This is a genomic window from Saccharopolyspora oryzae (assembly GCF_027853915.1).
GTDB classification, from domain to species: Bacteria; Actinomycetota; Actinomycetes; order Mycobacteriales; family Pseudonocardiaceae; genus Saccharopolyspora; species Saccharopolyspora oryzae.
The window spans coordinates 1-114509 of record NZ_JAQGLA010000013.1; the positions used below are offsets into that span (position 1 = coordinate 1).

The 114509-nt window shown below is 67.8% G+C and carries 106 protein-coding genes and 1 pseudogene (1 of these 107 running past the window's edge); 54 read left to right on the plus strand and 53 right to left on the minus strand.

The window, feature by feature from the left end:
* The 8 genes from OU415_RS11505 to OU415_RS11540 form a co-directional block, all read left to right on the plus strand.
* Window positions 1-966 (plus strand): hypothetical protein (locus OU415_RS11505; RefSeq protein WP_270948649.1); only part of this gene is annotated, 966 nt, incomplete at its 5' end.
* Complete coding sequence (locus OU415_RS11510) at window positions 963-2132, plus strand: acyl-CoA dehydrogenase family protein (protein ID WP_270948650.1); 1170 nt, start codon at window positions 963-965, stop codon at window positions 2130-2132. The genes OU415_RS11505 and OU415_RS11510, both read left to right, overlap by 4 nt.
* Window positions 2129-3109, plus strand: coding sequence for a CaiB/BaiF CoA transferase family protein (locus tag OU415_RS11515; RefSeq protein ID WP_270948651.1), 981 nt, complete (start codon window positions 2129-2131; stop codon window positions 3107-3109). Before OU415_RS11510 ends, OU415_RS11515 begins: the two co-directional genes overlap by 4 nt.
* Before the next feature lie 36 nt (window positions 3110-3145).
* Complete coding sequence (locus OU415_RS11520; RefSeq protein ID WP_270948652.1) at window positions 3146-3928, plus strand: IclR family transcriptional regulator; 783 nt, start codon at window positions 3146-3148, stop codon at window positions 3926-3928.
* Between the two features lie 216 nt (window positions 3929-4144).
* Complete coding sequence (locus OU415_RS11525) at window positions 4145-4432, plus strand: TetR/AcrR family transcriptional regulator (protein ID WP_270948653.1); 288 nt, start codon at window positions 4145-4147, stop codon at window positions 4430-4432.
* Between the two features lie 468 nt (window positions 4433-4900).
* Window positions 4901-5674, plus strand: coding sequence for an SDR family NAD(P)-dependent oxidoreductase (locus OU415_RS11530; RefSeq protein WP_270948654.1), 774 nt, complete (start codon window positions 4901-4903; stop codon window positions 5672-5674).
* Window positions 5674-6294, plus strand: coding sequence for a UbiX family flavin prenyltransferase (locus OU415_RS11535; protein WP_270948655.1), 621 nt, complete (start codon window positions 5674-5676; stop codon window positions 6292-6294). Before OU415_RS11530 ends, OU415_RS11535 begins: the two co-directional genes overlap by 1 nt.
* Window positions 6295-6301: 7 nt before the next feature.
* Window positions 6302-7192, plus strand: a complete 891-nt coding sequence (locus OU415_RS11540; RefSeq protein WP_270948656.1) for a LysR family transcriptional regulator — start codon at window positions 6302-6304, stop codon at window positions 7190-7192.
* On the opposite strand, the gene OU415_RS11545 is transcribed toward OU415_RS11540, so the two are convergent.
* A complete protein-coding gene (locus OU415_RS11545; protein WP_270948657.1) occupies window positions 7189-7740 on the minus strand; it encodes a PadR family transcriptional regulator in 552 nt (183 codons plus the stop codon). The genes OU415_RS11540 and OU415_RS11545 overlap by 4 nt on opposite strands.
* A 106-nt stretch (window positions 7741-7846) precedes the next feature.
* On the opposite strand from OU415_RS11545, the gene OU415_RS11550 reads away from it, so the two are divergent.
* From OU415_RS11550 to OU415_RS11590, 9 genes are all read left to right on the plus strand, one after another.
* Window positions 7847-9415 carry a class I adenylate-forming enzyme family protein gene (locus tag OU415_RS11550; RefSeq protein ID WP_270948658.1) on the plus strand — a complete coding sequence of 523 codons (1569 nt, stop codon included), beginning with the start codon at window positions 7847-7849 and terminating at the stop codon, window positions 9413-9415.
* Between the two features lie 8 nt (window positions 9416-9423).
* Window positions 9424-11868 carry a xanthine dehydrogenase family protein molybdopterin-binding subunit gene (locus OU415_RS11555; protein ID WP_270948659.1) on the plus strand — a complete coding sequence of 815 codons (2445 nt, stop codon included), beginning with the start codon at window positions 9424-9426 and terminating at the stop codon, window positions 11866-11868.
* Between the two features lie 4 nt (window positions 11869-11872).
* On the plus strand, window positions 11873-12652 hold the full coding sequence (locus OU415_RS11560; protein WP_270948660.1) for an enoyl-CoA hydratase/isomerase family protein: 780 nt from the start codon (window positions 11873-11875) through the stop codon (window positions 12650-12652).
* Between the two features lie 8 nt (window positions 12653-12660).
* Window positions 12661-13548, plus strand: coding sequence for an FAD binding domain-containing protein (locus tag OU415_RS11565; RefSeq protein WP_270948661.1), 888 nt, complete (start codon window positions 12661-12663; stop codon window positions 13546-13548).
* Window positions 13545-14768, plus strand: coding sequence for a xanthine dehydrogenase family Fe-S subunit (locus tag OU415_RS11570; protein ID WP_270948662.1), 1224 nt, complete (start codon window positions 13545-13547; stop codon window positions 14766-14768). Before OU415_RS11565 ends, OU415_RS11570 begins: the two co-directional genes overlap by 4 nt.
* A complete protein-coding gene (locus tag OU415_RS11575; protein ID WP_270948663.1) occupies window positions 14768-16153 on the plus strand; it encodes an aldehyde dehydrogenase family protein in 1386 nt (461 codons plus the stop codon). Before OU415_RS11570 ends, OU415_RS11575 begins: the two co-directional genes overlap by 1 nt.
* 127 nt (window positions 16154-16280) lie before the next feature.
* The gene (locus tag OU415_RS11580) at window positions 16281-17663 is read left to right on the plus strand and encodes a sodium:solute symporter family protein (RefSeq protein ID WP_270948664.1); all 1383 of its coding nucleotides are present in this window, start codon (window positions 16281-16283) and stop codon (window positions 17661-17663) included.
* Complete coding sequence (locus OU415_RS11585) at window positions 17660-19045, plus strand: UbiD family decarboxylase (RefSeq protein WP_270948665.1); 1386 nt, start codon at window positions 17660-17662, stop codon at window positions 19043-19045. Before OU415_RS11580 ends, OU415_RS11585 begins: the two co-directional genes overlap by 4 nt.
* 68 nt (window positions 19046-19113) lie before the next feature.
* Entirely contained in the window at window positions 19114-20454 is a 1341-nt protein-coding gene (locus OU415_RS11590; RefSeq protein WP_270948666.1) for an MFS transporter, read from the plus strand.
* Window positions 20455-20510: 56 nt separating this feature from the next.
* On the opposite strand, the pseudogene OU415_RS11595 reads toward OU415_RS11590, so the two are convergent.
* A pseudogene (locus OU415_RS11595) lies at window positions 20511-21130 on the minus strand (IS110 family transposase); the annotation flags it as partial.
* Between OU415_RS11595 and OU415_RS11600 the strand changes: the two are divergent.
* Window positions 21087-21782 (plus strand): enolase C-terminal domain-like protein, encoded by a 696-nt coding sequence (locus OU415_RS11600; protein ID WP_270948667.1) that lies wholly within the window; start codon window positions 21087-21089, stop codon window positions 21780-21782. The pseudogene OU415_RS11595 and the gene OU415_RS11600 sit on opposite strands and share 44 nt — an antisense overlap.
* 3 nt (window positions 21783-21785) lie before the next feature.
* Here the strand turns inward: OU415_RS11600 and OU415_RS11605 are convergent, their stop codons facing one another.
* Window positions 21786-22805: a LacI family DNA-binding transcriptional regulator gene (locus OU415_RS11605; RefSeq protein WP_270948668.1), complete on the minus strand. Its 1020-nt coding sequence runs from the start codon at window positions 22803-22805 to the stop codon at window positions 21786-21788.
* 172 nt (window positions 22806-22977) lie between these two features.
* Between OU415_RS11605 and OU415_RS11610 the strand changes: the two genes are divergently transcribed.
* Genes OU415_RS11610 through OU415_RS11620 form a run of 3 tightly spaced genes read left to right on the plus strand, consistent with a single transcriptional unit; the run spans window position 22978 to window position 27989 of the window.
* A complete protein-coding gene (locus OU415_RS11610) occupies window positions 22978-24318 on the plus strand; it encodes an MFS transporter (RefSeq protein WP_270948669.1) in 1341 nt (446 codons plus the stop codon).
* A gap of 30 nt (window positions 24319-24348) precedes the next feature.
* Window positions 24349-26403 (plus strand): hydantoinase/oxoprolinase family protein, encoded by a 2055-nt coding sequence (locus OU415_RS11615; RefSeq protein ID WP_270948670.1) that lies wholly within the window; start codon window positions 24349-24351, stop codon window positions 26401-26403.
* Window positions 26400-27989 (plus strand): hydantoinase B/oxoprolinase family protein, encoded by a 1590-nt coding sequence (locus OU415_RS11620; RefSeq protein WP_270948671.1) that lies wholly within the window; start codon window positions 26400-26402, stop codon window positions 27987-27989. Before OU415_RS11615 ends, OU415_RS11620 begins: the two co-directional genes overlap by 4 nt.
* 85 nt (window positions 27990-28074) lie before the next feature.
* On the opposite strand, the gene OU415_RS11625 is transcribed toward OU415_RS11620, so the two are convergent.
* The 7 genes from OU415_RS11625 to OU415_RS11655 form a co-directional block, all read right to left on the minus strand.
* Window positions 28075-30024 (minus strand): solute carrier family 23 protein, encoded by a 1950-nt coding sequence (locus tag OU415_RS11625; RefSeq protein WP_270948672.1) that lies wholly within the window; start codon window positions 30022-30024, stop codon window positions 28075-28077.
* A complete protein-coding gene (locus OU415_RS11630) occupies window positions 30021-30647 on the minus strand; it encodes a glutathione S-transferase family protein (protein ID WP_270948673.1) in 627 nt (208 codons plus the stop codon). The genes OU415_RS11625 and OU415_RS11630 overlap by 4 nt, the downstream gene beginning before the upstream one ends.
* A 10-nt stretch (window positions 30648-30657) precedes the next feature.
* The gene (locus OU415_RS11635) at window positions 30658-32385 is read right to left on the minus strand and encodes a Rieske 2Fe-2S domain-containing protein (protein WP_270948674.1); all 1728 of its coding nucleotides are present in this window, start codon (window positions 32383-32385) and stop codon (window positions 30658-30660) included.
* Complete coding sequence (locus OU415_RS11640; protein ID WP_270948675.1) at window positions 32385-33290, minus strand: aromatic ring-hydroxylating oxygenase subunit alpha; 906 nt, start codon at window positions 33288-33290, stop codon at window positions 32385-32387. The genes OU415_RS11635 and OU415_RS11640 overlap by 1 nt, the downstream gene beginning before the upstream one ends.
* Window positions 33291-33846: 556 nt before the next feature.
* Window positions 33847-34950, minus strand: coding sequence for an S-(hydroxymethyl)mycothiol dehydrogenase (locus OU415_RS11645; protein WP_270948676.1), 1104 nt, complete (start codon window positions 34948-34950; stop codon window positions 33847-33849).
* A 91-nt stretch (window positions 34951-35041) separates the two neighbouring features.
* Window positions 35042-35986: a PDR/VanB family oxidoreductase gene (locus tag OU415_RS11650; protein WP_270948677.1), complete on the minus strand. Its 945-nt coding sequence runs from the start codon at window positions 35984-35986 to the stop codon at window positions 35042-35044.
* A gap of 34 nt (window positions 35987-36020) precedes the next feature.
* On the minus strand, window positions 36021-36743 hold the full coding sequence (locus OU415_RS11655) for a hypothetical protein (protein ID WP_270948678.1): 723 nt from the start codon (window positions 36741-36743) through the stop codon (window positions 36021-36023).
* Between the two features lie 218 nt (window positions 36744-36961).
* Here OU415_RS11655 and OU415_RS11660 point away from each other — a divergent pair, with 218 nt between their 5' ends.
* On the plus strand, window positions 36962-37684 hold the full coding sequence (locus tag OU415_RS11660; RefSeq protein WP_270948679.1) for a GntR family transcriptional regulator: 723 nt from the start codon (window positions 36962-36964) through the stop codon (window positions 37682-37684).
* 177 nt (window positions 37685-37861) lie between these two features.
* On the opposite strand, the gene OU415_RS11665 is transcribed toward OU415_RS11660, so the two are convergent.
* The 3 genes from OU415_RS11665 to OU415_RS11675 are packed head-to-tail and all read right to left on the minus strand — an operon-like array spanning window position 37862 to window position 40093.
* On the minus strand, window positions 37862-38506 hold the full coding sequence (locus tag OU415_RS11665; RefSeq protein WP_270948680.1) for a GntR family transcriptional regulator: 645 nt from the start codon (window positions 38504-38506) through the stop codon (window positions 37862-37864).
* A 46-nt stretch (window positions 38507-38552) separates the two neighbouring features.
* On the minus strand, window positions 38553-39191 hold the full coding sequence (locus OU415_RS11670) for a 4-carboxy-4-hydroxy-2-oxoadipate aldolase/oxaloacetate decarboxylase (protein WP_270948681.1): 639 nt from the start codon (window positions 39189-39191) through the stop codon (window positions 38553-38555).
* Between the two features lie 38 nt (window positions 39192-39229).
* Window positions 39230-40093, minus strand: a complete 864-nt coding sequence (locus OU415_RS11675; RefSeq protein WP_270948682.1) for a DUF1932 domain-containing protein — start codon at window positions 40091-40093, stop codon at window positions 39230-39232.
* A 355-nt stretch (window positions 40094-40448) separates the two neighbouring features.
* Between OU415_RS11675 and OU415_RS11680 the strand changes: the two genes are divergently transcribed.
* Both OU415_RS11680 and OU415_RS11685 read left to right on the plus strand, forming a co-directional pair.
* Window positions 40449-41870, plus strand: coding sequence for a TRAP transporter large permease subunit (locus OU415_RS11680; protein WP_270948683.1), 1422 nt, complete (start codon window positions 40449-40451; stop codon window positions 41868-41870).
* Window positions 41871-41891: 21 nt separating this feature from the next.
* A complete protein-coding gene (locus tag OU415_RS11685; protein WP_270948684.1) occupies window positions 41892-42179 on the plus strand; it encodes a hypothetical protein in 288 nt (95 codons plus the stop codon).
* Between the two features lie 271 nt (window positions 42180-42450).
* Here OU415_RS11685 and OU415_RS11690 read toward each other — a convergent pair whose 3' ends face one another.
* Complete coding sequence (locus OU415_RS11690; RefSeq protein ID WP_270948784.1) at window positions 42451-42813, minus strand: VOC family protein; 363 nt, start codon at window positions 42811-42813, stop codon at window positions 42451-42453.
* Between the two features lie 189 nt (window positions 42814-43002).
* Between OU415_RS11690 and OU415_RS11695 the strand changes: the two genes are divergently transcribed.
* Together OU415_RS11695 and OU415_RS11700 are read left to right on the plus strand one after the other, a co-directional pair.
* Window positions 43003-43482, plus strand: coding sequence for an SRPBCC family protein (locus OU415_RS11695; RefSeq protein ID WP_270948685.1), 480 nt, complete (start codon window positions 43003-43005; stop codon window positions 43480-43482).
* Between the two features lie 165 nt (window positions 43483-43647).
* Window positions 43648-44253, plus strand: coding sequence for an NADPH-dependent FMN reductase (locus OU415_RS11700; RefSeq protein ID WP_270948686.1), 606 nt, complete (start codon window positions 43648-43650; stop codon window positions 44251-44253).
* A gap of 91 nt (window positions 44254-44344) precedes the next feature.
* Here OU415_RS11700 and OU415_RS11705 read toward each other — a convergent pair whose 3' ends face one another.
* Window positions 44345-44989, minus strand: a complete 645-nt coding sequence (locus OU415_RS11705) for a TetR/AcrR family transcriptional regulator (protein WP_270948687.1) — start codon at window positions 44987-44989, stop codon at window positions 44345-44347.
* A gap of 267 nt (window positions 44990-45256) precedes the next feature.
* On the opposite strand from OU415_RS11705, the gene OU415_RS11710 reads away from it, so the two are divergent.
* The 5 genes from OU415_RS11710 (at window position 45257) to OU415_RS11725 (ending at window position 49104) form a co-directional block, all read left to right on the plus strand.
* Complete coding sequence (locus tag OU415_RS11710) at window positions 45257-45844, plus strand: HXXEE domain-containing protein (protein WP_270948688.1); 588 nt, start codon at window positions 45257-45259, stop codon at window positions 45842-45844.
* A 343-nt stretch (window positions 45845-46187) separates the two neighbouring features.
* Window positions 46188-46400, plus strand: a complete 213-nt coding sequence (locus OU415_RS38345; RefSeq protein WP_408641838.1) for a glycine zipper 2TM domain-containing protein — start codon at window positions 46188-46190, stop codon at window positions 46398-46400.
* A 77-nt stretch (window positions 46401-46477) separates the two neighbouring features.
* A complete protein-coding gene (locus OU415_RS11715) occupies window positions 46478-46900 on the plus strand; it encodes a VOC family protein (RefSeq protein ID WP_270948689.1) in 423 nt (140 codons plus the stop codon).
* Window positions 46901-47231: 331 nt separating this feature from the next.
* Complete coding sequence (locus OU415_RS11720; protein WP_270948785.1) at window positions 47232-48098, plus strand: ornithine cyclodeaminase family protein; 867 nt, start codon at window positions 47232-47234, stop codon at window positions 48096-48098.
* A gap of 208 nt (window positions 48099-48306) precedes the next feature.
* Complete coding sequence (locus OU415_RS11725; protein ID WP_270948690.1) at window positions 48307-49104, plus strand: IclR family transcriptional regulator domain-containing protein; 798 nt, start codon at window positions 48307-48309, stop codon at window positions 49102-49104.
* 51 nt (window positions 49105-49155) lie between these two features.
* Here OU415_RS11725 and OU415_RS11730 read toward each other — a convergent pair whose 3' ends face one another.
* On the minus strand, window positions 49156-50139 hold the full coding sequence (locus tag OU415_RS11730) for a zinc-dependent alcohol dehydrogenase (protein WP_270948691.1): 984 nt from the start codon (window positions 50137-50139) through the stop codon (window positions 49156-49158).
* A 296-nt stretch (window positions 50140-50435) separates the two neighbouring features.
* On the opposite strand from OU415_RS11730, the gene shiA reads away from it, so the two are divergent.
* The 4 genes from shiA to OU415_RS11750 all read left to right on the plus strand — a co-directional run bounded on the left by shiA (window position 50436) and on the right by OU415_RS11750 (window position 55906).
* The gene (shiA, locus tag OU415_RS11735) at window positions 50436-51758 is read left to right on the plus strand and encodes a shikimate transporter (RefSeq protein ID WP_270948692.1); all 1323 of its coding nucleotides are present in this window, start codon (window positions 50436-50438) and stop codon (window positions 51756-51758) included.
* A 297-nt stretch (window positions 51759-52055) separates the two neighbouring features.
* Window positions 52056-53489 (plus strand): glycoside hydrolase family 32 protein, encoded by a 1434-nt coding sequence (locus OU415_RS11740; RefSeq protein WP_270948693.1) that lies wholly within the window; start codon window positions 52056-52058, stop codon window positions 53487-53489.
* A 24-nt stretch (window positions 53490-53513) separates the two neighbouring features.
* Complete coding sequence (locus OU415_RS11745) at window positions 53514-54797, plus strand: oligosaccharide MFS transporter (protein WP_270948786.1); 1284 nt, start codon at window positions 53514-53516, stop codon at window positions 54795-54797.
* An 83-nt stretch (window positions 54798-54880) separates the two neighbouring features.
* On the plus strand, window positions 54881-55906 hold the full coding sequence (locus OU415_RS11750) for a LacI family DNA-binding transcriptional regulator (protein ID WP_270948694.1): 1026 nt from the start codon (window positions 54881-54883) through the stop codon (window positions 55904-55906).
* Window positions 55907-56112: 206 nt separating this feature from the next.
* Here the strand turns inward: OU415_RS11750 and OU415_RS11755 are convergent, their stop codons facing one another.
* Genes OU415_RS11755 through OU415_RS11765 form a run of 3 tightly spaced genes read right to left on the minus strand, consistent with a single transcriptional unit; the run spans window position 56113 to window position 59623 of the window.
* Window positions 56113-57447 (minus strand): MFS transporter, encoded by a 1335-nt coding sequence (locus OU415_RS11755; protein ID WP_270948695.1) that lies wholly within the window; start codon window positions 57445-57447, stop codon window positions 56113-56115.
* Window positions 57448-57483: 36 nt separating this feature from the next.
* Entirely contained in the window at window positions 57484-58488 is a 1005-nt protein-coding gene (locus OU415_RS11760; RefSeq protein ID WP_270948696.1) for a PDR/VanB family oxidoreductase, read from the minus strand.
* Between the two features lies 1 nt (window position 58489).
* Window positions 58490-59623, minus strand: coding sequence for an aromatic ring-hydroxylating dioxygenase subunit alpha (locus tag OU415_RS11765; RefSeq protein ID WP_270948697.1), 1134 nt, complete (start codon window positions 59621-59623; stop codon window positions 58490-58492).
* 108 nt (window positions 59624-59731) lie between these two features.
* Between OU415_RS11765 and OU415_RS11770 the strand changes: the two genes are divergently transcribed.
* On the plus strand, window positions 59732-60316 hold the full coding sequence (locus OU415_RS11770; protein WP_270948698.1) for a PadR family transcriptional regulator: 585 nt from the start codon (window positions 59732-59734) through the stop codon (window positions 60314-60316).
* A gap of 82 nt (window positions 60317-60398) precedes the next feature.
* Here OU415_RS11770 and OU415_RS11775 read toward each other — a convergent pair whose 3' ends face one another.
* From OU415_RS11775 to manD, 5 genes are all read right to left on the minus strand, one after another.
* Window positions 60399-61703: a TRAP transporter large permease gene (locus tag OU415_RS11775; protein WP_270948699.1), complete on the minus strand. Its 1305-nt coding sequence runs from the start codon at window positions 61701-61703 to the stop codon at window positions 60399-60401.
* Complete coding sequence (locus tag OU415_RS11780; RefSeq protein ID WP_270948700.1) at window positions 61703-62215, minus strand: TRAP transporter small permease; 513 nt, start codon at window positions 62213-62215, stop codon at window positions 61703-61705. The genes OU415_RS11775 and OU415_RS11780 overlap by 1 nt, the downstream gene beginning before the upstream one ends.
* Entirely contained in the window at window positions 62212-63249 is a 1038-nt protein-coding gene (locus tag OU415_RS11785; protein WP_270948701.1) for a TRAP transporter substrate-binding protein, read from the minus strand. The genes OU415_RS11780 and OU415_RS11785 overlap by 4 nt, the downstream gene beginning before the upstream one ends.
* An 11-nt stretch (window positions 63250-63260) precedes the next feature.
* Window positions 63261-65780 (minus strand): glycoside hydrolase family 31 protein, encoded by a 2520-nt coding sequence (locus OU415_RS11790; RefSeq protein WP_270948702.1) that lies wholly within the window; start codon window positions 65778-65780, stop codon window positions 63261-63263.
* A gap of 86 nt (window positions 65781-65866) precedes the next feature.
* Window positions 65867-67105, minus strand: coding sequence for a D-mannonate dehydratase ManD (gene manD / locus OU415_RS11795; protein ID WP_270948703.1), 1239 nt, complete (start codon window positions 67103-67105; stop codon window positions 65867-65869).
* 249 nt (window positions 67106-67354) lie between these two features.
* Between manD and uxaC the strand changes: the two genes are divergently transcribed.
* Together uxaC and OU415_RS11805 are read left to right on the plus strand one after the other, a co-directional pair.
* Entirely contained in the window at window positions 67355-68809 is a 1455-nt protein-coding gene (gene uxaC, locus OU415_RS11800; RefSeq protein ID WP_270948704.1) for a glucuronate isomerase, read from the plus strand.
* Complete coding sequence (locus OU415_RS11805; RefSeq protein ID WP_270948705.1) at window positions 68806-70107, plus strand: mannitol dehydrogenase family protein; 1302 nt, start codon at window positions 68806-68808, stop codon at window positions 70105-70107. The genes uxaC and OU415_RS11805 overlap by 4 nt, the downstream gene beginning before the upstream one ends.
* 68 nt (window positions 70108-70175) lie before the next feature.
* Here OU415_RS11805 and aztA read toward each other — a convergent pair whose 3' ends face one another.
* Window positions 70176-70886 (minus strand): zinc ABC transporter ATP-binding protein AztA, encoded by a 711-nt coding sequence (gene aztA, locus OU415_RS11810; RefSeq protein WP_270948706.1) that lies wholly within the window; start codon window positions 70884-70886, stop codon window positions 70176-70178.
* A gap of 76 nt (window positions 70887-70962) precedes the next feature.
* Between aztA and aztB the strand changes: the two genes are divergently transcribed.
* From aztB to aztD, 4 genes are read left to right on the plus strand one after another with little or no spacing between them, the layout of a single operon-like run.
* A complete protein-coding gene (gene aztB, locus OU415_RS11815) occupies window positions 70963-71832 on the plus strand; it encodes a zinc ABC transporter permease AztB (protein WP_270948707.1) in 870 nt (289 codons plus the stop codon).
* A gap of 2 nt (window positions 71833-71834) precedes the next feature.
* On the plus strand, window positions 71835-73049 hold the full coding sequence (locus tag OU415_RS11820; RefSeq protein ID WP_270948708.1) for a hypothetical protein: 1215 nt from the start codon (window positions 71835-71837) through the stop codon (window positions 73047-73049).
* On the plus strand, window positions 73046-73990 hold the full coding sequence (gene aztC / locus OU415_RS11825; RefSeq protein ID WP_270948709.1) for a zinc ABC transporter substrate-binding protein AztC: 945 nt from the start codon (window positions 73046-73048) through the stop codon (window positions 73988-73990). Before OU415_RS11820 ends, aztC begins: the two co-directional genes overlap by 4 nt.
* Before the next feature lie 51 nt (window positions 73991-74041).
* Window positions 74042-75208: a zinc metallochaperone AztD gene (aztD, locus tag OU415_RS11830; RefSeq protein WP_408641839.1), complete on the plus strand. Its 1167-nt coding sequence runs from the start codon at window positions 74042-74044 to the stop codon at window positions 75206-75208.
* Window positions 75209-75366: 158 nt separating this feature from the next.
* On the opposite strand, the gene OU415_RS11835 is transcribed toward aztD, so the two are convergent.
* The 7 genes from OU415_RS11835 to OU415_RS11865 form a co-directional block, all read right to left on the minus strand.
* Window positions 75367-76188 (minus strand): sugar phosphate isomerase/epimerase family protein, encoded by an 822-nt coding sequence (locus OU415_RS11835; protein ID WP_270948711.1) that lies wholly within the window; start codon window positions 76186-76188, stop codon window positions 75367-75369.
* Window positions 76185-77141 (minus strand): VOC family protein, encoded by a 957-nt coding sequence (locus tag OU415_RS11840; RefSeq protein ID WP_270948712.1) that lies wholly within the window; start codon window positions 77139-77141, stop codon window positions 76185-76187. Before OU415_RS11840 ends, OU415_RS11835 begins: the two co-directional genes overlap by 4 nt.
* On the minus strand, window positions 77134-77517 hold the full coding sequence (locus OU415_RS11845) for a carboxymuconolactone decarboxylase family protein (RefSeq protein ID WP_270948713.1): 384 nt from the start codon (window positions 77515-77517) through the stop codon (window positions 77134-77136). The genes OU415_RS11840 and OU415_RS11845 overlap by 8 nt, the downstream gene beginning before the upstream one ends.
* On the minus strand, window positions 77510-77713 hold the full coding sequence (locus OU415_RS11850) for a 2-hydroxymuconate tautomerase (RefSeq protein ID WP_270948714.1): 204 nt from the start codon (window positions 77711-77713) through the stop codon (window positions 77510-77512). The genes OU415_RS11845 and OU415_RS11850 overlap by 8 nt, the downstream gene beginning before the upstream one ends.
* A 2-nt stretch (window positions 77714-77715) precedes the next feature.
* The gene (locus tag OU415_RS11855) at window positions 77716-78495 is read right to left on the minus strand and encodes a 2-keto-4-pentenoate hydratase (RefSeq protein WP_270948715.1); all 780 of its coding nucleotides are present in this window, start codon (window positions 78493-78495) and stop codon (window positions 77716-77718) included.
* A 199-nt stretch (window positions 78496-78694) separates the two neighbouring features.
* On the minus strand, window positions 78695-79465 hold the full coding sequence (locus OU415_RS11860; RefSeq protein WP_270948716.1) for an IclR family transcriptional regulator: 771 nt from the start codon (window positions 79463-79465) through the stop codon (window positions 78695-78697).
* 22 nt (window positions 79466-79487) lie between these two features.
* Window positions 79488-80261, minus strand: coding sequence for an IclR family transcriptional regulator (locus OU415_RS11865; RefSeq protein ID WP_270948717.1), 774 nt, complete (start codon window positions 80259-80261; stop codon window positions 79488-79490).
* Between the two features lie 170 nt (window positions 80262-80431).
* On the opposite strand from OU415_RS11865, the gene OU415_RS11870 reads away from it, so the two are divergent.
* The 3 genes from OU415_RS11870 to aroQ all read left to right on the plus strand — a co-directional run bounded on the left by OU415_RS11870 (window position 80432) and on the right by aroQ (window position 83422).
* Window positions 80432-81496 carry a Gfo/Idh/MocA family protein gene (locus OU415_RS11870; RefSeq protein ID WP_270948718.1) on the plus strand — a complete coding sequence of 355 codons (1065 nt, stop codon included), beginning with the start codon at window positions 80432-80434 and terminating at the stop codon, window positions 81494-81496.
* Window positions 81497-81536: 40 nt separating this feature from the next.
* Complete coding sequence (locus tag OU415_RS11875; RefSeq protein ID WP_270948719.1) at window positions 81537-82907, plus strand: MFS transporter; 1371 nt, start codon at window positions 81537-81539, stop codon at window positions 82905-82907.
* A gap of 65 nt (window positions 82908-82972) precedes the next feature.
* Window positions 82973-83422 carry a type II 3-dehydroquinate dehydratase gene (gene aroQ, locus OU415_RS11880; protein ID WP_270948720.1) on the plus strand — a complete coding sequence of 150 codons (450 nt, stop codon included), beginning with the start codon at window positions 82973-82975 and terminating at the stop codon, window positions 83420-83422.
* A 70-nt stretch (window positions 83423-83492) separates the two neighbouring features.
* On the opposite strand, the gene OU415_RS11885 is transcribed toward aroQ, so the two are convergent.
* Entirely contained in the window at window positions 83493-84458 is a 966-nt protein-coding gene (locus OU415_RS11885) for a LysR family transcriptional regulator (RefSeq protein WP_270948721.1), read from the minus strand.
* A 127-nt stretch (window positions 84459-84585) separates the two neighbouring features.
* Between OU415_RS11885 and OU415_RS11890 the strand changes: the two genes are divergently transcribed.
* The 4 genes from OU415_RS11890 (at window position 84586) to OU415_RS11905 (ending at window position 90282) form a co-directional block, all read left to right on the plus strand.
* Window positions 84586-85500 carry an NHL repeat-containing protein gene (locus OU415_RS11890; RefSeq protein ID WP_270948722.1) on the plus strand — a complete coding sequence of 305 codons (915 nt, stop codon included), beginning with the start codon at window positions 84586-84588 and terminating at the stop codon, window positions 85498-85500.
* Window positions 85501-85608: 108 nt separating this feature from the next.
* Window positions 85609-86481: a 3-hydroxyacyl-CoA dehydrogenase family protein gene (locus OU415_RS11895; RefSeq protein WP_270948723.1), complete on the plus strand. Its 873-nt coding sequence runs from the start codon at window positions 85609-85611 to the stop codon at window positions 86479-86481.
* A gap of 474 nt (window positions 86482-86955) precedes the next feature.
* On the plus strand, window positions 86956-88197 hold the full coding sequence (locus OU415_RS11900; protein WP_270948724.1) for an ATP-grasp domain-containing protein: 1242 nt from the start codon (window positions 86956-86958) through the stop codon (window positions 88195-88197).
* Window positions 88198-88236: 39 nt separating this feature from the next.
* Complete coding sequence (locus tag OU415_RS11905) at window positions 88237-90282, plus strand: hypothetical protein (protein ID WP_270948725.1); 2046 nt, start codon at window positions 88237-88239, stop codon at window positions 90280-90282.
* A 49-nt stretch (window positions 90283-90331) separates the two neighbouring features.
* Here OU415_RS11905 and OU415_RS11910 read toward each other — a convergent pair whose 3' ends face one another.
* Both OU415_RS11910 and OU415_RS11915 read right to left on the minus strand, forming a co-directional pair.
* A complete protein-coding gene (locus OU415_RS11910; RefSeq protein WP_270948726.1) occupies window positions 90332-90793 on the minus strand; it encodes an STAS domain-containing protein in 462 nt (153 codons plus the stop codon).
* A gap of 231 nt (window positions 90794-91024) precedes the next feature.
* Window positions 91025-92230, minus strand: a complete 1206-nt coding sequence (locus OU415_RS11915; RefSeq protein WP_270948727.1) for a PP2C family protein-serine/threonine phosphatase — start codon at window positions 92228-92230, stop codon at window positions 91025-91027.
* Window positions 92231-92347: 117 nt separating this feature from the next.
* Here OU415_RS11915 and OU415_RS11920 point away from each other — a divergent pair, with 117 nt between their 5' ends.
* Window positions 92348-92815, plus strand: a complete 468-nt coding sequence (locus OU415_RS11920) for a MarR family transcriptional regulator (RefSeq protein ID WP_270948728.1) — start codon at window positions 92348-92350, stop codon at window positions 92813-92815.
* Between the two features lie 224 nt (window positions 92816-93039).
* On the opposite strand, the gene OU415_RS11925 is transcribed toward OU415_RS11920, so the two are convergent.
* The 11 genes from OU415_RS11925 to OU415_RS11975 form a co-directional block, all read right to left on the minus strand.
* The gene (locus OU415_RS11925) at window positions 93040-93882 is read right to left on the minus strand and encodes an SAM-dependent methyltransferase (RefSeq protein WP_270948729.1); all 843 of its coding nucleotides are present in this window, start codon (window positions 93880-93882) and stop codon (window positions 93040-93042) included.
* Between the two features lie 202 nt (window positions 93883-94084).
* Window positions 94085-94462, minus strand: coding sequence for a hypothetical protein (locus OU415_RS11930; RefSeq protein WP_270948730.1), 378 nt, complete (start codon window positions 94460-94462; stop codon window positions 94085-94087).
* Window positions 94463-94499: 37 nt separating this feature from the next.
* On the minus strand, window positions 94500-96434 hold the full coding sequence (locus OU415_RS11935; protein WP_270948731.1) for an AAA family ATPase: 1935 nt from the start codon (window positions 96432-96434) through the stop codon (window positions 94500-94502).
* Window positions 96431-97000 carry a hypothetical protein gene (locus tag OU415_RS11940; RefSeq protein ID WP_270948732.1) on the minus strand — a complete coding sequence of 190 codons (570 nt, stop codon included), beginning with the start codon at window positions 96998-97000 and terminating at the stop codon, window positions 96431-96433. Before OU415_RS11940 ends, OU415_RS11935 begins: the two co-directional genes overlap by 4 nt.
* Window positions 96997-98400, minus strand: a complete 1404-nt coding sequence (locus OU415_RS11945; RefSeq protein ID WP_270948733.1) for a hypothetical protein — start codon at window positions 98398-98400, stop codon at window positions 96997-96999. The genes OU415_RS11940 and OU415_RS11945 overlap by 4 nt, the downstream gene beginning before the upstream one ends.
* 137 nt (window positions 98401-98537) lie before the next feature.
* On the minus strand, window positions 98538-99125 hold the full coding sequence (locus OU415_RS11950; protein WP_270948734.1) for a hypothetical protein: 588 nt from the start codon (window positions 99123-99125) through the stop codon (window positions 98538-98540).
* A 258-nt stretch (window positions 99126-99383) separates the two neighbouring features.
* Window positions 99384-99617 carry a biotin/lipoyl-containing protein gene (locus tag OU415_RS11955; protein ID WP_270948735.1) on the minus strand — a complete coding sequence of 78 codons (234 nt, stop codon included), beginning with the start codon at window positions 99615-99617 and terminating at the stop codon, window positions 99384-99386.
* Window positions 99614-100654, minus strand: coding sequence for an alpha-ketoacid dehydrogenase subunit beta (locus tag OU415_RS11960; RefSeq protein ID WP_270948736.1), 1041 nt, complete (start codon window positions 100652-100654; stop codon window positions 99614-99616). The genes OU415_RS11955 and OU415_RS11960 overlap by 4 nt, the downstream gene beginning before the upstream one ends.
* Before the next feature lie 24 nt (window positions 100655-100678).
* A complete protein-coding gene (locus OU415_RS11965) occupies window positions 100679-101659 on the minus strand; it encodes a thiamine pyrophosphate-dependent dehydrogenase E1 component subunit alpha (RefSeq protein ID WP_270948737.1) in 981 nt (326 codons plus the stop codon).
* Window positions 101660-101760: 101 nt separating this feature from the next.
* On the minus strand, window positions 101761-102498 hold the full coding sequence (locus tag OU415_RS11970; RefSeq protein ID WP_270948738.1) for an IclR family transcriptional regulator: 738 nt from the start codon (window positions 102496-102498) through the stop codon (window positions 101761-101763).
* 260 nt (window positions 102499-102758) lie between these two features.
* Window positions 102759-103388 (minus strand): helix-turn-helix domain-containing protein, encoded by a 630-nt coding sequence (locus OU415_RS11975; protein ID WP_270948739.1) that lies wholly within the window; start codon window positions 103386-103388, stop codon window positions 102759-102761.
* Between the two features lie 207 nt (window positions 103389-103595).
* On the opposite strand from OU415_RS11975, the gene OU415_RS11980 reads away from it, so the two are divergent.
* The 4 genes from OU415_RS11980 to OU415_RS38350 all read left to right on the plus strand — a co-directional run bounded on the left by OU415_RS11980 (window position 103596) and on the right by OU415_RS38350 (window position 107421).
* Window positions 103596-104903 (plus strand): MFS transporter, encoded by a 1308-nt coding sequence (locus OU415_RS11980; RefSeq protein ID WP_270948740.1) that lies wholly within the window; start codon window positions 103596-103598, stop codon window positions 104901-104903.
* An 84-nt stretch (window positions 104904-104987) separates the two neighbouring features.
* The gene (gene solA, locus OU415_RS11985) at window positions 104988-106118 is read left to right on the plus strand and encodes an N-methyl-L-tryptophan oxidase (RefSeq protein ID WP_270948741.1); all 1131 of its coding nucleotides are present in this window, start codon (window positions 104988-104990) and stop codon (window positions 106116-106118) included.
* 117 nt (window positions 106119-106235) lie between these two features.
* Window positions 106236-106949 (plus strand): SDR family NAD(P)-dependent oxidoreductase, encoded by a 714-nt coding sequence (locus OU415_RS11990; protein ID WP_270948742.1) that lies wholly within the window; start codon window positions 106236-106238, stop codon window positions 106947-106949.
* Window positions 106950-107007: 58 nt separating this feature from the next.
* Window positions 107008-107421 (plus strand): hypothetical protein, encoded by a 414-nt coding sequence (locus OU415_RS38350; protein WP_408641841.1) that lies wholly within the window; start codon window positions 107008-107010, stop codon window positions 107419-107421.
* Here OU415_RS38350 and OU415_RS12000 read toward each other — a convergent pair.
* The 7 genes from OU415_RS12000 to OU415_RS12030 all read right to left on the minus strand — a co-directional run.
* A complete protein-coding gene (locus OU415_RS12000) occupies window positions 107334-108308 on the minus strand; it encodes an NADPH:quinone oxidoreductase family protein (RefSeq protein WP_270948744.1) in 975 nt (324 codons plus the stop codon). The genes OU415_RS38350 and OU415_RS12000 overlap by 88 nt on opposite strands.
* Before the next feature lie 74 nt (window positions 108309-108382).
* A complete protein-coding gene (locus OU415_RS12005) occupies window positions 108383-109291 on the minus strand; it encodes a LysR family transcriptional regulator (protein WP_270948745.1) in 909 nt (302 codons plus the stop codon).
* A gap of 85 nt (window positions 109292-109376) precedes the next feature.
* Window positions 109377-110189 (minus strand): SDR family NAD(P)-dependent oxidoreductase, encoded by an 813-nt coding sequence (locus OU415_RS12010; protein WP_270948746.1) that lies wholly within the window; start codon window positions 110187-110189, stop codon window positions 109377-109379.
* Between the two features lie 4 nt (window positions 110190-110193).
* Complete coding sequence (locus OU415_RS12015; RefSeq protein WP_270948747.1) at window positions 110194-111021, minus strand: alpha/beta fold hydrolase; 828 nt, start codon at window positions 111019-111021, stop codon at window positions 110194-110196.
* A gap of 30 nt (window positions 111022-111051) precedes the next feature.
* A complete protein-coding gene (locus OU415_RS12020) occupies window positions 111052-112953 on the minus strand; it encodes a flavin-containing monooxygenase (RefSeq protein WP_270948748.1) in 1902 nt (633 codons plus the stop codon).
* Window positions 112946-113767 (minus strand): alpha/beta fold hydrolase, encoded by an 822-nt coding sequence (locus OU415_RS12025; RefSeq protein ID WP_270948749.1) that lies wholly within the window; start codon window positions 113765-113767, stop codon window positions 112946-112948. Before OU415_RS12025 ends, OU415_RS12020 begins: the two co-directional genes overlap by 8 nt.
* A protein-coding gene (locus tag OU415_RS12030; protein WP_270948750.1) for an ABC transporter ATP-binding protein crosses the window boundary here: on the minus strand, window positions 113764-114509 show its 3' portion. The gene runs 145 nt beyond the window's last position; only the last 746 of its 891 coding nucleotides appear in the window; its start codon lies beyond the right edge, outside the window; it ends in the stop codon at window positions 113764-113766. The genes OU415_RS12025 and OU415_RS12030 overlap by 4 nt, the downstream gene beginning before the upstream one ends.

Sequence of the window (114509 nt, forward strand, 5' to 3'; positions counted from 1 at the left end):
GCCGAGCACTTCGACGACGCCCGCATCCGGCAAGCCGCGGATTTGGTTAGCCGCAGGATCGTCCGGACGCTGGCGACCAGGCCTCCGAAGTTCTCGGCTGCGGGTAGCGATCTGTTCTACGCAGCCTGCCTCGGGGCTCGGATCACCGGTGACCGCGACCTCGCGGACGCCGCGCTCGCCGCGACCCGCCAGTACGCCAAGAACTTCGTTCCCGAGCTTGAGGTGTTCCTGCAGGTTTCCGGCGTCAACCGGGCAGTCATCGACACCGGGCTGAACCTGTTGCCGTTCTACTGGGCAGCCGAGCGGGACCCCACGCTGCTCGACTTCGCGGTGCGGCACAACCGGGCCCTGTTGAAGGCTGGGATCGTTCGGGACGACGGCTCGGTGTATCAGGCGATCGAGTTCCGACCAAGGACCGCCGAGCCTCGACGGCGCTACAACATGCAGGGCTACTCGGACACGACCACGTGGGCGCGCGGGCAGTCGTGGGCGATGCACAACTACGCGAACGCTTTCGAGGCCACCGGCGACGCCGAATTCCTCGACGTCGCGAGAGCCTCGAGCCGGTGGTACGTCGAACACCTGCCTGTCGACCACGTTCCGCACTACGACTTCGGCGACCCGGCTGTCCCGCACGTTCCCAGGGATTCATGCAGTGCGGCGATCTCGGCGAACGCACTGCTGAAGCTCGCGGCGCTGGACCCCGCATCCGCGTCCTGGGCATTGCCCGCGGGAAGAGCGATCGTCGACGAACTCCTGGCCAACTACTTGTCGCCGGGCGGGGTCCTATTGCGAGGCAGTTGGGGGCGGCTGCCACCGGAGAAGGCTGGTGTCGGGATCTCGCGATTCCCGCTCGAAGACGTGATGCCCTACGGCAACTATTGGATCGTCGAGGCGCTCTACCGCCTCTTGCACGACGACCGGTCGTTGTTGTCCCTGACCATCAGCAAGGAGCGCATCCAATGACCACCCAGATCCACCCCACTGCTCAGTACTGCCTCACCGAGGACCAGGTACGGATCCAGCTTGCCACCAGGGAACTGGCTCGGGACAAAGTCGCATCGGGCGCCCGCGAGCGCGATCAACGCAAGCAGTACCCGCACGACATGCTGGAACTGCTGCTCGCTCAAGATGCGCTCGGCCTGCCGTTCCCCGTCGACCTCGGCGGCTCCGGTGAAGGCATGCTCACCTGTTGCCTGGTGATCGAGGAACTCACCCGCGTCTGCTACAACACCTCCTACCTGCTGGTCATGACTTGGCAGCCCTTCTACGCCATCTCCTACGCCGGCACACCGGAGCAGAAGGAGCGCTTCCTGCCGCCCTTGCTGCGCGGTGAGTGCAAGTTCTCGACCGCCAACACCGAACCGGAGGCGGGCTCGGACATGGCCTCGTTGAAAACGCGCGCGGAAAGGGTTCCGGGTGGCTACCGGATCACCGGGAACAAGGTGTTCGCCAGCAACGCAGCCGTGGCCGACTACTTCGTGACCTTCGCCAAGACCGACCCCGCGGCCGGTGGTAAGGGGATCACTGCGTTCATCGTTGATGCCAAGGCCGACGGCGTGCAGATCGCCAATCCGGAGGACAAGATCGGAGGTCGGGCGATCCCCTCCTGCGCGGTGTCGTTCGACGACGTGTTCGTGCCCGACGACAACCGGCTCGGCGCGGAAGGAGAGGGGTTCATCATCGCGGCGACCTGTTTCACCAAGGTTCGCCCGCTGGTTGGCGCACGAGCGATCGGCTTAGCGCAGGGCGCGCTGGACAACGCAGTCGACTACGCGACGAACCGCGTCGCTTTCGGCAAGACGATCTCGGACTACCAGGGACTGCAGTGGATGTTCGCCGACATGCGCATCCAGATCGAAGCTGCCAGGCAACTGCTCTACCGCTCGGCGGCCGTATTGGACGCCGGGACGTCGACGAAGGACGCCGCACCGCTGATCGGAATGGCAAAGACCTTCGCGACGGACATGGCCATGCAGGTGACCGTCGACGCGCTGCAAGTTCTCGGGGGCTACGGCTGCACCACGGACTACCCGATGGAACGCTTCATGCGGGAAGCCAAGGGGCTGCAGATCGTTGAGGGCACCAATCAGATCCAGCGCAACATCATCGCCCGGTCGCTGCTGTCATGAGAACCGGCGACCTGTGCAATTCCGACGGTTCGGACCTACCGCTGAAGGGCGTGCGAGTCGTCGATTTCACGCATTTCGTGGCTGGTCCCTGGTGCACGATGCTGCTCGCCGACCTCGGTGCAGAGGTGGTCAAGATCGAACCGCCCCGCACCGGTGAGATCAGCAGGCGCATGGGGGCTGTCTTCCATGGGCCGTACAGCGCGATCTACCTCGCGTTCAACCGCAACAAGCGCAGTGTCGAGCTGGACCTGAAGCAACCCGACGGGCAGGCGGCCGCGCACCGATTGGTGGCGGGCGCGGATGTGGTCGTGCAGAACTTCCGCCCCGCGGTCGCCCCGAAGCTACGGATGGACGCCGACCGGCTGGTTGGCCAACACCCGACTCTCATCTACTTCGCCATCTCCGCCTTCGGGCAGACCGGGCCGTATGCGGAGAGACCAGGAAACGACCCGATCATCCAAGCACTCTCCGGAGCCATGCTGCTCGGCCGGGCGCCAGGCGAACGCCCGCTGCGAATGGGGGTCAGCCTGCCCGATTTCGCTGCGGGGATCTTGGCAGCGCTGAGCATCAGCAGCGCGCTGATGCAAAGGCGTCGCACCGGGCGTGGGGCGGTGCTCGAGTTGAATCTCCTGGACGCTGAATTGTTCGCGCAGATCGACCACGTGCTGAGACTGGCCCTCGGCGCGCCCGCGGAGCACGAGGCAGGTCGAGATGCAGCACCCGTTCGCAGCCCTACTGAGGCACTGCAGTCACGGCCAGGCCTCACCTTCCAGGTCGAGATGCCGGGCGCGGACCTGTTGAAGCTTGTTCGCACGCCTGTACGGTCCGAGCCGGAATGGTCGATGGATCACACCCCGCCCCCACTCCTGGGTGCGGACACCGCTGCGGTTCTCGGTGAGCTCGGATACTCGCCTCGTGAGATCGAGAGGCTGGCGGAGAAAGGTGTGGTCGGCGAGGTTGCCAGCCGGAACCGGTAGTGTTTTCCCAGGACGGATGTGGGTGAGGAGGGGTTGATGGCCGCCGGCGACGGTGTCGTGAAATCGGCAGAACGCGTCACAGCTCTGCTCGAACTACTCGGGGAGCGCAGGACCCCGATGCGGCTGATGGAGGTCGCTCAGGCGCTTGACATCCCCAAGAGTAGCGCGCACGGGCTACTGCAAACCCTGATGGCCAGGGGATTCGTCGTACGTGACGACCTGCAGCGGTACCGGATCGGGATGAAGCTGTTCTCGCTCGCGGCCACAGCTCTCGAGTTCATGGACATCCGCGAGATGGCCAGGCCGACTATGGAGGTGCTCGCCGAACGTGAACGCGCGACCTGCAACCTGGCGGTCCTCGACGGACACGACGTGCTCTACATCGAGAAGGTGGAGGACCGCTCGAACCCGGTCCGCCTGGTGACGCACGTCGGCACCCGGCTCCCCGCGCACGTCACCGCGCTCGGCAAAGTCCTGGTCGCCGAACTGCCCCCTGCGGCCCGCAGGCTGTGGCTGTCCGAGCACGAGTTCAGCAAGCTCACCTCGCAGACCCGCACGAGCGCGGTCCAGTTCTCCCGCGACCTGAAGCAGTACGAGAATGTCGGGTACGCGCTGGACCGGCACGAATTTCACGATGCGATCAACGGCTTCGCCGCCCCGATCAGCGACGCAACCGGTTCGGTCGTCGCCGCGCTGAGCCTGACCTGCCTCGGTACGAGCACGCCCGAAGACGAACAGGTCGCAATCGGCAAACGCGTCTGCGATGCGGCCGAGGAGATCTCGTTGAACTTGCACTCCAACGGTGTGGTGGGTGCTTGACCGCGAGCTGCTGTGGCGCAGCGAGTTCGAGGGTATCCAGGGGTGTGCCACGCTTGGCTCGGTGCTGACGCAGCACCACACCAATGGCCCGGTCACCGCGCTCCTTCAAATGCGAACGTCATCGCCCCGGGGCGCGGTCTGCGTAGACTCGGTGCGAAGGTTCCCCCGGTCCGAGGGTAGCCGGTTGTTATCAGGGTGTCTGAGCACGTTGAGGAGATGTCGACCGGTGACTTCCAGGAGGCTGTCCACGGCCGGGCGCGCCAGCGTCAGCCGGGAAACGGTCTTCCAAGCCACCTGCGCAGTTTCTACGTGAACGCTTACGACGGCGCCTCGATGCGTGATATCGCCAAGGCGGGCGGTGTGACTCCCGCCGCCATTTATCACTATTACGCGTCGAAGCAAGAACTGCTGATGGACATCATCGGCCGATTCATGCAGCAATCGATTGAAACCACTCGGGCAGCAATTGCAGGCGCCGGTCAAGCACTGGCACGTAAGATGTAGCAGGGATGCCACATTTTGGTGTCCGAGGGGCGAGTTGCGCACTAACCACACGGATTCAGCTGCATGAATGCGGGTGAACAGGCGAGGTGATCGGGTGTCCTGTGCGTCCTGGCGGCGGTCCGCCCGGGCCGCCGGGAAGGACGCGCAGGGGTGCGCCGTGATCTGACCCCTGAACCCACCGCTCAAACGAGGTAGGCCACGGCGGCGTTGGTGGCTATGCGGAGGGCTCGCTTCCACCATCGTGGGGTGGGTCCGCTGCGGATCAGGGTGTCGCCGATTTCGGCGTCATCGAGACGATCAAGGCCCGGGGCGAGTTCACGCGAGACCTCCCATACGCGTTGCCTATGGTCGGAGTAGGGCATCGCTCATTGTCGGCACCCCTTACGAGCGCTTTGACTCAGTGGATGACAGGCCGTCCGCGAGGCAACAGGGCTTGGCGGGCCAGTACGGGTGGAGAGGGGTGCGGCAATGGGTGCTGACCTGGCCGGAAAGGTCGTGCTGCTGACGGGTGCGACCGGCGATATAGGCGTTGCCTACACCAGGGCGTTGACCGCGCGTGGCGCGAACGTGGTCGCCACCGACCTGGAGAGTTTCGCCGAGGCAGGTCGGGAGATCGTGGACGAGGCCACGGCGCAGGGTGCGGGTCAAGCGGTCTTCGCAGGCTGCGACATCACCTCGGACGAGGACCTGCGGCGCGTCGTGGACCTCGCCGGCGACCGGTTCGGCGGCTTGGACTGCCTGGTCAACAACGCGGCGATCTACCGGACGCTCGGGCCGAAGAGAACGCTCACCGAGCTCACCAACGACGAGTGGGACCTGGTCCTGCGGGTCAACGTTCGCGGCTGCTGGCAGTCGATCCGCGCAGCGGTTCCTGCGATGCGGGAGCGTGGTGGCGGGCGGGTCGTCAACATCGCCTCGGTCGTGTCCCGGACCGGGGCGGCCGGCTTCGCGCATTACGTGGCGTCCAAGGCGGCGGTCGAGGGCTTGACCAGGGCCGCGGCGCGAGAGCTGGGGCCGGAGGGAATCGCGGTGAATGCCGTCTCGCCCGGCTTGGTCGACGATGCGGCCTCTCGCGACATCAACGATGCGAACTACTTGGAACGCATGAAAACTACGCGTTCCGTGCCGCGCTCCATGGATCCCGAGGACCTGGTCGGTGCGGTGGTGTGGTTGTGCGGAGACGGCAGCGGTTTCGTGACCGGGCAGACGATCGTGGTGGACGGCGGAGGGGTGTTCGTGTGATGCGCCCCGACGAGTTCCCGCCTCGAATCATCGTCGGCATCACCGGTGCTTCCGGTGTGATCTACGGAATCCGCGCACTGGAGCTGCTGGCACAACTGGGCGTCGAAACGCACCTGGTGGTCACTCGCGCCGCACGGGCGACTTTGGCGCAGGAGACATCCTGGACAGTTGCGGACGTGCGGGAGCGAGCATCGGTGACGCACGCGGAGCACGACCTGGGCGCGGCGATCGCGAGCGGTTCCTTTCCAGTTGACGGGATGCTCGTCGCGCCGTGCAGCGTCAAGACGTTGTCCGCGATCGCCAACAGCTTCGACGACAACCTGCTGGTGCGCGCCGCAGATGTGACGTTGAAAGAGCGCAGGCCCCTCGTGCTGATGTTGCGCGAGACACCGCTGCACGCCGGGCACATCCGGCTCATGGCGCAGGCCACCGAGGCGGGTGCGGTGCTGATGCCGCCCGTGCCGGCGTTCTACGCCCAGCCGGAGTCGATCGAGGAGATCGTCACCCACACCGTCGCTCGCGCGCTGGACGCCCTGTCGTTGCCGCACCCCCACGCGACCCGGTGGTCCGGAGAGCGAAGCTCGTCCTCGGCTACCGATCGGCGGTCGGTTCGCGCATGATGTCGGCATGGAGCTCCACCAACTTCGCTACGTGCTCGCGGTCGCGCGCGCCGGGAGCTTCAGCCGAGCGGCCGAGGACCTCTTCCTGGCCCAGCCGTCGTTGTCGGTGCAGATACGCAAGCTCGAGAAGGAGCTCGGCGTCGCTCTCTTCGATCGCCTGGGCCGCAGGGTGGTGCTCACCGCGGCCGGCGAGGAGTTCGTCGCCCACGTCCAGCAGGCGTTGGCGCACCTCGACCGAGCGCGGGCGGGCGCGGCCGCCGTGCGCAGCTTGCAAGGTGGGCGAGTGTCGATCGGCGTGTTGCCCAGCGTCGGCGCCGGGCTGCTGCCGGGAGTGCTCGCGGACTTCCGCCGCGAGTACCCGGAGGTCGAGGTTCGGCTCACCGAGCACAACGTCTCCGCCGAGTTCGAGCGGATGGTGGAGGACGGGCGATTGGACCTAGCGGTGATCCGGGCTCCTTGGGTGCGGCCTGGACTCGCGGGCCGGTCGATCGTGCGTGAACCGATCGTCGCGTTGGTCCCGCCGGAGCATCCGTTGGCTGACCGGAGTGACATAGCGCTGGTCGAGTTGAAGTCCGAGAAGTTCGTTGCCATGCAACGGGACTACGGGCTGCGGGAGCTGCTCGAGCAGATCTGCAACCGAGTCGGGTTCGAGCCGACGGTGACGGTGGAGACCACTCAGCTGTCGGTGCTGCAGGGCATGGTGGCCAGCGGACTGGGCGTCTCGTTGCTGCCGGAACTCGCCGGCGCGGGCTATCCCGTCACGATCCCGATCGGCGACGAGGGTGCGGCCAGGGAACTGGGCATCGTTCACCGCGCCAGGACCCCGCTGTCACCGCCAGCTGCTCTGTTCCTGGAACTGCTCGCGGGCGCAGCGGCCGATCGGCCCGCTCGGGGCTAAGCCTCGAACTCGCCTCGCTCGGCGCGTTCTGCCAGCGAGGTCCAGAACCGCAGGGCCGCGTGCTCCATCTCCAGGCCGAGACCGAGCGTGACCATGCGTCGTGAAATGGCTGATTCGTGGCCGAAGCGCTCCTGCATCTGCTCGTACTCGGCGATGCGGGCCTGGTGCTGCTTGATCTGGTCCTGCGCGAGCCGCTTGATGTCATCGGGGTCGGCGAGTTCGTTGAAGAAGAGCTTGATCTCGGCGATGTCGCGCAGCTCGTAGTGCTGGTCGGTGGGCTCGGCCAGCCATGAGCGGAGGGCTGAGAGACCGGTGTCGGTGATCGTGTAGGTGCGGCGGCGACGGCCGTCGTCCTCCTCCTCGACTTCGAGCAGTCCCAGCTGTTCGAGCCGCTTGGGCTCGGAGTAGAGCTGGGCGTGCGGGAAGTGCCAGAAGTAGCCCACCGAGTGGCCGATGGCCCGTTTGAGGTCGTACGAGGTCGAAGGCCCGCGCATGGCGATCATCCCCAGCACGACGTACGAGGTCGTGGAAAGCCGAACCGTTGACACCCTCCAAACCCTACCGTACGTTTCCAATCATCTGTTTCGGACGATGTGAAACGGATGATCTGCTTCTGACTTGTGTCGCACCGCTGACGCTGCGAGAGGACTGGGAATGGATCTCGGGACAGTGCTGAGCTGGACCGCCGAGCGGTACCCCACCAGACGTGCGGTTGGCGGCGAGCTCTCGATGACCTACGCGGAATGGGACGCCCGCACCAACAGGCTGGCTCGGGCCTTGGCCGAGCTCGGTGTCGGTCACGGGGACAGGGTCGTGTTCCTTCTCGCCGGTGGCGAACCGATGGCCTCGCTGCATTTGGCCGCGCAGAAGCTCGGGGCCGTCTCGGTTCCGCTGTCGTTCCGCTTCGGTGTTGACGAGCTCGCCTACTGCTTGTCCGATGCGGCACCGAAGTTGCTGGTCACCGATCAGTCCACGGTCGAGACGGCGTGCGAGGCGCTGCAACTCACCGAGCCCGTGCCGCACGCGCACGTCGGTGAAGGCGCTCCGGCCGGTGTCACAGCGCTGCTGGAGCTCGCCGCCGATCAGGGCGAGGGCGCGATCGACGTGCAGGTCCGCGATTCCGACACGAGCGTGATGCTCTACACCTCGGGCACCACCGGGAAGCCGAAAGGCGTTCCGCGCACGCACCGGGCGGAGTTCCACGCTGCCGTTGCGCACCTTCACCAGAGCCGGTCGGCTCCCTTCGAGACGACCCTCGGTGTGATGCCCATGTTCCACACGATGGGCCTGCGCACTCTGCTGTCCAGCGTGGTCAGCGCTGGGACCTGGGTCCCGCAGGTCCGGTTCGACGCTGAGGAGTCATTGGAGCTGATCACCAGGGAGCGTGTCTCCGCGCTGTACCTGGTGCCCACGATCTACTGGAGCCTGCTGGGAACGGGTCGGCTGGGGGAGACCGGTGTCCGCAAGCTCGGCTACGCCGGAGCCGCGATGACTCCGGCGCTGGCGGAACGGCTCGTCGACGAACTCGAACCCGAGGTGTTCGTCAACCACTTCGGAAGCACCGAGATCTACACCTTCACCGTCGGGCCGGACGTCGCGGCAAAACCGGGTTGCGCCGGGCGCCCCGGCGTGTTCGCCCGGGTTCGCCTGGTCGACCCGCACCCGCAGGCCACCCCGGACGCGCTGGTCGGTGCCGGCGAGCAGGGCCAGATCGCGATCTCGATGGAGTCGCCGGAAGCCTTCGCCGGGTACTGGAACCGGCCCGACGCAGATGCGAAATCCATCCGCGGCGGCTGGTACTTCCCGGGCGATCTCGCCGTCGCGGACGAGGACGGCGATCTGTGGGTGTCCGGACGCGTGGACGACATGATCAATTCGGGTGGCGAGAACATCTACCCCGACGAGATCGAGGACGCGCTGATCCGCTGCCCGGAGATCGCCGACGTCGTGGTCGTCGGGATGCCGGACGACCGCTGGGGACAGGCCGTCACCGCGTTCTTCGTCCCCGCAGCGGGGCTCACCCCGGAGGATGCCGCCGCCGCGCTGACCGAGTACATCCGCTCCGGGGCCGGGCTGCCGCCGCTGAAACGGCCCAAGAGGGTCGTCGCGGTCGCCGAGGTCCCCAAGTCGGCGGTGGGCAAGATCTTGCGCCGCGAACTCACCGGTGGGCAGTTCACACCGCTGGCAGAGCTGTCCGCTGCTTCGATCGGATCGCGAAAGTGAGCACGTCGATGACGCCTGCACGCACCACGGCACGCATCGAGGACCCCGCCCTGTTGACCGGGCGCGGCCGGTTCCTCGACGACCTCGACCCGCTGCCGGGCACGTTGACCGCGGCGATCGTGCGCAGCCCGCACCCGCACGCCCGGATCCGCGGCGTCGACCTCACCCGTGCTCGCTCGCACCCCGGAGTGGCGGCGGTGATCGGACCTGACCAGGTCCTGGAAGCGCTGAACCCGTTCCCGCTTTCGCTGAAGACGCCCATGTCGTACTACCCGACGGCGACCGATCGGGCGCGCTTCGTCGGTGAACCCGTCGCAGTCGTGGTCGCCGCCGACCGCTACGCCGCCGAGGACGCCGCCGAGCTGGTCGCCGTGGACTACGAGCCGCTGCCGCCGGTCGTGGACGTCGAGGCCGCGCTGCGTCCCGAGGCGCCGCGACTGCACGACACGGCCGACAGCAACGTCGCCACCGACCGCACGTTCCACTTCGGCCCAGTGGACGAGCTCTTCGCCGCAGCCGATCACGTCGTCCGTGGCGAGTACCGGTTCCCGCGTTATTCGTCGACACCGATGGAGTGCTACTCGGTGATCGCCGAGTGGCAGGACGAAGTGGACGGTCCGGCGATCACGGCCTGGGCGAACTTCCACGGCCCGTTCTCCATGGTCCCGGTGATCGCGGGAGCGCTGGGAGTGCCGACCTCGCGGGTGCGGCTGATGATCCCGGCCGACAACGGCGGCAGCTTCGGCATCAAGGCCGGGATCTACCCCTACGTGGTGCTGATGGCGCTGGCCAGCAAGCATGCCGGGCGGCCGGTGCGCTGGACGGAGGATCGCAGCGAACACCTGCTGGCCAGCTCAGCGGGCTCGGACCGGGCGATGCGCTTCGAAGCCGCGGTCAGCGCGGAAGGCCAGGTCCAGGCGTTGCGCGCGGACCTGGTCGACAACGTCGGGGCCTACCTGCGCCCGCCGGAACCGAGCACGCTCTACCGGTGCTTCGGGAACCTCACCGGCGCCTACGACATCGAAGCCGTGCACATCCGCTCGCGCGCGGTGGTGACCAACAAGACGCCGACCGGGCTCAACCGCGGTTTCGGGGGCCAGCAGCTCTACTTCGGGCTGGAGCGGCTGATGGACAAGATCGCCGCGACCTGCGGGATCGACGTCGCGGAGATCCGCCGGCGCAACCTGGTGCAGGCCGACGCGTTCCCGTACCAGACGGCGACCGGCGGCATCTACGACTCGGGCGATTACCCGCAGGCTTTGGCCCTGGCGTTGAAGAACGCCGACTACCCGGCGCTGCGGCAGCGCCAGCGGGAGGCGCGGGAGCGCGGCGAGTACTTCGGGATCGGGCTGGCCACCATCGTCGATCCATCGGCGACCAACATCGGGTACGTGGGACTGGCCACTCCGGCCGACGAACGCCCGCCGGGACGCGGCAAGTCGGGGTCCACCGAGCACGTTCGGGTCAGCGTCGACGTCAACGGGATCGTCTCGGTCCTGCTGGGCACCGTCCCGCAAGGCCAGGGGCACGCCACTGTCGCGCAGCAGGTCGTGGCGGACAGGCTCGGACTACCCCTCGAGAAGGTTCGGCCGGTGGTGGAGATGGACACGGCCACCACTCCGTGGACGATCAGCTCCGGTAGCTACTCGTCGAGGTTCGCTCCGCTGCTGACCAGCGCGCTGGTCGAGGCGTGCGACCGGCTCGCCCGCACGATGCGGACGGCGGCCGGGTCGATGCTGGGAATAGAACCGGAGGAACTCGAACTCGCCGACGGGCGGATCCGGCACCGCGAGGACCACTCGAGGGCGGTGGAGTTCCGCCACGCCGCGGGCGTAGTGCACTGGGACCCCGGTTCGCTGCCGGAGGGCACCTCAGCTCGGTTGTACGAGGAGGCGGCCTTCACACCGCCGCAGGCCAAGGCCGCCAGTCGGGACGACCAGATCAACTCGAGCCTGTGCTACGGCTTCGTCGCCGAGCTCGTGGTCTGCCGAATCGACCCGCAGACCTACGAGGTCGACCTGGAGCTGGTGTCCACAGTGCACGACGCCGGCACCATCCTGAACCCGGTGCTGCTGGAGGGACAGGTCCACGGCGCCCTGGCACACGCCATCGGGGGCGCGATGTACGAGGAGATGCGCTACTCCGACAACGGCCAGCCCACCTCCGCGACGTTCATGGACTACCTCTGCCCGACCACCGCGGAGGTCGGCTACGAGCTGCGCAGCGATCACCTGGAAACGCCCTCGCCGCTGACCCGCCTCGGCGCCAAGGGCTGCGGCGAAGGCAGCTGCATGAGCCTGCCGGTGGCCATCGCCAACGCCGTGGCCGACGCGCTCGCGCCGTCCGGCGCCGACGTCACGACGTTGCCGATCCACGGCGACGTGATCCACCGCCTGCTCACCGCGGCGACAACGGAGACCGCGGTGCTCGAAGGAACAGAAGGGGAGAACTGACGACATGGCCCTCACCGGAGGCGAGATCAAGCTGACCCGCGGCCACGACGGCCGGGTCGCGTACCTGACGCTGGACCACGGCAAGTACAACATCATCACCTGGGAGACACGGCAGGTCATGGCCGACCGGTTCGCCGAGATCGACGCCGACGACGACATCCAGGTCGTGGTCATCCGAGGTGAAGGCGAGCACTTCTCCTCCGGTGGCGACATCGCAGGCTTCATGGAGGTCGATCCGATCGACTTCACCGACCTCGGCCACAACGTGACCGCGCCCTCCCGCAGCTCCAAGGTCGTCATCACCGCCGTCGACGGCTACTGCTTCGGCGTCGGATTCGAACTCGCGCTGTCTTCGGACATCCGCGTGGCGACCGAACGCAGCCAGTTCGCGCTGCCGGAGATGAACCTCGGCATGATCCCGGGGTCCGGCGGGACACAACGCCTCGCCCGGCTGATCGGGCTCTCCCGCGCCAAGTACCACGTGCTGACCGCGTCCCGGATCAACGCCGCCGACGCCAAGGACTGGGGACTGGTCGCCGACCTGGCCGCCGATCGAGCGGAGCTCGACGACAAGGTGGAGAAGCTCGTAGCCAAGCTGACCGGGTTCTCCCCGCTGGCCGCACGCACCGCCAAGGAGGTTCTCGACCGCGGCGTCGACGCCCCGCTGTACAGCGGAATCGAGCTGGAGCGCAAGGCCTACGCGATGCTGCGCTCCAGCAAGGACTTCGCCGAAGGCGTGGCCGCGTTCAACGAGAAGCGCGCCCCGAAGTTCCAGGGCCGGTGAGGGTCTAGATGAAGGCCGCACCTTTCGCGTACGCACGCCCTGCGGCGTTGCCCGACGCCGTCGCCGAACTCGTCAACGCCGACGGAGGCGGCAAGGTCATCGCCGGCGGGCAATCCCTGGTGCCGGTGCTGGCCATGCGGCTGGCGCGGCCGACCACCCTGGTGGACATCAACGCGGTCACCGGGCTCGACGCGCTGCGGGCGGTCGGCGACCGGCTGGAAGTCGGCGCCACCGTCCGGCAGCGTCGAGTGGAGCACGCGCCCGAGTCCGCTCAGGTGCCGTTGCTGCGGCTCGCACTGCCCTGGGTCGGGCACCGCGAATTGCGCAGCCGCGGCACGGTGTGCGGGAGCCTGGCGCACGCCGATCCGGCCGCTGAGCTCCCGGCGGTCGCCTGCTGCCTGGACGCGGAGCTGAAACTGGTCGGTCCCGAGGGCGAACGTGCCGTTCGGGCCCGCGAGTTCTTCGACGGGGCGATGACGACCGCACTGGGCCCGGAGGACGTCCTGACCGCGGTCTCCTTCCCCGTGGCCGGGCCGCGCGAGGGCTTCGGATTCGCGGAGATCGCGCGCAGGCACGGTGACTTCGCGTTGGCCGGAGTGGCAGCGCACGTCCGCGTCGATGACGCCGACGGCGTGTCCGCCGCGACGATGACGGCCTTCGGCGTCTCCGACCGGCCCGTCACCCGTGACATGACCAGCCTGGTCCGCACGGCCGGTGGCGACCAATCCGAGCTGGCCGGTGCGCTCGACGACGTGGTGCGCGAGGTCGTCGACACCGACGGCGACGTGCACGCGTCGAACGGCTACCGCCGGCGCCTCCTGCGCGCGCTGGCGGCCCGGGAAATGGCCAAGGCATACCGCCGTGCGGTGCGCGGCACAGCGGAGGTGGAATCATGACGAGCACGCGAGAACCCGTGCAGGAGGGCCTTCGACCGGTCCGCGCCGAAGCCGGCGAAACCGTCGAGGTGAGGTTCACGGTCAACGGCACACCCGCGGTGCTGAACCTCCCCGCCCGCGTCACGCTGGCGGACGCGTTGCGCGACCACCTGGGACTGTCCGGGACCCACGTCGGATGCGAGCACGGCGTCTGCGGGATGTGCACCGTGCTGGTCGATGGCGAAGCAGCCCGCGCCTGCCTGCTGTTCGCCTGCCAGCTCGACGGCTCCGAGGTCGTCACCGTCGAGGGGCTCGGGCGTCCGGACGACCTGCACCCGCTGCAGGAGTCCTTTGGCCGAAACCACGCCCTGCAATGCGGTTTCTGCACCCCGGGTTTCCTGCTCAGCTCCTACGACCTGCTCAGCAACAAACCCGAGGTCACCGACGAGGAGCTCCCCGCGGAACTGTCCGGCGTGATCTGCCGCTGCACCGGATACCGGAACATCCTGACCGCCGTCTCCCAAACCCGCGCCGCGCACCCGGAGGGAATCCCCGAGCCGGGCAACTGCGCCCGGCGGGCGCTGGTCGGCCGTTCCGGCGGCCAGTCGGCGACGGTCGTCGAGGAGCGCGCAGAACCTTCGGGCGAACCTGCCAGGAACGTGGAGATCGTGCTTCCCGAGGGAGACCCGACGATCGCGGTGCAGGTGGACACCGCCTTGGACGTGCCGTTCGACGAGGTGTGGCGCGTGCTCGACGACGTGCACGTGCTGGCGGGATGCCTCCCCGGCGCGGAGCTCACCGAGGAACTCGGCGAGCAGCTCTACGCCGGACGCGCACGGGTCGCGGTCGGCCCCATCAAGCTCTCGTTCCACGGGATCGCCCGGGTGCTCGAACAGGACCGGGACACCGGGACGATCCGCGTGCTCGCGCAGGGGCAGGACACCGGAGGGGCGCAAACCCAGGCCGACATCACCCTCCGGGCCCGCGCGACCGCTGCGGGGACGGAACTTCGCGCCGACGCGGCCGTCTACTTGACCGGCCGCATCGCCCAGTTCGGCCGAGCGCTGGCAGGCGACATCAGCCGACGCATGTTCGAGCAGTTCGCCGACTCGGTCCGCCAGGCCGCCACCACCGGAGAAGCACCGCAGCAGTCCCACGCCGCACCGAGCGCGCTCCGCATGGTGCTCGGCACCCTGCTGGACCGGATCAAGCGAATCGGCCGTCCCCGAGGGGGGAAGTGATGGAGGCGCCCATCCAGCCGGTCAACCCGGCGACCCTCGAACCTCTGGAACCCGCGGAACAAGCCACGAACGCCGAGATCGGCGAAGCGGTGTCGGAAGCGGCACTCGCGATGCGCACCGGGTGGCCGCGAGAGCACCGGCACCGGGCGCAGTCCTTGAACGCCTGGGCCGACCTGCTCAGCGACCACAGCTCGGAACTCGCCGACGACCTGGTGCGAGAAACCGGGAAACCCATCGGTGAGGCACGCAAGGAGATCGCGGGCGCGATCGATGCCCTGCGGTTCAACGCCGGTCTCGCCAGGCTTCCGCTGGGCCGTGCCGCCGGTCTGCCCGACGGAACCGAGGCGCACCTGGTGCGCGAACCGGTCGGCCCGACGGTGTTCATCACCCCGTGGAACTGGCCCGTGCTGCTGTTGCTGCGCGATCTGGCTCCGGCGTTCGCCGCCGGAGTGACGGCGCTCGTCAAGCCCGCCCCGCAGACCACGCACATCACCCGACGTGTGATCGCGCTCGGGCACCGGGCCGGAGTACCGCAGGAGGCGCTGCACGTGCTCCCCGGTGACGCCGACGTCGGCGCTGAGCTCGTAACTCACCCCGACACCAGAGCCGTCGCGATCACCGGCTCGACCGAGGCCGGGCAAGCGGTCATGCGAGCCGCTGCCGCCACCATGACCAGGCCGCTGCTGGAGCTGGGCGGCAAGGCCTCGATGATCGTGCTCGAAGACGCTGACCTGGAAGCCGCGGTGGAGACGGCGGCCCGTGCCGCTGTGATCACGAGCGGCCAGATGTGCATGGCGTGCACCAGAATCCTCGTGCACGCACACCACGCGAAGGACGCTGAGAAGCTTCTGCGTGAACGAATGGCCGCCTTGACTCCGGGAGATCCGAGGGACGAGAACACCGATCTCGGTCCGCTGATATCCGAAGTCGCGATGGACAAGGTCCTCACCGCCGTCGACCGCGCGCGTGAGGACGGTCGCGTCCTCGTCGGCGGACAACAGGTGCGACCTGACGGCCTGCCAGGTCATTTCCTCACCCCGGTGCTCGTGTCCGAACTGGATCCGCGATCACCTGTGGTGCAGGAGGACATCTTCGGTCCGCTGCTCTCGCTGGAGGTCTTCGATTCCGACGAAGCGTCGATCGAGTTGGCCAACGCCACGTCCTTCGGACTTGCCGCAGCGGTGTGGACGCGCGATCTCACGCGCGGCTTCGCCGTGGCGCGCGAGCTGCAGGCCGGAACCGTGTGGCTGAACGGGTACAACCACTCCTACGCCGAAATGCCCTCCGGCGGCGTGCGGATGTCCGGCATGGGCCGCACCCGGGGAATCGAGGGCGTCGAGCAGTTCACCGAACTCAAGCACGTGCACTTCCCGGTCGGGCTATAACCCGAGCCAATAGGAGCTATGCGCAGCAGGTTCTGGCTGGTCCATCCGCACCGGTCTAACTTCGCTCGTAGTTTCTCTGACCGCAGCGGAGCGGTGTTGGAGGGTTCCCTTGCAATCAGGTTGGTTAGTGGTTCTCATTGTCGCGGGCTACATAGCGCTGCTGGCTCTGATCAGCTTCGCCGCCGGGCGATCAACACGCACGGCATCAGGATTTACCAGCGGCGGCAAGAGCTTTCCCGCCGTCCTCATCGGATTCTTGCTCGCGTCCGAGTTCATCGGGACCAGCGCCAGCATCGGAACCGCGCAGGAGGCTTATAGGTCTGGTATCTCGGCCGCGTGGAACATCGTCTCGCTGGGAATCGGGTTCGTGCTCTTCGCTTTCCTGCTGGCACGCAAGTTCAGCGAGCTGGGGGAGAACACGATCTCCGGTGCGCTCGACCGCTACTACGGGAGGCGGGTGCGCACCGCCACATCGATGATCATGGTCTGCTCCTTGCTGATCGTCGCCGTCTCGGTCTACGCCAGCGGTGGTGCGATCTTGAGCGGACTCCTCGGCATCGACCACGACCTGGCAGTTCTCCTGGTCGGTGTGCTCGCCACGCTCTACGTGGTGGTGGGCGGCATGCGATCGGTCATCTACACCAACGTCGTGCATGCGATCGTGAAGATGGCCGGGGTGATCATCCTCGCTGTCGTGGGCGCTGAGCGCGCAGGAGGCGTGAACGGGCTGCGAGCAGCGCTGCCGCCGACGATGTTCTCCTGGCACGGAGTGGGTTTCGGTCAGATCTTCGCGTGGCTGATCGCCGGTGTCGGGGCCATCTTCGCGACCCAGTACGTCGTGCAGGCGATCACCACCGCCGGCAACGCTCACCGCGCGCAGCGAGCCGGGTTCTACTCGGCGCTGATCCTGGTTCCCTACGGTCTGCTCGCCGCGTTCATCGGCATGTGCAGCGCGGTGGTCTACCCGCACATCAAGAGCATCCAGGCCATGCCCGCGTTCGCCATGGACATCGACCCGATTCTGGCCGGGATCGTCGTCGCCGGGCTCGCCGGCGCGATGTTCGGAACCATCGCAGCCCTGGTCATCGGCGCTTCCACGCTGCTGCTCAAGGACTTCTACCAGCCGCACTTCAACGTCGCCGAAGACGACCGCCGCGACGTGCTGTTCCTCCGGATGGCGACGGTGGTGACCGGCTTGGTGCCGATCGCGCTGGCGCTGTTCGCCACCGATGTGCTCACCGTGACCTTCCTGGCCAAATCGCTGCGCGCGGCACTGGCAGTCCTGGTGCTGCTGATGTTCTACGCGCCCCGGTACGGCACGAGGACCGGTGCGTTCTGGGCGATCGTGCTCGCGCTGCCGACCACCATCGGCTGGTTCCTGCTCGGTGACCCCTTCGGGATCGACAACGCCTACATCGCGGTCGCGACGCCCTTGCTGGTGATGACCTGCACCCACCTCACATCAGTCCGGTCGAAGACCGGCCCGGCGGTCACCAGGGAGAAGATATGACGAACAACGCCCTGCCTCTCGGCGCTGACCTGCGCGGCTGGCTGGACCACCTGCAGGCGACCGGACGTCTCTCCGCAGCAAGGCCAGGAGTGGACCTCCGGTTCGAGCTGCCCGGCATCGCCCACCGGCTCGATGGCGACCGCGCGGTGCTCTTCGGAAAGCCCGGCGGGAAGAAGATCACCGTCGTGTCCGGGCTGCTGTCACGCCGCGAATGGATGGCAGAAGCCCTCGGGGTCGCCGAGGCCGAACTCATCGACCGCTTCCAGCAGGCCTGCGAAAACCCCGTTCCGTGGACCGAGGTCGAGCACGCCCCGTGCCAGGAAGAGGTGTTCCGCGAGGTCGATCTCGGCTCGCTGCCCGTTCCCACGCACAACGAGCACGACCACGGCCCGTACATCACCGCAGGACTGCTCATCGCTCGCAATCCGGCGACCGGACTCCAGAACGTCTCCATCCACCGCCTGCAGGTCAGCGGGCCGGACCGGCTCGGGGTCCTCCTGCTGCCCAGGCACACGGCCGCGTTCTTCGGACAGGCCGAAGCGGCTGGAGCGGACCTGGAGGTGGCGATCGCCATCGGCGTCGACCCGCTCACCTTGATGTCCTCGCAAGCGGCGGTACCGATCGACCACGACGAACTGGAGATCGCCGGAGCGCTGCGCGGCAGCCCGCTGCCGGTCACCAAGGCAGTCACCAACGAGGTCCGGGTTCCTGCCGACGCGGAGATCGTGCTGGAAGGCAGGCTGCTCGCCGATGTCCGGGAGCCGGAGGGGCCGTTCGGCGAATTCCCCCAGTACTACGGTCCTCGTGCCGACCGCCACGTGGTGCGCATCGACGCGATGACGCATCGCCGAGACCCGATCTACCACACCATCGTCGGCGGCGGGTTGGAACACCTGCTGCTGGGGTGCATTCCGCGTGAAGGCTCCTTCCTGGCGCATCTGAGGCAGAACTTCCAATGCGTTCGGGCTGTGCACCTGCCGCGCGGCGGTGTGTGCCGCTACCACCTCTACGTGCAGGTCCGCGATCCCGACCCCGGCGAGGTGAAGAACCTGATCCTCGCGGCGCTGGGCGCGCACTACGACATCAAGCACGTGACGGTGGTCGACTCCGATGTGGACCTCTTCGACCCCCACGAGGTGGAGTGGGCCGTTGCCACCCGCTTCCAGGCCGACCGCGATCTGGTGCTCGTCGGAGGTGCGCAGGGATCCCGACTCGATCCGTCCACAACGGACGGTGTTGGAGCGAAGATGGGACTCGACGCGACGATTCCGCCCGTGGACGACGAAGACCGGTTCACCCGGATCCGCGTGCCGGGGGCCGAGGAGATCGACCTGGAACGCGCAGTGACGTCCGCGCCGGCGAACTGGCGCTCCGCACCCTGACCCGCGCCGGGGCCGCCCGAACTTCTCACCGCAACACCACACCAACAGACCTCAACGAGGAGGTGGACATGTCCACGACGAACACGGGACTGTCCAGAAGAGCCACGCTGTACGCGAGTTTCGCCTCGGTAGCGGGGTGGGCGTTCGACCTGTTCGATCTGTTCATCCTGCTCTACGTCGCCAGCACCGTCGGCGATCTGATCTTCCCGGTGGCGAGCCCGACCTTGAGCCTGGCCGCGGTTTATGCCTCGTTCGCCGTGAGCGTGCTGCTCCGGCCGGCCGGAGCAGCGATCTTCGGAGCGGTCGCCGATCGCAACGGACGCAAGCAGACGATGGTCATCGTGCTGGCCGGCGTGGGGTTGTCCACCGCCGCGATGGGAGCCGTGCCGACCTACGCCGCCGCCGGTATCGCCGCACCGCTGCTGTTCCTGGCGCTGCGCCTGGTGCAGGGCGTGTTCGTCGGTGGCGTCGTCGCGGCGACGCACACCCTGGGCACCGAAAGCGTCGGGCAGCGCTGGCGAGGACTGATGTCCGGGCTGATCGGTGGCGGCGGCGCGGGTATCGGTGCGGCCCTGGCCAGCGGCGTCTTCATCCTGGTCAGCGCGATCTTCCCGGGCGAGCAGTTCAACGTCTGGGGGTGGCGCGTCATGTTCTTCACCGGGCTCATGGCAGCGTTGATCAGCTTCTTCGTGCTGCGCGGGGTCGAGGAATCGCCGCTGTGGAAAGCGCATCAGAAGGCTCCCGGTCCGAAGACGCGCCTCACCGACCTGGCCCGTGGCGGCAGGGGAGGGCTGCTCGTGCTGAACCTGGTGCTGGTCTCCGGCGCCGGTTCGCAGTACTACTTGACCTCCGGTTTCCTCCCGACGCTGCTGGGCAAGGTCAGCGGTGTCGCCCAGAGCGCTCAGGGCACGATCCTGCTGGTCTCGAGTCTGGGCGTGATCGTTGCCGCGGTTGCGGCGGGAGAGCTCAGCGAGCACTTCGGTCGCCGACGCACGATGCTGGTGATCGGCTCGTTCAACCTCGTCGCTCTGCCCTTGCTGGTGTGGCTGATCACGAGCACCGATCCGGCGAACACCGGCCTGATCATGTTCTACGCATCGGCCCTGGCCTTCTTCGCCAACGCCGCCTACGCCCCGGTCCTGGTGTTCCTCAACGAACGCTATCCGACGGCGCTGCGAGGACGGGGAACCGCGATCTGCTGGAACCTCGGCTTCATGATCGGTGGTTTGATGCCGAGCTTCGTCAACCTCGCCAGTCCGGAGCTGGCTGACGTGCCCGGTCGACTCATGGTGTTCCTGTTCGCGATGGTCCTGGTCTTCATCGTCGCGGGAGCGCTGAGCCCGGAGACTCGTGGCGCGATGAACGCTGAGGAGACCGGGCGACGAGTGGTGCAGCCCGCGGTTGAATGAGAGTTCCCTGGTCGTCGCACGCAAGACGGGCGGTCCCAGCGCTGCTGGGGCTGCCTGTGCTTGCTTGATCGCGATCGAGATCAGTTTGCGGCGGCGGGTGTTGCCCAGGCCGATCGGGTCGCCGCACGGGCCGGGAGTTCCAGCACCGCGGCGTGGGTGACGCGAGGTCCCAGGGCGCTTTCGAGGGCCGGGTGGATGCCGGTGAGCAGGCCCCGGATGCGGTTGCTGATCCGGGTGGCCTCGGTGGCCAGGTCGTCATCGAAGCCGACCAGCACGCCGAGTTCGGCCAACGTGTCGTCGCCGGCGTCGACCTGCCGCAATGTGTGGGGCAGGGTTCGTGCGGCATCAGCGATCACGAAGGCATCGCGGGCGTCGGTTTTGGCGTTGCCCGGGTAAAGATCGGCGATGCGGCGCATGGCCAGCCCGGGCAGATAGGCGACCTGGTGCCCGCAGGCGCGGGCAACCGCTACCGGCAGAGCGCCGATAGTGGCCGGTTGACCACTACCACCAGCAGTGGTCCGTGGGCGGCGAGTGTGTCGAACAGGGCCCGCAGCTTCGGTTCGCTGTTGGGCAACGGCCCGTCATGCAGCCGTTTGCCAGCCGGGTCCAGGCCCACGGCATGGTGCTCGCCCGTGCCGACATCGAGACCGAGAAACCGGTTGTGGATCTTGGCGATCGAGGAGGTCGTGGACCGCGCGGCCGAATCGGTGGCGGGCGGTATCAAGATCAAGGTCGGTCACCCGGACCACGCCACCGACCTGGCGCGGGTGAGCGCGGTGCGGGAGAAGATCGGTGACCGCGTGGCCCTGATGGTCGATGCCAACCAGCAGCGGGGCCGGTCCACCGCGCGCCGCATGTGCCGTGCCCTGGAGCCGCTGGACCTGGTCTGGATCGAAGAACCGCTGGACGCCTACGACTTCGCGGGCCACGCGGTGCTCGCCTCGACCTTCGACACCTCGATCGCCACCGGCGAGATGCTGACCAGCGCGGCCGAGCATGCCGAGCTCATCCGCGCCGGTGGCGCCGACGTCGTGCAACCCGACGCGCCGCGCGTTGGCGGCATCACCCGGTTCCTCAAGGTGATGGCGCTGGCCGACAGCCAGCACCTGCAGCTCGCACCGCACTTCGCGATGGAGATCCACGTGCACCTCGCCGCGGCGTACGCGCGAACCGTGGGTCGAGCACTTCGAATGGCTCGACCCGCTGTTCAGCGAACACCTGGAGATCTCCGGTGGCCCATGCACATCTCGCTGCGCCCCGGTCTCGGCGTCACGATCAGCGATCGGGCCCGCGCGTGGACCGTCGCGGAGCGCGAAGTGCGCGCGTGAGCGTCAGCGGCGCCGGGTCGATCCGCGCAGGCGCAGGTTGGGGGAGAGGACGAGGGGTTCGGCGGGGGTTTCGGCCCCGGCGAGCCTGGCCAGCATGAGTTCCACCGCCTGCTCGGCGAGTCCTTCGTGGTTGAGGTCCATCGCGGTGATCGGCGGGGTGGCGGCTCGCGAGTGCTCGGAATCGGTCAGCGCGGCGATCATCAGGTCCTCCGGCACGCGAATTCCCCGCTGCGCGGCGACTTTCGCGGCGAGCGCGGCGAAGTCGCTGGTCGCGACCACCACCGCATCGGGGCGCTCGGGGCTGTCCAGGACCGAGCGGATCATCGCCTCCGCGTCGTCGACGTCGAGTCCTTCGCTGAGCAGGTCGGTGCGCGCGGTGCGGTCGTGCTGCCGGGACCAGTCGAGGTAGGTCTCCCGGGTACGCCGGTTCCAGGCGTTCTCCTCGGTTCCGGTCAGCAGCGCGATGTCACGTGCGCCCTGCTCGCGGAGGTGGTCCAGCAGCCTGGAGACGACCGCGGTGTAGTCCAGCCGGACCGCCCAGGTGAACTCGGGCCGTTCCGGGTCCTCCTCGATGGTGATCACCGGGACGTCGCGGCGGAGCAGCTCGGTCAGCACCTCGTCGGCGCCGTAGGGGTGGGCGACGATGCAGCCGTCCATCGGCACGCTGGCCACCGACGGATCGTGCAGGTCGGGCACGTGGATCAGCCCGACCTTGCGGCGCAGCATCTCGGTGGCGACCGAGCCCACCAGCCGGTTGAACGTCTCGGCGCGGTCCGGGGTTCCGGTGAGGGCGAAGCGGGGGCGCAGGATCAGGCCGATGATGCCGGAGCGCCCGGTGCGCAGCGACCGGGCGCTGGGGTTCGGGTCGTAGCCGAGTTCGGTGGCCGCGCGGAAGATGCGTTCCCGGGTGGCCTCGGAGATCGGCCTGCTGCCGGAGAACGCGTGCGAGACGGTGCTGATCGACACCTGGGCGCGTTCGGCGACGTCGCGAATCGTGGCGCGTCTGGCCGTCCTGCTCTCCAACGGCGGTTCGCCCCCTTCGCCTCGCCCGCTCGGTTCGCCCAGTATCCCGCACCGGTGCGCGGCGGTGCGCTCCCGGCGCCGCCGGACGAATTCGGGCTCCGCTCTTGACACCGATCGGCCGCGAGCGTTCGATGTGGCAAATCATCAAAACGTTTTGATGTACGGAGGCGTGATGACTTCCGCAGATTCGGGACGGGCCGACGTCGGTCGGTCCACCGCGCTCAGATCCGTCGGCCAGGTATTCGACGAGATGCCCATCAGCCGGGCCCAGATCGTCGCCGGTTCGGTGCTGTTCATGGCCTTCGTCGTCGAGGCGTGGGAGCAGGTCGGCCTGGTCTACGTCTCCGACGGCATCAGCGCGGAGTTCGGCGTCAGCGACGCGCAGCTCGGCTGGGCGCTGTCGGCCGTGGCCTTCGGCATGGTGCCGGGCTCGCTGATGTGGGGCGGATTCATCGACCGGCTGGGTCGCCGCAAGGTCGCGGTGTACAGCCTGCTGCTCTACGCGGCGCTGGCGCTGCTCGCGGCGCTGTCCCCGGTGTTCTGGGCCTTCCTGGCGCTGCGCTTCCTGTCCGGGGTCGCCTTCGCCGGCGTCTACACCGTGACCTTCCCGTACTTCCTGGAGCTGCTGCCGACCAGGTGGCGCGGGCAGGGCGCGGTCGCCCTGTCGATCGGCTTCCCGGTCGGCACGCTGCTGTGCATCGGGGTCAGCCAGACGCTCGGCGTGGTGAGCTGGCGCGCGGTGGCGATCGTGGCCGCGCTCGCCGGGCTCTGGGCCTTCGCCATCCTGCGCTGGGTGCCCGAATCCCCGTACTGGCTGGCCAAGCGGGAGCGGCACGCCGAGGCCGCGCAGGTGCTGCGCCGACTGGGCGGTACGGTGCCCGCGGACGCGCGGTTCGAGGTCGACCAGAGCGGGCAGACCGGCAACGTCCGGAGTCTGTTCGGCGCGGGGGTGCGACGCCGGTTCCTGCTGCTGCTCGTCGTCTCGTTCACCTTCAGCTGGGGCTACTGGGGATTGCAGACCTGGCTGCCGGTGCTGTTGCAGGGCAAGGGACTCAGCGTCTCGGACGCCCTGTGGTTCGTCGCGGTCACCCAGCTGGTCTCGGTGCCCGGCTACCTGCTCGCCGCGTGGTCGACCAGGCGCTTCGGCCGCAAGAAGGTCTTCCTGACGTTCGTGCTCGCCTCGGCCGGGGGTGCCGCGCTGTTCGGCTTCGCCACCGGGGAAACCCAGATGTACACCGGAAACCTGGTGCTGGCCTTCTTCTCGCTCGGGGCGTGGGGCATCTGGAACACCTGGTCCGGTGAGGTCCTGCCGACCGGGCTGCGCGGCGTCGGCTACTCGTTCTCCACGGCCGCGATCCTGCTGGCCAACACCATCTCGGTGCCGGTCATCGGCGCGCTGATGGACGGCGGTGTGGGGGCCTCGCTCACCGTCGGCTCGATCATGCTCGCCCTGATCATCGCCCTGCTGGCCGCGGTTCCGATCCAGGAGACCGAAGGCCGCGCGCTCGACTGACCGAATCTTTCCCAGCGGAGAGGATTTCCCATGACATTCCGGGTCGCCATGGACATCGGCGGCACGTTCACCGACGTGGTCACCTACGACGGGACCAACCGGCAGGTGCGCGCGGGCAAGGTCCTGACCACGCCCGACGACCTGGCGCGCGGGGTGTTCGAAGCGCTCGAAGGTTTCCAGATCCCGTTCGACGAGATCGAGTTCTTCGTGCACGGCACCACGCAGGGCCTCAACGCGCTGCTCGAACGCCGCGGCGCGAACGTGCTGATCATGACCACGCGCGGGATCGGTGACGTCTACCAGATCGCCCGCGGCAACCGGGCGCGGCTGTTCGACCTGCACTACCGCAAGCCCGCGCCGCTGGTCGAGCGCAGCGCCATCGCCGAGGTCGGCGGCCGGTTCGACGCCGCGGGCAACGAGCTGGAGGAGCTGGACGAGGACGCGATCCGGCTGGTCGCCAAGCGGGTGCGCGCCGAGGGCTTCGACGCGGTGGCGGTGTGCTTCCTGTTCGCCTACCTCGACGGCGAGCACGAGCGGCGGGCCGGCCGGATCCTGCGCGAGGAGCTCGGCGACGAAGTGCTGGTCGTGCTCTCGCACGAGGTCGCCCCGGAGTGGCGCGAGTACGAGCGGACCTCCACCGCGGTGATGGAGGCCTACACCGGGCCGTCTGTGCACCGCTACCTGGACAAGATCGAAGCGCGCTTCACCGACAAGGGCCTGCACGTCCCGGTGCACGTGATGCAGTCCTCCGGCGGTCTGGTCAACGCCGACTTCGCCCGGCAGCACCCGCTGCAGACCCTGCTGTCCGGGCCGGTCGGCGGCACGATGGGCGGGGTCGCGGTCAGCAAGCTGCTGGACCGGCCGAACGTCATCTGCGTCGACATGGGCGGCACCTCGTTCGACGTCTCGTTGGTCATGGACCACGAGGCCGACGTCTCCCAGGACGGCAAGGCCGAAGGCTTCCCGCTGCTGATGCCGCTGGTCAACCTGCACACGATCGGCGCGGGCGGCGGATCGCTGGCCTACGCCGAGGGCAACGCGCTGCGCGTCGGCCCGGAGTCGGCGGGCGCCGTGCCCGGCCCGGCCTGCTACGGGCGCGGCGGCACCCGGGCCACGGTCACCGACGCCAACTGCGTGCTCGGCCGGGTCGACCCGAACTCGTTCGCGGGCGGCGGGATGAGCCTCGACCTGGACGCCGCGCAGCGCGCCGTCGCCGGTCTGGCCGACGAACTCGGCATGGACCCGGTCGAGCTGGCCTCCGGCATCTGCGACGTGGGCAACGCCAAGATGGCGCAGGCGATCCGCACGCTGACCGTCGAGCACGGCCGCGAACCCGGGCAGTTCGCGCTGCTGGCGTTCGGCGGTGCCGGGCCGATGCACGCGGCGTTCATCGCCCGGGAGATCGGCGTGACCGAGGTGGTCGTTCCCCGGTTCCCCGGCGCCTTCTCGGCCTGGGGCATGTTGGAGAGCGACGTCCGCCGCGACTTCACCATGCAGTTCTTCGCGACGAACGACAGCCTCGACACCCGAGCTCTGGCCACCGCTCTGGAAACGCTGCGCGGCCAAGCCGTCGAGGCATTGACCGAGCAGGGCATCCGGGACGAGAACCGGTTCGTCACCCACGGCATCGACATGCGCTACGAGAGCCAGGACTACACGCTGACCGTGCCGATCCTGGACACCGACGACGTGACCGGCAGCGATTTCGTCGAGGTCATCCAGCAGCGCTTCGCCGAGGCGCACCACAAGCGCTACGGGCATTCGACCCCGGGCGCGCCGGTCCAGTTCGTCACCATCCGCACCACCGGGCACGGCCGGGTCGACCGGGCTCCGACCGAAACCGGTGCCACCGCGGGAGAAGCGCTGGAGTCCACCGTCCGCGAGGTCGTGTTCGACGGCCGGGCGCTGCCCACCACGATCGTCGCGCGCTCCGCGTTGCCGGTCGGCGCGCGGCTCGCGGGACCGGCCATCGTGCACGAGGAGACCGCCACCACCGTCGTCCCGCCGGACGCGGAACTGCGGGTGGACGACAACGCGTTCCTGATCATCGACCTCGACGCGCAGCCCGGAACGGAGGACGCATGACCATCAGCCCGGTCACCACGGAGATCATCCGCTCGGCACTGATCCAGGCCGCCGAGGACATGAACACGACCCTGATCCGGTCCTCGTACACGCCGACGATCTACGAGGGCAAGGACTGCGCGGTCGCGCTGCTGGACCGCGAGCACCGCGTGCTCGGCCAGTCCTCCGGCCTGCCGATCTTCCTCGGCAACCTGGAGGAGTGCTCGCGCCGCACCGAGGCCGAGTTCGGTCCGGAGGTGTGGGAACCCGGCGACGTGTGGGTGCTCAACGACTCCTACATCGGCGGCACCCACCTCAACGACTGCACCGTGTACGCGCCGATCTTCGTGGCCGGTGAACTCGTCGGCTTCGCCGCGTCGCGCGCGCACTGGATCGACATGGGTTCCAAAGACCCCGGCGGCTCGATGGATTCGACCACCATCTACCAGGAAGGCCTGCGGATGGGGCCGACCCGGATCGTCGCCGGGGGCGAGGAGTGCCGCGACGTCGTGCGGCTGATCGCGACCAACGTCCGGTTCCCGGACGTGACGCTCGGCGACATGCGGGCCCAGATCGCCTGCGCCCGGATGGGGGTGCGGCGGCTGGGCGAGCTGTTCGCCAGGTACGACGCGGCGACGATCGACCAGGCCCGGCAGGAGATCTTCGCCCAGACCGAACGTCTCGAACGCCAGCAGGTCGCGGCGATCCCGGACGGCAGCTACGAAGCCACCGGACACCTCGACAACGACGGGATCGACCTGGCCGAGCCGCTGCACGTCACCGTGCGGATCACCGTCGACGGCGACCGGATGACGATCGACCTCACCGACTGCGCCGACCAGACCACCGGACCGGTCAACTGCGGCCGCGCCCAGGCGATCTCCGCGGCCCGCGTCGGCTACAAGCTGCTGATCTCGCCCGCGGTCAGCCTCAACGGCGGATCCTTCGCCCCGCTCGACGTCGAGGTCCGCGACGGTTCGATGCTCGGCGCCCGGGAGCCGGCCGCGTGCCAGTACTACTACTCCAGCCTCGGCATGCTCATCGACCTGATCGTCAAGGCGCTGGCCCCCGCGATGCCCGACCGGGCGGCCGCCGCCAGCTACGGCGATTCGATGATCGTGCAGTTCGCCGGGGACAACCCGCGCACCGGAAAGCCGTTCGTGACGCTGGAAGCGACCGTCGGCGGGTGGGGTGCGTGGCGCGGCGGCGACGGCGAGACCGCGTTGATCAACAACGTCAACGGCTCGCTGTGCGACCTGCCGATCGAGGTGTTCGAAACGCTCTACCCGGCGCGGGTCACCGAATACCGGATCCGGCCGGATTCCGGCGGTGCGGGCAGGTGGCGCGGCGGCGATGGCGTGGTGCGCGAGTACGTGATGGAGGCCGACCAGGACCTCTCGCTGTGGTGGGAGCGCTCGGTCACCCCGGCGTGGGGGCTCGACGGCGGACGACCGGGCACCGCGCCGCGGGTCGTGCTCAACCCCGGCACCGAGCACGCCCGCGAGATGCTCAAGGCCAACAGCCTGCGGGTGCGGCGCGGCGACGTGCTGCGCTGCGAATCCGGCGGCGGCGGGGGATACGGCGATCCCGCCGAGCGCGACGGCTGACCGGTTCGGCGGCGTGCCGGGAAATCGCCTGGCACGCCGCCGAATTCGAGGCCCCGGGGCTGAGACGAGATGCACACCGGCGCCACTAGTGCTGGATGGCATCAGGTGACGACGGAGGAGGCGTCGCGTTCTGCCTCAGCGCCTCGTGATCGGCAACTTCCGCAGTCGCCACCAGGTCGTGGAACCGGTGGTCGGCGATCCGGGCGATCTCCAAGGCCGCGGCGTGGTACTCGTAGGCGGGAGCGTTGTGCAGCCGCCGTGATCCGTGGTCCAGCACTGCTTGGAGATGTGCGTGCTCGCGCAGGCACATGACCAGTGGGAAGCCGAAGCGGTCCCGGTAGGCCCTGGTGAGTTCGTCGAGCTGTTCCTGCTCGTGCTCGACCAGGTCGGTCAGCCCGGCGACGGACTGGTCGCGGAACGACATTCCGCCGTTGTCCCCGCTGGCGGCCATCGGCCGTCCGAGGTCCGGGTAGGACGGCAGCAGCCGTCGCAGTTCGTCATCGCTGGAGTCGAAGAACCCCGCTAGAAGGGCTGTCTCGAGCTCGGCCACGTCGGCGAACGGCCGCTGCTCGCGGGCGCGGTCGATGGCCGGGGTCGGGCCTTGGAACAGCGGCGCGAAGGTGGTTCGGAACTCCTGCGCGGACATGGTGTTGATCTGGTCCAGCGTCAGCCCGAGTTCGCTCGGTGCCTCGTCGCGGGTGGCTTCGCGTCGTCTGCCGAGGTGGTGGAAGACCAGGTTCAGGACGATCGCGGTGATCGCTCCCATCGTGGTCCCGCTGCCGACGAAGATCTGCGCCCACCCCGGGACGGCTGTGGTCACCTCGGGCACCATGGTGATGTACATGGCGATCCCGAAGCTGGCGGCCACGATCATGGAGTTGCGGTGGTCGCGGAAGTCGACCCGGGACAGGATCTGCAGTCCGACCACGGCCACCATGGCGAACATGGCCAGCGAAGCGCCCCCGAGCACGGGTGCCGGGATGGCCGTGACGACGGCCGCGAACTTCGGCACCAAGCCCAGCATGATCATGAAAAGCCCGGCCACGCTGATCACCCAGCGGCTCTTCACCCCTGTGAGGCGCACCAAGCCCACGTTCTCGCTGAAGCAGGTGTACGGGAACGAGTTGAGGGTCCCGCCGATCATCGTCGAGAGCCCGTCCGCCCGCATCGCGCGGGTGATGTCGTCACCCCGCACGCGCCTGTCGACGATCTCCGAGACACCGGTCACCGCGCCGGTGGTCTCGATCGCCGTGACCACCATGACCACCATCATCGACAGGACCCCGGCCGGCGACACCATCGGGCTGCCGAAGTGGAACGGGGTCGACAATCCCACCCAGGAGGCATCTCCCACGGCGCCGAAGCTGGTATCTCCCAACGACCAGGCGACGAACGTGGCGAGCGTCAGGCCGAGCAGCACCCCCACCGTGGACAGAAACCCCCGCGACACCTTGTGCACCAGGACGATGACGGCGAACGTGCCGAGGGCATAAGCCATGTTGCGGCCGCTACCCGGATCGAACGAGAGTCCTTCCCCTCCGGCTGCGCTCTTCGCGGCGACCGAAAGCAGGCTCAGGCCGATGATGGAGATGACCGACCCCGTCACCACCGGCGGGAAGTAACGCACCATGCGGCCGAAGACCGGTGCGATCACGAATGTGATCAGTCCGGCCACGATCACGGCGCCGTAGACCATCCGAAGCCCCTGCGCGCCGCCACCCGCACCCAGACCGATGGCGACCATCGGTGCCACTGCGACCGCCGACACGCCCTGCAGCAGCGGGAGCCGCACCCCTACCTTCCAGCAGCCCACCGACTGGATGATGGAGGCTATTCCGCAGGTCAGCAGGCACGCGTTGATGAGGTGGACGAGTTGACCGCTGTCCAGGCCCAGTGCTGAGGCCAGCAGGGTCGGGATGACGATCGCCCCACCGGCGAAGAACGCCAGCACGTGCTGGAACCCGTAGACGGTCAGCTTCGCCGCCGACGGCACCTCGTTCACGGGGTGACGGCGAGCCCGGGCGCCGGTGCTCATGACGGATGTCCCGCGGCGACGCGGAAGATCCCGGGCATCAAGGGCACGCCCGGCACCCGCTGGACTCGATCGCACCAGCGCCGCACGGCGGGGTAGTCCAGGCGGGAAACGCCACCTTCCTCGCAGAGCACGACATCTCCGAAGCAGGCGATGTCGCCGAGCGAGAACGTGCCCACCAGGAAGTCCTCGCCCTGCCGCTCCATGAACCACAAGTGGCGGTCCAGCACGCGCAACAACCGATGCGCTTCCTGCTGGGCCTGCGGAAGATCCACCGGATCACCGAATGCCTCGTGCCTCCGCGCCGCTCCCGCGGATGTGGTCAGGTCACGCGCGAACACCAGCCAGTCCAGCACGGATGCGTGTCCAGCCGGATCATCAGCACGCACGAGCCTTCCGTCGGTGTCGTAGACCCGAGCCAAGTACAGCAAGGCTGATCCGGCATGGTGCGCAACCGCCGCGGGAGCCACCCGGTCGTCGATGAGCACCAGGGCCGACCGGCCACCGTCCGGGTCGAAGCCGTACTCCTCCAGGGCCACCGACCGGAAGTCCAGTCCGAGCACGCCCAGCAGCACGCGGACCTGGTAGCACTCGGCGGACGTCTCGTCGTCGTAGAGGACGATCATGGTGAACTCCTCACAGGTCCAGGGTCAGCCGATCGGTGAGCGACCGCGAAACGCACGTCATCATCGAGTCACCCGCCGCTCTCTCGTCCTCGTCGAGGTAGACGTCCTGGTGATCCGGCTGGCCGTCGATGACCGCAACCCGGCAGGTGCCGCAGGCGCCCTGCTCGCACGAGGACGGAATCGTCACACCGGCCTCGCGCACGGTCTCCAGGATGCTGCGCCCGGGCTCCACCGTCAGGTTCATGACCGACCGGGCGAGGACGATCTCGAAACGACTGCTTTCGTCGATCTCCTGGTCGTTGCGGAAGTACTCGAAGTGCACGGCTTCGCGCGGCCAGCCGGCCCGGTGAGCGACATCCCTGGCGGTGTCCAGCATCGGCGGGGGGCCGCAGACGTAGACCTGGCAGTCCTCGTGATCCGTTGCCCCGAGGAGTCGCTCCAGCTCGGCCGTCGTCTCCGCGGGATCCAGTCCGATGATGGTCCGGACATTTCCCAGGCGTGCCAGGCGATCCTTGAAGGACACGTCGGCTTCGCGCGCGGCGAAGTAGTGCAGCTCGTAGTGGAGCTCCTGGTGCTCCAACATCTGCGCCATCGCGAGCAGCGGGGTGATCCCGATTCCGCCCGCGACCAGCACCGTGCGTTCGCGGTCTCGCCGCAGCGGAAAGTTGTTGCGCGGCAAGGACACCGCGAGCACGTCACCTTCGCGCACCCGTTCGTGCAAGGATACCGATCCCCCTGCGGAGTCGGGGGTCAGCTTCACCCCGATCACGTAGTGCCCGGTCTCGCCGGGCGCGTTGACCAGCGAGTACTGGCGGACCAGACCACCGGGCAGGGCGACGTCGAGATGAGAACCCGGTTGACCGCTCGGGAGCGGACGGTCGCCCACCGGTCCGAGCTCCAGTCCGCGGACGCCGGCGCCCGCCTCCCACGTTCGGACCACCCGGACCCGAGTCGGCAGGTCGAGGTGCTCACTGCCGGCGGGCAGCGACGCCAAGTGCTTCGGGACCGGTTCGTAGCGGGGCGACAGCGGTTCCGGAGCGGGCTCGTCGGCTTCCCGTTCCTGAGCGATCTCCCGGAAGCGTGTCAGGGCACCGTCGAAGTGCCGGAGCAGTCGCAGTCTCCCCGCCGATGCCTGGCCGGTCAGCACACCCCGGATGATCGCGCGGTCGGCATCCACGGGCTGCACCGCGAAGAAGCCGACCCCTTCCACCTCGACGATGAAGTCCCCGCATCGCCGAGCCGCCGGCGGTGCGGCGTCCGGAAGCGCAGGTGGATGTTCGACGAGCAGGGCCACCACGTTCTCCGGCCGCGCCCGTACCGGCATGGGGCGGAGCACGAGACCAGCGTCGAGTTCGGGTGGCTCGTCAGTCGGCTCCGCCAACGCGGTCCACACCATCCCGCCGCTCGTGCGCACCGGATAGGTTCGATTGGTGATGGTCCGCGCGGGGGCATCGGCGGGATGCGCCGGGATGTAGGTGCAGGCCGCAGTGCGGTTGGCGTAGCGCCAGCCGTGGTACTGGCATTTCAGCTCGCGGCCGTCGTTCATCGCGACCGACAGTCGGACACCCCGGTGCAGGCACCGGTTTTCCCAGACGTTGACGTGATCGTCGTCGGCTCGCCACACAGCCAGTTCCTGCCCGAGCAGTTGGCCTTGGAACACGTGCCGGTAAACCAGATCGCTCTCGGCGGCGATGGGGTGCCAGCTCTTCCCCGCGCGCAGCAGCAGGTCTTCACCCATCACGCGGCTCCCGGGATGACGCCGTAGCGGACACCCATCTGGCCCAGCCACCGGCGATAGGCGACGCCGGACTTGTCGGCCCGGATCGGCGTCTCCGCTCGCGGGTCGAGCGGCAGCCTGCGCGGCAACTGGTTCTCCAGGACGGGTTTGTCCTGGCCGAAGATGGATACCTGGAACCGGCGCAGGGCCCAGTCGGGCTGGCTGTCGTCCAGCAGGCACAGCCACATGTGGGCGCGGATGTGCTCCTGGTCGAGGGCCTGCACGAACAGCGCGATGACGTCGAACCGATCCGCGACCCCCGGGCTCGACTTGTACAGCACGGAGCAGTGGGGATGCGGGACCCGGAACGCGTAGTCGACCTCCGCGCCGCCCTGGCTGGACAGCGCCGCTTGTGGCTGGTAGAAAACGCAATCCGTTGCCAGGATTTCCTCGCCGGCGACGGAGACCTCCACGTTGTAGTCCTTGACCTCGGTGTGCGGCTCATCGCCCAGAACGGAGGTGTGGACGAACGGAAAGTGCCCCATGTCGAGAAAGTTCTCGATGCTCCTGGGAGCGGACGTGTGGGCCGTGATCGACGTGGCGTGCAGCAGACGTCGATCGCTCTCGTCCGCTTCCGGAATGCCGAACAGCGGGCGCGGCGTGCCCAGCGACGTCCACAGGTAGCCGTACCGCTCGGTCACCGGCAGCGTCGAAGCCGGAGGCCCTTCCGCCGAGTCGGGATCGTCGCCCCGCCGTTTCCACACGGCGAACCCGCCCTCGGGCGATCGGCTCAGCGTCAGCGGAACACCGAGCAGCTGATCTTTCCAGGTGCGGTTTTTCGGCATCGTCTCGACGGCCCCCAACGGGTGCCACAGGTCGAGCAGAGGGTCGTCCTCGCAGGGTTGGTCCAGGCGTTCGGGAGCCATGGGTGGCCTCCTTGCACAGACGGTCGGGAGGGGAGGGGTCTGGCTGGAGTCGCCATCCCGCTCCGGAGGTCGACGTCGCGACCACGGACCCGGCTCTGATCACTCCCGAACTGGTGCCAGCCAAGAAGTTAGCACCCTCCGAGCAGGAAATAAACAAACTGTTGCAGTATGTTCACGGCCCCTCAGCGCCGGAAAGCATGCAGCGGCCGCTGAACTTCGACCCCTGGGACAGCGGCTGTTCAACCGCCCGATGTCCGCGTATTGCGCTCTGCGGACGGTAGTTCGGCACCGAGGCGCCGTGCGGCGTCGACCAGCGTGCTCGCCACGTAGGGAAGCTCGTCGTGGGGCAGGCGAGTGGCTGGGGCGCCGATGATCAATGCTCCGCGGGTGCGCCCGTGGATGTCGATCATCGACGCCGACGGCGGAGAGCTGCCGGCTGTAGGCCGCTGGTTGTAGTCGGGTGCTGCTCGTCGTGGAATTCGGTGCGCCCCCAGAACAACTCGTTGGTCTGCGGGGTCAGGGGAATGCAGGCGGACACCTTGCATTCGCCTGGCCATCAGGACCTCGCAGGGTCCAGGAGCACCACCGAACGCAGGACTTCGCCGGCGCGCATCTTGTCGAATGCGGACTCGATCTGGTCCAGGGCAATGGTTTCGGTGACGAACTTGTCGAGCGGGAGCCGGCCCTGCAGGTAGAGGTCGATGCAGGTGGGGAAGTCCCGGCTGGGCAGGCAGTCGCCGTACCAGGAGGACTTCAGGGCGCCGCCGCGGCCGAAGTACTCGATCAGCGGGATTTCCGGCGCCATCAGGTCCGGGGTCGGGACTCCGATCAGGACGACTGTGCCTGCCAAGTCGCGGGCGAAGAACGCCTGCCGGTAGGTCTCCGGGCGTCCTACGGCGTCGACGACGACGTCGGCGCCGTAGCCGTCGGTGACCGAGCGGATGAACTCGACCGGGTCGGTCTCGCGGGCGTTGCAGGTGTGCGTGGCGCCGAACTCCTCGGCCCACGTCAGCTTTCGCGGGTCGGTGTCCACGGCGATGATCGTGATCGCCCCGGCCAGCTTCGCGCCGGCGATAGCGGCGTCACCGACGCCGCCGCAGCCGATCACCGCGAGCGAGTCGCCACGGCCCACCTGCCCGGTGTTGACCGCCGCACCGAGGCCGGCCATCACGCCGCAGCCGAGCAGCCCGGCGACCTGCGCCGGGGCCTCCGGGTTCACCTTGGTGCACTGCCCGGCGGCGACCAGCGTCTTCTCCGCGAACGCGCCGATGCCCAGGGCCGGGGACAGCACGGTGCCGTCTTCCAGGGTCATGGCCTGCTCGGCGTTGCAGGTGTCGAAGCAGTACTGCGGCTTTCCCCTCCGGCACGCCCGGCAGGCGCCGCACACCGCGCGCCAGTTCAGCACCACGTAGTCGCCCGGGGCCAGGTCGGCCACGCCGTCGCCGATCGATTCCACGATTCCGGCGGCTTCGTGGCCGAGCAGGAACGGGAACTCGTCGTTGATGCCGCCGTCGCGGTAGTGCAGGTCGGTATGGCAGACCCCGCACGCCTGGATCGCGACCACGGCCTCGCCCGGACCCGGCTCCGGAACGATGATCGTCTCGACGGTCACCGGCTCGCCCTCGGCGAGCGCGACGACACCGCGAACCTGTTGTGGCATGACGTCTCCTTCGGTGTGGGGAGCGTGGTTTCCGGAGCCCGGATCGAGAGGGGAAGCCCGCGTCCGCTGTCGTGGACCGGCCCGGACGGTTCTAGAGGTCGAGCACGAGGAGTTCGCCGCGCGCCCGGGACACGCACGGCAGCATGACCTCGCCGCGTTCGCGCTCGTCGTCGGAGAGGACGTCGTCGTGGTGGTCCGGCTCACCGGAGGTCACCCGGACCAAGCAGGTGCCGCAGATACCGGCACGGCACGAGTTCTCCACGGCGACGCCTGCGTTTTCGATGATGTCGAGCAGCGACTCGTGCTCGGGCACTTCCAGGCGAAGCCCGCTGCGCTGGAGCACCACTTCGAACGCGCCGCCCTCGGTGGTGACCGGCGCTGCGGTGAACCGTTCGCGGTGCAGGGCGCCCGGAGACCAGTGCGCCGACTCCCGTTCGACGGCTGCGATCAGCGGTTCGGGACCGCAGCAGTAGATCGCGGTCCGCTCGGTCGGCGCACCGAGGGCGGCCGGGAGGTCGAGCAGCCCGAACTCGTCCTGCGGAACGACGGCGAGGTCGCCGCCGGGAACAGCGCGGAGCTCGTCGACGAAGGCCATCGAGTTCCGCGACCGGCCTCCGTACAACGCCGTCCAGGGCCGCCCCTGTGCTGCGGCGCGGCGGACCATCGGCAGGATCGGCGTGATGCCGATCCCGCCCGCGATGAAGAGGTAGCGATCGGCGTCGACGAGCGGGAAGTGGTTGCGCGGACCGCGGACAGGTAGCTTTCCCCCGGCTCGCACGAGGTCGTGCACCCGTTGCGAACCGCCGCGGCCCGCTGCCTCGCGCAGGACGGCGATCCGCCACCGTCCTGGGTCGCCGGGATCTCCGCAGAGGGAGTACTGCCGGAGGAATCCGGCTCCGAGATCGACGTCGATGTGCGCCCCGGGGGCCCACGCCGGCAGCGCAGCTCCGTCGGGGTCGACGAGCGTGATGACCACGACGTCGGTGGCGCACGGCTCCGCGGACTCGACTTCGAGGGTGGTCCAGGTGTCGGCCATGGTGCCTCTCCCGGGGTGCTTCGGACCGGCTCGGTCAGGCGCCGGCGGTGTTGACGGACTCGGGGGTGAACGTCTTCCAGGCGATGTCGCGCATGCCCCGCATCGCGCGCAGGATCTCCTCGCGGTCGTTGTCGTCCTCGACGTAGGTCGACATCATCTGGAGGCCGAGCCCGACGTGGAACTTCTCGTCGGTCTCGATCCGCTTGTAGATGCGGACGACCTCGTCGAGACCATGGCGCTCCGCGCCGCGGAAGGTCGGTTCGAAGCTGCCGGAGGCCGAGGTCTCGGACAGGTTCCACGCGGCGACCGCGGCGAGGGGGTGCCGGTCCAGGCATTCCCAGAGGAACGTGCTCCACGGCTCGGCCTCGGCGGGGACGGAGGTGGGCACGGTGCCGCCGAGGGACTCGATGGCCTTCCCGACCATGTCGTAGTGCTCGGCCTCCTGGAAGGACTGCTTGGCCAGCAGCGTGATGTGCCGGCGTTCGAACTGCATGCCGTACCGGGCGATCTCCTCGTTGAGCAGGTACACGTAGTCGATCTCCCGCCAGCAGCGGGGCGCCAGCCACGCGGCGAGCCGCGCCGGGTCCGGGGCCTCGTCGTAGGAGGCGAAGAACGCCTCGGTGGCCTTCGCGGTCGACTCGACGACCGAGTCCAGCAGTTCGTTGATCTCGTCCCGGATCGGGTCCAGTCCGTCGCCGCCCCGCACGTTCCGCACATCGACCATGTCGGCCTCCCACAGCTCGTCGATTGGATCCATGTATCCGTGGATACAATCGACCTGCGGGGGTCGATGTCAAGACCCGACCTGATACGAAAGAGGACGACGACCGGGGCCGCCATGGCGGCGGTGCGGGCGTCACAGGGTGCGACGGGAATGCCGCCGGATCGCCGCCCGCCCATCCTGACCAGGGCGTTCCGCGTCGGGGTGAGAGCGGTCGGTCGGCCGCCCCGCGATGACGAGATGTGAGAGGCCAGATGAGCGACATGCCCTCGGGGGCGGGACTCGAGTCCCCGAGCAGCTACGCGGACCAGATCGCCCGGATACTCGAGGGCGAGATCCTGGCGGGGCGCTACGCGCGCGGCGCGCATCTCCAGCAGGACGAGGTCTGCCGGCGGTTCGGCGTCAGCCGCACACCTGCCCGCGAGGCCTTGCGCAAGTTGCAGGCGCTCAACCTGGTCGAACTCATCCCGAACCGCGGGGCCAGGGTGCGCGTGCCGACCCTTCGCGAGCTCGAGGAGGTCTACCAGGTCCGCGCCGAGCTCGAGGGATTCGCCGCCGAGCTCGCGGCCGAGGCGAAGGATCCGTCAGTCGCTCGACAGCTGGCGGAGGCGCAGAAGGCGCTGGCCGATCTCCTGCCGACAGCCGTCGCGGCACTGGACGGCTCGGGGGAGAGCGCCGCCGAGCGGCTTCGCCACTTCAACGACGCGTTCCACGGTGTCATCCACGACGCGGGCGGGAACCGGCGGCTGGGGCAGATGATCCAGGAGCTGCACCGGTACTTCCCGAAGGACACGGTGCGGCTGGCCATCCGGACGCCGGAGGCCCTGCAGGTCCTCTACCTGGATGACCACGAGGTCATCCTGGACCGGATCGTGAACGGGCGGGGGGCGCAGGCCCGCGAGGCGATGCGCGACCACATCCGGCGCTCCCAGGCGATGTTGATCGAGTACCTGCGAGATGGCGGGCTGGGAGCCTGACGCTTTTCCTGCGAACTGCGGAGTTTTCGGGTCGCCCGCCTCGGTAGCGGACCCGATCAGGACGTAGAGCCAGGAGCTGTGGGAGCGGGAGGATTTTGGGGGAGCGTGGTGGCCTGAAGCAGGTTGGACTGCCTCGTGATGACCTCGCGACACCGCACCCGGGTGGGCGCGGAGGCGTCAGTTCGGGGCTGGAGTGGTCATGGTGCGGTAGGCCTGCCGCAGGTGTGCCTCCATCACCGCGCGTGCCGACGCCGCGTCTCGCGCTTCGATGGCTGCGACGAGATCGCGGTGTTCGCGCAAGCTGCGGAAGAGTTGTTCGTCGCTGTAGAACTGGAACGAGCCGACCATCAGCGGCGCTCGGGTGAGGTTCGCGGCAATGCTGTAGAGGCGGGGGGAGGCGGCGGACTCCAGCACCGTGGTGTGCAGTTCGTGGTTCTGCCGGGCGAGCTCATCGCGGAAGTCGCTTGCTCGCCGCCGCTCGCACTCCTCCATCGTCGCGCAGATCTCGAGCAACCGATTGAGCTGTTCGTCGCTGCGCCGCTCAGCGGCCAGCGCGGCCGCGTGCGGTTCGAGCAAGGCGCGGATGGACATCACCTCGGCGGCGTCATCGCTGGTCCAGGAAGCGACGAAGGCGCCGCGATTCGCTTCGATGGTGACCAGGCCGTTCTCGGCGAGACGGCGCAGGGCGTTGCGTACGGGAGTGCGGCTGACGCCGTACTCGGTGCGCAGGTTGTCCTCGACGAGGTGCTCGCCGGGCGCCAGCCGGCCGGTTTGGATGGCCTTCTTCAGGGCGTTGTACACCTCATCGGCGGGTCGCCCCATGTGTCCTCCTCGGCTGTGCTGGCTCCTGGCGAGCCTATCTCCTTTCCTATCGCGGGTTCGGGAGTCCCAGCAGGTCGAGCGTGCTGGCGCCGGTGCGGATGTGTTCGCGGAACCTGGCTTCCTTGGCCGCGCGTGCTTCGGCGGCGGCGAGTGCGTCCGGAACCTCGTCGGCGCTCACGCGCACCAGCCCGTCGGCGTCCCCGAGGACGAGGTCGCCCGGCTCGATGATGATCCCGCCTACTCGGACCGGGACGTTGACGCGCCCCTCCACGGCCTTGGTGGTGCCCTTGATGGACAGACCGCGCGCGAACACCGGGAAACCGGCGGCGATGATGTCCCGGCTGTCCCGGACCGCCCCGTCGATGACCAGCCCCGCCAGCCCGCGTTCCTGCGCGGCGCAGGTCAGCACGTCGCCCCAGGGACCGGCTTCCAGGTAGCCCTTGGCGTCGACGACCAGCACGTCGCCCGGACCGGCTTCCAGCAGCGCGACGTGGATGTACCAGTTGTCGGCCGGTGCCAGGTCGACCGTGACAGCGCGACCGACCGCGGTCGTGGCCGGGTCGAGGGGCTTGATCCCCGCGTCGAGTGCACCGCGCTGGCCGTTGGCCTCGTACACCGTCGCAGCACCGAGCTCGCCGAGCCGGTCGAGAACGTCTTGGGCGGGCCGGGTTTCGGTGGAGGGCATCAATTCTCCAAGTTCTCTAATGGTTTTCATGCTGTGGATCAACGATTCGTGGAACGCAACCAGCTGATGACCCCGTCGGTGCCGTCCTGCTCGGGGAAGGACTTGCCCGCGGCGGCGTTGGTGGCGCTGAACAACCGCTCGGTCGCGCGGGTCAGCGTGCTGGGGTATCCGATGGACTCCAGCTGCGCAGCGGCTTCGGCTACTTCGTGCTCGCGGCGTGCGGCATGCCGGGGGTGGGTGCGGATCATGGCGCGCAGCAACGGGACGAAGCCAGTCTTGTCCACATCGGACAATGAATCCCAGAGTGCCTCGGAGACCCCGAATTCCTCCGCGGCGGGTAGGCATTCCACGGCCAGGCCTTCGAGGCCCTTCATGATGACCGACCGCAGGAGTTTGACTCGCATCGCATCACCCGGGCGTGCGCCACTCAGCACCGTCAGCGGCGCCCCGAGCTGCTGCAGCATCTCGATGAGAGTTGGAGCGTCCGGGCCCGCGTACAGCAGTGGCGTGGCGGATCCGGTCAACGCCACGGAGCCGGTGATCGCCACGTCGACGTAGGTGAGTTGGCTGCCGCGGCAGCGGGCGTCCGCCTGCTGCTTGGCCTCGGCAGTTGCTGTGCTCAGGTCCGCGACGACGATTCCCGTAGGCAGATGCGGCAGCAGTGCATCGAGCACCTGCTCCAGCGCACCGCCCGGCGTCGCGAGCAGCACCGCGTCGGCCGCCATCAGGGCCCGGCCGGGTTCGTGATGGACAGCGATGCCCGCGCTCTCGGCGAGCGCGAGTGCGTCCGCGCTCGGGGTGGGATCCAGCAGGTGCAGCTTCGGGGCGGGATCGAGTTTTCGAAGCCCCTCGGCGTAGGCGACACCCACTTCGCCGCAACCGACGATCAAGAGCTCTGGCATGGGTCACTGCTCCTGGAGTCCGGCGTCAACAATGACTAGGGACTGGACAGTACCATTTACGAACAATCAGGCAAGATTTTCTGGAACTCAGGTAGTGACAGGGATCAGTTGTACTTCTATCGTTCTCTGGCATGTCACCGACGACACGGCGCACGCTGGACGGAGCTCAGCGGCGGAGAGCGGAGAAGCCGATGCGACTGACAAGGCCGCGCCAGCATGATCCTGGCCAGACCGAGGGCGCGAGTTCGGTCGGCGCAGCCGGGGTCGCCAAAGCGGTCGGCAGCCTGAAGGGGAGCGATGTGGCGGGAACGGTTGTCCTGCCGGATCACACCACCGTTCTCTCCGGGGGCGCGCGATGACCGGAGTATGGGCGCTCGCGGCATTCGTCGGCGTCATCATCACCTGGAATGCCGCATTCAAGCGCAACATCGGTGAGGCCATGATCCTCGGCTTCCTCGCAGTCTGCGCGTTTGCGCTTGTGGGTGGGGTCTCCGACGGCGGCTCTCCGCTGTCAGCGATCGGCAGCGCGGTGCTGGATGCCATGCAGGAAGAGGTCACCTTCGCGGGACTGGCCTTCGTCTTCATGAGCTATCTGCTGACGAGGACGCCGGTCTTGGACAAGCTGATCGACCTCCTGAATTCCATGCTCGGCCGGCTTCGCGGAGGACCGGTCTACACCGCCACCGTCGCCGGTGGGATCTTCGGAGCGATTGCCCACGTAGGGGCCGCGGTCACCGCGGCTGTCGGTTCGGTCACGGTGCCGTGGATGAAGCGCTCCGGCGTCAAACCGGAACTGGCCGCCACTGTCGTGGCAGGCGGCGCGGGCATGGGTGTGACGTTCCCGTTCTCTTCGACGATGTTCATCCTGGTCGGCGGGCTCGCCGCGCAGGGCATCATGCAACCTGACGAGATCATCAAACCCCTGGCTCTGGCCGGGCTGTGGTGCCTGGTCTATCGCCTGGTCCTGGTGTTCTTCCTGGTTCGCCGCAACGACATCCAGGCTGTTTCGGCGGCAGACCGGATGCCTTTCGGGCGCAGCCTGCGCACCGGCTGGACGTCGCTGCTGCTCTTTGTCCCGATTCTGATCCCGCTCGTGCTGACCCGCGGTCCGATCGCCGACGCACTCGGCACCTACACCGGCGTGTCCCACGACCTCAAAGAACCCGTCGAGCTCGCCGACGGAACACTGCTGGCCGCCCAGCCGTACACCATGCCCGATGTGATCAGCTTGATCACCTGGATCCCCGTGCTCATGATCGCCCTCGTGCTCATCCTGGGCCGCAAGCACCTGCCGCGCAGCGCATCGGACTGGTGGTCCACAGTGGCCAAAGCGGCTCCGTCCTTTGGCGTCATCGGCATCACGATCGTTGCGGCGTTCTCCGCTTCGAACCTGCTCGCCGACCTCGGCCTGGCCGAGCAGCTCAAGGCGGTCCTGTCCGGCTTGGACGCATCCGCTTGGGTCATGGCCATCGCCATCGGCGTCATCATCGTGGCCATCGCCATCCCGCTCACCGCCAGCGCCACCATGGCGGCCATCGGCCCGGTCGCGGTCGCAGCACTCGTCGGAGCAGGTATCCCCGCTCCCATCGCCGCGGCCGCGGTACTCATCTTCGCCTCCACCGAAGGCGCCTCACCGCCGTCCGGCGCCCCCATCTACGTCGCTGCCGGCATCGCGCGCGTCGACCCGGTCAAGACGTTCCTGCCGCTGGTGTCCTACTACTGCCTGCCGATCCTCGGCATGGGCGTGCTGATCGCCATCGGCGCGCTACCCGTGTGACCTTGGACCAAGGGAGTCCTGATGAGTTCAACGACGAACGCACCGGCACCAACAACATCCCGCCCGACACACATCGCGACCTTCCTGTTCGTAGTCGCCGTGGTGTTCTTCCTGATCGCCGGACTTGCCATCGTGACCGGCCAGATCGCCGCCCTCGTTGCTGGAGACGCCACGGGTGCCCGCAACTGGGCAGACGCGCTCGGCCCATACGCTTTCGGTGGTGCCTCTATCTCCGGCCTGTTGTCCTTCGCGCTTTCCTACCGCACAAAGCAAAACGAAGGGGCGGAAGACGACACCGACGGTGAGTGACTACCTCGCAAGAAAGCGAGCCCAGACCGAAGCCGAGTGGGTCACGGGCGCCCAGTGAGTCTGGCGATGCCAAGGGTGGGGATCAGACATTCCTCGAGCAGGTCACACATCACTGCCGGTAGCGACTCTGGGACGCCTTCCCGCGGTTGAGTCCTTCCGCCCTGGACGAGCCTCGTGCTGGGTTTACGTCTCAGCACGCCGATCCTGCGGCGTCTGGTCAGGTCATGGTAGGGCCCGCGGCGTCCACTGTAGCCGGATGTGGTGGGTCGTTTCACTCGGGGAATTGTGTGGTCAAGCAGAACGGATGGCCGGCGGGGTCCAGCAGAACTCGCCACCGGTCGAGCGCGGGCTGCACGTCTGCTCGTCGTGCTCCGAGCCGGAGAGCCTGCTCCTCCGCAGCCTCCAGATCGCATACCTCGATATCGAGATGCATCTGCTTCGGAGTTGATCCATCCGGCCAGGACGGCGCGCGGTAGTCGACTACCCGGTGAACATTCAGGCGGATGGGACCAGCGACGATGGAGATGAAGTCGTTGCTGGAGAACGAGATCTGGCCGCCGAGCAGCTCACTCCAGAATGTCGCGAGAACTATCGGCGCGTCGGTGTCGAGCGCGACTGCTCCGAGGCGGACCATTGGCACGGCGCGAATCTACCGAAGACCACCGCTTCCGAGCCATCCCCTACAGGCAAGCTCGGTGGGTGTGTATCCGCACCTCGCCCCACCAGCGGAGGCGGATGTCGCGCCGCCAGCAGAACAGCTTGCCGTCCACCACCGCGCTGAGATCCCGAGTAGGAAGGTTGTCCCTCGGGTTACGCTGAGGCGATGCGCGGCTCTGTGACGGTACACATCAATGCCCCAGCGGACAGAGTTTGGCTACTCATCAGCGATGTGACTCAGATCGGCCGGTTCAGCCCTGAGACATTCGAAGCCGAATGGCTCGACGGCGCAACCGGTGCGACCGCAGGAGCTCGATTCCGAGGCCACGTCAAGCGCAACGAGAAGGGACCGGTGTACTGGACGGAGTGCACGGTCGTGGCCTGCGAGCCGATGCGCAAGTTTGCTTTCGAGGTGAGTTCGCGTCCATTTGGCTTACCGATCGCTCCGCGCAACACGGTCCAGCTCACGTGGTCGTACGTGCTGGAGGAGGCGGGCGGCGGCACGGCTGTGACCGAATCCTTCGAGCTGACCAGGACGTTGCCGATGCGCCTGTACTGGGCATTGCTCGGCTGGATCCGCGGCCCCCACATCGAGAGGGACATGCGTCGAACGTTGCAGGCGATCAAGACCGTGGTCGAGAGCTGAGCCCAGTGAGCTCGACCGTTCTGCTGCCTGCAGGTGCGGCGATCATGACGCGCCCAGGTTGGGCAGCCGCGAGATGCATCGAGCGTTTTACAGAATGCCATCTCCGTTGTAGATTGGTTCGTGGCCAGCAAGTCCGGGGAAACGTTCGCTGGGAGGGGAGTCGTCATGATCCGCATCGGCATTGTTGTCGGTAGCACCAGGTCTGTCCGCCGCACGGAGGTCGCGGCACGTTGGGTGGCCGAGGTCGCGAATCGGCATCCTGCTGTTGTTGCCGGTGATGCGACGTTCGAGGTGGTCGACCTTGCCGAGCATGGCTTGCCGCTGCTGGACGAGGATCTTCCTGCGTTGTTTGGTGCATACCGCAATACGCACACCAAGCGGTGGGCGGCCGTAGTGGGTTCGTTCGACGGGTTCGTGTTCGTCACGCCGGAGTACAACCACTCGATGCCTGCGGCGCTGAAGAATGCGATTGACTACCTGTTCGCGGAGTGGAACGACAAGGCGGCAGGTTTCGTGAGCCATGGTGTGCACGGAGGTGTTCGCGCGGTGGAACACCTCCGGCTGGCGCTGGCCGAGGTGAAGGTGGCCACCGTGCGGAGCCAGGTTGCACTGTCGGCGTTCACCGATTTTGTGATCACCGATCCTGTGCAACCGGGCGAATGCTCGCCGGGAGAGCACCAGGAGTCAACGCTGAACGAGATGCTCGATGAGCTCGTGGCATGGTCCCGAGCGCTGAAAGCAGTTCGCGAGAGCAGCCTGCAGTCGGCTTGATGACCGCAAGGTCAAGCAATGTCCACTGTAGATAAAGTGAATCGTTCAGGCGGCTGGCCATCTGAACGGCCCCGACCGAGCTTCGCAGCCGTTAGCGTGCGTGGCCGTAGAGGAACGTGTGCACCCCTGCAGTGACTGTCTCGGTGAGTTCCTCGTCGGTCGACGCCGCCCTTTGGTCGGGTGTGGTGCTGGCTGAGATCAGCAGCATGAGCTGCAGCGCGGCTTGTTCCGGGTTGTCGAGGCGCAGCAGTCCTTGCTCGGCCACTTTGGACAGTCGTTCGGCGAGTGCGCGGCGGACGCGTAGAGGCCCGGCCTCCTGCCACGCTTCGATGGCTTCCTGCGGGATGTGCCCGGCCTCGGCGTTGACCTGGCGCACCAGGGCGAAGTGGTCGGCATACTCCGCCGCGATCGGTTTCGCGAAGGCCAGGCCGAACTCGACGAGGTCCGGTTCCAGATCGCTGACCCGGTGCAGGTAGCGCTCGATGATTGCGATCTGCGCCTCGGCGAATCTCGTTGCGCTTTCTCGGATGACCGTGCGGAACAGCTCTGCCTTGTCGGTGAAATGGTTATAGACAGTGCGCGTCGACACTCCGGCCTCGGCTGAGATGGCATCCATGCTCGCGCGCGTGTAGCCGTCCCTGGCGAACATGGTGAGGGCGCCGGCGATGATCGCGCGACGTTTGTCCGCCAGACCGCCACGGGGCCGCGGGCTCGCCGCGTTTTTCCTGGTCATCATGGGTCATCCTGCACGATTTGCACTATCCGGTTTACAACTTGCCGTGTGCGTTATACCTTACCAGTCGCGCTGTTGTGCCCCAACCAAGACGGCGCGGAGGACGAATGATGTGCATCGTCATCCGGAACGTCGGCCCGTTCGTCGCGCAAAGTGAGCCGTGCTGTTCGAAGCCAGGAAATCGGGGCGGCCGCTGAAGCGCTCCCAGATGCTCATCAAGGGGACTCGGGTATTGGGCGCGCATCGAGGGGTCGAGTGGGAGGGGCGCGTATGACGAAGCGTGGCACGGCGTGCGGGGCGAGTGAGGCGCCCGCTACGCATGTCGCCGTACCTGCTGCGGCCACCTGGGGATTGCTGGTCGCCTTCGCTGCGCATGATGCGGAGGAACTGGCAACTATGCCCTGGTACGTCGCCAAGCAGTGCGACAGGCTGCAGGCGAGCTTTCCTGGGATGTCGCCGAGGGTGTTGTCATTGCTGCGGTTCGATCGCACTCACGCGGCGACTGCGATCGGCTTGATGGGAGGCCTGATCGCCGCCGCGGCAGCTGCGGGGGCCGGGTCCGAAGGTCGCTCCGCCTTCTATCAGACCGCGCTCGCCGGGTTCGGGTTGCACGCCGTGACCCATGTAGGGCAATCCGCCGTGATGCGCGAGTACACCCCGGGTGTGGTCACCGCGTCGCTCGTCGTCGCTCCGTTCTCCGCCTGGGCTTGGTGGCGCCTGAAGCGAGCCGGGGTGGTGCAGCAGCTGAACAGCACAGCTGCCACCGCTGCCGCTTTCCCCGTCGCACTGTTGGGTGTCCACTGTGGTGCGTACGTTCTGCGGAAGCTGGCGCGGGGCGCGATGAAACGACGGCGATAACCAGCGGAACCAGGATGATTGCCTTGGCCGGCCGCCTTGTTGTGAGACTGCCGGTGGCCTTCGTTGTTCACGCCGCCTTTGCCCTACGTGCGGCTTCCGAGCAGTAAAGGGCGCGGAGCGTTAGGGCGCCCCTCCAGTCGGACGATTGCGACACCAGTACAACGAACGTGGCAATTGGTGCAACGATGGTGTTACCATCACGCTTGTGGTCAACCCCAACGAGAAACCGCACGGTGACTCGACGTGAACCTGGCCGACATGGCTTTTTGCTGGGTTTGCCGTGACCTCATTGCTGAGGTCGAACCGGCGTTGTTCAGTGACGTGTTGAGAGGGAGGGTTAGTGGTGCGAGAGCGAGCCCCTCGTGAACCAACCGGCGGATGGTCTTACCTGCCACTGATCATTGGTTTGGTCATCGGCGTAACCGTGGCGACGATGGTCGATCAGTGGTGGTGGGCGACAGTCGGAACCGTGATCGGGGGAGTGGTCGGAGCTGTCGTTTCCGGCAAGTCGAGGAAAAACCGATCACGCGACGAGACTCGTTTCTCTAAGCCGTAACCCGATGCCGCAGCCGCCAGGACTCGGTCAACACGCATTGGAGTCTGGTCCAGAGAAGAAAGAACGGAGCGGTGTCGATGATTGATCCGACGGTCCACATCCGGCTAGCCAGGCCGTGCAGTGATCTAGCCGCGGCAGAGCGGTTCTACGTCGCAGGCCTCGGGCTCAACGTGCTCTACCGGGTCAACGCGAGTCCTGGCGAGCACGACCTGATCATGCTGGGCTGGCCAGAAGCTTCATGGCATCTCGAGCTGGTCGGCGGAGCCAACCAGCAGGTCGCCCCAAAACCGACCACGGAAGACTTGCTCGTGCTCTACCTGGACAGTCCCATCGATGACTCGCTGATCGCGAGACTGGAGAACGCCGGCGGCAAGAGGGTGGCCCAGAACGACTACTGGGACCGCTGGGGCGTGACCGTGGCCGACCCGGACGGATACCGCGTCGTCCTGTCCATTCGCTCCTGGTCCAATGCCATCCCTGCAGCCACACCCACAATCTGACTTTCTCCTGTGGCGGACGATGGCCGCGCTGGTTGCTCTGGCGTCGCCCAGCGCCGCATTACCCACCGTCACATCGACATTGACAGTCTTGGAGTTGCGCGCGGAACGCCGGTGCAGAACCGAAGACATCGACAAAATGCCGCTGCGGTAGGGAAAACCCCTTTCCAGCTACTGACCAGCTATGCACAACGCACCGTGACAACGTCGCTGACCACGCGCAGCGCTAAAAGGTGATTGCCTTCGAGCAAGGTTGATGTTTGAGGATGTGGCCATGATCCTGCTCGATGACGATGTCGTCCGCCGCGCGTCCGCCGCGGTGGTGGTAGAGGTGATGCGTGAGGCGCTGCGTGAGCATGCCGCTCGCCGGTTGGCCGCCCCGCCGCGGGTGCGCTGTCCGCTGGACAGCCTGGACTACGTGTTCACTGCCGGTGGACTGGCCGAAGGGGTGAGTGGGTTTCGTGCTTACCGGGCCGGACGCCTTGCGGGCGATCAGCTCGTTGCTGTCTGGGACGCCCACGGGATTCTGACTGGCGTGGTCGTTGGCGACGAGCTCGGCGCGCGTCGCACTGGGGCGCTGGGCGCGGTGGCTGCTGACGTGTTGGCACGCCAGGACTCGCGCGTTGCCGCCATCATCGGCACCGGCCATCAGGCATGGACGCAGTTGTGGGCGCTACGAGCGGTGCGCCCACTGCGGGAGATCCGGGTGTACAGCCGCGATCCTCGTCGGCGGGATGCATTCGCCGCCCGGGCTGCCACCGAACTCAGCCTGCCCGCCTCCTCGGCGGCCTGCGCGGCGGACGCCGTCCAGGGTGCGGATATCGTCGTTCTCGCCACCAACGCGAAGACCCCCGTCCTCGACGCAGCCGATATCGCCCCCGGCACGCACGTGACCACGGTCGGTCCCAAGACCCGCGACAGCCACGAAACACCCCTGGAATTGGTCGGCGCGTGCGGGTTGATCACCTGCGACTCACCCGAGCAGGCCCGCGACTATCCAGGCCAGTTCTTCACCGGCAGCGCCACGCTGGTCAGTCTGGCCGACGTGATCGCTGGCCGGGTCCCAGGGCGGTCCCACGATGACGAGATCACCCTGCACTGCTCGGTCGGACTAGCCGGCACCGAAGTGCTGTTGGCCGACCACCTCCTGCGCGCGCACGCATCCCGAGCGCAAGGGCTCGGCGAAGTCGTTCGCCGGTGACCGCGACCTCGGCGACCGCCGGGTGCTCCAGCAGGCAGTTCTCGATCTCGCCCGCGCCTTTCTCGCAGCCGCCGCTCTTGATGATGCCGGTGGCCTTGCGCCCTGCTTGCCTCTCGGTTCGCCGAGCCGCGAGCGGCCCCGGAGAAGGAGCGTGCGGCATTCGCTAGAGTGTGCGCTATACGCACGCTGTGTTGGGAGGTGTGCGAACGTGGTGGCTGAATCGGCGGCGGGCGCACGTGCGGGGAACGGGTACTTCGTGCAGTCGGTGGCGCGTGCTCTGTCGGTGATGCGCTCGTTCACCGCGGAGCGGCGGACGCAGACCTTGGCCGAGGTGGCCCGCGAGACGGGGCTGGACCGGGCCACGGCGCGCAGGTTGTTGCTCACCTTGGCCGATCTCGGGTACGTGACTTCGGACGGCGGCCACTTCGAGCTCACCCCGCGGGTGCTGGAGCTGGGGTACTCCTACTTGTCCGGCATGTCGTTGCCGGAGGTCGCGCAGCCGCACTTGCAGGCGCTGGCTCGTGAGCTCAACGAGACCGCGGCGCTGGCGGTCCTCGACGGCGACGAGATCGTCTACCTCGCGTTGATGGCCAGCAGCCGACTGGCGACCGTGAAGATCAACATCGGCACCCGGTTCGACGCGTGCACGACGTCGATGGGGCGGGTGTTGCTGGCCGGACTGCCCGAAGCCGAGCTGGAGGAGCGGCTGGGCCGCTTGCAGCTGCAGCGGCGCACCGATCGGACGGTCCGGGACGTGCAGAGCCTGCGCGCGGAGATCGACAAGGTGCGTGCGCAGGGGTGGGCGTTGGTGGACTCGGAGTTGGAGGAGGGGCTGCGCGGCGCGGCCGCGCCGGTGCGCGACCGCGCCGGTCGCGTGGTGGCTGCGGCGAACGTATCGGTGCACGCCGGGCGCACCACGCCTGAGCTGGTCGAGCGCGATTACGTTCCGGTGATCCTGCGGACCGCTCGCCTGATCGAGGCGGATCTCATCAGTGCCGTGGGCTGAGCGAGTCGCGGTGTCGTGAGTGCGAAAACCGGCTGCGACCGGCTTTCGCGCTCACGAGGCGGAGTCGTCCTCGAAGCTGATCCAGCACTTGCCCGGCGTCTCCCGCACTGAGGCGAACGCGTCGGCCGCGTCGTGGAGGGAGAACCGGGCCTGCAGCACGCGGTGCGGCTGGATGGCTCCCTTCTCCAGCATCGCGATCGTGTCGGCGAAATCGCCCGGGTGGTCGTAGATCAGCGAACCCGTGATGGACCACTGGCGCGAGACGATCGCGTGCGAGGACACCGCGACCGGAGCCGGGTTCATGCCGACGAGAGTGGCTCGCCCGCCGGGGACCAAGCGCTCCAGCGCCGACTCCAGAGCCCCGGGTGCACCCGAGGTCTCGAAGACGTGGTCCACCGCTCGGCCCGGCTCGTCGGGCACGGCGCCCAGCGATAGGGCCAGCTCGCGACGTCCCGGGTGAGGTTCCTGCACGGATGGTGCGATGCCGGCTTCCAGCAACGACTGGCACACGAACAGGCCCTGCGAACCGGCTCCGACGACCAGGCAGCGGTGCCCGGGTTGCACGCCAGATCGGCGCACGGCCGCGCGCGCCACCGTCAGCGGCTCGGTGCACACCAGATCGGCGATGCTCACGTGATCAGCGACCGGGTGCGCGAAGGCGGCCGGCACCACGACGTGGTCGGCGAGCACGCCCGGAGCGGTGAGACCGACGGCGATGCGGTCGCGGCAGCCGGAGGTGAAACCCGTCCTGCACTGGTCGCAGCGCAGGCAGCAGTAGTTCGGCTCGATGGCCACCCGTTGGCCCACCCGCCGGTCGCGAACGGACCCGCCCACTTCGACGATCTCGCCGACGCCTTCGTGCCCGAGCACCCACGGGAGCTGGGGAACCTTCCTCCCGCCTCGGACCACGGCGGTGTCGGTTCCGCACAGCCCCACTCCGAGCATGCGCACGAGGACGTCGTTCGGGCCGTGGTCCGGCTTCGGAACGTCGATGATCTCGACGCGTTCCGGGGCGGTCAGGGCTACTGCGTCCATCGGTCCTCCTGTGCGCTATGCGCTCACATGTGCGTATAGCGACCATAGCGTCGGCCTCGTGGGTCTTCAAGGTGCTGGTTCCGGCGTTTGAAGAGCAGCTCGGTGCGCTTGATTCGTTGTGGGGGTTCAAGGCCTCATTTCAGCCCTAACTGGAAAATCTGGCGGCTTCTCGGGGGCCGGGGTGGGTTCGCCGGGGCAGGGCTGAAGTGCCTTCGGTCTTGACTGCCTGCGGGTGACATCGCACTATGGCGTGCAATTAGCGCACGATCGTGCGCATAGCGCACAGGAGGTGTCCAATGGCGGATGCACCCACCGAATCCACCAGGGCCAAGCCCGCCCGGGCCGCGGCGGGGAGCTTCATCGGAGCGGTCGTCGAGTGGTACGACTTCCTGCTCTACGGAATCGTCGCCGCTGTCGTGTTCGACAGCGCTTTCTTCCCCGAGATCAGTCCGCTCGCCGGAACCCTGGCAGCCTTCGCCACGTTCGGCGTCGGCTTCATCTTCCGCCCGCTCGGCGGGCTGTTCTTCGGCCACTTCGGCGACAAGATCGGCCGCAAGACCGTGCTGGTGTGGACGGTGTCGATCATGGGCGTGTCGACGGCGCTGATCGGTCTGCTGCCCACCTTCGCCAGCCTCGGCTGGTGGGCGCCGCTGCTGCTCGTGGTGCTGCGCGCGGTGCAGGGCTTCGCCGTCGGCGGGGAGTGGGGCGGTGCGGCCCTGATGGCCGTCGAGAACGCTCCGCCGAAGCTCAAGGCGTTCTTCAGCAGCGGGGTCCAGGTCGGTTACTCCGTCGGACTGCTGCTGGCCACCAGCATCGTCGGGCTGTTGCAGTCCTTCATGAGCGACGCGGTGTTCCAGTCCTGGGGCTGGCGCGTCCCCTTCCTGGTCAGCGTCGTGTTCGTGGCGATCGCGCTGTGGATTCGCGCCGGTGTCCCCGAAAGCGAAGTGTTCCGCGAGCAAGTCGCCAAACGCGCGCCGGAGCAGCGCAAACTGCCGGTGCTCGACGCGCTGCGCCGGCACCCGGCCGCGTTCTTCCAGATCATCGGGCTGCGGCTCGGCGAGTTGCTGACCATGTACATCGTCACGACCTTCGCCTTGGCCTACGCGACCAAGAACTACGGCTTCAGCTCGGGCTTCATGCTCACCACGGCCCTGCTCGTCGGTGGCATCGGCATCGTGACGATCCCGCTCTTCGCCTGGTTGTCCGACCGCTACGGCCGCAAGCCCGTGTTCATCGCAGGTGCGGTCGTCGGGGTGATCGGATCGGTGCCCTACTTCCTGTCCATGCAAGCAGGTTCGAAGATCCTGATCGTGGTGACATCGGTGGTGCTGGTCAACATCGCCCACGACATGATCGTCAGCGTTCAGCAGCCCCTGCTCACCGAGCTGTTCGGCCCCGAGTACCGCTACAGCGGTGCCGGCCTCGGTTACCAGGTGGCCGCCGCGATCGGTGGCGGTTTCACCCCGGCCATCGCCACCGCGCTCGTCCTGCTCGGCGGCGGGACCTGGTACTGGGTGGCCGCTTATCTCGGCCTCGGCTGCCTCGTCTCAGCCCTGGTCGCTCTCACCCTGCGTCCCGCGGACGAACCGAGCATCACCCGCGAAAAGGCGCACGCATGACCGGTTGCCGCACGGCCGCCTGACGAGGTGCGGCGGTCGTTCGACTCCAAGCCGATCACACTCGGCCGACTTGAATTCGTCCACGCCTTTGCGCGAGAACCACAAGAAGGCCATTTCGGTACCGGGCTGGACGGTGCCAGCGGCTGCATCGATGGGTTCCTCGCTGTTGCCTCGGACAACGGTCGATGAGAACCAGCCGCCCTCTTGTCGGAGCTAAGGGCTAACTCGTGTTAGACGAGCTGACTTTAACGTGTTAGCTTCCTCGCCAAGCTCCGACGACGAGGTGAGGAAGCACCGATGGCCCAGGACGCCGACCGGAACACCCCGCGGCACCACGTGCGCCCTGCCAGGGGCGGGTGGTGCAACGATCCGAACGGCCCGCTCCTGTTCGGGGACCGCTATCACCTCTTCCAGCAGCACAACCCCGGATCGACGTCGTGGGGCGACATCCACTGGTCGCACGCCTCCAGTGCAGACCTGGTGACCTGGACCGACCATGGGATCGCGCTCGCGCCGACCCCCGGCGGCCGGGACGCCCTTGGCGCCTGGTCGGGGTGCGCGACGGTGGACCGCGGCGTCGCCACCGCCGTCTACACCGGGATGGACCGCACCGACGGGATCGGATCGGTCATGCTCGCCCGTGCTGACGACGACACGCTCGAGCAGTTCACCGCCGTACCGACGCCGGTCGTCGACGGACCGCCGGAGGGCGCCGACCTGCTGGCGTTCCGCGACCCGTACCTGGTCGAGGTCGGCGGGGTCCGTTGGGGCCTGGTGGGGGCCGGGCACGTGGGCGGTGGGCGCCCGGACGTGCTGGTCTATCGCGTCGACGAGCTCGACTCGTGGACGTTCGCCGGGTCGCTGCTCGACGCGTCCGATCCCGCGGCCGCCCGGCTCGCGGCACCCGCCGACGCCTGGGAGTGCCCCGCCCTGCTGCCCGCCGGTAAGGACCGGTGGGTGCTGCTCCTGTCGCTGTGGATCGCCGACATCACCTACACGACGGTCGCGCTGACCGGCACCGTCGAAACCGGCGGTGGCCTGCGCTTCAGCCCGGACGGTGGCGGGGGGCTGCTGGACTACGGCCGCGACCACTACGCCGCGACCGCGCTGCTGGAGCACGACCGGACGCTGGTCTGGGGCTGGAGCTGGGAGTCCCGCTCTCCCAGCGACTCGGCCGAGGCCGGATGGGCCGGCTGCGCGACCTTTCCCCGCGAGCTCGGACTGCACGATGACGGCGGGCTGAGGGTCGTCCCCGCTCGCGAGCTGACCGCGTTGCGCGGCGAGGTGCTGGAGGTCGGCACCGACCTCCCGGCGGCTTACGAGCTGGACCTGCGAGCGACGATCGCCCAGCCGGAAACGGAGGTGGAACTGCGGCTCGGCCCGTCGGTCGCGCTGCGGGCGACACCCTCACGGGGCCTGGTCGAGCTCGACCGCTCGGCGGTGCCCGCCGGCGCCTCGCACCCGTTGCCGAGGGCCGGTTCGGCCATCGCATCGGTGCCGATCGCCACCGCGGTGCACCTGCGGGTGCTCGTCGACGGACCGGTGATCGAGGTGTACGTGAACGACAGGGCAGTGATCACCGAAAAGGTGCACCCAGCCCCGGCAGGCGCGGCCGAGGTATCGGTACCGCGCGGCGACGCCGCCGTGGAGCTGACCGGGTGGGCCCTCGACCCGGACCGGGCCGGGACCGGGACGACCGGCCCGGCCGCACTTCACCTCGCCAACCGCTGAAAGGAATGGTGCTGAGTGGCCTCAATGGAGCGGACGCTCAAAAACGGATCTTATCTGCAGAGCTCAGTGACGCTGCTGCTGTTCTTCTCGTCCTGGGGCGTCTGGTGGTCGTTCTTCCAGATCTGGCTCACCGACGAGGAGAACGGGCTGGGGCTCAGCGGGTCCGAGGTCGGAACCGTCTACGCGGCGAACTCGCTGGCGACGCTGGTCATCATGTTCGCCTACGGGGCGGTGCAGGATCGCCTGGGCACCCGGCGGCACCTCACCATCCTGGCTTCCGCGGCGATGACCCTCGTCGGCCCGTTCTTCGTATTCGTCTACCAACCGCTGCTGTCCAACGCCTTCGCACTCGGTGTGGTCGTCGGCGCGGTCTTCCTCTCGCTGGGCTTCATGGCAGCGGTCGGCCTGTTCGAGGCGGTGTCCGAGCGGTTGAGCCGAACCTACGGCTTCGAGTACGGCCAGTCGCGGATGTGGGGGTCGTTCGGGTATGCGCTGCTCACGCTCGCGGCCGGTTTCCTGTTCACCGTCGACCCGACCCTGAACTTCGCCCTCGGCTCGTTCTTCGGCCTGCTCTGCCTGCTGACCCAGCTGTTCTGGGCCTCGCCCCGCACCACCGCGACCGGCACGACCGGTTCCGGGAAGCCGACCGTCCCGAACGCGCGAGAGATGATGCGACTGCTGCAGCAGGGACGGCTGTGGCTGATCATCGTCCTGGTCTTCTTCACCTGGACCTTCTACACGGTCTACGACCAGCAGATGTTCCCCGACTTCTACGCCGGCCTGTTCGCCTCCCAGGCGCAGGGCCAGGAGGCGTACGGGGTGCTGAACGCCGTGCAGGTCTTCACCGAAGCCGCAATGCTGGGCGTGATCCCGATCCTCATGCGCAAAGTCGGTGTGCGCAACACCCTGCTGCTCGGTGTGGCCGTCATGTTCGTCCGGATCCTCGGCAGCGCTGTCTTCATGGATCCCATCTTGGTCTCGGCGGTGAAGATGCTGCACTCGATCGAGGTGCCGCTGTTCATCCTGGGGATCTTCCGGTACTTCACCTTGCACTTCAATTCCGCGCTGTCGGCCACCGTCTACATGGTCGGGTTCCAGATCTCGGCCCAGGTCGGCAACGTGGTGCTGTCCCAGCCGCTCGGCGCGTTGCGAGATGCGATCGGGTACCAGCCGACGTTCTACGTCATCTCCGGTGCGGTCGCCTGTGCCGCGGTCTACGCCTACTTCGTGCTGCAGCGAGATGATCAGGACGTCCAGGGCGACCCGTTCGTCCGCGACGGCGCGCGGGCCGCCTCCGCGGCCCGGTGACAACGGCGCAGCGGGTACCAGCGTGATCTATCCTCGCTACCCAGGCGAATCACCCGCCCGGCACCGCGAGCAGAGGACGGCAGATGCGCACGAACGAGTCGGGCCGGCCGACGTCGAAGGACGTCGCCAGGCTCGCGGGTGTCTCGCACACCGCGGTGAGCTTCATGTTCAACGGCCGCGCCGAGGGCAACCTTTCCGCCGCCACCCAGGAGCGGATCCGGAGCGCGGCGGCCGAGCTCGGCTACCGCCCCGACGCCGTCGCCCGTGGCCTGCGCCGGCGGCGCACGGCGATGCTCGGCCTGGTCACCGACCGCATCGCGTCCTCACCGTTCGCAGGCGAGCTGCTCACCGGCGCGATGGAGACGGCGTGGGAGGCCGGGCACCTGGTGCTCACCGTCGACTCCGGCGGTGATCCGGAGAAAGAGGCGGCGGCCGTCGACGGGCTCCTCGACCGGCGGGTCGACGGGATCATCTACGCCGCGATGTCGCCGTACCTGGCCTCGCTCCCTCCCGGTCTCAACGGCACGCCGGTCGTGCTGGCCAACTGCCTGCCGGCCGACGGCCACCACGCCGCCGTCGTCCCGGACGACCGGGCCGGAGGGGCGGTCGCCACCCGCGCCCTGCTGGCTGCCGGGCACCGCCGGATCGCCGTTGTCGGCGGGATCGACGACATCGCGACCGGCGAGCGTCTGGCCGGACACCGTGATGCGCTGGCCGCGGCCGGCGTTGCCGAGGGGCCGGTGCTGCACTGCGGCGGCGAGATCTCCCACGGCCACGCCGCCGCTCTAGAGCTGCTCGCCCGCGACGACCGGCCGACCGGGATCATCTGCTACAACGACCGAGTCGCGACCGGCGTTCTGCACGCCGCGGCACGGCTGGCCCTCGACGTCCCGGGCGACCTGTCGATCGTTGGGTACGATGACCAGCGCTTCCTCGCCGAGCACACCACCCCGCCGCTGACGACCGTGGCGTTGCCGCACCATGCGATGGGCAAGACCGCGGCCCGGCTGCTGCTCGACGCGATCGGCTCGGGCGCCGCGCCGAAGCCGGAGGTGCTCCGGCTGCCGTGCCCGCTGGTCGAACGGGGATCCGTCGCCCGACCGGGCTGAGCCGGGGAGTCATACTTGTATGGGTCTTTACGGGTGAATCCCCCTTTATGCCAGGGTGTTTCGTCACTGAAAGCCAGATCAGGGCGAGCATCGCGTGGGCTGCGGGCGTCGGGATCTCGCGGGTGCGGACCAGATCGTTCAACGGTGGCCGGGCTCGTCGGTGACGCGGATCTGCTCGGCCCGGGTCGCGAGGTGGCCTAGAGAGGTCAGACGGCGAGTGGCTCGTTCGGCCTGCGAGCGGATTCGGGGTCGTACCGGCGCAGGCCGACCAGGACGAGCGCGCAGACAGCGACCACCACGGCAGCACCGACGTAGAGTTGCGTCGCGGAGGCACCCGCGTCCTTGAGCATGCCGGCGATGGTCGGGGACAGGATGGCGCCGATGCGTCCCATCCCGAGCGCCCATCCCATGCCGACGCTGCGGACGTTGGCCGGGTAGAGCGGCGGACCAACGGTGTACGCACCAGCGATGCAGCCGTTGATCAAAGCGCCGACGCCGACGCCGATGCCGAACCCGAGCCACAGGGCCGAGGTGCTCACGATGAAGACGATCATCATCGCGGCGGAGAGCAGGGAGAACCCGATCAGCACCACCCGCGGCGTGCGCACCCGCGCGGCGACGCCGTAGAGGACCGAGCCGACTGTGCCGCCGATCGAGATCGCCATCCCGGCGGTCACCGCCGCGCTCTTGGAGAGGCCTTCCTCGACCAGGAGCGTGGGGGTCCAGCTGTTGACGAAGTAGAAGCCGAACATGATCGTGATGAAGACGAGCCAGAGCAGGATCGTCGGGGTCAGCAGCTGCTTGAGCCATCCCGAGCCGGTCCGTTCGGTGGCCGTCCGGCTGGCGGCCGCCTCGTCGAGGTCGGTGCTCGTGACAGCCTCCATCCGCATCCGGGCCAGTGTCCGGTTGATCCGCTCCAGCGCGCCGCGCGGACGGCGCTGCTCGAGGAAGGCGACCGACTCGGGCAGGACGACGGCGATCACGACCAGGGCGAGCAGGGTTCCGATACCGCCGGCGTAGAAGACGATCCGCCAGTCACCGCCCACAGTGGACTTCGCGACCAGGCTTGCCGCGGTGGCACCGAGCCCGTACCCGGCGGTGTAGATGCCGATGGCGAGACCGCGGTTCTTGGAGTTGGAGAACTCGCTGGCGATCACGTTGGTGCTGGCCAGGATGCCGCCGACACCGATGCCGGTGATGAGGCGGAAAATGCCCATCACCGTCACCGACGCCGCCATCGCGGCGCCGAACATGCCGATCGTGCCGAGGGCGAGGCTGATCAGGATCAGCGGGCGTCGACCGATGAGGTCGGCGAAGGGGGCGAGCAGCATCGAGCCGATCGCCATCCCGATCAGGCCGACCGAGACCAGCAGGCCGAACTCCGAGCCGCTGAGCGCGAACTCCTCGGTGACCGACGGCCCGGTGAAGGCGACCGCCATGACGTCGAATCCGTCCAGGCAGTTCATGAAGGTGCAGAGCGCGACGATCAGCCATTGGTAGCCGCTCATCGGCGCCTGCGAGATGCGCGCGGTGATGTTCATGGGTCTCCAGGTGGTGGGGGATCCGGGTGCACCGGCTCAGGTGAGGCGGAGGGAGAGGACAGCGGGACCTCCCGGGCCGCTGCCGGATGCCACTGCTCGGGAGACGCAGAGGCACAACCTGTTCGAGCGTTCCTTCTGGGACTCGCTCAGGAAGACGTCGCGGTGGTCGATGGTGCCGGTCGAGTCGACCACTTTCGCAAGGCACAGCCCGCACTCGCCCTTGCGGCAGTCCGAGAGCGCGTCGACCCCGGCTGACTCGAGGGCGTCGAGGATCGAGGCGTCCGGTGCGACGGTGATCTCCCGGCCGAGGTCGGGGAGGCGCACCAGGAACTCCTCGGCCTGGTACCTGCCGCTGGAACCGAATGTCTCGAAGCGCAGGTTGGTCGTCGGCAGGTCGTACTCGGCCCAACTCCGGGAGATGGCGTTCATGAGCCCGATCGGGCCGCACATGTAGAGCTCGGTACCTGCGGCGGCGGGTGTCCGGGCGATACCGGCGACTAGGTCGTCGACCGCCAGCGAGGTGCCCTCGTCGTCGACGTGGACGCTGACGCGGTCGCCGTGCTCGGCGACCAGGTCGTCGAGGTACGCCATCGCGGGGCGGCTGCGACCGACGAGCACCAGCTGGTAGTCGGCACCGCGCCGACGCAGCGCGGAGGCCATGGCCACCAGCGCGGTGACGCCGATGCCGCCGGCGACGAGCACGTAGCGGGCCGCGCCGACCGCGAGCGGGAAGTTCTGCAGCGGTCCGGTGACGGTCAGGTCGTCGCCGACGCGGAGTCGGTGCATCGCGGCCGAGCCGCCGGATGAGGTGGGGGAGAGCCGAACGCTGAGGGTCAACCGGCGGCCGCCGTCCTCGGAGCGCACCACGGAGTAGGAACGCACTCGGCGGGCGTCGTCCCCGATCTGGACGTCGATGTGCGTGCCGGGCGCGGCGTGCTCGGGCTGCTCGGGGGCCAGGACGATGCGGCGGATGCCGTCGGCGACGTCGGAGACCTCGACGACCCGGGCTCGCTGCCAGCGGGTCTGTGTCTGCACTGCCATCTCAGGCCCCCTGACCGGCGGCCGGTGCGGAGGAGGGGCGTCCTTCGGCCGCGAGCATGCGCTCGAGGATCTGGCGCACCCACATCCCACCGGCGTCGATGTTGAGGCTGTAGAACTCGTGCTCGGGATTGGCGTCGATGGCGCGCTGCTGGGCGCGCAACATCTCCTCGTCCTCGCCGAAGACCCCGTGCACCGCCTGGCGCAGCTGGGTGGTGATGGTCTGGCTGTCCAGGCGGTAGTTGCGCATGAATGCCCAGAAGTAGTGGGAGGTTCGGTCGGTCTCGGGGGTGATCGTGTTCATCACGTACCCGTTGACGCCTTGGCTGCGATCCCCTTCGGGCGCACCGGTACCCGCCTTCGCCACACCGACGTCGATGCAGATCGTGCCCGGCGCTTCGAAGTTGATGATCTGCCAGCGGTCGACCTTGCCGGAGAAGCCCGGGAACTTGTCCCGCATGTTCTTCAGCCAGAACGGCGGGGCGTCGATGTCGTGCATCCACCGGCTGACGGTCACCGTGTTGCCCTCGTGGGTCACGTCGAACTCGGCCTCGGACAGCTCGTCCTGACCGATGCTCGAGGAGTGCACGAACTCCTCGTGGGTGAGGTCCATGAGGTTGTCGAGGATGAGCTGGTAGTTGCAGTCGGCGTGGATCGTTTCGCCGTCGCCGGCCCAGGCGGGGTCGTCCATCTGGTGCATGTCGGGTACCGCGGTCGGATCGGCCAGGTCCGGATCGCCGACCCAGACCCAGACGTACCGGTAGCGCTCGACGACGGGGTAGGAGGGGACCACCGCGCTGGGGTTGATCGTCTCCTGCGCGGGCATTCCGGTGCAGCGGCCGGTCGAGTTGTAGCGCAGACCGTGGTAGGGGCACTGCAGTTCGTCGCCCAAGATCTTGCCCTTCGACAGCGGCGCGAGCCGGTGCCAGCAGGCGTCCGCGAGAGCGACCGCTCGGCCTTCGGCGTTGCGCCACAACGCCAGCGGTACGCCGGCGACCATGCGGGCCAGCGGCTGCTTGCCGGTGACCTCGTGGTCCCATGCGGCGACGTACCAGGCGTTGCGGGGGTGGTTGAAGATCTTCGCGGCAGCGGTGGTCGGTGGCGCGCTGTCCGCTGCGGGGGAGGCGGCGCGGGGCATGAGAACTCCCTATGAAGATAGGTATGTGTTGCGCGGGCCACAATCTAACTATGGATATAGTGAGTTGGCAATGGTCGATAGCGTGAGGCGTTCGGAGGGGGAGGTGCCTTGTCGCTGCGCTACGCGCTGATCGCGCTCCTCACCGGCCGTCCGATGACCGGGTACGACATATCGAAGAGCTTCAGCCGCTCGGTGGCGCATGTCTGGCACGCCCCGGACTCGCAGATCTATCCCGAGCTCAACCGCATGGAGCGGGACGGGCTGCTCACCTCGGTCGAGGTGCCCTGGGGCAAGAAGGGGACCAAGAAGGAGTACCACGTCACGGATGCCGGCCTCGCCGACTTCCAGGAGTGGATGGGGTCCCCGCTGACGCCTCAGCGGCAGCGGGACCCGGCGTACCTGAAGGCGGCCTACTTCGACTTCGCCGACCCCGAGTCGGTGCGCGAGCAGCTCCGGCAGCAGCAGGTGTACTGGGAGGAGCAGTTGAGCATGCTCGAAGGCACCCGGGCTGCGCTCGTCGACCGCACCCACCCCACCCTGGCGGCCCGCCTGTCCAAGCTGACCGAGCGCGAGGCCGAGCTCGCAGTGCGCTACAAGGTGTACGCCTACGACGGCCTCATCGCCCGCGCCCGCACCGAGCTGGCCTGGATCGCCGACGGTTTCGCCCTCGTCGACGAGTTGTACGGCTCATGACTTCCGGAACTGGCGAGCTGCCGTTCTGGCTTCGCCGGCCTCGGAAAGGCTCCACGTCGTCGTCGCGGAGAGGCTCGGGCCGCTAGTCGAGCAGGCCCATCATGCCCGGCAGCCCCAGGGACAGCGCGGGGATGAAGGTGACGGCGATGAGCAGCAGGACCAGCCCGACGAAGTACGGCACCAGCTTCGGGACGACCCGCTCGATCGACACCCCGCTCACACCGGTCCCGACGAACAGGACCGAACCGACCGGTGGCGTCATGGTGCCGATGCACATCGCGAGGATGAGCACCATGCCGAACTGGACCGGGTCCATGCCGAGCTCCTCGGCGATGGGAAGCAGGATCGGCGTGAAGATCAGGATCGCCGGCGTGATGTCCATGAACGTGCCCACCACGAGCAGCAGGATCAGCATCAGCACCAGAATGACCGCTGACGAGTCCGCGACCGACAGCAGCGCCTCGGTGATCGCCGCCGGGATGCCGGTGTAGGCCATCACCCAGGACATGCCCGCGGACGCCGCGATGAGGAACATGACGATGCCGGTCGCGACGACCGTGCGGTTCACGACGTCCTTGAAGGCCGTCCAGGACATGCTCCGGTACGCCACCGACAGCACCAGCGTGTACAGCACGGCGACCGCGGCACCCTCGGTCGCGGTGAAGACGCCGAACACGATGCCCCCGATCACGACGACGATCAGCAGCAGTCCCGGGATCGCCCTGAGCAGGCTCTGGAAGGCCTCGGCCGCGGTGACGCGGTCGACCTTCGGATACTTCTGCCGCCGGGTGAAGGCGAAGGCGATCACCATGATCACCAGGCCCATCAGGATGCCGGGCACGTACCCCGCCATGAACAGCGCCGAGACGGACACGCCGCCCGCGACGGTCGAGTAGACGATCGCGGCCGTGGTCGGCGGGATGAGCAGTCCGGTCGGGGCCGACGCGATGTTGACCGCGGCGCCGAAAGCCGGGTCGTACCCGGCTTTCTGCTGGCGATCGTGCAGCGTGCTGCCGATCGCGGCGGCCGACGCCACGGCAGAGCCGGACAGCGCGCCGAACAACATGTTCGCCAGCACGTTGGTGTGCGCCAGCGCGCCGGGGACCCGACCCACCATCACCAGGGCGAGGTCGACGAGGCGGCGCGCGATTCCGCCGGTGTTCATGACGTTGCCCGCGAAGATGAACAGCGGGACGGCCAGCAGCGAGAAGCTCTCGATGCCGACGTTCATCTGCTGCCCGATGATGTAGGTGGAGTCGTCCCACGGCAGGAACGCCAACGCGGTGGCGAACGAGGCGACCCCGAGCGACACCGAGATCGGCACGCCCGTGAACAGCAGGACGAAGAACGCGCCGAACAGGACGGCGACAGCGGTCGGAGCATCCATCAGTCCGTCCCCTCCGGCTCGATCGAGACCTCGCTCATGAGGTCCTCCCAGATGTTGAGCAACTGCGCGAACGCGATCGCGAGGCCGGCGACCGGCCCGATCGCGTAGACCAATCCCCGGGAGATGCCCAGCAGCGCCGAGTAGTCGGCGGCCGAGCTGAGCGCCAGCATCGTGCCGCCGATCACCAGCACGACCACGGCGAAGACCAGCACGAGGACGTCCGAACCGAGGACCAGCATGCGCCGACCCGTGGGTGAGAGCCGATCCCGCAGGACGACGAGCGACATGTGCTTGCGATGGAGGAACGCGTACGCGGCACTGATCATCGACGTCCAGATGAGCGCGTAGCGCACGAGCTCCTCGGTGAAGGCCGCGGGCGAGCCCAAGACGTAGCGGGTGAAGACCTGGTACAGCACGAGCAGGGTCATGATGACGAGCAGGACACCGGCGAAGGCCGCCAGCACGCCACCGAGCGCTCGTCGTACCCGGTTGAGGCGGTCGAGTGCGGTCATGGCATGCCTCGCTTCCCGGCCGAGTTGATGACGGACAGGAGCTCCGCGACCTCCGGGTACTGCTTGGAGTACTCGTCCACCACCGGCCGGGTGGCGTTGCGGAAGGCCTCGGTGTCGACGTCGGTGATGAACTCGACGCCCATCGCCTTCGCGTCGGCGACCGCCTGCTGGGTGTTCTTCGCCCAGTCGGCCTTCTGCCGCTCGGTCGACGCGCGGGCCGCCTCGGCGAGCAGCTCCTCGTCGGCCGGGGCGAGCCGCTCCCAGGTCTGGGTGCTGATCACGAGCATGTCGGGGATCCGGGTGTGCTCGGTCATCGAGAACGCGTGGGAGACCTCGCCGTGCGCGCTGTCGGTGAGCACCGTCTCGTTGCTCTCGGCGCCGTCGATCAGTCCGGTCTGCAGCGAGGTGTAGGTGTCGCTGAACGCCATCACGACCGGGGCGGCGCCCAATGCGCTGACGAAGTCGGTCTGCGTGCGCATGTCCTGCACGCGAATCTTCTGCCCGCGCAGGTCTTCCGGGGTCCGCACCGGCTTGTTCCCGGTGTAGAAGGACCGCGCACCGGAGCTGTAGTAGGTGAGGCCGACGAAGCCGGCGTCAGCGGTCGAGCGGAAGTACTCGGCCATCTGGGGCGAGTCCATCACCTCGTAGAACTCCTGCTCGGAGTTGAAGACGTAGGGCAGGCCGAAGGCGTGGTAGCCGGGGGCGTAGGTCGCCAGTCCCGGCGCGCTGACCCGGGTCATGTCGACGATGCCTTCGTGGAGCTGGCCGAGCACCGCGGGTTCGGCGCCCAACTGACCGTTCCCGTAGATCTTCACCACGATCCGGCCGCCGCTGCGCCGCTTGACGTCGTCGGAGAACGAGGCGAGTGCTTTGGAGGTGACGTGGTCATCGCTGAGGTTGTTCGCCAGGCTCAACACCAGGGGGTTTTCCGGCGTCGCCTCGGCGCTCGTCCGCGCACCGGATGCCGGTGCGCATGCGGCGAGGGCCGCGACGAGGACCAGGGCGACGATGCCGCTGATCAATCGGTTCCTCATGCCTGCCTTTCTCACATGCCGATCATGTCGATGGGCTCGAACGAGATCGTGACGGCGAGATCGCCGCCCGGGTCGAGGGTCTTGATCAGCACGGATCCGAGCCCGATGTCGTAGTGCCAGCCCGTCTCCGCGGCGTCGAAGTGGCCGCGGTGCAGGTATTGCGGGAGGCGCTCGCCGTCGAGGGCGACCCAGTGCGGGCACCGGCCGGGCCGGATGACGTCGAACAGCAGCCGTTCGACGGTGCTGCGGTACTCGCCGCGCCGGGTCAGCGCCAAGCGCACCTGCTCGCCGGCGGTCATCCGGACGTCGGTCGCGCGGAACGCACCGTCCTCGTGGGCGCGGGTGAGGCCGTCGTCCTCGTAGAGGGTGAACTCCGCGTCGCGATCGGGGGCGCAGATCAAGCGCAGCTGGGTCACCTCGTCGCGGGTGAGGCTGTTCAGCTGGTTCTCCGCGACCGGAATGATGCCGCCGCCACGCAGGAACAGCGGGATCGAGCCGAGGTCCACCGGCAGTTCCACGACCTGTCCGCCCTCGTAGCGCTCCCGGGTCCAGGCGTTGTAGAACACCTCGCCTTCCGGAAGCCGGACGGCGCGGGTGCTCGCCCCCGGGGTGAGCACGTTGGCGACGAGCAGCGCGTCGCCGAGCATGAACTCCTCGGACGTCTCGTCGATGGCCGGGTCGTGCTGGAACGCGCTGATCAGCGGTTCCACGATCGGCCAGCCGGTCGCCGCGGCGCGGGCCGCGAGCGAGTACAGGTACGGGAAAAGCCGGTAGCGCAGCTTGATGGCATCCCGGATGTAGGGCGTGTGGTCGCGGTACATCCACGGCTCGGTCACCGTGTTGTCGGAGTTGACCGAGTGGATGGAGAACCTCGGCTGGAAGACGCCGTTCTGCACCCACCGCACCAGCAGCTCGGGATCGGGCGCGGGGCCGTGGAATCCGCCGATGTCGCAGCCGTGGTGCGGGAAACCGGACAGGCCCATCCCGAGGATCGTGGCGATGTTGTGCCGCAACGACTCCCACGAGGTGGAGTTGTCGCCCGCCCAGCTCTGGGCGTAGCGCTGGATGCCCGCGTGACCGGAGCGGCACACGATGTAGGGACGTGCCGACGGATTCGTCGCGGCGATGCTGTCGCGGGTCACCCGGCACATCAGGTTCGGCATGACGCTGCGCAGACGGCCGATCGTCGCGCCTGCGCCCTCGAAGTCGACGCCGGAGTCGGCGTCGATGATGCCGTCGTACTCGCAGTTGTCGTTCCAGACCGAGGTCGTGCCCTTGTCCAGGACCGCTTCGGTGAGCCAGCGCTGCCACGCCTCGCGGGCGGCGGGCTTGGTGAAGTCGACGAACCGGCCCGGCCCGCCCCACCAGGCACCGGCGGCGGGGCCGTCACCGGCTGTCGCGGCCGCGTCGGCGCTGCGCCTGACGAAAACGCCCGCGCTGTCGAATTCCCCGAGGCGGGGATGGACGTCGAGGACACCGGGCTTGACGTTCGGGGACACGGTGATGCCGCGCTCGGCCATCCCGGCGAAAAAGCCCTCGGGATCGGGGAAACGGCGCTCGTTCCAGGTGAACACGCACCGCTTCGCTCCTGCCTCGGTCTCCTGCGTGGTGTAGCCCGACGAGAGCTGGAAACCGTCGACGGGGATGTCCTCGGCGCGGGCGATGTCGATGAACTCGGTGATCGCGACGTCGCTGTCGGCGTCTAGTTCGGAGTAGTACATCGACGAGGCGAGGTAGCCCAGCGCGTACTTGGGCAGCAGTGGCGGCCTGCCCGTCAGCACGGTGTAGCGCTGCACGACGTCGCGAATGCCCGGACCGGCGATCAGGAAGAGATCGATGTCGCCGCCGTCGGCGCGGTAGCGGCTGTGCGGGGGCCAGTAGTTGCTCCGCTCCCGGCCGAGATCGAAATCGCAATCGTAGGTGTTGTGGTAGAAGTACCCGACCGCTTTCCGGTTTTCCCGGTTCATCTTGAGGTAGAACGGGATGTGCTTGTACAGCGGGTCGGTTTCGCGCGGGTCGTAGCCGAGGGCGTCCTTCGGGCTCATCGTGATGAGCTTCTGCGCCTTGTTCAGCGGCCCCGTGGTCTCGCCGAAACCGTAGAACGCGTCGTCGCGGGAGATCTCACTGGTGTGGATGCGGCGACCGTTCGAGTCCTCCAGGTAACCGAGCCCGACGACATCCGAGTGCAGCAGGGTGCCCGCCTCGTCGTGGACGCGGATTCGGAACGGATCCTTCTCGACGTCCACGCGGAGGTCCCCGCCGGTCACCCTGACGTGATCACCCAGGTCCTCGACGTCGAACGGCAGCGGCGTCACCCGCGTGCGCTCGGCGCCCATGAACTCGTCGAGCCGGTCCGGCCACGCCGTCGTGGTGAGCGTGTAGGACTCCTCGGCGAAATCACCCTGGAAACCGGCGCGAAGACGCAGGATGCCGTCGGCCATGAACATGAGCCGGATCTCGACACCGTCGGTGTGGACCCGGACCTGGTCACCGGCCCGTTCCACCCGCTCGACTCGTGATGTGACACGCACGTGGACTTCTCTCGATCTGGCGAATTGGTCACTGCACGGGTGGCAGCGCTGACGATGACGATGATGAGGCGGCGCGGGCGCTCGGCTCACCAGTCGTGAACAGTGCCGTCCTGGAGCCGGTTCACCGGCAGGTACGCCCGCTCGTAGGGGTACTTCGCCGCCAGGTCTTCGTCGAAGTGGATGCCCAGACCGGGTTCCTCGCTCGGGCGCAGGCCGCCGAGGGCGAATTCGTGCGTCGGCCCGAAGACCTCCCGCGTCTGCTCGCTGTGGACCATGTACTCCTGGATGCCGAAGTTGTGCAGTGCCAGACCGAGGTGCACCGCGGCCGCCAGCCCGACCGGAGAGACGTCCGTCGGGCCGTGCATGCCGGACTTGACCTGGTACATCGCCGCGTAGTCCATGATTCGGCGCACGCTGGTGATGCCTCCGGCGTGCGTGATCGGCGAGCGCACGTAGTCGATGAGCTGCTCGCGGATCAGGTGCTGGTAGTCCCACACGGAGTTGAACACCTCGCCGATCGCCAGCGGCGTGGTCGTGTGGTGACGCACCCAGCGCAGCGCTTCCTGGTTCTCGGCGGGCGTGACGTCCTCGAGCCAGAAAAGGTCGTAGGGTTCCAGGGATTTGCCCAGCTTGGCCGCCTGGATCGGGGTGAGCCGGTGGTGCGCGTCGTGGAGCAGCGCGATGTCCTCGCCGAACTCGCCGCGGACGGCTTCGAACACCGAGGGCACGTGCCGCAGGTAGGCGCGGGTGTCCCAGCTCTCCTCGGCGGGCAGCGCTGAGCGGCGGGCGGGTTCGTAGTCGTAGCGGGTGTCGTCGCCGATCGAGGCGGCCGCGCTGGAGGCGACGCCGTACACCGAGTCCAGGCCCGGCACGCCGGTCTGGATGCGGATCGCCCGGAAGCCCTCCTCGAGGTGCTCGCGCACCGAGTCGAACAGCTCGGGAACGTCCTTGCCGCTGGCGTGACCGTAGACCAGGCACCGCTCGCGGCTGGCCCCGCCGAGGAGCTGGTAGAGCGGCAGTCCGGCGACCTTGGCCTTGATGTCCCACAGGGCGGTGTCCACCGCCGCGATCGCGGCCATCGTCACCGGGCCGCGTCGCCAGTACGCGCCGCGGTACAGGTACTGCCAGGTGTCCTCGATGGCGTGCGCGTCGCGCCCGATCAGCAACGGCACGACGTGGTCGGTGAGGTAGCTGGCCACCGCCAGCTCCCGGCCGTTCAGGGTGCCGTCGCCGTAGCCGACCACGCCGTCGTCGGTGGTGATCTTCAGCGTGACGAAGTTGCGGCCCGGGCTGGTGACGATGACGTCTGCGCGCTCGATGAGCACTGGTCCTCCTTGACTTGAAACGACGAGCGGTCGCCGGTCCGCCGTGCTCGGGTGATCGGTGCGGTGGCTGCGGGACTCGCGGTCGGTTCAACGTAGGAGTCGCCCCGTGGACTGGCAATCAGTTGCCATTTGTTGCCGACCGCCCACCTCGTGACATGCGGACCAGCCGCGTTCGCTCGGCATGACAACTGTTGGCAACTAGTTGCAGCGGTTTCGCGAGATGGCGACGCTGCCCATATGGACCGTGGCATGGCAGCAACCTCTGGGACCCACCGCGACCGCGAGCACGCGGTGCCGCTCGCCCCTCATCCGGATCGGTTGCTCCCGCCCGAACCGTCCCAGCGCAACATCGCACGGCGGCTCTACGACAGCGTCCGCGACCTCCCGCTGATCAGTCCGCACGGGCACGTCGAGGCCCGTCTGCTCGCGGACGACGAACCGTTCTCCGACCCCGCGTCGCTGCTGGTCACGCCCGACCACTACGTCACCCGCCTGCTGCACGCCCACGGCGTCGGGCTGGCCGACCTCGGACTTCGCGACAGCGCCGGCGGCACCGGCCCCGCACAGCCGAGGGACGTGTGGCGGACCTTCTGCGAGCACTGGCACCTGTTCCTGGGCACCGCGTCCCGGGGCTGGCTGGAAGCCGAGCTGCACGATGTGCTCGGCGTGACCGTGCAGCCCTCGGCCGACACCGCCGACGAGCTGTTCGACGAGCTCACCACCCGGCTGCGCAAGCCCGAGTTCCGGCCGCGCGCGCTGTACGACTCGTTCACGATCGCAGTGCTGGCCACCACCGACGACCCCGCCGACGACCTGGCCCACCACCGGGCGCTGGCCGAAGACCCGTCCTGGTCGGGCCGCGTCGTGCCGACCTTCCGCCCCGACCGCTACCTCGATGCCACCGCCTCCGGCTGGACCGCGGCACTGGACGACCTCGCCGCCGCCAGCGGCATCGACACCGGCGACTACGACGGGCTCGTCCGGGCACTGGAGAACCGCCGGGAGCATTTCCGCACGCACGGCGCCACGGCCACCGATCACAGCGCCCCCGACGCGCGCATGGCGTTCCTGGACGCCGCGCAGGCGCAGCGCTTGTTCGATGCGGTCCGATCAGGCACGGCCAGCGCCGATGACGCTCGCCTGCTGTCGCAGCAGCTGCTCGGCGAAATGGCCCGCATGTCCAGCGAGGACGGCATGGTCATGGCGCTGCACACCGGAAGCAGGCGCAACCACCACCCGGACACCCTGCGCCGTTTCGGCCCCGACACCGGTCACGACATCCCGCTGCAGGCCGAGTTCACCCGCGCGCTGCAGCCGATGCTGGAGCGTTTCGGCACGAACCCGCGGTTCCAGACCGTCCTGTTCACCCTCGACGAGACGGTCTTCTCCCGCGAACTCGCCCCCCTCGCCGGGTTCTACCCGTCGGTCTACCTCGGTGCTCCGTGGTGGTTCCTCGACGCGCCCCGCGCGATGTACCGCTTCCGCGACGCCGTCACCGAAACGGCCGGCTTCTACCGGAACGCGGGATTCATCGACGACACCCGCGGGTTCTGCTCCATCCCCGCCCGCCACGACACGGCTCGCCGGGTCGACGCGGCCCACTTGGCGGGGCTCGTCGCAGAGCACGTGCTCAGCGAGGACGACGCCGCCCTCGTCATCCACGACCTCCACGACCGCCAGCCGCGAAAGGCGTTCCGGCTGTGACGACACGACTGACCCGCGCCGCTGCCCACGTCCGTCCGCCGGCTCCGGTGCGCGCCGTCCACCTCGGACTCGGCGCGTTCCACCGGGCCCACCAGGCCGTGTACACGATGGCCGATCCGGATTGGGGCATCGCGGCCTACACGTTCCGCAACACCGAGCTGCCGCGCGCGCTCGCCGAGCAGGACGGTCTGTACTCGCTGCAGGTGCGTGGAGAAGGGGAGCCGCAGGCGGAGATCGTCGATGCGATCAGCCGCGCCCATCCCGGCAGCGACACCGACCAGTGGCTCGCCGATCTGGCTTCTCCCGACGTGGCGCTGCTGACGCTGACGATCACCGAGGCCGGTTACCGGGTGTTCGATGATCAGGACGGGACCGCGATCGGCCGCGTCCTCGCCGGGCTGCGCGGGCGTCACCGCGCGGGCGGTGCCCCGATCGCGCTCGTGCCCTGCGACAACCTGCCGGGCAACGGCGGCGTGCTGCGGGAAGCGATCCGCACCGCCGCAGCGGGGGAGGGCTCGCGATTCCGTTCGTGGATCGAGGACCACGTGTCGTTCGTCGACACGGTCGTCGACCGCATCACGCCCGCAGCCGCCGAGCAGGACGTCGCCACCGCCGCGCGGCTCACCGGGCTCGAGGATCGGGCTCCGGTGGTGACCGAACCGTTCAGCGAGTGGCTGCTGGCCGGGGATTTCCCGCTCGGCAGGCCCGCGTGGGAGAACTCCGGTGCCCGGTTCGTCGACGACCTCGCCGCGTACGAGCGGCGCAAGCTGTGGTTCCTCAACGGTGCGCACACGCTGCTGGCCTGCGCTGGCCCTGCGCTGGGGTGCGCGACCGTCGACGAGGCCGTCCGGCACCCGATGTTGGCGAGGTTGACGGAGGCGTGGTGGGACATCGCGTCGTACCACGCGTCTCTCCCAGCGGAGGACCTGGCCGACTACCGGCGGCGTCTGCTTCAGCGCTTCTCCTCCCGCGGGGTGCGGCACAACCTGCTGCAAATCGCTGCGGGCAGTTCCCAGAAGATCCCCGCGCGGATCCTGCCGGTGCTGCGCGCCGAACGCGCCGCGCAGCGGATGCCCGAAGCCCCGGTCGCAGTGCTGGCCGGCTGGCTGATCCATCTGCGCGACCGCCCGGTCAGCGACCCGCGCGCCGACGAACTGGTCTCGTTGGCCCGCTCGGCGGATGCCGCGCGCCGCATCCTGTCCGCTCTCGACGTCACCCTCGCCGACGACGGGGAGCTGGTCTCCGCGGTGGAGGACTACGTCGAGCACTTGCGGCTCACCGCCGACCGAACCGCGTAAAGCCGCCACCAGCGCAGTGCGCGACGTCGCGCCCAGATTGGGACCGCGGGTCGGAGACCATCCACGTGCTAGCGGGGGATGCCCCAAACCTCCTGGAGCATCTGCGGAGTCAGGACGTCGTCGGGGGTGCCCGCGGCGGCCAGTCGTCCCGCGTTGAGCACGAGGCAGTGGTCCGCGCGCAGTGCTTCGGTGAAGTCGTGGGTCACCTGGACCACGGTCGTTCCGCGTGCCTTGGTGCTCTCGAGCACGTCGGTGATCAGGCGTTGCGCTTCGGCGTCCAGCCCGGAGCTCGGTTCGTCGAGCAGGAGGAGATCGGACTCCTGGGCGAGGCCTTGCGCCAGCAGAGCGCGCTGTCGCTGGCCGCCCGACAGCGAGCCGAGTCGGCGGGTGGCCAGCGGGAGGAGTTCCAAGCACGCCAAGCATTCCTCGACGACGGCCCGGTCGTGGGAGGTCAGGCGCCGCCACGGGCCGCGATGTGCCCACCGTCCCATGGAGACGGTGTCGCGGACGCTGATGGGCAGTGCATCGGACACCGCACTCCGCTGTGCCACGAACGCGGGCGGTCGGCCGGTCGCGCGGTCGATCGAGCCCGCAGCGAGGCGGAGCACGCCCGCGATCGCGCTGAGCAGGGTCGACTTGCCGGAGCCGTTCGGTCCGAGGATGGCAGTCGTCCGCCCGCGCGGGAGTGCGGTGCTGAGGCCGTGCAGCACGGGTTCGCGCGTGTAGCCGACCGTCAAGTCGTGGATGGTGATCTCCGCTTGATCACTGGCGATCGTCACGGCGCTCCTCGTGTGGTGTTGGACGTCACGGCCATCTTATCGACATTGAAAACTGTTTTCGATAGTGTGCTTCGTCATGGATTGGCTGTTCGTCCCGTTTGAGGTGTCCTTCGTTGCGCGGGCGCTGTGGGCCGGGGCGTTGGTCTCGTCCATCTGCGCGCTGGTCGGCACGTGGGTCGTCTTGCGCGGCATGGCTTTTCTCGGCGACGCGATGTCGCACGGGATGCTCCCCGGCGTCGCGCTGGCCTCGTTGCTGGGTGGGAATCTGCTGCTCGGGGCGGCGCTGAGCGCTGGTGCGATGACGCTCGGCGTGACAGCGCTCGGCAGGTCCTCGCGGCTGTCGCAGGACACCGCGATCGGGCTGTTGTTCGTCGGAATGCTGTCGCTGGGCGTGATCATCGTTTCGCACTCGCAGTCCTTCGCGGTCGACCTGACCGGCTTCCTCTTCGGCGACGTGCTGGCGGTGCGCCCGCAGGACCTCGGTTTTCTCGCAGTCGCGCTGGTCGTCGCCGTCGTGGTGTCCGTGCTCGGCCACCGCTCGTTCGTCGCGCTGGCCTTCGACCCGCGGAAGGCGCACACGCTCGGGCTGCGACCCCGGTTGGCGCACGCGTGCTTGCTGGGACTGGTCACGCTGGCGATCGTCGCCTCGTTCCACGTCGTCGGAACGCTGCTGGTGTTCAGCCTGCTGATCGCGCCGCCCGCCGCGACCGTCCTGTGGGTCGACCGGATTCCCGCGATCATGCTCGGCGCGGCGCTGCTCGGCACGACTGCGACAGCCGTCGGGCTGGTGGGCTCGTGGCATTGGGGCACCGCGGCCGGAGCGACGATCTCGGCCGCTGCGGTCGGACTGTTCTTCCTCTCCGCGCTGGCTGCGGAACTCCGCCACCGCATGCAGCGGCTCTCAACCACTCCACGCGGGCGGATCGAAGCCGGAATCGAAGGGTGATCGTGAAGCGAATCAGCAAGAAAACCGTTGGCATCGCCGGGTTATCGGTCGTCGCGGTGGTCCTCGCAGGGTGCGCGGGCAGCGGACCGGAAGCGTCCGAGCCCGCCGAAGAGCTGCCGCACGGCTACGTCGAGGGGGCGGAAGAGACCGCAGAGGCGCAGTCGCGCTTGACGGTGACCGATGCGGACTCCGGGGCCGTGCGCGTGCTGGACCTGATCACCGGCGACGTGACGGAGGTGGGGCAGGCGCCCGGAGTCGAGGGAGCTGCTGGTGACGGGCGGTTCGCCTACCTGGAATCAGGGGGAGCGGTGCGCATCGTCGACACGGGCTCCTGGAAAGTCGACCACGGCGATCACGTGCACTACTACCGCGCCGCCGTTCGCGAGGTCGGGACGATCCCGGGATCAGGATTGGTGAGCGCGCACAGCGATCCCGCGGTCGTAGCCGTGTCGTTCGGCAACGGCAGCGCCAGCCTGCTGGATCGCGCCAAGCTCGATGAGGGGACGATCGGCGAAACGGGCCGCATCTCGGACGTCGCGCGCGGGGCGGCCGTGGTGCCCCACGACGGTCACCTCCTCGTCCCGGTCGAGCAGCCCGGTCAGGTAGGCGGAGTTCAGGTTCGCGACCGCGACGGGCAGCCGGCGGCGGCCATCGACCAGCCGTGCCCGAACCCCGCTGGCGCCGCGGCCACGCGTCGGGGCGTCGTGTTCGGGTGCGCCGACGGTGCACTCCTCGTCACGTCGAAGGACGGAACGTTCAGCGGCGAGAAGATCCCGTACCCGCGGCCGGTTCCCGAGGAGGAGCGGGCGGAGGATTTCCACCACCGGCCGGGCAGCGACACGCTCGCGGCGAAGGCAGGGGAAAGCGGCGTCTGGTCGCTCGACGTCGCGCACCGCGCGTGGACGTTCGCCGCGACCGGTCCGACGCTGGCGGTCAACGCGGTCGGTGCCGGCGGCCCGCTGCTCGCCGTCACTCCGGACGGGGCGTTGCACGCATTCGACGCCGAAACCGGCCACGAGACGGCAACAGTCCCGCTGCTGAGGGGCCCGGTGGGGGAGGGCGACGCGCCGACGATCGAGGTCGACACCACCCGCGCCTACGTCAACGACGCGTCTGCGGGTGTTGTCCACGAGATCGACTACAACGACGACCTCCGCCGCGCTCGCACGTTCGACCTCGGTGGCCGGGTCGCGCAGATGGTGGAGACCGGGCGATGAGCGCGGCAGCTCGCCTCGGCGGTCGGAACGCGTTCCACCTGCTCGTCGCCGTCGGAATCGCGGTCCTGCTCGCCCTCACCGGCTGCACCGCCACCGGCGAGGAGAAGTCGGGTGTGGTCGTCACGACCAACATCCTCGGCGACATCACCCGGCACATCGTCGGCGGCGAAGCCGAGGTGACGGTGCTGATGAAACCCGACGCGGACCCGCACTCCTTCGGGATCTCGGCGCAACAGGCGGCGAAGCTGGAACAAGCCGGACTCGTCGTCCACAACGGATTGGGACTCGAGGAGGGCGTCGCACGCAACGTCCAGGCCGCCGAAGCCGCTGGGGTCCCGGCCGTCGCGGTGGGCGCCGAAGTGGACCCCGTCCGCTACACCGCTGCTGGCACCGACGGCCAGCTCGACCCGCACTTCTGGACCGACCCCGGGCGGATGAGCCGAGCGGTCGACGTGATCGCAGAGCAGGTCATCGCGCACGTCGACGGCGTGAACCCGCAGGTCGTGCGCGCCAACGCCGCGCAGTACCGGGCCGGGATCGACCAGCTCGACGCGGAGATGGCCGGGCAGTTCGCCCGCATCCCGGCCGAACGCCGCAAGCTGGTGACCAACCACCACGTGTTCGGATATCTGGCCCAGCGGTACGACTTCGAGATCGTCGGCGCGGTGATTCCCAGCGGAACGACGCTCGCCTCACCCAGCGCGTCGGACCTGAAGGCCCTCGCGGACACCATCCGGGCCGCGGGAGTGCCGGCGATCTTCGCCGACTCCTCCCAACCGGACCGCCTCGCGCAGGTCCTCGCCGACCAGGCCGGACTCCAGGTCGAGGTCGTGCCGCTGTTCTCCGAATCGCTGAGCAGACCAGGACGGGGAGCCGGTGACTACCTGGAAATGATGCGGTCCAACACCGAGGCAATCGTCCGAGGACTCGGTCGAGGTTGATCCCGAGTCGGCGCGTGCCGGCATGATCTGTCCATCCACAGTGGAACGGTGATGATGAGAACCAGTTTACCCAACAAGATCGCGACCGGGTGCGTGGTCGCATCGCTGTCGGTCGTGCTGGGCGCCTGCGGCACCACGCAGCCAGGGTCCCAGCAGGACCAGGCCGCTGCGACGACCGATCCCATCGTCGTCACCTACGACGGTGGCGTGTACGTCCTCGACGGCAGAACGCTCCAGGTCGTCAAAGACCTACCGCTGGAGGGTTTCAACCGCCTCAACCCGGCCGGGGACGAACGCCACGTCCTGGTCTCCACAGCAACGGGTTTCCGCGTGCTCGACGCGGCCAGCGCAGTTCTGACCGACGTCGAGTTCCCCGGCGCCAAGCCCGGCCACGTCGTGCGGCACGCCGGCAAGACCGTGCTCTTCGCCGACGGCACCGGTGAAGCCACCACCTTCAACCCCGAGGAACTCGGCGACGACCTGCCGCCAACCGAGGTGTACCGGGCGCCGGAACCTCATCACGGCGTCGCGATCGAGCTGGCGAACGGCGAGCTCGTGGTCACCATCGGCAACGAGGAGGAGCGGTCCGGCATCGCGGTTCTCGACGCCGAGCGCAAGGAGATCGCACGCAACGAGGACTGCCCCGGTGTGCACGGCGAGGCCACCGCACAGGGCGAGACCGTCGTGGTCGGCTGCGAGAACGGCGCGCTGATCTACCGCGGCGGCACCATCACCAAGGTCACCAGCCCCACCGAGTACGGCCGGATCGGCAACCAGGCGGGCTCGGACACCTCGCCGATCGTGCTGGGCGACTACAAGCAGGACGAGCACGCCGAACTGGAGCGCCCCGAGCAGATCTCGCTCATCGACACCACCAACGGCACGATGAAGCTGGTCGACATCGGCACCAGCTACACCTTCCGCTCGCTGGCCCGCGGGGAGCGAGGCGAGGCCCTGGTCCTGGGCACGGACGGCAAGATCCACCAGATCGACCCGGCAACCGCCCAGGTGACCCGGACCATCCCGGTCCTGGCCCCCTGGCAGGAACCGCTGGAGTGGCAGCAGCCCCGGCCAGCGCTGTTCGTCCGCGGCGGCACCGCGTACGTCACCGATCCGGCCAAGAAGGAGATCCACGCGATCGATCTGACCTCGGGCGACACCGTCACCACCGGAAATCTGCCCGCCGCCCCGAACGAACTCAGCGGCGTCCACTCCTGACGCCTGCCCAACACACTGCGCCGGGTGCCGCTCTCGCAAGCGGCGCCCGGCGCCACCTGGGGTTCCGCGCGGTCGGGGCGGTTGGGCCGGAGCCTGGGCCGATTTGAGTCCGTGCTCCGGCGCCGGAACTGCTCCGAGGTCGTGTTCTGCGAAAGTGCCTAGCCCAGGGCCCTGTTGAGGGTGGTAGTGGCCTTTGCCATGGCTTGGGTGGCCATGTCTTGGGGCGACTGGTCGCGGAAGGCCGGGTAGTTGACCTCGATGCAGTAGGGGCCGCGGAACCCGCGTTCGTGCAGACCGCGCACAAGACCGATGACGTCGAGGTCTCCGTCGCCAGGCAGGAGGCGGCCGCGGCGAGCTTCGGTCCGGAAGTCGTCGTCGACGATGCGACCGTCGTTGAGCTGCACCGCCACGATGCGTTCCGGTGGCAACCCGTCGAGATCGGCGAGCGTCGAGCGGCCGTTGTAGAAATGCCACACGTCGATCATCAGGCCCGCGTTGGTGGCGCCGGAAGCTTCGACGACGGCGCGTGCGGTCGCCACGTTCCGCAAGCTGCTCCAAGGGAAACCTTCGACGGCAACCCGCATGCCGTCGAACCGGTCGCAGACCTTTCGCAGCCGTGCGCCCGCTTCCTCGACGGTGAACGCTCCGGATCCGAACTCCCCGGCCGTGACGTGATGCGGCTGGAACGCCGCGCCGAGTGCGGTGATGTCCTCGTCGCACGGTGTTCCGGCTGCGGTCAACCATCCGTTGAGGAACTCGATTTCGTCGAGCCGCAAGGAATGTTCGGCCAGCAGCGACCGAAGTTCCCCGTCGGTCACCCCGGCGTCGCGCATTCGCCGGTAGTCCTCGGCGTGCAGGCCGATACCGGTGAATCCGGCATCGGCCGCCGCCCGGCAGCGCTCGGCGAACGGGATCCGCGCCGGTTCGGCGAAACCCGCGCCGGAGAGGGTCACGAAGCTCGCGGTGAGGTCAACGGTCATGGCAGCACCGGTGTCGCGTGCGAGTGGAAGCTGGACGGCACGTCCAAGCCCCAGGCGGTGGAGCGGCCCTGTCCCTCGGTGGTCCAGGTGACCGGTTCCCAGTCGGGGGAGAAGATGTGGAACCCGCCGGAGAACACCTCGATCCGGTTGCCGCCCGGTTCCAGCACGTACAGGAAGAAGCCCTGCGTCCGGGAGTGCTTGGCCGGGCCGAACTCGATGTCGGTGCCCAGTTCGCAGAACACGTCGGCGGCGCGCAGCACGTCCTCGCGGTTCTCCACCGCATAGGCGAGGTGGTGCAGCCGGCCGGTGGCCTGCGCCGGCTCCTTCGTGATCGCCAGGTCGTGGGCCTTGTTCATCAGGCTCAACCACGCCCCGACCTCGGGTTGGCCGGGCGGGATCAGGTGCTCGCGCAGTTTGAACCCGAGCGTTTCGGACATGAACTCGCGTGCGGCGGGAACGTCCTGCGCCAGCACGTTGATGTGGTCGATCCGCGCGGCGCCGACACCGCGTGCCACCGAGGACTGCGGCTGGTTCGGCAGGTAGGAAGCTTTTCCTCGCGGCGCACGGTACTTCTCGGTCTCGTAGTAGAGCTCCATGCGCTGTCCGCTCGGCGACACGAACGAGTAGGCCTTGCCGTGCCCGAAGTCGCCGTCGATCCACTCGCCCCGGATCCCGCGCGCTTCCAGCGCCGCGACGCGACGTTCCAGCGCTTGCGGGCTGACCGCGCGCCAGGCGACGTGGCCCAGACCGGCTTGGTCGGCGGCGGTCAGCTTCAGGGTGGTCAGGTCGTGGTCGCTCCAGGCGCGCAGGTAGGCGCTCCCGTCCGACTCGTGCACCAGGTCCAGGCCGTAGACGTCGACGAAGAACTCGAGGCTGCGGTCGTAGGCCGGGGTCAGCAGTTCGGCGTGGCCCAGGTGCGCCAGCTCGTACATCGGCTCGGGTGTTTCAGCCATGGGACTTCTTCTCCAGGTCGGCGATGTCGGCCAGCAGTTGGGGACCGCGATTGGCCGCGGAGTACCCGGTGAACAGGAACGCCAGGTCGATCACGGCGCGCAGCTCGTCCCAGCTCGCCCCGGCGCGCAGCGCGGCCAGGCCGTGCAGCTTCGCGGCGTCGCTGAGCTTGGCGTGCAGGATGCCGAAGAGGACGAGCTGCACGGTCTTCTGGTCCAGCGCCTCCGGGTACATGATCAGGTTGCGCAACCGCTCCTGCGCCAAGAGCACTTCGGGTTCGCCCTGTTCGAAGCGCGATGCCACGCGCGGCGGCACGAAACCGAGCATGTCTTCGTAGGTCGCGCGGAACTCCTCGACGGTGGAAGGTCGTTCAGCCACCGGATGCCTCCTTCTGCTCTGCTTTGGTGACATCGCCGACCGCCCAGTGCTCGGGCGGCATTTCGCGGATGAGGACGCGGATGCTTTCCGGCGGGGCGTCCAGGGACGTCTGGACCGCGTTGTGCACCTGGTGGATGAGTTCGCGGATCTGTTCCGGGGAGCGCCCGGCCAGCAAGCTGATTTCGACCAGTGGCATCGTCAGCTCCCCACCACGCGAAGGGTTCCGAGGTTGGTGAACTCGGCGGAGACCTCGCGACCCGGTTCGAGGAAGACCGCGTCGGTGAGCCCGCCGGTGAGCACCACCCAACCTGGTTCGATCTCGATGCCCCGAGCGCCTAGGGCGTTGGCCGCCAAGGCCAGCGCTTCGCCGGGGTGGCCCTGCACGGCGGCACCGGTTGCGGAGTCGACGACTTGGCCGTCGATGCCGAGCAGGCAGCCTTCCAGCGCGAGGTCCAGGCCGTCCGGGGAGACACCGTCGCCGCTGACCACGAACCGCGACGAAGAGGCGTTGTCGGCCACCACGTCCGGCAGCGCGAAGCTGAAATCGCGGTAGCGGCTGTCGATCACCTCGAAACCCGCGTGCACGCTGCGAACCGCCCGCATCGCGGTCGCGGCGGTAACGCCCGGACCGGCCAGCCGATCGCCCATGACGAACACGATCTCCGGTTCGATCCGCGGGTGGATCAGCTCGTCGAGGCGTACCGGGGCACCGACCGGCAGCTCCATCGCATCGGTCAACCAGGCAGTCAGCGGGGACTCGATGCCCATCCGCTGCTGCTTGGCCCGCGAGGTCAAGCCGAGCTTGACCCCGACCAGCTGCTCGCCGGCATCGATCTTGCGCCGCAGCAGCGCGTCCTGCACCTGGTACGCCGTCGGCAGGTCCAGGCCAGGCCATTCGTCGGTGATGCGGCCACCGTCGGTCTTGGTCGATTCGCGGTCGAGGAGTTCGGTGACCGCCCGGTCGATGTCCCAACTCATGCCGAAACCTCCTTCCGCGACGACATTCCGATCGCCACGTCGATGATTATGTCTTCCTGCCCGCCGACGTAGCCGGCTTCGCACCACTCGCAGCATCGATGCGGGCCTCCGATCCGACAAGGCGGTTGATCCGCTGACAGGAACAAACTCCCGATCCGTCTTCGAATCCGGATTTCGTCGAGCCGATCCGATGAGCGGATCACTTCTCGACCGGTGTCGGGCCGCGTAGCTCGCGGCTGATCGCCAACGCGGCGGTTCGCACCGCAGGTGCCATGCGTCGCAGGTTGAGCTTCCCGCTCCATCCGGAGATCGACAGCGCCGCGGCGGCCATCCCGTCCGCGCCGATGATCGGGCTCGCCACGCAACCGGTGCCGGGAGAGGATTCCTCGCTCTCATAGGCCAGTCCGGCTTCCCGGATCCGCTTGAGCTCCTGGCGCAGCAGTCCCGGCGCAGTGATGCTGCGCGGCCCCACCCGCCGCAACGGCCACGCGCACAGGTCTTCCACAGTGGACTCTTCGCTGAAGGCGAGCAATGCCTTGCCGAGGGCCGAGGCGTGTGCGGGTAGGCGTCCGCCGACCCGAGACGGCATCCGCGGGGCGTCTTTGCTGCGCAGGATCTCCACGTACACGACTTCGGTCCCGTCGAGCACCGCCAGGTGCACCGTCTGCCGGGTCGCTTCCCGCAGGTCTGCCATGTGGGGCAGCGTGACCGATCGAAGGTTGCGATACCGCGATGCGAGCTCGCCGAACTCGAACAACCTGGCACCCAGATGCAGCGCCGGGCCGTCGCGTTCCAGGAAGCGGTGCACGACCAGGTCCCGCACCAGCCGCGAGGTGGTCGACTTCGGCAGCCCGGCCCGCCTGGCGATCTCCGACACCCGCAGTTCGGCGTGCTGCGGGTCGAACGCGCCCAGCACCGCTGCGACGCGTGCGACGGCGACGTCGGGAACGTTCCGCTCAGCGGCACACATGGGCCCACCTTCTGTTCAAGGGTCAGTGCAACGGCAGGCGAACGGCGAGTTCTTCGGCGGCTTCTTTCAGCAGCGGTATGAACTGGGTGAGTTCGTCGACCGAGTACCGGAATGCGGGGACGGCTGTGGCCAGCGATGCGATGGCGATCCCGCGCGAGTCCAGGACCGGCACGGCGATCGCGCGCATGCCCGGGTCGTTCTCCTCGTCGTTGGTGGCGTAGCCGCGCTGTTGGATCCGCTCGATCTCCTGGCGGAACACCTCGCGGGCGGTGATGGTGTTGGGGCAGCGCTCGGCGAGATCGAGTTCGGCCACCAGCCGCTTGCTTTCGGCCGGTTCGCTGAAGGCCACCAGGACCTTGCCGCTGGAGGTCGAGTGCAGCAGCTCGTGCCCGCCCGGATCGCTGGTGATGCGGTACTTCTGCGGGCCGTCGACCTTCTGCGCGGTCAGCACCCGGTCGTCGTCGACGACCTGCAGCAGGGTGGCTTCGTGGGTGGTCTCGGTGACCCGTTGCAGCACCGGTAGTGCGGCTCCGGCGAAGCCGTGCGCATGCGCCACCCGCTGGCCGAGCTGGAAGACCCGCAGGCCGAGGCGGTAGCGGCGGCTGTCCGGGTCGAGCTGGACGAAGCCGTTGCGGGTCAGCGAGCCGAGCAGTCGGTAGGTGGTGCTGAACGGCAGGTCGGCCAACCGCGACAGCTCGGAGGCGTTCGTGCCGTCGGGCTGGTCACCGAGCAGCACGAGCAGCCGCAGCGCCTTCCCGACCATGTCGGTCTTGCCCTGGTCCTGTTTGGTTCCCACGAAGAGATGCTCTCACATCGTGGCAACTGCTGTCACTATTCGGTCGAGAGTATTGACTGCCTTCAGGTGTTGGCGGCATCGTGTTCGCATCACGTAAACCGCTCTCACGATGCGGTTAACTTCTGTTCTTTGCCGGACGTCCCGAGCGGATTCGGCGAAAGGAAAAAGCCATGAGCGCACTTCGCGTCGCAATCGTGGGTTGCGGCAAGATCTCGGTGAACCACGCGACCGCGGTGCATGCGTTCCAGGACGCCGAGCTCACTGCCTTCTGCGACCCGGAGCTCGGCCGAGCCGAGGCATTGCGCGACCGGTTCGGCACCGGTGCGGTCTACTCCGATTTCTCGACCCTGCTCGCCGAGCAATCCCCAGACGTCGTCTGCATCTGCACCCCGCACCCCACGCACGAGAAACTGGTTCTGGAAGCCGTTGCCGCAGGCGCCCACGTCTTGTGCGAGAAACCCCTTGCCGTAGAACTGGATTCGGCCCAGCGCATGATCGATGCGGCCCGCGACGCCGGGGTGCGACTAGGTGTGCTGTTCCAGCGTCGTTACTGGCCGGCCGCCCGCCGCATCCGAGCGGCCATCGACGACGGGCTGTTCGGCACCCCGGTGCTCGGCGAGTGCACCGTCCAACTCGGCCGCGACCGCGCGTACTTCGAGGCCGACGCCTGGCGGGGCAAGTGGAGCACCGAGGGCGGCGGGGTGCTGATGAACCAGGGAATCCACTACATCGACCTCCTTCAGTGGTTCCTCGGTCCGGCCAGAACCGTCACCGGGCACATCTCGACGTTTCGCCACGGCGACTACATCGAGGTCGAAGACACCGCAGTGGCCACCGTGGAGTTCACCAGCGGCGCGCTCGCCACCATCCGAGCCACCAGCATCGCCGCGCCAGGCCTCGGGGCGCGGGTCTCGGTGACCGGCGACAACGGGGCGACCGCGAGCATCACGGAGTTCCCGGAGGGACAGCCCGCCTGCAACGACGTTTGGGCAGTACCCGGCCAGGAGGAGTACACGCTGCCCTGGGATCCGGCCATCGACTCCGACCCACCGCTCTCCGCCATCCACGAGCGGCTGATGCCCTACCACCGGCTGCAGGTCGAGGAGTTCCTGACCGCGATCGCCGCCGATCGCGCCCCGGAGATCGACGGCGTCAGCGCCAGCCACGCGCTGCAGATCGTCCAGGCGATCTACGAATCATCCCGAACCGGCCGGAAAGTCCGGCTAGCCGACTGATCCGCCACTTCGCCTCTTCCAACGACGTAGGAGCCCCCCGATGAGCACATCCACCGCAGCGAGCGGTAGAACCCCGAAGAAGGCCGCGGCCAGCGGCTGGATCGGCAGCGCCCTGGAGTACTACGACTTCTTCGTCTACGCCAGCGCTGCGTCCCTGGTCTTCCCGCAGCTGTTCTTCCCCAAGGGGAATCCGACGGTCGCGATCATGGCGTCGCTGGCGACCTTCGGCGTGGCCTACGTGGCGCGACCGCTCGGCGCGTTCGTGCTGGGCCGCTGGGGCGACCGGCACGGCCGGAAGAACGTGCTGGTGCTGTGCATGTTCTTGATGGGAGCCTCGACGTTCCTGGTCGGTTGCCTGCCCTCCTACGAGACCATCGGCATGTGGGCCCCGATCCTGCTGGTCATCCTGCGGCTGATGCAGGGCTTCGCGGTCTCCGGTGAGCAGGCTGGTGCCAACGCGATGATCCTGGAACACGCGCCGTTCGGGAAACGCGGATATTACTGCAGTTTCACCTTGCAGGGCACCCAGGCAGGACAGATCATCGCGGCGGCGGTGTTCATCCCGCTGACCGCGCTGCTGGCCGACGACGCCTTCCAGGGCTGGGGCTGGCGGATCCCGTTCTGGATGAGTTTCGTCGTGGTGCTCGTCGGCTACTACATCCGGCGCAACGTCGACGAAACCCCTGCCTTCCGCGAACAGCAGTCCCAGCGGGCGGCGGCCAAGGCGCCGATCAGCCAGGTCTTCCGGCAGCACAGGGCGAACTTGGTGCGGGTGTTCCTGATGACCTTCGTCAACGCGGTCGCGGTCACCACCACGGTATTCGGCATGGCCTACGCGACGCAGCCGGGCTACGGCCTGGAGCTGGACAAGACGATGTTCCTGTGGATCCCGGTCCTCGGAAACATCACGGCGGTCCTGGTGATCCCGTTCGTCGGCCGGCTGTCCGACCGGATCGGCCGCCGCCCGGTCTTCGTCGTCGGCACCCTCGGCGCCGGAGTGCTGATGTACGCCTACCTGTTCTTCATCAGCGCGCGCAGCCCGATCCTGGCGCTGATCACAGCGATCCTGATGTGGGGCATCGTCTACCAGGGTTACAACGCGGTGTTCCCGGCGTTCTGGCAGGAGCTGTTCCCGACGCGCATCCGGGTGACCGCGGTCGCCATCGCTTCGCAGATCGGTGTCGCGGTCACCGGATTCATCCCCACCATCAACAGCTTGGTCGCCGGACCGGGGTCCGGAATCAACGTGCCGCTGGCCGTGGGCAGTGTCGTCCTGGTCAGTTGCGTGCTGGCCGCGATCGGGGCGTGGACGGCACCGGAACCGCACCGCATCCCATTGGAATCCCTCGGCGAGCCGGGGGCGACCCCGGTCTCCCGCGAGGACTACGACCGGATCAGGGCCACCGCCTGAACCTCGAATCCGCAGCGGGGAATGCGCGCCCCGCTGCGGACTTCTGCCCATGCGAAAGGAAAACCGTGACAACCGTCCACGTGCTCAACGGCCCCAACCTGAACCTCCTCGGCACCCGCAAACCAGAGGTCTACGGCACCGCCACGTTGGACACCGTTCAGCAGATGTGCCGCGAGACGGCCGCCGAACTCGGTGTTGACCTGGTCTTCCGGCAGTCCAACCACGAAGGCGAGCTGATCGACTGGATCCACGAGGCCGGCAGGGATGTCAAGGCCGGCGAGTCGATCGGCGCGGTGTTCAACCCGGGTGCCTACACGCACACCTCGGTGGCCCTGCACGACGCGATCGAAGGCGTCGAGCTCCCGGTGATCGAGCTGCACCTCTCCAACGTCCACAACCGGGAACCCTTCCGCCACCACTCCTGCATCTCCCCAGTGGCAACGGGAATCATCATCGGACTGGGAGTGCAGGCTTACCCGCTGGCGATCAAAGCCCTCCACCAACGCGCCAACTGACTGCCGACCGAAACTTGCACGATCGCTGCGGGTCGTGACGACCGACCGAGCCTGACCAGCGACAACCGGCTCAGTCGGCTGGGCCCGTGGTGAGACCATGCGCGGGGTCGGCTGCGTCGAAAGGTGAGCGTGGGCCGGTGATCACGGAGAGCAAGCGGGTGACCGCGGCATCGGGGTCGGGTCGGTGGACGGCGTGCACGGTGGTGTCGAGGTCGGCCCCGGGCCCGGTGAGCGGGACGAAGCTGACACCGTCGACCGCGAGGTTGCGCAGCCCTTCGGGTAGCAAGCTGACGCACAGCCCGGCCGCGACGTAGCCGAGCAGGCCGCTGAGGTCGTCCGCGACGGCGGCCGTGCGGGGCGTGAAACCTGCTTGGCGGCAGGCGAGTTGCAGCTGTCCGGCGAGCGTGGGCAAGGCGGCCGGGTCGGGTACGACGAATTCTTCCTCGCGCAGTTGGGCCAGGTCGATCGCACCGGCGCCGGCCAGCGGGTGTCCGGACGGCACGGCGGCGCTGATCCGCTCGGTGGCGACGACCGTCGCGACCAGGTCCTCGCCCAACCGGGCCGGGTCACGCACGAAAGCCAGGTCCAGGATGCCGGTGCGTATCTGGTCCACCAGGGCCGCCGATGACCCGTGCAGCAGGCGCACGCGAAGACCGGGGAGCTCTTCTGCGCCCGCGCGCAGCAGGGTCGGCAGGTAGAGGTGGCTGAGCAGGCTGACGTAGCCGACCCGCACTTCGCCGTCCAGTCCGGCCGCGATCCGCCGGGCGCGGGTGACGGCGGCGGTCTGCAGGTCCAGCAGACGCCGTGCGTCGTCGGCGAACGCCGCACCGGCGGGGGTGGTCCGCACTCCGCCGGAACCGCGTTCCAGCAGCCGCACGCCGACTGTCCGCTCCAGTCGCTGGATGGACTGGCTGAGTGGCGGCTGGCTCATTCCGAGGAGTTCGGCGGCTCGGCCGAAGTGCTGTTCCTGAACCACCGCGAGAAATTGTTCCAGCAGTCGTCGAGAGAAGCTGATATCGCCAGCCATATCACTCATGACCAGATCATATATTGGACAGACTTCGCTGCTCAGGTGTTGACTGGTTCTGGTGACAGGCCGCCCACTGCGGTGCTGGACACGCGGACACGCCAAGAACGTCGAACAAGCACTGCAGGTGGCCATCGTGGCGAAGGAACTGCTGGCACTTCAACTCGTGCCGGGACGCGTACTGCGGATCAACATCGAGGACTGCACGGTGCGCACCCTCGTCGAGGACACCGGCCCCGGCCCGGACGGCATCACGGTCGATCAGGGCACCGTGTACTGGACCACCATGGGCGCGCCGATCGTCGATCCCTCGATTCCCGGCGAGGCCGGACTGGACTTCTCCCGGCGCAATGGCGGCCTGCACGCCCTCGACCTCGACACCGGGGCTCGGCGTGACGTGGTCCCCACCGGCGTGATCACCACGGGCAAGCAGCTCACCCACGACGATGCCGGGTCGCTGTACTGGGGTGACCGCGAGGGACACCGCGTCACTCGGGTCCGCACCGACGGCACCGGCCTCACCGACCTGGTGGTCACCCCCGTCGAGGACGGCATTCTCGGCGAGTGCGTCGGCGTGGCAGTGGACCGGAACCGCGGGCATCTGTACTGGACGCAGAAGGGCCCTGCCAAGGGCGGCAAGGGCCGGATCTTCCGAGCGGGCTTGGAGTTCCCCGCCGGAGAGGCGGCCGCGAACCGCTCCGATGTCGAGCTGCTCTGGAGTGGCCTGCCCGAGCCCATCGACCTGCACCTGGACGGCGACTGGCTCTACTGGACCGACCGCGGCGCCCCTCCGCACGGGAACACCTTGAACCGGGCGCCCCTGCCTGCACCCGGCACCACGGGGCGCGCCCCCGAGATCCTCGCTACCGGCTTCAGCGAGGCGATCGGCCTCGCCGTCGACCACGACGCCGGCTTCGCCTACGTCTGCGACCTCGGAGGCCACCTGTGCGCCATCCCGCTCCCCGACGGCCCCGCCGCGGGGGAGACACCACGCGAGATCGTCACTCTGCCGGACCCGATCACGGGGTTGTGCCTACTGCTCCCCGCGTGACCCGAGAGGGTTCGATGAATCGCACCAACCAGCCATCACATCAGGAATCAGTCCGGAACCGCACGATCCACCGCCGGGGAGCGGTGCAGCCGAGGAGATGAACGGAAGATGGGTTTCACCCTTCCCACTGATATGGAGCACCGGCCGGTGGCCGTCATCGGCGCGGGCACCCTGGGGCGGCGGATCGCGCTGATGTTCACCACCCGCGGCGGCGTGGTGCGGATCTACGACAAGTCCGGGCCCGCGGGCGACGCGGCGAAGGCATACGTCGAGCAGAACGTCGCCGAGGTGGCCACCCGCGTCGAGGGCGGCACCCCGGGGCGGGTCGAGGTCACCGACGACCTCGACCAGGCGCTCGCCGGGGCCTGGCTGGCCGTTGAGGCGGTACCGGAGCGGCTCGACTTGAAGAAGAGCCTCTTCGCCGACCTGGACGCCGACGCCGAGCCCGACGCGATCCTGGCCAGCAACTCCTCCTCGTACCCGACCAGCCAGTTCATCGACCGGGTCGCCCACCCCGAGCGAGTGGTGAACATGCACTTCTACATGCCGCCGGCGCAGAACGCGATCGATCTGATGTCGGACGGGCACACCGACCCGGCGGTGCTCGGCCTCCTCAAGGAGGAACTGCCCAAGTACGGTGTCTTCCCCTTCGAAGCGCACAAGGAGTCGACCGGCTTCATCTTCAACCGCATCTGGGCCGCCATCAAACGCGAGTCCCTGGCAGTGGTCGCGGAGGGCGTCTCCACCCCGCAGGACGTCGACCAGATGTGGCAGATCAACTCGGGCACCCCGGCCGGCCCGTTCCGGATGATGGACCAGGTAGGGCTGGATGTCGTCCTGGACATCGAGGAGCACTACGCCGCCGAGCACCCCGGCCTGCCCGCCGGACCCCGCGAGCTGCTGAAGAAGTACGTCGATGCGGGCCGCCTCGGCGTCAAGACCGGCCGGGGATTCTACGACGACTACCCGGCCAACGCTTGAATTTCCGCATCGCACCGCCGCTACTCGATCGGTTCCTATCGTGAGGAGAGCCCGGTCCAGTCTTGGCTGGGTTCGGGCGAACACGGGCGTTCTTGGTGTCCATATTGGACAGATCGCCGACCGGGCCGTGATGTGCGTTTCGCATCGGCGACGGCTGCAGCATACTGCGACCAGGTGAGACGTCGACAGGGTTTCCACACCGGTGGCGTGTGCGCAGAACGGTTCATGCGCCCAGCGCGTGGCCCAACAGCTTGCTCCAAGGCAAGCAAATCACGAGGCGTTCCGGACCTGCGATGCTGCCGCCGACTCACTGTGGTCGACTGCGCCGATTGGTGCTGTTACTAGCAGGAATGCCAGGTCAGGGCAGGGGATCGTCGGATTCTTCGTTTCGGCGTGCTGAGGGAACATCATTTCCGGGTACGGTTGTGTCCGCGATACGTTGCGACAGAGTGTGCCGATGCGGAGGAGCGGTCCATGCCACAGCCCGAACCGGCCATCAAGAATTCGGACAAGGGATACGTAGCACTTCTCGGGTGGAGTCTCAACGCGGTGGAGGCTCTCGACCGGTTCGATCGGCGTTATGTCGTCGTGGCGCCGGACTGGGCGGAGAAGTACTGCTCCGAACATGACATTCCTTACCTGCGATGGAACTTCGAGCGGCTCAACGACCGCTCCATGGAGATCGCCGAAACCCTCAAGGCGGAGGGCGTCGACGTCGCGATCCCGCTGTTCGAGGAGACGGTGGAGTGGGCCGGGGCGATCAACTCCGTTCTGCTGGGAAACCCGCGCCTGTTCGGCCAAGCCATGCTGCTGCGGGACAAGGCGTTGATGAAGCGGCGCGCGCAGCTCGGCGGGATCCGGGTCGGGATCTTCGAGGAGGCCCACGACCGGGACGACGTGATCCGCTTCCTCAAGCGCGTCAACCAGACGCTGCTCAAGCTCGACGGCGACCCGAACGATCCGATCCACCTCAAGGCGTTCGACAAGGCCGGCTGCCTGGGACACCGCGTCATCCGCACCCCTGACGAGATCGACTCGATTCCGGACGAGGAGTTCCCGGTCCTCATGGAGTCGCACCTCGACGGCTGGGAGTTCGCCGTCGAGGCGTGGATACACAACGGGAAGATCAAATTCCTCAACATTTCCGAGTACGTCACGCTCGGGTACTCGGTGTTCGTCCCGGCGACCCCGGAGCTGGAGCGGTACAGGCCGCAGATCACGGCGCAGATCGAGAAGCTGATCAAGACCTTCGACATCGAGTTCGGATTCGTGCACCCGGAGTACTTCGTCACCAGTGACGGCGAGATGTACTTCGGAGAGGTCGCCTACCGGCCGCCGGGCTTCAAGGTTTTCGAACTGCTCGAGCGGGCGTACGGGTTCAACGCCTACCAGGGGCTGGTGCTGGCCTTCGACCCGAAGACGACCGAGGAGGAGATCGACGCCTTCTTCCCGCGCGAGGTCGTCGACGCGTCCGGGGTCGCGGGCTGCTTCGGCGTCTACCCGCGCCTCCGGGTCGTCAACGAACTGCAGATCCCGGAGGAGACCGAGGACGACGACTACTATGAGTCGCACGACCTCTCGGCACCCCTGGAGGAGACGGTCACCAAGAGGACCGCGTTCGGCAATCACTGGGGTCTGGTGTACTTCTTCGGTGAGGACCCCTACCGGATGCGCGATCTGTTGAAGAAGCAGGAAGAGCTCGACTTCTACGTCTGACGACTCCGCGGACGCAGGAGACCTACCAGAGGGAACCCCTTGAAACCGACTGCCGACGTCACAGGTGAGGTCACGACGCTGGACAAGCGCGTGACCTCGCTCGACGCCGCCGTTCACGCCATGGCCGAGGCCCCCGACTTCGGAAAGCACACGAAGCTGCGGCGGGTCCTGGAAGCGTTGCGGCGGGTGCTGCTTCAACCGGGCGGCGCTGCGGCGGTCCAGGCCCGGGCCCAGGCTCTGGAGGAAGCCGGCCTGTTCTCGGGGACTGACTGGGCCTCGCCGGAGATCCTGCTCCCTTCGCTGGTCGGCCCCGGGCTGCGCAGCGGGGACGTGGACACCGTCGTGGTGGAGGCGACCAGCGAGTTGCGGATGCTCGCCATCGCCCGCGGCGAGTTCGCGCACCCGACGTTCTCCGCCGACGAGGCTCGCCAGTTCTTGTCCCAGGTCCTGGCGATGAACCTGGAGCTGCTGTTCACCTCGCCCAGCGAGGCGGAGCGGGCCCGGCAGGGGCGGACCGCGCGGCTGATCCGGGACCTGTTCCGGCATCTCGCCGACGAGATCGGCTACGACAGCGTGCTGGACAAGCTGGTCGACGAGATCTGGCGGATCCTGCGCCAGCGACCGATCCAGGTCGACCAGGTGCAGTCGCTGATCACCCGGATCGCGATCTACCGCGGCGATCCGGACGTCGACCTCGGTGCGTCGGCGGGGCAGGGGCTCGACCGGCTCATCACCAGCCTGTTCGGGACCACCGAGGCGTGCCGGGACGACCCGGGCCTCGAGGTCTTCCGCGCCAGGCTGGAAGCGATGGACACCGGCGGTCTGCAGTACGAGGCCAGCGGGTTCGCCCGGGCGATGCACGACACCGGTCTGGTGTCGCCCTACCACGCCGAGCTGCTGCGGTTCCTGCTGCACGAGAGCGACTACCTGGTCGGCGAGGCGCTCGGGCTGGCCGATACCGGCCGCAACTGCCTGCTGCGCTACCGCGACCTGGTGCATCGGCTGATCGAGGAAGCCGTGCACCCGCAGACCGCGCAGTGCATCTACGGGCTCGCGCTGCTGCTCGACCGCGGCATCCTCTACGAGCCTCCGGTGGTCCCCGCGCTGTGGCGCCAGTTGGCTCTCGACCTTTCCCCGGTCGCGCGGGAGCGGTTGACGACGGTGTTCGGCGACGAGCCGGAGCCGAAGGCGCGGCTGACCGCCGGGGTGCTGTCGATGCTGGGTCAACCGCTCGGCGTCGGGCAGGGCGACAATCCGACCTGCCAGTCGGCTCGCGCGTTGTCGATGTGGGCCTACAACGATCCGGACTACCTGCTGCAGGTGGTGGTCTGGGCGGCCCGCGACGACGAGATCATCATGCATTTCGAGGGGCAGCCGGTCTCGTCGAAGGACAGCGCCTCCGGGGTCGCGAGCACGCTGCCCACGGACCTCGATCCCGTGTCGTTGCTGGTGGTGCCCCATCTGGACCGGATCTACGCCGAGATGGGCAGGCGCTGCGCCGATCGGCTCGGGGACCCGCACCGGTGGGTCAACCCGGAGTTCCACGGCTGGTGGGCGGCCCGCGGGTTCTGGATCAACGTCGAGGTGGCGACCGGCAGGCTGGTCGACCTCGATGGGTTCCTGCGGCAGTTCCACGCGAGCTACCACCCGTCCTACAACGGCGGGCAACCGGTGATCCACCCGCAGCCGGCGGGTGTCGCCGTCACCGACAGCGCGGCCCGCTACGTCGGCTGGCACGCGATCACGATCCTGCGGGTCGCGCCGGATCCGCAGGACGTCATGCGGGTGTACTTCTTCAATCCGAACAACGACAGCGGCCAGGACTGGGGCGACGGCGTCGTGGTCTCCACCGCGGGCAACGGTGAGCGGTTCGGTGAGGCCTCGCTGCCGTTCGACCAGTTCGCCTCGCGGCTCTACATCTTCCACGCCGACCCGCTCGAGCGCGGGGAACCGGAGGGCGTGCCCACCGAGGACGTCGCGCGGATCATCGGCTACGTCGAGCGCAGCTGGGGCGCCGACCGGCTGCCGGCGGGCGAGCTGCAGGCCACGAAGGATCCTTCGTCCGACCCGCAAGCTCCCCGGTGACGGCATTGGTGGATCGGCTGCAATTCTCCTTCGTCGAAGATCTGCGACGTCAGCGGATTCGGTGAGAACCGCCCGGGGGCGCTGTCGTCGGTGTGAGCGCCGTGTCGATCGTGCTGTGGCACTCGAGCAGGGCGTGGAGGCCGGCTGCCTGGAGTGCCTCCTGGACGGCTCGGTTCGAGGTGACGACGCGGAGGGTTCCGCCACGCGCTTGGACCAGCATGTGGGCGTGGGTCAGTAGTTGCAGGTCCGGGACGTTGAGCAGGTACATGGTGCTGAGGTCGACGACGACGAGTTGTGTCATCGACGTCGGCTGCGGCCAGAGGATCGTCTCGAGCTTGTCGACCGTCTCGACGTCGACTGTTCCACTGACGGTGATGACGACCGCGTCGGGCCGGGGGAAGGTCGCCTGGACGCTCGGTCCAGGCGACGGTCTTTTCCTGATGCTCTCGCGGACCACCACAGCCTGCGCTTCTTCGGTGCGGGGGCCGGGAGTCCGGTTCTCAGGAGTCATTCAGTTGTCCCTCCGTGCGCAGGCGAGTCGTCTCGTGGCTCGTTCCAGTCGTCGCGGCGCCTCTGCACACCTTGGCTGTACGCAGCGCAGCTCAAGGGATCTTATAGTTTATTTGCCGTAGGACAAGCAAGCGGTGTTGAGCCCGATCATCGTTCCGCATCGCTCTGGGCCACGGCGCCATTGCCTCCCCGCATATTTCTTGTCAGAAGACAACTAAATCGGATGAAGGGATCAGAGCAGGATCCAGTTCCGTTCCGCCGTCGCAATGCTTTCAGCGTGGTGTGGCCCCAGCCAGTCGACGCACACCGCCACGGCGTCGTCGTCCAGGTCGCTGTCCTGGAGGAAGGCGCGGAGGTCGCTGAGCAGCGATCGCACAGCTTCGGCGGGCTCAAGGTGGCGGCTGTTGCCCAGTGCTCGTCGCAATGCACTGGTGCTGTAGTTGCGGTCTGCGAGCACGGCGTCGTAGATGCCGTCGGTCAGAACGAAGAGCCGGTCGCCTGGTTCGAGCTGGAAGTGCTGCACGTCGTACTCGGTGCCGTCGAGCATCCCGAGCGGGAGCTGGGCGTCCAGGTCGATCCGCTCGACACCACCGTCGCGGACGCGCCACAACCTGGGCGAGCCGGCGTCGATGGCGCAGACCTCGCCGGAGAGCAGGTCGATCTGCATCAGGAGCGTGGAGACGTGCTGAGAACCCGCATGGTGTGACCAGATGGCCTGATCGGCGAGGGCTGCCTGCGTGGCGAGGTTGGCTCCGCTGCGACGGGCATTGCGCAGCGCGGTGATCGCCAAAGTGGTCAGCATGGCGGCGGAGGTGCTTTCTCCCATGCCGTTGGTGACCGCGACGGTCAGCGAATCGATGTCATGGGCCCAGTCGAAGTTGTCGCCGCGGACGGCGTAGGCGGGTTCGAGCTGGCCCGCGAGCCGGTAGGAACCGCACTCCACGGAACGCACTGGTAACAGCTGCCATTGCATCTCAGCGGCGAGCGTCAGACGTTGGGGGCGCCGAGCTCGCCGATATCGATCGGTCGCCACCTCCGCGAGGGTGATGGCGTGCGCAGCGAGCGCGGCTGCTTCCGCCAGTTCCTCACGAGTCGCTTCGTCGGGAGCATCGGGCAGCCGCAGCCAGAGGATGCCCAGCCGGTCGCCCCGCACGGTCATCGGCAGATGAAGCGCCACTTCGTGATCCAGCGGTTGCTGGACGTGCACCTGGTCGCAGAAAACACGACCTTCCACAGTCGCCACCAGAGGAATGCCGGGGCCCTCGGGTTCGAGCACCGGTTCCAGGACCGCAAGCCTGAGATCGACCAGATAGATCTCCAACCCGGCAACGCCGAAATGTCGCCTCAGCACGGCTTCGAGCACGCCCGGTAATTCGTGGGCGGGAGCGGTGCGCAGGGCTCGGTCGATGCACTCCAGACGCGTGGGGACGGTCACCATTTCTCCGGCTTCACCTGGGCCCGCTCAACTGCGGGCGATGTTGAATGCTGGCGTGACAGAATGCGTCCGGGGGCCCGACGAAGGACCGTGAAGCACCCGGCTAGGAGGATTGTTCTGGTGCGCGAACCCGATTCTGTTTCCTCCGAAGCCCTGGACGACTTCGAGGCCGGCGTTGAGATGCTCATGGTTGTCTGGGCGCGCAGCGCCGAACGCATCAAGCCCAAGGTCTCGGCGCCGCAGCTGCGAGCGCTCGTCGTCGTGGACCGGCACGGCGCCATCAACCTCATGAGCCTGGCCGATGAGCTGGGTTCGATTCCGTCGGTGACGAGCAGGTTGTGCGATCGGCTCCAGGCCGCCGGACTGCTCGACCGGGTGGCCAGCGAGGGTGATCGCCGCGAGGTCATGCTCCAGTTGTCCAGAGATGGCCGCCGCCTTCTCCGCCAGTCCCGCCGGGAACGCCAAGCCGACCTCAAGCAAGTGCTGGATGCCATGAGCACGCGAAGCCGCAATGCCCTGCTTGCCGGCATGGGCGCCTTCTACGCGACCGCGACCGAGCTCGGCTTGCCGGACGAGATGCTCGCCTGACCGACTGCCCGACGCTTTTCGCGCAGTTCCGGTCGGCCACATTCGCCTGCCGGAGCGGCGTGGCTGCGACGCGCACACCGGATGTTGCGGGCGTACCTGCGGCCGACGGTGCCCGGGAACGCACAAGCGCCAATGCTTCGCTCGACGAGGTCGCGCGTAGTGAGCACGCACGTCGATCTGCCTGCTGCGCCGCGGAAAACCTGCTCCGCCAGGTGGCATCGGGCCTACGGTTTCCGCGCCACACCACCGGTCATGAAGCGGGCCGCGATGGAGGTGGCATCGGTGACGGGCGCGTCCGGACGCCACAGCGGCAGCGGGACGATCCCGGGGGTGAGCAGCTCCAGCCCGGTGAAGAACTGGGCGAGCTCCGCCGGGGTGCGAACGCGTCCGGTGCCGAGCTGGGACAGCAGCACCCGCTCCAGCTCGACCGACTCCGGCGCGTCGCCGAGCCTCGTGAAGTTGGTGATGAAGAAGAAAGAACCGGGCGCGACCGCCTCGCGCAGGAAATCGACGATGCCCTGGGGGTCCTCCTCGTCGAGGAGGTGGTGCAGGATGCCGCACAGCATCACGCACACGGGCTGGTCGAAATCGATCAGTTCGCGCGTGTCCGGGTGGTCCAGCACGCTGCGCGGCTGACGGATGTCGGCGGTGACCACCCGCGCGTTCGCATCGTTGGCCAGGATCGCACGGCCGTGGGCGAGCACGATGGGATCGATGTCGACGTACACGACGCGGGCCTGGGCGTTCGCCTCCTGCGCGACCTCGTGCGTGTTCCTCGCCGTCGGCAGCCCGGACCCGAGGTCGAGGAACTGGGTGATCCCCTCCTCTGCGGCGACATGCCGCACGACGCGGTGCAGCATCTCCCGGTTGTGGATCGCGATCTCTTTGAGCTCCGGCATCACCGCGAGGCTGGCTTGGGCAATCTCCCGGTCCGCGGCGTAGTTGTCCTTTCCGTTGAGCATCACGTCGTAGACGCGGGCGGCGGTCGGCACGCCGGTGTCCAGGTCGGCGGAGGGGCCGAGAACACCCTCGCGGCCGCGTGCCCAGGCCATGCTGTCAGAGGACATGGAAACTCCCTCGCTGCGAGAAGATCGCGGACATCGTAACCGCTCCGGCACGCGCGGTCATCAACGCGTCGATCATCGGCGAGACTCTTGCGGCCTGTCAGGTCGAGGGACGTTGAGGGCCAGGAAGCAACGCTCCGAGGTTCTGTCCCTGGTCGCGGTGCGCGACGAGGCGCTGATGTTTCGGATGGGGGGCGGAAGCGCCTCACAACCAGAGGGCCTGAATTGTTGCCCCCAGTACACCCGAGATCATGCCGCAACCGACCGGCAAAACGGTCGCCAGTGACGAGAGCACTGCCGACTTGAGCACGTTTGAGGTCGAGTGGTAGCACTCCAGGACGGTTGCGCGTGAACGCTTATCGCACAGTTCGGTGATCCACGCCTGCATCACCAAGCGATCGACCTTCGACAGCGACCACGCGCCCCACCGAGGCAGTACGTGGGTGCGCATGATCGACGCATCGCGGACGGCGGTGGTGACTTCGACATTCCACGTGTCCATCCAGCGTTGAGCGTGCTCACCGAACAGGACGCGGCCGGCATGCGGTGAGACGTAGGAGCCTTGCGCGGCGCTTGATTGCATCTTTCACATCTAAGAGGTCATCGGGCCTGCTTGTGTCTTACTCCTCTTGAGTGGTGCTGACGCTTTCGCCGATGGTGGTCACTTGAGCGGGGCCAGGGTGCGTGATAGTGGAGACGGTGGGGCGGGAGTAGTCGAAGTCGATTTGAGCGTGGTAACCGCGGTAGCTGGCAGGAAGTTTGTTGTCGGCGATGATGATCTGCAGTCGGCCAGGCTGCGCATCGACTTGGGTGGTGAGTCTGCGGTACATGGCTGCGGTGAGATTGTTCTCGGCGTTCAGCGCGAGCTGGGGGCTGTCGATGAGCAGGAAGGCCGGGTAGGTGGTTTCGGAGTTGCGCATGGCGACCGAAAGCAGCGAGCACCAGTAGGCGACCTGAGTGGCGGTGGTGGTACCTCCGGCGAGCTGATTATCTCTCGAGAAGATTTTCCCGTTGAGGACAGGCAGGTATTTCTCGTTGTCGATCGCCGCAGTCACGACCCCCGGGATCCCAAAGGCGCGAACCGTGGCATCGAACTCCTCACTGATCTCGTTGAGGATCCTTTCGCGGCGCTGTTGCAGCGTCTGTTGAACAGTCTCGAGTTGTCGTTCCGTATCATTGCGTTCGTTACTCAGCAGGTCAGCTGTGCCTTGGAGGTCCGCGACCACGTCCCACTGGCGTAGGACCGCCTCCCAGTGGTGCTGCTCGGCCTTGGCCGTGGCGGCCTGTTCAGAGGCGTCGCTGAAAGCTTGCAGGCGAGGGGCGACCCGTTGTGCGGTTCGCTGGTCCAGCATTGTCGTGAGATGTGCGATGAGCCGTTCCCGCTCGGTGGTCGCGCGGAGGAGCGCTTCCTGCTGAACCGACACCGCAGTGATCTGCTCGTCCATTTCGGCGAGTTGCGCGGTGAGTTGGCGGATCTCGTACTGGTCTTGACCCTTGTCTGGCTGTACCGGGTCGTCTTGGAGGCAGAGCCGGCAGGCACCGTGGGGCACTTTCCTCTGCTGTATCGATTGCATGCATCGCGGGCAGACGGTGAATTCGATGTCGGCGAGGCGCTCACCGGCGTCACGCATGCGACCGAGCCGGTCGAGGTCACCCTGCACGCGGCGACGCTCAGCGGTGTACTGGGCGTGGCGACGTGATAGGTCTGCATCTGCGGCCCGGGTATCGGCGAGGCCACGTTCGGTCTCGGTAAGTAAGTCGCGCAGGGTCTGTGTCTCTCGGTCGGCCACCGGGTCGAGGGAGTCTCGCAGCTTGGCAAGTTGGTTCTGGGCTTCAGTCTGAGCCAGTTGGACACGTGCTTGCGCGAGTTCGGCTTCCTCACGGCTGCTGGTGCCACTATCCCGGAGAAATTTGACCACAGTGTGGTGCTCTGTTTCCGCCGCGTCGATCGCTCCGTTGAGCCTGTTGATCTCCGACCGCAACTTGAGAATCTCCGAGTCGGTCAGGCCGAAAAGAAGTTCGAAGACAGCTCTGCGTTTGGGTTCGCGGAAGGTTTCCTGGCTGTGGGCGATGTCGCGGTTGATCTCGCTCTGCGGGATATAGAGGTAGGCCAGGATGTCGTTGAAGGTGATGCGGGGGCCTTCCCGCTTGCTCTTGCTTCCGGCGGCGCGCATGTCGTCGGGCAGGCCCAGAGACTGCATGAGCCGGGTGTTCAGGGCTGGCTGCTTGTCGCCGACATAGTGGTCTGGCAAACGTTCCTGGGTGATCAGATCGGTGACGCGCACTGTTCCGCTCTTGGCTTTGTCCAGGCTACGAACAAGGCGCAGTTGCTCCTCGCCGATCCGTATCTCTAAGGTGACGGAATCGACGTGTGCTGTCGCGACGGGTGCCAAGGTGGCCTTGGCACCGAACCCGAACTTGATCAATTCGAGCAGCGTCGTTTTTCCCACGCCGGTTGGGCCCGCTAGCACCGTGAGATCGGAGGCGAACCTGTACTCGACGCGGCCTTCGGTGGTATCGAGGCTCACGGAGTCGATGCGAAATCGGACGGTCATCGGATCACCTGCCGGTGAGGACGGTCCATCAGGTCAGACAATCGTTGGTAGATGAGGTCTTTCAACTGGGTCCCTGTCATCCCTGCCGAGGCTTGAGCGATGGCGGCGCCGCGGTCGGCGATCTCGGTCCACTGGTTGCCTGCGGCCAATTGGCTGGCCAGGCGCCGCCCGGCGGGTGTAGGCCTGACGGCGACGCTGCCTTTTCGTCCCGGGGCGTAACGCAGCAGGCCGCGACCAATCAGCGCTCCGACTACGGCGTAGTAGCGGTCATCCCACGGCCCGTACTTGTAGCGAATCATCGGTGCCTCAACCTCGGTGGGCGCGGCAATGTCCTCAGTGGCCAGATGCAACCGAGCATCGTGAGAATCCAGGCGATCGAGAACTTCAGATGCCAGTGCCGGATAGCGCAGTAGGAAGTCTAGTTTAGCGAGTTTGGTGAGGCCGTCCAGCTTGCCGGCGTGTCCCCTCGTGCCGGAGACAGCCGTGACCAGTAGCAATATGCGGGCCTGATGGTAGGCTAGATCCTCGCGCAGCAGCGCCAGTTCGGCCTGGTGGAAGTCGGTCACGTCTCGGCCTCCAATGCCGTGCGCCTGCTCGCTATGACGGCATCGATGTCGAACCTCGGCCCGAACCAGACCTTGCACTGACCTGCGAGGTCGCAAACACCGCCCAAGGCCGTGTCGGTGTCTATGCCGGCGGGAAGCTGTTCCTGTTCCAGTGTGTCGATCTCGGACTGCATCCGGCGCCACAAGATGGCACCTTGCGGCTGGGCAGACTCGGTAGCCCTGTCGCTGAGGCGGTGCAGCAGCCGCTCCAGCTGCTTTCGTTCTACTCTGGCTGTCGGGTCGCCACTTTCGCGGTGGCGCCAGTAGTCCTGGTAGTCCGTCCGTAAGCTCAGCGCTCGCTCGATCGCATTGTCCGAGCAGCCGCCAACGTCCATCTTGACCTCCAAGCGGGAGGTTCGCGGCATCCGCGGCACTGGTTCGTAGCCACCAGGGATCGTCAAAGCCGTGTTGATGGTTGTCTCGATATCTCGCATCGTGACCGTACGAGCTGCCAGCGTTCGTTGTGTCTCCACGGGTATCTCCGAAGAGTCATCACGGCGTTGCAACACAACCGGTAGACCGCCTGTCGGCAGCGGACCTCGCGCCCGCATCCGTGCCCGAAACACAGTCAGCACCGCTTCCCAGACTGCTATCGCCGACCCGGTCGCTCCTACCCGGTTCAGGACTGGCTGGGCGTACATGTTCGGGGCAGCGAAGGAGAGGTAGTCACGCTGAATTCTTTTCTCGTCGATGGTCAAGGAAGCTAGAAACCGAGCGACCTCAGCGTCACGCTCGTGTTCGGTGGCAGCCGGTGATGATCCGCCTCCCGTCCATCGTTGCCTTGTGCCGTCATCGTAGTTAGTGATCGTCCTACGCAGATGGGTGATGATGCCGGCATGCTCGGAGTTGACGCTGACGGGTTTGCCGGCCGACTGCAAGGACCGGCAGAAGTCCGCAGCCGCCAGCAGATCCTTGGGCTCTCCCGTACCCGCCAGACCGCCCGAGGTGACTAACCGGCAGAACGTCGTCTCCTGGAAGGCACTCCATCGGTTGAACAAATGTGCCAGCCCGCCGTCGTCAACGAGCTTGGTGACCGTGGTGTAGGCGCCCGCCGACGGATCGCGATGTTTGCCGGACACCAACTCGACGTTCTCGCCAGAAAACAGGATCCAGTCTTCCTGCCACTCGCACAGCACCTTGTCCCGGCAGTCCGGACGAAGACGGCCGTCATCTCCCAGGCCGTCGAGGTACAGCGCAAGGCCATCCGCTGTCGCCATCGCGGCCTGCCAGTCATAGCGGTCCGCAGTGTTGGCACCTGAGTCGTCCAACTGTGGAACAGTCTCGACCAGGTGAGCTGCGGTCAGCCCGGGCAGGGCCGGTTGTTCGGCGGCTAACTGTGGAATCGTGGGCTCTGGCGGCACCCGGTGACTATATGGTTTGGTCGGAGGCCCTCAAGTCGCGACGATTCATGATCACCCGAATGCCGCCACGAGAACCATCTGTTACGTGTGCTCGGCAACGAATCGATGACAATCTCAGGATATCCACTGGCTTCCCGCTACTGATCGATAGGCAGCTGGTCAGCGTTTATCGTCCTTCCCGCGATACAAACGTCCTCAGCTGGATTCCGGCGTCCCACGGGTCCCTTCAACACAGCATGCCCGCCTACGCTGACCGAGCTTCGCGATAGGTCGTGCCTGCACCACTCAATCGAGGCGTTTGTGGGATGTTGATGCTTGTCAGCTGTTCTTGGCGAGAGCGGGTGTGAAGCGGCGTCCGGCCATCGATAATCGATGCTGGGAGCAGCCGGGTTCTCGAAGCTGGCCCTGATGCGTTCCTGTACCTCGGGGCTTGCCTCTTCCTGTGGTGCCCGGTCTTCCCTGCGCTCCTTGAGATTTTCCACCGTGTGCGGCCGGATTCCCTGCCTGGCGGCGACATCCTTGTTGTTCCGGCCTTCCGCGCAAGTCAGCACGATCTTCGATCGCAGCGCCAAGGCCTGCGATGTATTCGCGCGACGACTCCACTGCAGCAGCGTGTAACGATCTACATCGGGCAAGCCGGCTTCGCCTTCGAACGAGGCCACGATGCACAGGACTGCTGCTGCCCACCGAACACGAGCCACAAACGACAGGAAGAGATACAGCATCGATCGGACGGCGACGCGCAATCAGTGCGCCTCACGGGTCGCCGCGGCACGTTCGACGATCGTGCCGGTGCCGAATTGCGACCTGAGGCTGGGTTGATGATCGGGGTGTCGAACAGCGGGCCCCGACTGCCGGTGTTGCTGGGGGTGAGTGTGCCTCCGCCGGACTGTTCGGGTTTCAGGGCGTTCGTCGCCCAGCTACATCCGCGATGGCCGCGGCCGCCGCCGACGGCGCGGTGCGAGTCGGCGGCGGTCCGGCCTTCATTCGATGCGGGCGATCAACGCGCCCTGCTTCACGACGGCTCCTTCCGCCACGAGGAGCTTGAGGACGCCGGTAGTCGGGGAGGGCACTTCCACGTCGACCTTGTCAACCGCGACCTCGGCGATGAGGTCGCCTTCACCGACGGTGTCGCCGTCGGCGGCGAACCAGGTGGCGACGACACCTTCGGCATCGGGAACGGCGTCGGACAGCTGCGGAAACGCGATATCGGTCATGCGTTCACCAGTTCAAGGACAGCCTGGCGGATCCGGCTCGGGGTAGGCAGCACCGCGTATTCGAGGGGGCGCGCGTAGGGGATGGGGACGTCCGGCACGGCCACCCGAGCCGCCGGACCACGCAGCACGGTGGGATCGCGCTCGACGACGCGCGCTATGACCTCGCCGGAGAGCCCGAACGACAGGTAGTCCTCGTCCACGACCAGGAGTCGGCCGGTCCGCCCGACCGATTCGAGGATCGCCTCGGTGTCGAGTGGCACGAGGCTGCGGAGGTCGATCACCTCGCAGTCGATGCCCTGCGGGGACAGCTCCTCGGCGACGTCGAGTGCGTGGTGCACCGACAGGGAAAGGGTGACGATGGTGACGTCGGAGCCGGGACGAGCGACGCTCGCCTCGCCGATCGGTACCACGTGCTCACCGTCGGGAACGTGGTCGATCGAGCGGCGGTTCTTGGCCATCCACGGCAGACCCATGATCCCCTTGTGGAACAGGAAGACGACCGGGTTGTCGTCGCGGATCGCCGAGGTCATCAGCCCCTTGGCGTCGGCGGGGTTGCTGGGGACGACGACCTTCATCCCGGGGAGGTGTGCGAACGTGCCCCACAGGCACTGCGAGTGCTGAGCCCCGTCGGAGTACCCGCCGCCCACCGCGGTGGCCAGGACCATCGGGACCTTGACGTTGCCGCCGGACTCGAAGTGGATCTTCGCCATGTGGTTGTAGATCTGGTCCATGCAGACGCCGAAGAAGTCGACGAACATGAGCTCGACGATCGGCCGCATGCCCTCGACCGCCGCGCCGATGGCGGTGCCGATGAACGCGGTCTCCGAGATCGGGGTGTCGATGATCCGCTCGGGTCCGAACTTGTCGAGCAGCCCGGTGGTGGAGCTGAAGATTCCGCCGTAGGCTCCGACGTCTTCCCCGAGCACGAAGACGTCCTGGTCGCGCTCCATCTCCTGCGAGATCGCCTCGACCATCGCCTTCGCAGTGCTGAGCTTGCGTTGTGCACGGGTGGCCGGTGAAGGTTCAGTGAGCGTCATTGCTGCGTGTCCTCCGTGATGGGTTCAGGCCGACGCGAACACGAAGTCCAGCGCGGTCGCGGGTTCGGGTTCGGGGCTGCGCTTGGCGAACTCGATCGCTGCTTCGACCCGGTCGCGGGCCTGTGCCGCGACGGCCGAGACCGACGGGTCGTCGAGCACACCGGCCGCGCGCAGTTCTTGTTCGAAGGTGGGCAGCGGGTCTTTGCCCGGCACGCCTTCCAGATCGGAGCGGTAGCTCTGGGGGTCGCCCTCGAAGTGGCCCCACAGGCGAAGGGTGTGCACCTCTATCAGGCTCGGGCCCTCACCGGCGCGGGCCCGGGTGATCGCTTCACCCGCGACCTCGTGCACGGCTTCGACGGAGTTGTCCTCGACGCGCGCACCGGGGATTCCGTAGCCAGCGGCCCGGACCGCGTTCGACGTGACGCAGGTGGACGCGCTCCGCGGTACCGAAATGCCCCAGTCGTTGTCTTCGACGATGAAGACGACCGGCAGCTTCCACAACGCGGCGAGGTTGAGCGATTCGTGGAATGCGCCCTGGTTCGCCGCGCCCTCACCGGTGACTGCCACCGCGACCCGGTCGGAGCCGCGTCGCCGGAACGCCAGGGCCTGGCCCAGTGCGGGCGGGTAGCCCTCGGCGATGATGCCCGAGCACGAGAAATGCGTGGCCGGGTCGAACAGGTGCATGTGCCCGCCGCGGCCCTTGCCCAGCCCGGTCACCCGGCCGAAGATCTCAGCGGTCATCTTCTCGAGGTCGACGCCGTGCGCGACGGCGAAGTGGTGCGGCCGGTGGGTCGCGGTGACCGCGTCGTCCGTCGTGAGGTGTGCGCAGACGCCGGCGGCGACCGGTTCCTGGCCGGCGGACAGGTGCATTTCGCCCGGGACAAGGCCGGCGCCGATGTCGAAGACGGGTTTCTTGTCAGCGTGGTACTCGCGGAGGATGGCCTCTTCGTAGGTGCGGATCAAGACCATCGTGCGGTACAGGTCGAGCCTGTCCTGCGGTTGCATGTGACCTCCCAGCAGATGTGGTGGTCACTGTGTTCGCAGCGATGTGAGCCGGACAACAGTCCGGTTTTCAGATGCTGACAACGCCCTGGTCAGGCGCCCGGTCAGCTGGTGAGCGCGAAAGCTCGGGACACCCGTTCGGAGGCACGCTGCAGCGAGCGCGGCTCGGCGGAGCGCAAGCGGTGCGAGGGAAGCGAAATCGCGACCGCGCCGATGACCCCGGGCGCGCGCACCGGCGTCGCGAGGCAGGCTGTGCCGAGGAGGTACTCCTCGCAGTCGTTGAAGACGTCGGTGCACTGGGACAGCCGCTGTTCGAGTACCCGCGCGTCAGTGATCGTGTGCGGGGTGAGGTCCGCGAGCTGGTTTCCGGCGAGGTAGTCGCGTCGGCCGTCGGCGTCGAGGCAGGACAGAATGCATTTGCCGAATGCGGTCGCGTGCGCCGCCTCCTGCACTCCTACCCACAGGTCGACCGAAGGGGTGCCGGGTCCGTCGACGATGTCGACGATCTTGATCTCGCTGCCGGAGAACAGCGAGAGGTATGCCGCGCCACCGACTTCGTCTCGGAGCGCGCGGAGCACCGGTCGGATCTTGGGCAGCAGGGCCTGGAGCGAGTTGTGCTGCCGCAGCGCGCCCACCTGCTCGCCGAGCACGTAGCCGTCATCGAGTTTGCGCAGGTAGCCCTCGTGGACGAGAGTGCGCAGCAGGTGGTACGTCGTCGCCAGCGGAAGTTCCGCACCGCGCGCAAGCGCTTTCGCGGTGACCGGTCGTTCACTGGCGCCGACCGCGTCGAGCAGGTGCAGCGCCCGTTGCACGGACCCGATCAAGGTCGGTCCGACCGACATCAGTCACCTCCACCGCTCCGTTGCAGGTCAGTAGCATGCGCTGCACCCGCCGCCCGGTGCAAGGCGCGGTTGGCCGAAGGGCCGGGCCGAGGGGGTTCCAGCCCTTCGGCAAAGTGGGATTCACCTTGCTGCGCAAAGGAATCCTGCTCGTCTAGCGACTTCCCGAGACCGTTCAAGCCATTCGTGATCACGCAATCAGGGAGCCGAAGCCTCGACGCCGCCCGCGGACCCCGGTCATCCTGCCTGGTCGGACCGCGATTTCACTGCCGCGACGCCGAACCATTCCTGAGACGCCCGTTGCGCACCTCGAAGGTCGGGTCGGCGACCATCGCGAAGAGTTCCGCGCACTCCTGGCCGATGTTGCGCAGCCGGTGCCGAACCAAAGACGGGATGCGCAAGCGGTCCCCCGGTCCCACCTGGAAGATCTCGTCGCCGGCCGCCACCTCGACGTTTCCGGACAGGCAGTAGATCGTCTCCGCACCTGGGTGGATGGAGTGTTCGAACCAACCCCCGCGGGGCTTGATCTCGACGTGCACCGGCAGGATGCCGTCCTCATCGTGGAACAAGCAGTACGTGACGCCCTCTTGCGGGGAGTCGTAGCGACCCAACTGGGGCATCACCCTGCGGTCGTCCGCTGCGGACTCCTCGCCTTCGCGCAGCAGATCGGAAGCCCGCATCCCGTAGGCGGTGGCCAGTTGCGTCAGCCGGCCGACGCTCGCGTCGGACTTGCCGTTCTCGAGCAGCGAGATGAAAGCGGGCGAGAGTCCCGACGCTTCCGCCGCGCGGGCGAGGGTCATCCCAGAACGCTTGCGGTGATCCCGCAGCCGCTTGCCTATCGTCTCAAGGGGCGTACTGCCGCGCTCGGCATCGTCGAACTTGCTGCTCATCATGGCCTTCGCTCCCCCTGGGGCAGATGGGCACCAGCGTAGCTGTCAGCGGCGCGGAGGGTTGACAGGCTTTCTGCCGGTCCGAATACTTGGCGCCTAATTTTAAAATTTTGAACTAAGTCTGGTCGATCCCCCGGAGGGAACATGACTGACTTGCCTAGTTCTTCTGACCGTCGGCTGACGACGCCCCGCAGCATTGATGATTCGCCGATGACGCGGTTCCACCTGCGTGCAACGGCCTACACCGCGGGCGGGATGTTCGTCGACGGCTACATCCTCGGTGTGATCGGGTTCGCGCTCGACGGCGCTACGCCAGAGCTGGGCCTGAGCAGCTGGTGGACCGGGTTGCTGGGCGGCGCTGCATTGGCGGGCATCTTCCTGGGCAGCCTGATCGCAGGCTGGATAACCGACCGGGTGGGTCGGCAGAAGATGCTGGTCGGGGACCTGTCGCTGTTCATCGTCTTGTCGATCGCGCAGCTGTTCGTCGCCAACGCCGAGCAACTGCTGGTACTGCGGCTGCTGATCGGGATCGCGATCGGTGCGGACTACGCGATCGGTGCGGCACTGCTGTCGGAGATTGCGCCTCGACGGCAGCGCGGCGGTCTTCTCGCGTCCCTGAACGCCGTATGGACCTTCGGGTTCGTCGCAGCGTTGACGGTCGGCGCGGTGTTCGCGAACTACGCGCCGGATCAGTGGCGATGGCTGCTGGCGTCATCGGCCCTGCCGGCCGCCGCCGTGCTGGCCCTGCGCTTGGGCACACCGGAGTCGCCTCGCTGGCTCGTCGCGAAGGGACGGCTGGAGGAGGCCCGGCAGGTTGTCGCCAAGTACTGGGGAAGCGAGTACGGCATCGACGACCTGGTGGGATCGACGTCTGGTGAGCTGGCGCGCTACAAGACGTTGTTCAGTCGTCGCTACCGAACTCGTACCGCGTTCGCCGCGCTGTTCTGGTTCTGCCAGGTGGTGCCCTACTTCGCGTTGTTCACCTTCCTACCGCAGGTGCTGACCACCTTCGGGCTCAGCGGTTTCGTGGGCGAGATCAGCTCGAACCTGTTTCTGCTGCTCGGCGCAATAGTCGGAGTGGTGATCATGGACCGGATCTCGAGGCGGCGGTTCGTGATCTGGTCGTTCGCCGTCCTGGCGGTCGCGCTCGGTCTGCTCGGTGTGATCGCCAATCCGCCGCCACTGCTCGTGGTTGTGTGCTTCGCGGTGTTCGCCGCGGTGGTGACCGCGGCCGGCAACCTGGAAACGGTGTATCCCAGCGAGATCTTCCCGACCGAGGTCCGCAGTTCGGGCGTCGGCCTGGCGGCAGCGGTCAGCCGGGTAGGCGCGGCTGTCGGTACGTTCCTGCTGCCGACCGCGATCGAGGGAATCGGGACCGGACCGACCATGCTGATCGCAACATCGGTGCTGCTCCTGGGGCTTGTCACCTCGTGGGCGTGGGCACCGGAGACCCGTCACCTCTCACTCGCTCGATCTTCCGCCGCGGAGGCGCCGGTGAAGAGCCGAGCAACGCCGTAGGCGCGGTTGCAGCCGACCGCTGCGCGGCGCTGAACCCAATTCCCCGTGCTGTGACGCAACATCTGATATTCAGGAGGAGATGACGTGGACGCAGAAGTGGCTGTTGTCGGTGTCGGCACGGTCGGGTCGATGACATTGTGGCGGCTGGCCGCAGTAGGTGTGTCGGCGATCGGGTTTGAGCAGTTCGGGCCGGGTCATGACCGTAGCGCGGCGGGTGGCGAGAGCCGGCTGTTCCGGACGGCCTACCTCGAGGGCACTGAGTACGTGCCGTTGTTGTTCGCCGCCCAACGGCTTTGGCGGCGGCTGGAGTCGGAGTCCGGACGTGATCTGCTCACCATGTGCGGTGGGCTGATGATCGGTGATCAGGACTCCGAGCACATCAAGACTGCGCGTGCCTGCTGTGAGCAGTTCGACCTTCCGCACACCGTGCTTGAGCCGGACCAGGTCGCTGAGAGGTTTCCGCAGCACCGCCTGGTCGACGGCGAGGTTGCCATTCACGACGAGCAGTCCGGTCTGCTGCGGCCCGAGTACGCGGTCGTGACAGCGGCGCAGCAGGCTGTTGCAGCTGGCGCGCGGCTGCAGACCGGATGCCGCATCGCACAACTGGATCCCGACGCTGACGGGGTCACCGTGACCGCCGACGACGGCCGATCATGGAGGGTCCGCCGAGTGGTGGTCACCACGGGTCCGTGGGCGCAAGCCTTGCAGTCTGCGGCAGCGGTGACGCCTCGCCGGATTCTGCTGTCCTGGTTCACCCCGCCCGACATCGACGCCTACCGCCCAGACCGGTTCCCGATCTTCGTCCGCGAGAACGACCAGCACCGCGTTTTCGGTACCCCCAGCGTCGAAGGCACCACTGTGAAGGTCGGTCTGGTGACGCCCTTCGCGGACGTCGAAGATCCCGACCGCTTGGAACGCTCGGTGAGCGTCGCTGAAGAACAGCTCCTCGCCGAGGCGTCACTCGCCTTCTTGCCCGAGCTGTGGCGAACCCCGTCACGACTCGCCGCCTACATGGACGGTTACACGACCGACGGGCACGGTGTTCTCGGGCCTGACCCAGGACGGCCCAACGTGCTGCTCGGAGTCGGGTTCTCCGGCCACGGGTTCAAATTGGCTCCCGTGCTCGGGCAGGCGCTGGCCGATCTCGCCGGCACCGGGGACACCGAGCTTGGCGTTGCGCACCTGGCACCGGGCCGTCCTGGTCTGCACGCCTGAGTCGGCGCGCCGCGAGTCAGCGACGTTCGCCTTTGCGGTAGCGAGCCGCAAGGCAGTCATCACATGAAGAGGGAACCGCCCGTGAACGCAAGACCTACGTTTCGTTCTCGACGCGCCATGGTCACCGGAGCTGCCGGCGGTATCGGTGGTGCAGTCGCCGCGCAACTTGCGTCCCGCGGCGCCGAGGTCATCGGAGTGGACCTGGACAGGCCGGGGTCCGGCACGCTCGACGGCATCGAGTTCGTGACCGGCGATCTCACCTCGGCAGCCGACCGGCGCCGGATAATCGAGGACGTTGGTGCGATCGATCTCCTCGTCAACGCCGCCGGAATCTCCGTCACGAAGGACCTCGCCACCACCACCGAGTCCGACTGGGACTCGGTGCTGGGTATCAACGCCAAAGTCCCGTTCCTGCTGATGCAGGCCTACGCCGACCGGCTGAGCGACGGCGGCGCGATCGTCAACATCGCCTCGGTGGCCGGGAAAATGGCCACCAACGTGCACGGGGCGCCGTACAACGCATCCAAGGCGGCGGTGCTGGCTTTGACCCGGACCTTCGCCTACGCCTTGGCGCCTCGCGGCATCCGGGTCAACGCGGTCTGTCCGGGGGTCACCCGCACGCCGATGCTTGACGGGATCTTCGACGACCTGAGCTCGATGACGGGAGAACCGGTCGACACCCTCCGCGCGGAGTACCTGCGTCGGGTACCGCTGGGCCGGTTGGGAGCCCCCGAAGAGATCGCCCGGACCGTCGTCCACCTCCTCTCCGAGGATGCGGGCTACATCACCGGGCAGAGCGTCAACATCTGCGGCGGGTTGGTGATGTCGTGATGCTGCGGCGGTCGTCCCGGACCGTGAGAACCTCACCGCGCGCGCCGCTGCGGTGTACGTGCCGGGTAGGCGCTACCCGCTGACCGCGTCGGCGCACTTGACGGTCTTGATGGTGGAGGTAGCAGGTGTCGGGCGGGTGGTCGCGACGACGCCGCCGAACGAGGGCAGCCCGTCGTCGATCAGCGTGGCGGCATGGTCGGGGAGTACGAGCACGCGTTCTAAGAGTTCGAGACTGACGACGCTTGGACGTTGTACTGCGACACCGGACTTACGGCGCCCGTGCGGCTCCGGGTTCGGGAGGTTCTTGAAGTCGCTGGTTTCGACTGCTTCAGAGCGCATTCCCGTTCTGATTTGCGGTGGGCGGACAGCGGTCAACCGAAGTGGTCATTCCCGCAAGCGGAGGACGAGCTTGCCCATCGCCTGCCTGCGTTCGATGGCTTCGAGCGCTTCGCGGACTTCGCCGACTGCGTAGCTTCCACCGATCGGCGGGGTGATGGCACCGGATTCGAGTTTCGGCAGGAGCTCGGCCCACTGGTCGAGGAGGTAACCCGGGCGTGCCTTGGCGTATGCGCCCCAACCGACTCCGACCACGTCGAGGTTGTTCAGCAGGAGGCGGTTGACCTTCACCTCGGGGATCGCGCCGGCGGTGAAGCCGATCACGAGCATCCGCCCGTCGGCGGCGAGGCAGCGCAGCGAATCGGTGAAGCGGTCACCGCCGACGGTGTCGGCGACCAGGTCGACGCCTCGACCGCCGGTCGCTTCCTTGACCGCGTCCTTGAAACCGTCGACGAGCACGTACTCGTCCGCCCCTGCGGCGAGCGCTGTCCGGCCCTTCTCCGGCGTCGACACCACGCCGATCACCGATCCCGCGCCGAAGGCCTTCGCGACCTGGATCACCGCGCTGCCGACGCCTCCGGCGGCACCGTGCACGAGCACTGCCTCACCAGACGACATGCGGCCACGGCGGCGAAGCGCGAAGTGGGCCGTCAGGTAGTTGAACGGTATCGCCGCTGCCGATTCGAAGCCCAGCGCGTCCGGGATGGGGAACGTCGCGTCCACGGGACAGGCGACCCGTTCGGCGAAGGCACCGAGGAACGGCAGAGCAGCGACCCGGTCACCTGCTCGCACCGACGCTCCTGGCGGTGCCTCCGCGACCACTCCGGCCACCTCGGCACCCGGGATGAACGGGAGCTCCGGCTTGACCTGGTAGAGACCCCTGGTCTGGAGCACTTCGGGGAAGGCCACGCCCGCCGCGTGGACGTCGATGAGCACCTCGTCCTCCCGGCGGGCAGGGGAGGGGAGGTCCACGATGGCGACGGTCGACGGCCCGTCCAGGTCCCGGATGTGTACGGCTTTCATGGACTCGGACTGTAAAGAGCGGACCAGCCGCAGCAGAAGAAGCCGACGGCTATCGCCGTACCAGCCTTTCCGCGCTATGCCCACCCGGCCGAGGGGGTGGACGCCCGGATCTGGCGCAGCAAGGTGTCGACGACCCGCCCGCGCATTTCCCCGAGCCGCACGATCGCGGACAGCGTCGTCTGGGCCCACGGCTTGTTGATCGGGATCAACGTCACCCCGTTGCCGCTGATCGTCGACGGCGCGAGCGTGTTCGCGATCGCGATCCCCACCCCGGCGCGGACCATCCGCTGCGCGGTTTCGGCGCCGTTGGTGGTGTACACGATGCGTGCGTCGATGCCGGTGATGAGTTCCTGGAACGCCTTCCGCAGGATGCTGCCCTCGGTGAAGAAGATCAGCGGTTCCCCGGCCAAGTCGTCGACGTCGAAGGTCTCCGCACGCGCCAGCGGGTGCGAGTCGGGCACGCACAGGACCAGCCGTCCGGTCATCAGGTCGATGTAGTGCAGCCGCTCGTCGTCGGGCGGCTCACCGGGCAGCGGGATCCGGGTGATCAGGCCGATGTCGAAGTTCCCGTTCAGGACACCGTCGCGCACGAGGTAGGTCCCGCCTTCGGAGACCTCGAACAGGATGTTCGGATGCCCCTCGTGCAGCTCGCGGACCACGTGCGGCAGCACCCGCATGCTTCCGATCGCCACCGTGCCGAGGGTCACCTTGCCGATCTTCAGGCCATCGATCGCGCTGGCTTCCTGCCGGAGCAGGTCCTCAGCCCGGATCGCCGACTTCACGTGCGCCAGGATCCGCTCGGCGGCATCCGTCGGGCGGACGCCGTGCGTTCCTCGCAGCACCAGGACGACGCCGAGGTCCTCTTCGAGCCGCTGCACCTGGTTGGTAATGGTCGGCTGTGAGACGCCGAGCTCGTGGGCCGCTTGGCGGAAGGAGCCGGTGCGAAGCGCCGCCTCGAGGTAGCGCAACTGCTCGAATCTCACGCTCGACCCCTACTCCCGCCGGATCGACGGCGCCGCTGCCGTCGATCCGGTCATCCTATGCCGACGATCCCCGCGGGCCCAGGACTCAGCGGGAGAGCAGGTCGAGGCCGGTCGCGTCGACTGCGCGCGCCCCGCCGTCGATCGGGATCGTCGCACCCGTGATGTAGCCGGCAGCCGGGGTGAGCAGGAACGCGATGGTCGCGGCGACCTCGTACGGCTGACCCAGCCGCCGGAGCATCGTCTTGCCGCTGAACTGCTCGATCATCGTGCGGGCGTGCGCTCCGGCGAGGAAGCGGGGGGACAGGAACAGCCCGGGTGCGACGGCGTTGACCCGGATCCCTTCCGGCCCGTACTCGTCGGCCAGCTGACGCACCCATCCCTCGAGCGCCGCTTTCGCCGGGCCGTACCCTGCGGCGTAGCTGCCCGCGCGCGTGCCGTTGATGCTCGAGACGTAGACGATCGAGGAGTCCGGGCGCGCCAGCATCGGAGCCAGGTGCTGGGCGGCGAGGAACGCGTGGGTCAGGTTGACCCGGAAATCCTTTTCCCACTCGGCGAGCGTGAAGGCGGGCAGCGGCTTGCGCTGCATCTGGCCGATGACGTCGACGTATCCGTGCAGCGGTGCGCCGGCGGCGAACTCGGCCAGGGACCGCGCGCCGTCCTCGGAGGAAACATCGGCGACGAACCGGTCGGCGTCGAGTTCGCCGGCGAGGCGGTCCAGCGCCTGCTCGTCGACGTCGACGAGCAGCAGCTTCGCGCCGCGGGAAGCGAGCGTGCGCGCGACGTGCTCGCCGATGCCGGCAGCGCCGCCCAGGACGGCGTACCGCTTGCCGTCGAGCCGGAACAGCCGGTCGTGCGGGACGTTCGGGGCGGCGACGGCGTCGTGGGGATCGTCGAACACGGTTTCACGCTCCCCTCACGAAGTCGGCGATGAAGCTCCACGTCTGTTCAGGATGGCTGATGTTCGGCGCGTGCTTGTGGGGCACGGGGGCAACGGTCACCGTCTGGCACCGGTCGGTCAGGTGCTTCACCCAGCCCCGCTCGACCAGCGGATCGCCCGCGCAGTCGAAGACCAGGACCGGCGTCGTGACCTCCGCGAACGGTTCCGGGTAGGGATCGGCCGGACGCGCGGTCCGCAAGGGTTCTGGTGGTTTCGCGTGCGGTGCCAGCATCCCGGCGTAGTGGCCGGGCATCGCCGCCCACCTCATCCGCGCGTCGATCTGCTCCTCGATGCCCGGGTAGTCGTCGCACAGCAGCCGGACGATTCTGGTCATGTCCTCGCGGGTGCCGTCGTAGCTGCCGAGTTCGGCGCTCGTCGCGCTGCGCCAGGGGCCGCCGGTTCCGCTGATCGAGGTGACCGAGGCCAGGCGTCCGCTCAACCGTTCGTCGAGGAGTGCGCGGAGGGCGATGGAGCCGCCGAAGGAGTTGCCGACCAGGTGGATCGGGCCGCTCGCATCGATCTGGTCGAGCAGGGAGTAGACGTGGCGCAACCGGAATCCGAACGGCGACTGATCCAGCCGCACGGCTTTGGCCGAACCGCCGAATCCCAGCAGGTCCGGAGCGATGACGCGGTGCGTCTGCGCCGCGAGCGGCAACACCCCGCCCCAGGTGACGTCCGAGGACGCACCCCACGCGCCGTCGTGGAGGAAGACCACGGTGCTGCCGCGGCCCTCGCCCCCGATGAGGTAGCGGGTCTCGAGATCGTTGACGACGGTGCTCTTCTCGGTGATCACGGCGAGACAGGTCTCCTTAGGACGGTGCGGTCAGCGGAATTCGTACTGCTCGGGATCGACGGCCTGGGTGCTGCTGATGTACCGGTGCGCCGACAGCGGCCACATGATGGTCGAGCGGCCCTCCGCGTTCTGGTACCAGCTGTGCGTTTTGGACCATCCCCACACGCGCTGCGCGCTCGCTTCGGCCACTTCGTCGGCGTACTTCTCGAAGACGTCGCGGCGCACCGACAAGGAGGACTTGCCGGTCTCCAGCAACTGCTCGATCGCGCTCAGGATGTACACCGATTGGCATTCGATGAACAGCACCAGGTTTCCGTGCAGCAGCAGGTTCGTGTTGGGGCCGTACATGCAGAACAGGTTCGGGAAGTCCGGAACGGTCAGGCCCAGGTAGGCGCACGCGTCGACGCCCCACGACTCGTGCAGGTCGACTCCGCCCGAGCCGGTGACCTTCATCGGCATCAAGAAGTCCGAGGCGTTGAAGCCGGTTCCGAAGACGATGACGTCCACCGGGACGTAGTGGCCGTCGGTCGTGTGGATCCCGCTCCCGTCGATGCGGGCGATGTCTTCGGTGACCAGCTCGACGTGGTCCTGCTTGAGCGTGTCGATCCAGGTCCCGTCGTCGCGGATGATCCGCTTGGCGCCCGGCGGGTAGTCCGGGACGATCTTCGCCGCGAGGTCCGGCCGGTCTTCGACCTGACCGAGCAAGTAGTCCGTCAGCAGTGCGCGGAGCCGTTCGTTCGCTGCCGACACGGCCCGTTCGGTGGGCGGGTACGCCGGGTCCACGGTGGCGGCGGCGAGGCGCCCGATCGCTCTCGGGAGGAAGATCGAGAAGCGGTAGTAAGCGCGGTACAGCGGAACCTCCCGCAGGAGCGCGCGCTCGTCCTCGGGGATCTCCTGCCGGAGCTCGGGCGTCGACTGCAGGTACGGCGCACTGCGCTGGAAGATCGTCAGCGACGCTGCGGACCGCGCGATCGCCGGTGCCACCTGGACGCCGGTCGCACCGGTGCCGATGATCGCCACCCGCTTGCCGGTGAGGTCGACGTCGTGGTCCCACTGCGCGGTGTGGAACGCCGGGCCGTCGAAGGTGTCCAGGCCGTCGATGCGCGGGATCATCGGGCGGTTCAGCTGGCCGACCGCGGACACGACGATGGTGAAGTCCTCGGTCCGGGAGCGCTCGTCCGGCCCGGTGGTGGTGACCGACCACAGCTGCCGCGAGTCGTCCCAGGTCGCCGAGGAGACCTCGGTGCCGAAGCGGATGTGCTCGACCAGTCCGTTCTGCTCGGCGAATGCCCGGAGGTAGTCGTGGATCACGTTCTGCCTGCAGAAGTACGACGGCCAGTCGTGCGGGAAGAAGGAGTAGGTGTAGATGTGGCTGTGCACGTCGATCCGGCAGTCGGGATAGGCGTTCTCGTACCACGTCCCGCCGACGTCGCCGTTCTTCTCGATGATGGTGAAGTCCACGCCGGCCTGCTTCATCCGCAGCCCGGCCAGCAGACCGGACAGGCCGGCCCCGACGATCGCGACCCGCATCGGTCGCGCCGGATCGAGCTGGTCCTTCGTCCACTTAGGAGCGCGAGGATCGGTGCCCGGTGGGACGAACGCGACGCGCAGCAGTTCGGCGTCTTCGTCCGCAGAGCGGTCGAGCGCCCATTCGGCGATCGCCCGGAGGACCGCTGCGGACGGTTCGACCGGCCACTCGGCGATGTTCTGCAGGTACGGCTCGAGCGTCGCCATGCAGAACGCCCGGGCTTCCGCGTCCTCCTGCGCGTCGAGAACGATCGCGGGCAGCAGGTCCGGGTTCGGGCGCCATTGCGGGCGGAGCACGGACGGGTCGTCGGTGAGGTGCGCGACGAGCATCAGCAGCGCCGGTGTTTGCGCCGCCCGCAGGTGGTGGAGCAACTCCTCCGGGGACGGCTGGGCTGAATCAGACAACGCGGGCACCCTTCGAGGCGTCGATGTGCGTGGAAGGCGATTCGAGGAAGTCCTGGAGCAGCGCGGCCACAGGCGCGGGGTGGGTGAACGCGGCGAGATGACCGCCGGGCGCGAATCTCAGCTGGGAGTGCGGGATTCGCGCGTGCAGGTTCTCGATGACCGCGCGCGGCGTGCTCACGTCGTCGTCGCCGCCGATCACCCGCGCGGGCACCCACGTCGGCACGTCGAACACGCCGACGGCGGTCATCGCCTCCAGGAACGCTCCGTGGATCGCGGGATCGCCGGCGAGGAACTGGTCCCGGGCCCGGGCGATCAGCGGATCCGAGCCATGCGACTCACCGAACCAGCGGGTCATCGTCATGTCGGCGAGCGCAGCCAGTCCACCCGGTGCTCGGGCGGCCTCCGCTCGGGAGAGAGCACCGGCCCTCGCGTTGTCGTCGTACGCGCCGGTCGTCGCCATGAGAACCGCGGCCGCGACGGCATCGGGGTGGCGGTGGGCGAGCGCTTGGGCGACCATCCCGCCGAGCGAGATCCCCACGACCGGGAAACGGGTCAGGCCGAGCCGCTCGGCGATGAGCGCTACGTCGTCGGCGAGCGCGTCCAATGAGATCGAGTCCGGGGTGCCGCCGCTGGCGCCGTGGCCGCGGAGGTCGGGGAGGACGCAGCGGAACTCGTCCCCGAGTTCCGCCGCGAGCGGTTCGAACCACGAGCCGTCGAGGGCGAGCGAGTGCACCAGCACCAAGGGCCGCGGGCCGTGCCCCACGACCCGGTAGGCCAGGCTGGTGCCGTCCGGGGCTGTGATCCGATCGATCATGTGGAAGCCTCCTCGTCCGCCTGACGGCGTTCCTCCGCCGCGGTCACCTCGTCCCGAAGGCGAGCGGAGAGGGTTTCCAGATATTCGGCGAATTCCGGGGAAGAGGTGCGCATCCGCTGCGTGCGCGGCCGTGGCAGGTCGATCTTGATGTCAGCGACGATCCGGCCGGGGCGCGCGGCCATGAGCACCACCCGGTCGCTGAGCAGGATCGCTTCCTCCAGGTCGTGGGTGACGAAGACGACTGTGGGGCGTTCGGCCTCCCAGAGCCGGATGAACTCCTGCTGCTGGTTCGCGCGCGTCTGGGCGTCCAGCGCCGCGAACGGCTCGTCCATCAACACCACGCGGGGACTTTGCACGAGCGTGCGCGCGATCGCGACCCGCTGGCGCATGCCTTGTGACAGGTGCAGCACGTCGGAGTCGGCGAACTCCTCCAGCCGCACGCGGCGCAGCCACTCGTCGGCGCGCCGTTTGCGTTCCGCCGCTGGGATCTTGTGCACTTCGAGACCCAGTTCGACGTTGCGGCGGACCCGCCGCCACGGCAGGAGCGCGTCCCGGGCGAACATGAAGGCGACGTCGTCGGAGGTGCCGCTGACCGGCTTGCCGTCCAGGGCCACTGTGCCCGCTCGCGGTCGTTCCAGTCCGCCGGCCATCGACAGGGCCGTCGTCTTGCCGCAGCCCGACGGGCCCACGATGCTGACGAACTCCGAAGCGCCGATGTCGAGGTCGAACTCCTCCAGGACGA

Excerpts from the sequence above, each read along its gene's own strand:
- OU415_RS11510 (WP_270948650.1), top strand. The coding sequence starts at position 963 with ATGACCACCCAGATCCACCCCACTGCTCAGTACTGCCTCACCGAGGAC.
- OU415_RS11515 (WP_270948651.1), top strand. The coding sequence starts at position 2,129 with ATGAGAACCGGCGACCTGTGCAATTCCGACGGTTCGGACCTACCGCTG.
- OU415_RS11520 (WP_270948652.1), top strand. The coding sequence starts at position 3,146 with ATGGCCGCCGGCGACGGTGTCGTGAAATCGGCAGAACGCGTCACAGCT.
- OU415_RS11525 (WP_270948653.1), top strand. The coding sequence starts at position 4,145 with ATGTCGACCGGTGACTTCCAGGAGGCTGTCCACGGCCGGGCGCGCCAG.
- OU415_RS11530 (WP_270948654.1), top strand. The coding sequence starts at position 4,901 with ATGGGTGCTGACCTGGCCGGAAAGGTCGTGCTGCTGACGGGTGCGACC.
- OU415_RS11535 (WP_270948655.1), top strand. The coding sequence starts at position 5,674 with ATGCGCCCCGACGAGTTCCCGCCTCGAATCATCGTCGGCATCACCGGT.
- OU415_RS11540 (WP_270948656.1), top strand. The coding sequence starts at position 6,302 with ATGGAGCTCCACCAACTTCGCTACGTGCTCGCGGTCGCGCGCGCCGGG.
- OU415_RS11550 (WP_270948658.1), top strand. The coding sequence starts at position 7,847 with ATGGATCTCGGGACAGTGCTGAGCTGGACCGCCGAGCGGTACCCCACC.
- OU415_RS11555 (WP_270948659.1), top strand. The coding sequence starts at position 9,424 with ATGACGCCTGCACGCACCACGGCACGCATCGAGGACCCCGCCCTGTTG.
- OU415_RS11560 (WP_270948660.1), top strand. The coding sequence starts at position 11,873 with ATGGCCCTCACCGGAGGCGAGATCAAGCTGACCCGCGGCCACGACGGC.
- OU415_RS11565 (WP_270948661.1), top strand. The coding sequence starts at position 12,661 with ATGAAGGCCGCACCTTTCGCGTACGCACGCCCTGCGGCGTTGCCCGAC.
- OU415_RS11570 (WP_270948662.1), top strand. The coding sequence starts at position 13,545 with ATGACGAGCACGCGAGAACCCGTGCAGGAGGGCCTTCGACCGGTCCGC.
- OU415_RS11575 (WP_270948663.1), top strand. The coding sequence starts at position 14,768 with ATGGAGGCGCCCATCCAGCCGGTCAACCCGGCGACCCTCGAACCTCTG.
- OU415_RS11585 (WP_270948665.1), top strand. The coding sequence starts at position 17,660 with ATGACGAACAACGCCCTGCCTCTCGGCGCTGACCTGCGCGGCTGGCTG.
- OU415_RS11590 (WP_270948666.1), top strand. The coding sequence starts at position 19,114 with ATGTCCACGACGAACACGGGACTGTCCAGAAGAGCCACGCTGTACGCG.
- OU415_RS11610 (WP_270948669.1), top strand. The coding sequence starts at position 22,978 with ATGACTTCCGCAGATTCGGGACGGGCCGACGTCGGTCGGTCCACCGCG.
- OU415_RS11615 (WP_270948670.1), top strand. The coding sequence starts at position 24,349 with ATGACATTCCGGGTCGCCATGGACATCGGCGGCACGTTCACCGACGTG.
- OU415_RS11620 (WP_270948671.1), top strand. The coding sequence starts at position 26,400 with ATGACCATCAGCCCGGTCACCACGGAGATCATCCGCTCGGCACTGATC.
- OU415_RS11625 (WP_270948672.1), bottom strand. The coding sequence starts at position 30,024 with ATGAGCACCGGCGCCCGGGCTCGCCGTCACCCCGTGAACGAGGTGCCG.
- OU415_RS11630 (WP_270948673.1), bottom strand. The coding sequence starts at position 30,647 with ATGATCGTCCTCTACGACGACGAGACGTCCGCCGAGTGCTACCAGGTC.
- OU415_RS11635 (WP_270948674.1), bottom strand. The coding sequence starts at position 32,385 with ATGGGTGAAGACCTGCTGCTGCGCGCGGGGAAGAGCTGGCACCCCATC.
- OU415_RS11640 (WP_270948675.1), bottom strand. The coding sequence starts at position 33,290 with ATGGCTCCCGAACGCCTGGACCAACCCTGCGAGGACGACCCTCTGCTC.
- OU415_RS11645 (WP_270948676.1), bottom strand. The coding sequence starts at position 34,950 with ATGCCACAACAGGTTCGCGGTGTCGTCGCGCTCGCCGAGGGCGAGCCG.
- OU415_RS11650 (WP_270948677.1), bottom strand. The coding sequence starts at position 35,986 with ATGGCCGACACCTGGACCACCCTCGAAGTCGAGTCCGCGGAGCCGTGC.
- OU415_RS11655 (WP_270948678.1), bottom strand. The coding sequence starts at position 36,743 with ATGGATCCAATCGACGAGCTGTGGGAGGCCGACATGGTCGATGTGCGG.
- OU415_RS11660 (WP_270948679.1), top strand. The coding sequence starts at position 36,962 with ATGAGCGACATGCCCTCGGGGGCGGGACTCGAGTCCCCGAGCAGCTAC.
- OU415_RS11665 (WP_270948680.1), bottom strand. The coding sequence starts at position 38,506 with ATGGGGCGACCCGCCGATGAGGTGTACAACGCCCTGAAGAAGGCCATC.
- OU415_RS11670 (WP_270948681.1), bottom strand. The coding sequence starts at position 39,191 with ATGCCCTCCACCGAAACCCGGCCCGCCCAAGACGTTCTCGACCGGCTC.
- OU415_RS11675 (WP_270948682.1), bottom strand. The coding sequence starts at position 40,093 with ATGCCAGAGCTCTTGATCGTCGGTTGCGGCGAAGTGGGTGTCGCCTAC.
- OU415_RS11680 (WP_270948683.1), top strand. The coding sequence starts at position 40,449 with ATGACCGGAGTATGGGCGCTCGCGGCATTCGTCGGCGTCATCATCACC.
- OU415_RS11685 (WP_270948684.1), top strand. The coding sequence starts at position 41,892 with ATGAGTTCAACGACGAACGCACCGGCACCAACAACATCCCGCCCGACA.
- OU415_RS11690 (WP_270948784.1), bottom strand. The coding sequence starts at position 42,813 with ATGGTCCGCCTCGGAGCAGTCGCGCTCGACACCGACGCGCCGATAGTT.
- OU415_RS11695 (WP_270948685.1), top strand. The coding sequence starts at position 43,003 with ATGCGCGGCTCTGTGACGGTACACATCAATGCCCCAGCGGACAGAGTT.
- OU415_RS11700 (WP_270948686.1), top strand. The coding sequence starts at position 43,648 with ATGATCCGCATCGGCATTGTTGTCGGTAGCACCAGGTCTGTCCGCCGC.
- OU415_RS11705 (WP_270948687.1), bottom strand. The coding sequence starts at position 44,989 with ATGATGACCAGGAAAAACGCGGCGAGCCCGCGGCCCCGTGGCGGTCTG.
- OU415_RS11710 (WP_270948688.1), top strand. The coding sequence starts at position 45,257 with ATGACGAAGCGTGGCACGGCGTGCGGGGCGAGTGAGGCGCCCGCTACG.
- OU415_RS11715 (WP_270948689.1), top strand. The coding sequence starts at position 46,478 with ATGATTGATCCGACGGTCCACATCCGGCTAGCCAGGCCGTGCAGTGAT.
- OU415_RS11720 (WP_270948785.1), top strand. The coding sequence starts at position 47,232 with ATGCGTGAGGCGCTGCGTGAGCATGCCGCTCGCCGGTTGGCCGCCCCG.
- OU415_RS11730 (WP_270948691.1), bottom strand. The coding sequence starts at position 50,139 with ATGGACGCAGTAGCCCTGACCGCCCCGGAACGCGTCGAGATCATCGAC.
- shiA (WP_270948692.1), top strand. The coding sequence starts at position 50,436 with ATGGCGGATGCACCCACCGAATCCACCAGGGCCAAGCCCGCCCGGGCC.
- OU415_RS11740 (WP_270948693.1), top strand. The coding sequence starts at position 52,056 with ATGGCCCAGGACGCCGACCGGAACACCCCGCGGCACCACGTGCGCCCT.
- OU415_RS11745 (WP_270948786.1), top strand. The coding sequence starts at position 53,514 with ATGGAGCGGACGCTCAAAAACGGATCTTATCTGCAGAGCTCAGTGACG.
- OU415_RS11750 (WP_270948694.1), top strand. The coding sequence starts at position 54,881 with ATGCGCACGAACGAGTCGGGCCGGCCGACGTCGAAGGACGTCGCCAGG.
- OU415_RS11755 (WP_270948695.1), bottom strand. The coding sequence starts at position 57,447 with ATGAACATCACCGCGCGCATCTCGCAGGCGCCGATGAGCGGCTACCAA.
- OU415_RS11760 (WP_270948696.1), bottom strand. The coding sequence starts at position 58,488 with ATGGCAGTGCAGACACAGACCCGCTGGCAGCGAGCCCGGGTCGTCGAG.
- OU415_RS11765 (WP_270948697.1), bottom strand. The coding sequence starts at position 59,623 with ATGCCCCGCGCCGCCTCCCCCGCAGCGGACAGCGCGCCACCGACCACC.
- OU415_RS11775 (WP_270948699.1), bottom strand. The coding sequence starts at position 61,703 with ATGGATGCTCCGACCGCTGTCGCCGTCCTGTTCGGCGCGTTCTTCGTC.
- OU415_RS11780 (WP_270948700.1), bottom strand. The coding sequence starts at position 62,215 with ATGACCGCACTCGACCGCCTCAACCGGGTACGACGAGCGCTCGGTGGC.
- OU415_RS11785 (WP_270948701.1), bottom strand. The coding sequence starts at position 63,249 with ATGAGGAACCGATTGATCAGCGGCATCGTCGCCCTGGTCCTCGTCGCG.
- uxaC (WP_270948704.1), top strand. The coding sequence starts at position 67,355 with ATGGCAGCAACCTCTGGGACCCACCGCGACCGCGAGCACGCGGTGCCG.
- aztB (WP_270948707.1), top strand. The coding sequence starts at position 70,963 with ATGGATTGGCTGTTCGTCCCGTTTGAGGTGTCCTTCGTTGCGCGGGCG.
- aztC (WP_270948709.1), top strand. The coding sequence starts at position 73,046 with ATGAGCGCGGCAGCTCGCCTCGGCGGTCGGAACGCGTTCCACCTGCTC.
- aztD (WP_408641839.1), top strand. The coding sequence starts at position 74,042 with ATGATGAGAACCAGTTTACCCAACAAGATCGCGACCGGGTGCGTGGTC.
- OU415_RS11835 (WP_270948711.1), bottom strand. The coding sequence starts at position 76,188 with ATGACCGTTGACCTCACCGCGAGCTTCGTGACCCTCTCCGGCGCGGGT.
- OU415_RS11840 (WP_270948712.1), bottom strand. The coding sequence starts at position 77,141 with ATGGCTGAAACACCCGAGCCGATGTACGAGCTGGCGCACCTGGGCCAC.
- OU415_RS11850 (WP_270948714.1), bottom strand. The coding sequence starts at position 77,713 with ATGCCACTGGTCGAAATCAGCTTGCTGGCCGGGCGCTCCCCGGAACAG.
- OU415_RS11855 (WP_270948715.1), bottom strand. The coding sequence starts at position 78,495 with ATGAGTTGGGACATCGACCGGGCGGTCACCGAACTCCTCGACCGCGAA.
- OU415_RS11860 (WP_270948716.1), bottom strand. The coding sequence starts at position 79,465 with ATGTGTGCCGCTGAGCGGAACGTTCCCGACGTCGCCGTCGCACGCGTC.
- OU415_RS11870 (WP_270948718.1), top strand. The coding sequence starts at position 80,432 with ATGAGCGCACTTCGCGTCGCAATCGTGGGTTGCGGCAAGATCTCGGTG.
- OU415_RS11875 (WP_270948719.1), top strand. The coding sequence starts at position 81,537 with ATGAGCACATCCACCGCAGCGAGCGGTAGAACCCCGAAGAAGGCCGCG.
- OU415_RS11885 (WP_270948721.1), bottom strand. The coding sequence starts at position 84,458 with ATGAGTGATATGGCTGGCGATATCAGCTTCTCTCGACGACTGCTGGAA.
- OU415_RS11895 (WP_270948723.1), top strand. The coding sequence starts at position 85,609 with ATGGGTTTCACCCTTCCCACTGATATGGAGCACCGGCCGGTGGCCGTC.
- OU415_RS11900 (WP_270948724.1), top strand. The coding sequence starts at position 86,956 with ATGCCACAGCCCGAACCGGCCATCAAGAATTCGGACAAGGGATACGTA.
- OU415_RS11910 (WP_270948726.1), bottom strand. The coding sequence starts at position 90,793 with ATGACTCCTGAGAACCGGACTCCCGGCCCCCGCACCGAAGAAGCGCAG.
- OU415_RS11915 (WP_270948727.1), bottom strand. The coding sequence starts at position 92,230 with ATGGTGACCGTCCCCACGCGTCTGGAGTGCATCGACCGAGCCCTGCGC.
- OU415_RS11925 (WP_270948729.1), bottom strand. The coding sequence starts at position 93,882 with ATGTCCTCTGACAGCATGGCCTGGGCACGCGGCCGCGAGGGTGTTCTC.
- OU415_RS11930 (WP_270948730.1), bottom strand. The coding sequence starts at position 94,462 with ATGCAATCAAGCGCCGCGCAAGGCTCCTACGTCTCACCGCATGCCGGC.
- OU415_RS11935 (WP_270948731.1), bottom strand. The coding sequence starts at position 96,434 with ATGACCGTCCGATTTCGCATCGACTCCGTGAGCCTCGATACCACCGAA.
- OU415_RS11950 (WP_270948734.1), bottom strand. The coding sequence starts at position 99,125 with ATGCTGTATCTCTTCCTGTCGTTTGTGGCTCGTGTTCGGTGGGCAGCA.
- OU415_RS11955 (WP_270948735.1), bottom strand. The coding sequence starts at position 99,617 with ATGACCGATATCGCGTTTCCGCAGCTGTCCGACGCCGTTCCCGATGCC.
- OU415_RS11960 (WP_270948736.1), bottom strand. The coding sequence starts at position 100,654 with ATGACGCTCACTGAACCTTCACCGGCCACCCGTGCACAACGCAAGCTC.
- OU415_RS11965 (WP_270948737.1), bottom strand. The coding sequence starts at position 101,659 with ATGCAACCGCAGGACAGGCTCGACCTGTACCGCACGATGGTCTTGATC.
- OU415_RS11970 (WP_270948738.1), bottom strand. The coding sequence starts at position 102,498 with ATGTCGGTCGGACCGACCTTGATCGGGTCCGTGCAACGGGCGCTGCAC.
- OU415_RS11975 (WP_270948739.1), bottom strand. The coding sequence starts at position 103,388 with ATGATGAGCAGCAAGTTCGACGATGCCGAGCGCGGCAGTACGCCCCTT.
- OU415_RS11980 (WP_270948740.1), top strand. The coding sequence starts at position 103,596 with ATGACGCGGTTCCACCTGCGTGCAACGGCCTACACCGCGGGCGGGATG.
- OU415_RS11990 (WP_270948742.1), top strand. The coding sequence starts at position 106,236 with ATGGTCACCGGAGCTGCCGGCGGTATCGGTGGTGCAGTCGCCGCGCAA.
- OU415_RS12000 (WP_270948744.1), bottom strand. The coding sequence starts at position 108,308 with ATGAAAGCCGTACACATCCGGGACCTGGACGGGCCGTCGACCGTCGCC.
- OU415_RS12025 (WP_270948749.1), bottom strand. The coding sequence starts at position 113,767 with ATGATCGATCGGATCACAGCCCCGGACGGCACCAGCCTGGCCTACCGG.